This window comes from Spirillospora sp. NPDC052269, assembly GCF_040679435.1.
Taxonomy (GTDB): Bacteria; Actinomycetota; Actinomycetes; order Streptosporangiales; family Streptosporangiaceae; genus Spirillospora.
This window is the reverse complement of sequence record NZ_JBFAUU010000014.1, coordinates 1-112,017: the sequence shown is the minus strand read 5'-3', so window position 1 is coordinate 112,017 and position 112,017 is coordinate 1. Positions and strand designations below refer to the sequence as shown.

The 112,017-nt window shown below is 71.2% G+C and carries 104 protein-coding genes, 1 tRNA gene, 3 pseudogenes and 1 riboswitch; of the genes and pseudogenes, 42 read left to right on the top strand and 66 right to left on the bottom strand.

Annotation, left to right across the window (positions count from 1 at the left end; translation table 11 throughout):
• Positions 1-18 precede the first annotated feature (18 nt).
• Both AB0L06_RS28670 and AB0L06_RS28665 read right to left on the bottom strand, forming a co-directional pair.
• Positions 19-786, bottom strand: a complete 768-nt coding sequence (locus tag AB0L06_RS28670; RefSeq protein WP_500234218.1) for a GNAT family N-acetyltransferase — start codon at positions 784-786, stop codon at positions 19-21.
• Between the two features lie 5 nt (positions 787-791).
• Positions 792-2,480, bottom strand: coding sequence for an NsdA family TPR-like regulatory protein (locus AB0L06_RS28665; protein ID WP_500234217.1), 1,689 nt, complete (start codon positions 2,478-2,480; stop codon positions 792-794).
• A 500-nt stretch (positions 2,481-2,980) separates the two neighbouring features.
• Here AB0L06_RS28665 and AB0L06_RS28660 point away from each other — a divergent pair, with 500 nt between their 5' ends.
• From AB0L06_RS28660 to AB0L06_RS28650, 3 genes are all read left to right on the top strand, one after another.
• Positions 2,981-3,340, top strand: coding sequence for a hypothetical protein (locus AB0L06_RS28660; RefSeq protein WP_500234216.1), 360 nt, complete (start codon positions 2,981-2,983; stop codon positions 3,338-3,340).
• A 510-nt stretch (positions 3,341-3,850) separates the two neighbouring features.
• Complete coding sequence (locus AB0L06_RS28655; protein ID WP_500234215.1) at positions 3,851-4,879, top strand: mechanosensitive ion channel family protein; 1,029 nt, start codon at positions 3,851-3,853, stop codon at positions 4,877-4,879.
• A 107-nt stretch (positions 4,880-4,986) separates the two neighbouring features.
• Positions 4,987-5,388, top strand: a complete 402-nt coding sequence (locus AB0L06_RS28650; RefSeq protein ID WP_500234214.1) for a globin — start codon at positions 4,987-4,989, stop codon at positions 5,386-5,388.
• A gap of 333 nt (positions 5,389-5,721) precedes the next feature.
• Here AB0L06_RS28650 and AB0L06_RS28645 read toward each other — a convergent pair whose 3' ends face one another.
• The 3 genes from AB0L06_RS28645 to AB0L06_RS28635 all read right to left on the bottom strand — a co-directional run bounded on the left by AB0L06_RS28645 (position 5,722) and on the right by AB0L06_RS28635 (position 8,159).
• A complete protein-coding gene (locus AB0L06_RS28645; RefSeq protein ID WP_500234213.1) occupies positions 5,722-7,143 on the bottom strand; it encodes a S28 family serine protease in 1,422 nt (473 codons plus the stop codon).
• A 252-nt stretch (positions 7,144-7,395) separates the two neighbouring features.
• Positions 7,396-7,617 (bottom strand): hypothetical protein, encoded by a 222-nt coding sequence (locus AB0L06_RS28640; RefSeq protein ID WP_500234212.1) that lies wholly within the window; start codon positions 7,615-7,617, stop codon positions 7,396-7,398.
• 98 nt (positions 7,618-7,715) lie between these two features.
• On the bottom strand, positions 7,716-8,159 hold the full coding sequence (locus AB0L06_RS28635; protein ID WP_500234211.1) for a MarR family winged helix-turn-helix transcriptional regulator: 444 nt from the start codon (positions 8,157-8,159) through the stop codon (positions 7,716-7,718).
• 122 nt (positions 8,160-8,281) lie between these two features.
• Between AB0L06_RS28635 and AB0L06_RS28630 the strand changes: the two genes are divergently transcribed.
• A complete protein-coding gene (locus tag AB0L06_RS28630) occupies positions 8,282-9,859 on the top strand; it encodes an MFS transporter (RefSeq protein ID WP_500234210.1) in 1,578 nt (525 codons plus the stop codon).
• Between the two features lie 14 nt (positions 9,860-9,873).
• Entirely contained in the window at positions 9,874-10,710 is an 837-nt protein-coding gene (locus AB0L06_RS28625) for an alpha/beta fold hydrolase (protein ID WP_500234209.1), read from the top strand.
• Between the two features lie 165 nt (positions 10,711-10,875).
• Here AB0L06_RS28625 and AB0L06_RS28620 read toward each other — a convergent pair whose 3' ends face one another.
• The 17 genes from AB0L06_RS28620 to AB0L06_RS28540 all read right to left on the bottom strand — a co-directional run bounded on the left by AB0L06_RS28620 (position 10,876) and on the right by AB0L06_RS28540 (position 34,968).
• Positions 10,876-11,316: an acyl-CoA thioesterase gene (locus tag AB0L06_RS28620; protein WP_500234208.1), complete on the bottom strand. Its 441-nt coding sequence runs from the start codon at positions 11,314-11,316 to the stop codon at positions 10,876-10,878.
• 233 nt (positions 11,317-11,549) lie between these two features.
• Complete coding sequence (gene ettA, locus AB0L06_RS28615; RefSeq protein ID WP_500234207.1) at positions 11,550-13,214, bottom strand: energy-dependent translational throttle protein EttA; 1,665 nt, start codon at positions 13,212-13,214, stop codon at positions 11,550-11,552.
• Between the two features lie 1,430 nt (positions 13,215-14,644).
• Positions 14,645-15,934 (bottom strand): GGDEF domain-containing protein, encoded by a 1,290-nt coding sequence (locus AB0L06_RS28610; RefSeq protein ID WP_500234206.1) that lies wholly within the window; start codon positions 15,932-15,934, stop codon positions 14,645-14,647.
• Between the two features lie 748 nt (positions 15,935-16,682).
• Positions 16,683-17,159, bottom strand: coding sequence for a single-stranded DNA-binding protein (locus AB0L06_RS28605; protein WP_500234205.1), 477 nt, complete (start codon positions 17,157-17,159; stop codon positions 16,683-16,685).
• A 151-nt stretch (positions 17,160-17,310) separates the two neighbouring features.
• A complete protein-coding gene (locus AB0L06_RS28600) occupies positions 17,311-18,975 on the bottom strand; it encodes a GTP-binding protein (RefSeq protein ID WP_500234204.1) in 1,665 nt (554 codons plus the stop codon).
• Complete coding sequence (locus AB0L06_RS28595; RefSeq protein WP_500234203.1) at positions 18,972-20,951, bottom strand: GTPase family protein; 1,980 nt, start codon at positions 20,949-20,951, stop codon at positions 18,972-18,974. Before AB0L06_RS28595 ends, AB0L06_RS28600 begins: the two co-directional genes overlap by 4 nt.
• A 272-nt stretch (positions 20,952-21,223) precedes the next feature.
• Positions 21,224-22,462 carry a uroporphyrinogen-III C-methyltransferase gene (gene cobA / locus AB0L06_RS28590; protein WP_500234202.1) on the bottom strand — a complete coding sequence of 413 codons (1,239 nt, stop codon included), beginning with the start codon at positions 22,460-22,462 and terminating at the stop codon, positions 21,224-21,226.
• 133 nt (positions 22,463-22,595) lie between these two features.
• Positions 22,596-23,861 (bottom strand): nicotinate-nucleotide--dimethylbenzimidazole phosphoribosyltransferase, encoded by a 1,266-nt coding sequence (gene cobT, locus AB0L06_RS28585; protein ID WP_500234201.1) that lies wholly within the window; start codon positions 23,859-23,861, stop codon positions 22,596-22,598.
• 40 nt (positions 23,862-23,901) lie between these two features.
• The gene (gene cobC / locus AB0L06_RS28580; RefSeq protein ID WP_500234200.1) at positions 23,902-24,939 is read right to left on the bottom strand and encodes an Rv2231c family histidinol phosphate aminotransferase CobC; all 1,038 of its coding nucleotides are present in this window, start codon (positions 24,937-24,939) and stop codon (positions 23,902-23,904) included.
• 340 nt (positions 24,940-25,279) lie between these two features.
• Complete coding sequence (locus tag AB0L06_RS28575; RefSeq protein ID WP_500234199.1) at positions 25,280-26,263, bottom strand: precorrin-8X methylmutase; 984 nt, start codon at positions 26,261-26,263, stop codon at positions 25,280-25,282.
• 20 nt (positions 26,264-26,283) lie between these two features.
• Complete coding sequence (locus AB0L06_RS28570; protein ID WP_500234198.1) at positions 26,284-26,484, bottom strand: 4Fe-4S ferredoxin; 201 nt, start codon at positions 26,482-26,484, stop codon at positions 26,284-26,286.
• Complete coding sequence (gene cobJ / locus AB0L06_RS28565; RefSeq protein WP_500234197.1) at positions 26,475-28,229, bottom strand: precorrin-3B C(17)-methyltransferase; 1,755 nt, start codon at positions 28,227-28,229, stop codon at positions 26,475-26,477. The genes AB0L06_RS28570 and cobJ overlap by 10 nt, the downstream gene beginning before the upstream one ends.
• On the bottom strand, positions 28,226-29,827 hold the full coding sequence (cbiT, locus tag AB0L06_RS28560) for a precorrin-6Y C5,15-methyltransferase (decarboxylating) subunit CbiT (RefSeq protein WP_500234196.1): 1,602 nt from the start codon (positions 29,825-29,827) through the stop codon (positions 28,226-28,228). Before cbiT ends, cobJ begins: the two co-directional genes overlap by 4 nt.
• On the bottom strand, positions 29,824-31,140 hold the full coding sequence (cbiD, locus tag AB0L06_RS28555) for a cobalt-precorrin-5B (C(1))-methyltransferase CbiD (RefSeq protein ID WP_500234195.1): 1,317 nt from the start codon (positions 31,138-31,140) through the stop codon (positions 29,824-29,826). Before cbiD ends, cbiT begins: the two co-directional genes overlap by 4 nt.
• 223 nt (positions 31,141-31,363) lie before the next feature.
• Positions 31,364-32,641, bottom strand: coding sequence for a precorrin-2 C(20)-methyltransferase (gene cobI / locus AB0L06_RS28550; protein WP_500234194.1), 1,278 nt, complete (start codon positions 32,639-32,641; stop codon positions 31,364-31,366).
• Positions 32,638-33,984, bottom strand: coding sequence for a cobyrinic acid a,c-diamide synthase CobB (locus tag AB0L06_RS28545; RefSeq protein ID WP_500234193.1), 1,347 nt, complete (start codon positions 33,982-33,984; stop codon positions 32,638-32,640). The genes cobI and AB0L06_RS28545 overlap by 4 nt, the downstream gene beginning before the upstream one ends.
• A gap of 459 nt (positions 33,985-34,443) precedes the next feature.
• Positions 34,444-34,968: an ATP-binding protein gene (locus AB0L06_RS28540; RefSeq protein ID WP_500234192.1), complete on the bottom strand. Its 525-nt coding sequence runs from the start codon at positions 34,966-34,968 to the stop codon at positions 34,444-34,446.
• 238 nt (positions 34,969-35,206) lie between these two features.
• Here AB0L06_RS28540 and AB0L06_RS28535 point away from each other — a divergent pair, with 238 nt between their 5' ends.
• From AB0L06_RS28535 to AB0L06_RS28520, 4 genes are all read left to right on the top strand, one after another.
• Entirely contained in the window at positions 35,207-36,049 is an 843-nt protein-coding gene (locus tag AB0L06_RS28535; RefSeq protein WP_500234191.1) for a helix-turn-helix domain-containing protein, read from the top strand.
• Positions 36,046-36,309 carry a DUF397 domain-containing protein gene (locus AB0L06_RS28530; RefSeq protein WP_500234190.1) on the top strand — a complete coding sequence of 88 codons (264 nt, stop codon included), beginning with the start codon at positions 36,046-36,048 and terminating at the stop codon, positions 36,307-36,309. Before AB0L06_RS28535 ends, AB0L06_RS28530 begins: the two co-directional genes overlap by 4 nt.
• 261 nt (positions 36,310-36,570) lie before the next feature.
• Entirely contained in the window at positions 36,571-37,593 is a 1,023-nt protein-coding gene (locus AB0L06_RS28525; protein WP_500234189.1) for an LLM class F420-dependent oxidoreductase, read from the top strand.
• 169 nt (positions 37,594-37,762) lie between these two features.
• Positions 37,763-39,418, top strand: a complete 1,656-nt coding sequence (locus AB0L06_RS28520; RefSeq protein ID WP_500234188.1) for an acetolactate synthase large subunit — start codon at positions 37,763-37,765, stop codon at positions 39,416-39,418.
• A gap of 88 nt (positions 39,419-39,506) precedes the next feature.
• Here AB0L06_RS28520 and AB0L06_RS28515 read toward each other — a convergent pair whose 3' ends face one another.
• Positions 39,507-40,304, bottom strand: coding sequence for a methyltransferase domain-containing protein (locus AB0L06_RS28515; RefSeq protein WP_500234187.1), 798 nt, complete (start codon positions 40,302-40,304; stop codon positions 39,507-39,509).
• A gap of 178 nt (positions 40,305-40,482) precedes the next feature.
• On the opposite strand from AB0L06_RS28515, the gene AB0L06_RS28510 reads away from it, so the two are divergent.
• The gene (locus AB0L06_RS28510; RefSeq protein ID WP_500234186.1) at positions 40,483-41,700 is read left to right on the top strand and encodes an alpha/beta hydrolase; all 1,218 of its coding nucleotides are present in this window, start codon (positions 40,483-40,485) and stop codon (positions 41,698-41,700) included.
• Between the two features lie 18 nt (positions 41,701-41,718).
• Here the strand turns inward: AB0L06_RS28510 and AB0L06_RS28505 are convergent, their stop codons facing one another.
• Positions 41,719-42,687: a helix-turn-helix domain-containing protein gene (locus tag AB0L06_RS28505; protein WP_500234185.1), complete on the bottom strand. Its 969-nt coding sequence runs from the start codon at positions 42,685-42,687 to the stop codon at positions 41,719-41,721.
• 72 nt (positions 42,688-42,759) lie between these two features.
• On the opposite strand from AB0L06_RS28505, the gene AB0L06_RS28500 reads away from it, so the two are divergent.
• Positions 42,760-43,527: an MBL fold metallo-hydrolase gene (locus tag AB0L06_RS28500; protein WP_500234184.1), complete on the top strand. Its 768-nt coding sequence runs from the start codon at positions 42,760-42,762 to the stop codon at positions 43,525-43,527.
• 109 nt (positions 43,528-43,636) lie between these two features.
• Here the strand turns inward: AB0L06_RS28500 and AB0L06_RS28495 are convergent, their stop codons facing one another.
• From AB0L06_RS28495 to AB0L06_RS28480, 4 genes are all read right to left on the bottom strand, one after another.
• Complete coding sequence (locus AB0L06_RS28495; RefSeq protein ID WP_500234183.1) at positions 43,637-43,918, bottom strand: hypothetical protein; 282 nt, start codon at positions 43,916-43,918, stop codon at positions 43,637-43,639.
• Between the two features lie 119 nt (positions 43,919-44,037).
• Positions 44,038-46,044: an FtsX-like permease family protein gene (locus tag AB0L06_RS28490; protein WP_500234182.1), complete on the bottom strand. Its 2,007-nt coding sequence runs from the start codon at positions 46,042-46,044 to the stop codon at positions 44,038-44,040.
• Positions 46,044-46,850 (bottom strand): ABC transporter ATP-binding protein, encoded by an 807-nt coding sequence (locus tag AB0L06_RS28485; RefSeq protein ID WP_500234181.1) that lies wholly within the window; start codon positions 46,848-46,850, stop codon positions 46,044-46,046. The genes AB0L06_RS28490 and AB0L06_RS28485 overlap by 1 nt, the downstream gene beginning before the upstream one ends.
• A complete protein-coding gene (locus tag AB0L06_RS28480; protein ID WP_500234180.1) occupies positions 46,847-47,104 on the bottom strand; it encodes a hypothetical protein in 258 nt (85 codons plus the stop codon). The genes AB0L06_RS28485 and AB0L06_RS28480 overlap by 4 nt, the downstream gene beginning before the upstream one ends.
• Positions 47,105-47,224: 120 nt before the next feature.
• Between AB0L06_RS28480 and AB0L06_RS28475 the strand changes: the two genes are divergently transcribed.
• The 4 genes from AB0L06_RS28475 to AB0L06_RS28460 all read left to right on the top strand — a co-directional run bounded on the left by AB0L06_RS28475 (position 47,225) and on the right by AB0L06_RS28460 (position 50,352).
• Positions 47,225-48,481, top strand: coding sequence for a sensor histidine kinase (locus tag AB0L06_RS28475; RefSeq protein ID WP_500234179.1), 1,257 nt, complete (start codon positions 47,225-47,227; stop codon positions 48,479-48,481).
• 13 nt (positions 48,482-48,494) lie between these two features.
• Positions 48,495-49,145, top strand: coding sequence for a response regulator (locus AB0L06_RS28470; protein ID WP_500234178.1), 651 nt, complete (start codon positions 48,495-48,497; stop codon positions 49,143-49,145).
• On the top strand, positions 49,145-49,504 hold the full coding sequence (locus AB0L06_RS28465; RefSeq protein WP_500234177.1) for a hypothetical protein: 360 nt from the start codon (positions 49,145-49,147) through the stop codon (positions 49,502-49,504). Before AB0L06_RS28470 ends, AB0L06_RS28465 begins: the two co-directional genes overlap by 1 nt.
• Before the next feature lie 167 nt (positions 49,505-49,671).
• Complete coding sequence (locus tag AB0L06_RS28460) at positions 49,672-50,352, top strand: DUF4328 domain-containing protein (RefSeq protein WP_500234176.1); 681 nt, start codon at positions 49,672-49,674, stop codon at positions 50,350-50,352.
• Here the strand turns inward: AB0L06_RS28460 and AB0L06_RS28455 are convergent.
• From AB0L06_RS28455 to AB0L06_RS28445, 3 genes are all read right to left on the bottom strand, one after another.
• Entirely contained in the window at positions 50,349-53,708 is a 3,360-nt protein-coding gene (locus AB0L06_RS28455) for a DNA polymerase III subunit alpha (RefSeq protein ID WP_500234175.1), read from the bottom strand. The two genes, AB0L06_RS28460 and AB0L06_RS28455, sit on opposite strands and share 4 nt — an antisense overlap.
• A gap of 9 nt (positions 53,709-53,717) precedes the next feature.
• Positions 53,718-53,996 carry a DUF6504 family protein gene (locus AB0L06_RS28450; protein ID WP_500234174.1) on the bottom strand — a complete coding sequence of 93 codons (279 nt, stop codon included), beginning with the start codon at positions 53,994-53,996 and terminating at the stop codon, positions 53,718-53,720.
• Between the two features lie 209 nt (positions 53,997-54,205).
• A complete protein-coding gene (locus AB0L06_RS28445; RefSeq protein WP_500234173.1) occupies positions 54,206-54,496 on the bottom strand; it encodes a hypothetical protein in 291 nt (96 codons plus the stop codon).
• Between the two features lie 256 nt (positions 54,497-54,752).
• Between AB0L06_RS28445 and AB0L06_RS28440 the strand changes: the two genes are divergently transcribed.
• Complete coding sequence (locus tag AB0L06_RS28440) at positions 54,753-55,502, top strand: TetR family transcriptional regulator (protein WP_500234172.1); 750 nt, start codon at positions 54,753-54,755, stop codon at positions 55,500-55,502.
• Between the two features lie 198 nt (positions 55,503-55,700).
• Positions 55,701-57,440 (top strand): serine/threonine-protein kinase, encoded by a 1,740-nt coding sequence (locus tag AB0L06_RS28435; protein ID WP_500234171.1) that lies wholly within the window; start codon positions 55,701-55,703, stop codon positions 57,438-57,440.
• Here the strand turns inward: AB0L06_RS28435 and AB0L06_RS28430 are convergent.
• On the bottom strand, positions 57,430-58,443 hold the full coding sequence (locus AB0L06_RS28430) for an alpha/beta hydrolase (RefSeq protein WP_500234170.1): 1,014 nt from the start codon (positions 58,441-58,443) through the stop codon (positions 57,430-57,432). The two genes, AB0L06_RS28435 and AB0L06_RS28430, sit on opposite strands and share 11 nt — an antisense overlap.
• A 58-nt stretch (positions 58,444-58,501) precedes the next feature.
• Between AB0L06_RS28430 and AB0L06_RS28425 the strand changes: the two genes are divergently transcribed.
• The 4 genes from AB0L06_RS28425 to AB0L06_RS28410 all read left to right on the top strand — a co-directional run bounded on the left by AB0L06_RS28425 (position 58,502) and on the right by AB0L06_RS28410 (position 63,933).
• Entirely contained in the window at positions 58,502-60,289 is a 1,788-nt protein-coding gene (locus AB0L06_RS28425; RefSeq protein ID WP_500234169.1) for a serine/threonine-protein kinase, read from the top strand.
• 222 nt (positions 60,290-60,511) lie between these two features.
• Positions 60,512-61,912, top strand: coding sequence for an amino acid permease (locus tag AB0L06_RS28420; RefSeq protein ID WP_500234168.1), 1,401 nt, complete (start codon positions 60,512-60,514; stop codon positions 61,910-61,912).
• Between the two features lie 103 nt (positions 61,913-62,015).
• On the top strand, positions 62,016-63,374 hold the full coding sequence (locus AB0L06_RS28415; protein ID WP_500234167.1) for an AAA family ATPase: 1,359 nt from the start codon (positions 62,016-62,018) through the stop codon (positions 63,372-63,374).
• Positions 63,292-63,933 carry an RloB family protein gene (locus AB0L06_RS28410; protein ID WP_500234166.1) on the top strand — a complete coding sequence of 214 codons (642 nt, stop codon included), beginning with the start codon at positions 63,292-63,294 and terminating at the stop codon, positions 63,931-63,933. The genes AB0L06_RS28415 and AB0L06_RS28410 overlap by 83 nt, the downstream gene beginning before the upstream one ends.
• Before the next feature lie 60 nt (positions 63,934-63,993).
• Here the strand turns inward: AB0L06_RS28410 and AB0L06_RS28405 are convergent, their stop codons facing one another.
• From AB0L06_RS28405 to AB0L06_RS28385, 5 genes and pseudogenes are all read right to left on the bottom strand, one after another.
• Entirely contained in the window at positions 63,994-64,287 is a 294-nt protein-coding gene (locus AB0L06_RS28405; RefSeq protein ID WP_500234165.1) for a hypothetical protein, read from the bottom strand.
• Positions 64,288-64,353: 66 nt separating this feature from the next.
• Positions 64,354-64,739: pseudogene (locus AB0L06_RS28400) on the bottom strand (cobaltochelatase subunit CobN); the annotation flags it as partial.
• Between the two features lie 23 nt (positions 64,740-64,762).
• Positions 64,763-64,885, bottom strand: a riboswitch (cobalamin riboswitch).
• 199 nt (positions 64,886-65,084) lie between these two features.
• Positions 65,085-65,651, bottom strand: coding sequence for an HNH endonuclease (locus AB0L06_RS28395; protein WP_500234164.1), 567 nt, complete (start codon positions 65,649-65,651; stop codon positions 65,085-65,087).
• A gap of 158 nt (positions 65,652-65,809) precedes the next feature.
• Positions 65,810-67,174: an AAA family ATPase gene (locus AB0L06_RS28390; protein WP_500234163.1), complete on the bottom strand. Its 1,365-nt coding sequence runs from the start codon at positions 67,172-67,174 to the stop codon at positions 65,810-65,812.
• A 70-nt stretch (positions 67,175-67,244) separates the two neighbouring features.
• Positions 67,245-67,757 carry an ATP-binding protein gene (locus tag AB0L06_RS28385; RefSeq protein WP_500234162.1) on the bottom strand — a complete coding sequence of 171 codons (513 nt, stop codon included), beginning with the start codon at positions 67,755-67,757 and terminating at the stop codon, positions 67,245-67,247.
• Between the two features lie 193 nt (positions 67,758-67,950).
• On the opposite strand from AB0L06_RS28385, the gene AB0L06_RS28380 reads away from it, so the two are divergent.
• The 5 genes and pseudogenes from AB0L06_RS28380 to AB0L06_RS28360 all read left to right on the top strand — a co-directional run bounded on the left by AB0L06_RS28380 (position 67,951) and on the right by AB0L06_RS28360 (position 69,786).
• The gene (locus AB0L06_RS28380) at positions 67,951-68,811 is read left to right on the top strand and encodes a helix-turn-helix domain-containing protein (RefSeq protein WP_500234161.1); all 861 of its coding nucleotides are present in this window, start codon (positions 67,951-67,953) and stop codon (positions 68,809-68,811) included.
• Positions 68,808-69,002, top strand: coding sequence for a DUF397 domain-containing protein (locus AB0L06_RS28375; RefSeq protein WP_500234160.1), 195 nt, complete (start codon positions 68,808-68,810; stop codon positions 69,000-69,002). The genes AB0L06_RS28380 and AB0L06_RS28375 overlap by 4 nt, the downstream gene beginning before the upstream one ends.
• Positions 68,999-69,190, top strand: a complete 192-nt coding sequence (locus AB0L06_RS28370; protein ID WP_500234159.1) for a DUF397 domain-containing protein — start codon at positions 68,999-69,001, stop codon at positions 69,188-69,190. Before AB0L06_RS28375 ends, AB0L06_RS28370 begins: the two co-directional genes overlap by 4 nt.
• Positions 69,187-69,336 (top strand): annotated as a pseudogene (locus AB0L06_RS28365) (DUF397 domain-containing protein); the annotation flags it as partial. The gene AB0L06_RS28370 and the pseudogene AB0L06_RS28365, both read left to right, overlap by 4 nt.
• Positions 69,337-69,447: 111 nt before the next feature.
• A complete protein-coding gene (locus AB0L06_RS28360; protein WP_500234364.1) occupies positions 69,448-69,786 on the top strand; it encodes a hypothetical protein in 339 nt (112 codons plus the stop codon).
• A 26-nt stretch (positions 69,787-69,812) separates the two neighbouring features.
• On the opposite strand, the gene AB0L06_RS28355 is transcribed toward AB0L06_RS28360, so the two are convergent.
• From AB0L06_RS28355 to AB0L06_RS28335, 5 genes are all read right to left on the bottom strand, one after another.
• Positions 69,813-70,241, bottom strand: coding sequence for a hypothetical protein (locus AB0L06_RS28355; RefSeq protein ID WP_500234158.1), 429 nt, complete (start codon positions 70,239-70,241; stop codon positions 69,813-69,815).
• A 178-nt stretch (positions 70,242-70,419) separates the two neighbouring features.
• Positions 70,420-70,845: a hypothetical protein gene (locus tag AB0L06_RS28350; RefSeq protein ID WP_500234157.1), complete on the bottom strand. Its 426-nt coding sequence runs from the start codon at positions 70,843-70,845 to the stop codon at positions 70,420-70,422.
• A 97-nt stretch (positions 70,846-70,942) separates the two neighbouring features.
• Entirely contained in the window at positions 70,943-71,071 is a 129-nt protein-coding gene (locus AB0L06_RS28345) for a hypothetical protein (RefSeq protein WP_500234156.1), read from the bottom strand.
• A 70-nt stretch (positions 71,072-71,141) separates the two neighbouring features.
• Positions 71,142-71,723 (bottom strand): hypothetical protein, encoded by a 582-nt coding sequence (locus tag AB0L06_RS28340; RefSeq protein WP_500234155.1) that lies wholly within the window; start codon positions 71,721-71,723, stop codon positions 71,142-71,144.
• Positions 71,720-72,040: an ArsR/SmtB family transcription factor gene (locus AB0L06_RS28335; protein WP_500234154.1), complete on the bottom strand. Its 321-nt coding sequence runs from the start codon at positions 72,038-72,040 to the stop codon at positions 71,720-71,722. Before AB0L06_RS28335 ends, AB0L06_RS28340 begins: the two co-directional genes overlap by 4 nt.
• Positions 72,041-72,138: 98 nt before the next feature.
• Between AB0L06_RS28335 and AB0L06_RS28330 the strand changes: the two genes are divergently transcribed.
• The gene (locus AB0L06_RS28330; RefSeq protein ID WP_500234153.1) at positions 72,139-73,137 is read left to right on the top strand and encodes a zinc-dependent alcohol dehydrogenase family protein; all 999 of its coding nucleotides are present in this window, start codon (positions 72,139-72,141) and stop codon (positions 73,135-73,137) included.
• On the opposite strand, the gene AB0L06_RS28325 is transcribed toward AB0L06_RS28330, so the two are convergent.
• The 4 genes from AB0L06_RS28325 to AB0L06_RS28310 all read right to left on the bottom strand — a co-directional run bounded on the left by AB0L06_RS28325 (position 73,121) and on the right by AB0L06_RS28310 (position 75,540).
• Positions 73,121-73,525: a hypothetical protein gene (locus AB0L06_RS28325; RefSeq protein ID WP_500234152.1), complete on the bottom strand. Its 405-nt coding sequence runs from the start codon at positions 73,523-73,525 to the stop codon at positions 73,121-73,123. The two genes, AB0L06_RS28330 and AB0L06_RS28325, sit on opposite strands and share 17 nt — an antisense overlap.
• A 79-nt stretch (positions 73,526-73,604) precedes the next feature.
• Complete coding sequence (locus AB0L06_RS28320; protein WP_500234151.1) at positions 73,605-74,036, bottom strand: hypothetical protein; 432 nt, start codon at positions 74,034-74,036, stop codon at positions 73,605-73,607.
• Between the two features lie 60 nt (positions 74,037-74,096).
• Positions 74,097-74,504 carry a hypothetical protein gene (locus tag AB0L06_RS28315; protein ID WP_500234150.1) on the bottom strand — a complete coding sequence of 136 codons (408 nt, stop codon included), beginning with the start codon at positions 74,502-74,504 and terminating at the stop codon, positions 74,097-74,099.
• A 70-nt stretch (positions 74,505-74,574) separates the two neighbouring features.
• On the bottom strand, positions 74,575-75,540 hold the full coding sequence (locus tag AB0L06_RS28310) for an Lrp/AsnC family transcriptional regulator (protein WP_500234149.1): 966 nt from the start codon (positions 75,538-75,540) through the stop codon (positions 74,575-74,577).
• A gap of 116 nt (positions 75,541-75,656) precedes the next feature.
• On the opposite strand from AB0L06_RS28310, the gene AB0L06_RS28305 reads away from it, so the two are divergent.
• Positions 75,657-77,078 carry an MFS transporter gene (locus AB0L06_RS28305; protein ID WP_500234148.1) on the top strand — a complete coding sequence of 474 codons (1,422 nt, stop codon included), beginning with the start codon at positions 75,657-75,659 and terminating at the stop codon, positions 77,076-77,078.
• Here the strand turns inward: AB0L06_RS28305 and AB0L06_RS28300 are convergent.
• From AB0L06_RS28300 to AB0L06_RS28290, 3 genes are all read right to left on the bottom strand, one after another.
• On the bottom strand, positions 77,050-77,613 hold the full coding sequence (locus AB0L06_RS28300; RefSeq protein WP_500234147.1) for a dihydrofolate reductase family protein: 564 nt from the start codon (positions 77,611-77,613) through the stop codon (positions 77,050-77,052). The two genes, AB0L06_RS28305 and AB0L06_RS28300, sit on opposite strands and share 29 nt — an antisense overlap.
• An 83-nt stretch (positions 77,614-77,696) precedes the next feature.
• The gene (locus AB0L06_RS28295) at positions 77,697-78,332 is read right to left on the bottom strand and encodes a LysE family translocator (RefSeq protein WP_500234146.1); all 636 of its coding nucleotides are present in this window, start codon (positions 78,330-78,332) and stop codon (positions 77,697-77,699) included.
• A 72-nt stretch (positions 78,333-78,404) separates the two neighbouring features.
• Positions 78,405-79,616 carry an MFS transporter gene (locus AB0L06_RS28290; protein ID WP_500234145.1) on the bottom strand — a complete coding sequence of 404 codons (1,212 nt, stop codon included), beginning with the start codon at positions 79,614-79,616 and terminating at the stop codon, positions 78,405-78,407.
• Positions 79,617-79,754: 138 nt separating this feature from the next.
• Between AB0L06_RS28290 and AB0L06_RS28285 the strand changes: the two genes are divergently transcribed.
• The gene (locus tag AB0L06_RS28285; RefSeq protein ID WP_500234144.1) at positions 79,755-80,195 is read left to right on the top strand and encodes a MarR family winged helix-turn-helix transcriptional regulator; all 441 of its coding nucleotides are present in this window, start codon (positions 79,755-79,757) and stop codon (positions 80,193-80,195) included.
• A gap of 140 nt (positions 80,196-80,335) precedes the next feature.
• On the opposite strand, the gene AB0L06_RS28280 is transcribed toward AB0L06_RS28285, so the two are convergent.
• From AB0L06_RS28280 to AB0L06_RS28240, 9 genes are all read right to left on the bottom strand, one after another.
• Positions 80,336-82,117: an ABC transporter ATP-binding protein gene (locus AB0L06_RS28280; protein ID WP_500234143.1), complete on the bottom strand. Its 1,782-nt coding sequence runs from the start codon at positions 82,115-82,117 to the stop codon at positions 80,336-80,338.
• A complete protein-coding gene (locus AB0L06_RS28275) occupies positions 82,114-82,983 on the bottom strand; it encodes an ABC transporter permease (protein ID WP_500234142.1) in 870 nt (289 codons plus the stop codon). The genes AB0L06_RS28280 and AB0L06_RS28275 overlap by 4 nt, the downstream gene beginning before the upstream one ends.
• A 59-nt stretch (positions 82,984-83,042) precedes the next feature.
• The gene (locus tag AB0L06_RS28270) at positions 83,043-84,026 is read right to left on the bottom strand and encodes an ABC transporter permease (RefSeq protein WP_500234141.1); all 984 of its coding nucleotides are present in this window, start codon (positions 84,024-84,026) and stop codon (positions 83,043-83,045) included.
• Positions 84,027-84,073: 47 nt separating this feature from the next.
• Entirely contained in the window at positions 84,074-85,648 is a 1,575-nt protein-coding gene (locus AB0L06_RS28265) for an ABC transporter substrate-binding protein (protein ID WP_500234140.1), read from the bottom strand.
• A 110-nt stretch (positions 85,649-85,758) separates the two neighbouring features.
• Positions 85,759-87,246 carry an AMP-binding protein gene (locus tag AB0L06_RS28260; protein WP_500234139.1) on the bottom strand — a complete coding sequence of 496 codons (1,488 nt, stop codon included), beginning with the start codon at positions 87,244-87,246 and terminating at the stop codon, positions 85,759-85,761.
• 132 nt (positions 87,247-87,378) lie between these two features.
• Positions 87,379-88,050: a DUF1444 domain-containing protein gene (locus AB0L06_RS28255; RefSeq protein ID WP_500234138.1), complete on the bottom strand. Its 672-nt coding sequence runs from the start codon at positions 88,048-88,050 to the stop codon at positions 87,379-87,381.
• Between the two features lie 51 nt (positions 88,051-88,101).
• Positions 88,102-89,667, bottom strand: a complete 1,566-nt coding sequence (locus tag AB0L06_RS28250; RefSeq protein ID WP_500234137.1) for a cobyric acid synthase — start codon at positions 89,665-89,667, stop codon at positions 88,102-88,104.
• Positions 89,664-90,650: a cobalamin biosynthesis protein gene (locus AB0L06_RS28245; RefSeq protein WP_500234136.1), complete on the bottom strand. Its 987-nt coding sequence runs from the start codon at positions 90,648-90,650 to the stop codon at positions 89,664-89,666. Before AB0L06_RS28245 ends, AB0L06_RS28250 begins: the two co-directional genes overlap by 4 nt.
• A complete protein-coding gene (locus AB0L06_RS28240) occupies positions 90,634-91,419 on the bottom strand; it encodes a phosphotransferase enzyme family protein (RefSeq protein WP_500234357.1) in 786 nt (261 codons plus the stop codon). Before AB0L06_RS28240 ends, AB0L06_RS28245 begins: the two co-directional genes overlap by 17 nt.
• Positions 91,420-91,553: 134 nt before the next feature.
• Between AB0L06_RS28240 and AB0L06_RS28235 the strand changes: the two genes are divergently transcribed.
• Positions 91,554-91,630 (top strand) — tRNA-Arg (locus AB0L06_RS28235).
• Between the two features lie 487 nt (positions 91,631-92,117).
• Here AB0L06_RS28235 and AB0L06_RS28230 read toward each other — a convergent pair.
• Entirely contained in the window at positions 92,118-92,600 is a 483-nt protein-coding gene (locus tag AB0L06_RS28230) for an ATP-binding protein (RefSeq protein ID WP_500234135.1), read from the bottom strand.
• Between the two features lie 192 nt (positions 92,601-92,792).
• The gene (locus AB0L06_RS28225) at positions 92,793-93,227 is read right to left on the bottom strand and encodes a hypothetical protein (protein ID WP_500234134.1); all 435 of its coding nucleotides are present in this window, start codon (positions 93,225-93,227) and stop codon (positions 92,793-92,795) included.
• Positions 93,228-93,802: 575 nt separating this feature from the next.
• On the opposite strand from AB0L06_RS28225, the gene AB0L06_RS28220 reads away from it, so the two are divergent.
• Complete coding sequence (locus AB0L06_RS28220; protein ID WP_500234133.1) at positions 93,803-94,660, top strand: helix-turn-helix domain-containing protein; 858 nt, start codon at positions 93,803-93,805, stop codon at positions 94,658-94,660.
• The gene (locus AB0L06_RS28215; protein WP_500234356.1) at positions 94,660-94,896 is read left to right on the top strand and encodes a DUF397 domain-containing protein; all 237 of its coding nucleotides are present in this window, start codon (positions 94,660-94,662) and stop codon (positions 94,894-94,896) included. Before AB0L06_RS28220 ends, AB0L06_RS28215 begins: the two co-directional genes overlap by 1 nt.
• A 257-nt stretch (positions 94,897-95,153) precedes the next feature.
• Here AB0L06_RS28215 and AB0L06_RS28210 read toward each other — a convergent pair whose 3' ends face one another.
• Both AB0L06_RS28210 and AB0L06_RS28205 read right to left on the bottom strand, forming a co-directional pair.
• Positions 95,154-95,924, bottom strand: coding sequence for a DUF6879 family protein (locus AB0L06_RS28210; protein WP_500234132.1), 771 nt, complete (start codon positions 95,922-95,924; stop codon positions 95,154-95,156).
• Between the two features lie 58 nt (positions 95,925-95,982).
• Positions 95,983-96,867, bottom strand: a complete 885-nt coding sequence (locus AB0L06_RS28205; RefSeq protein ID WP_500234131.1) for a DUF5753 domain-containing protein — start codon at positions 96,865-96,867, stop codon at positions 95,983-95,985.
• A gap of 183 nt (positions 96,868-97,050) precedes the next feature.
• On the opposite strand from AB0L06_RS28205, the gene AB0L06_RS28200 reads away from it, so the two are divergent.
• The 5 genes from AB0L06_RS28200 to AB0L06_RS28180 all read left to right on the top strand — a co-directional run bounded on the left by AB0L06_RS28200 (position 97,051) and on the right by AB0L06_RS28180 (position 100,858).
• Positions 97,051-97,455, top strand: a complete 405-nt coding sequence (locus AB0L06_RS28200; protein WP_500234130.1) for a hypothetical protein — start codon at positions 97,051-97,053, stop codon at positions 97,453-97,455.
• A 319-nt stretch (positions 97,456-97,774) separates the two neighbouring features.
• Complete coding sequence (locus tag AB0L06_RS28195) at positions 97,775-97,939, top strand: hypothetical protein (RefSeq protein WP_500234129.1); 165 nt, start codon at positions 97,775-97,777, stop codon at positions 97,937-97,939.
• Positions 97,940-98,046: 107 nt separating this feature from the next.
• On the top strand, positions 98,047-99,249 hold the full coding sequence (locus AB0L06_RS28190; protein WP_500234128.1) for a JmjC domain-containing protein: 1,203 nt from the start codon (positions 98,047-98,049) through the stop codon (positions 99,247-99,249).
• 8 nt (positions 99,250-99,257) lie between these two features.
• Positions 99,258-100,022 carry an aldo/keto reductase gene (locus tag AB0L06_RS28185; RefSeq protein WP_500234127.1) on the top strand — a complete coding sequence of 255 codons (765 nt, stop codon included), beginning with the start codon at positions 99,258-99,260 and terminating at the stop codon, positions 100,020-100,022.
• Entirely contained in the window at positions 100,019-100,858 is an 840-nt protein-coding gene (locus AB0L06_RS28180; RefSeq protein ID WP_500234126.1) for an aminoglycoside phosphotransferase, read from the top strand. Before AB0L06_RS28185 ends, AB0L06_RS28180 begins: the two co-directional genes overlap by 4 nt.
• A gap of 784 nt (positions 100,859-101,642) precedes the next feature.
• Here the strand turns inward: AB0L06_RS28180 and AB0L06_RS28175 are convergent.
• Positions 101,643-102,173 carry a PACE efflux transporter gene (locus AB0L06_RS28175; protein ID WP_500234125.1) on the bottom strand — a complete coding sequence of 177 codons (531 nt, stop codon included), beginning with the start codon at positions 102,171-102,173 and terminating at the stop codon, positions 101,643-101,645.
• A gap of 101 nt (positions 102,174-102,274) precedes the next feature.
• Between AB0L06_RS28175 and AB0L06_RS28170 the strand changes: the two genes are divergently transcribed.
• Positions 102,275-103,162, top strand: coding sequence for a LysR family transcriptional regulator (locus AB0L06_RS28170; protein WP_500234124.1), 888 nt, complete (start codon positions 102,275-102,277; stop codon positions 103,160-103,162).
• A gap of 752 nt (positions 103,163-103,914) precedes the next feature.
• Positions 103,915-104,829 (top strand): aminoglycoside phosphotransferase family protein, encoded by a 915-nt coding sequence (locus AB0L06_RS28165; RefSeq protein WP_500234123.1) that lies wholly within the window; start codon positions 103,915-103,917, stop codon positions 104,827-104,829.
• A gap of 81 nt (positions 104,830-104,910) precedes the next feature.
• Here the strand turns inward: AB0L06_RS28165 and AB0L06_RS28160 are convergent, their stop codons facing one another.
• Positions 104,911-105,087 (bottom strand): hypothetical protein, encoded by a 177-nt coding sequence (locus AB0L06_RS28160; RefSeq protein WP_500234122.1) that lies wholly within the window; start codon positions 105,085-105,087, stop codon positions 104,911-104,913.
• Positions 105,088-105,300: 213 nt separating this feature from the next.
• On the opposite strand from AB0L06_RS28160, the gene AB0L06_RS28155 reads away from it, so the two are divergent.
• The gene (locus tag AB0L06_RS28155) at positions 105,301-105,648 is read left to right on the top strand and encodes a phosphoribosyltransferase family protein (RefSeq protein WP_500234121.1); all 348 of its coding nucleotides are present in this window, start codon (positions 105,301-105,303) and stop codon (positions 105,646-105,648) included.
• Positions 105,638-106,285, top strand: a complete 648-nt coding sequence (locus AB0L06_RS28150; protein WP_500234120.1) for a dienelactone hydrolase family protein — start codon at positions 105,638-105,640, stop codon at positions 106,283-106,285. Before AB0L06_RS28155 ends, AB0L06_RS28150 begins: the two co-directional genes overlap by 11 nt.
• 131 nt (positions 106,286-106,416) lie before the next feature.
• On the opposite strand, the gene AB0L06_RS28145 is transcribed toward AB0L06_RS28150, so the two are convergent.
• Positions 106,417-107,529 carry a CapA family protein gene (locus AB0L06_RS28145; RefSeq protein ID WP_500234119.1) on the bottom strand — a complete coding sequence of 371 codons (1,113 nt, stop codon included), beginning with the start codon at positions 107,527-107,529 and terminating at the stop codon, positions 106,417-106,419.
• Positions 107,530-108,389: 860 nt separating this feature from the next.
• On the opposite strand from AB0L06_RS28145, the gene AB0L06_RS28140 reads away from it, so the two are divergent.
• Entirely contained in the window at positions 108,390-111,374 is a 2,985-nt protein-coding gene (locus tag AB0L06_RS28140) for a protein kinase domain-containing protein (RefSeq protein ID WP_500234118.1), read from the top strand.
• Positions 111,375-111,932: 558 nt separating this feature from the next.
• On the opposite strand, the pseudogene AB0L06_RS28135 reads toward AB0L06_RS28140, so the two are convergent.
• Positions 111,933-112,017 (bottom strand): annotated as a pseudogene (locus AB0L06_RS28135) (IS5/IS1182 family transposase); the annotation flags it as partial.

Genomic DNA, 112,017 nt, shown 5'->3' with positions numbered 1-112,017 from the left:
GTCTTTTCAGTGGGTTTCTCAGCGAATCCGTTTTTCGATATAGATGTTCACGATGCCGTTGATGACCTCGCGGTTGGTCTCACGCCAGCCGAACTTGCGGTAGAGCGCGAGGGCGGGGCCCTGGCGGGACGTGGTGTCGGCCCGCAGCAGGTGGTAGCCGAGCTCGGCGGCCCGCTCCTCCAGCGCGTGGACGACGGCCTCGCCGTAGCCGCGGCGCTGGAGTTCCGGCCGCACCCGGAGCCGCACCATCTCGACCGCGGGTTCGTCGCGGACCCGGGCGACCGGCGCCCCGGCCCCCTGGGCGCGCTCGGCGCCGCCGGGGACGAGGTCGCCGCGGCGGAGGCCGCCCATGGCGACGATCCGTCCGTCCACCTCGCCGACGAGGAACTCCCCGTCGCCCCGGAGGTAGATCTCCTGCATCCGGAAGAAGTCGTGATCGTAGTAGACCCCGTCGCCCGGACGCAGTCCGACCTGGGCGAGGCCCTGCCGGTGCAGCAGGAGGACGGCGGCGTGGTCGGCCTCGGTGTACCGGCGCAGGACCAGCCCGCCGTACTCCCAGGACGGCGGGTCACCCCCCACGCGGACGAGGTCGGGTCGTTCGGCGCGGCGCCGCCGCGGGACGGGGCCGTGCTCCACCCCGGCATGCCTGCCCTCGGCGTGTCCCGCCCCGGTGTGCTCCGGGGCGGGCGCTCCGTCGGCGGCCTGGGCGGCCCGGTCGCCGGACGCCTCCGGACGTGCCGGGACGGCCTGGGAACCGGGCGGCGTCTGGCCCTCTGACTGTGGCATGCGCATCAGACCTGCTCGGCCGGCGGAACCGACGGTTTGGACGGCGCGGGCGGCGCGCCGGACGGGCCCTGGACGTTCGGGCCGGACAACGACTCGTAGAACTCGTTCAGCGAGGGCAGGCCCGGGTGCTTGGCGCCGACCGCCGCGCCGACCTGCCGCGCCCGGTGGACGAGGATGTCGGAGCGGTGCTCGGAGGGCAGATCCATGATCGCCTCCCGGGCGGCGTCCAGCGCCGCGTCCGGCTGGCCCGCGTGCAGCTTGCAGGACGCCCGGTCGAGCCGGACCAGTGTGAGGTCGACCCGGTCGGTCGGCGCGTACAGCGTGAGCGCCTTGCTCAGTGACTCCTCCCCGCCCTTGTGGTCGCCCAGGTTGGTGTAGGTGTCACCCTCGTAGAACGTCATCTGCCGCTCGGTGAAGCCGAACACCAGGTCACCGGTGTGCTCCTTGCTCAACTGGTCGAACACCGACCGGCCGCGCAGCAGGGCGCGGCGGGCGCTCGGCGCCGCGTCGCCGCGGCCTCGCAGCGCGAGCTGGCCGAGGGCGCGCGCCTCGACCGCCGGCGCCATCGCGGCGGCCACGCTCGGGTCGCGTCCGGCGAGGTCCTGCGCCTTTCGGGCCAGGTGCAGGGCCTCGCGCGGGTCGCCGTAGTACATCGGGACGAGCGCCTCGCGGACGGTCACCCAGGCGCGCAGTTTGCGGTCGCCGGTCTCGTCGGCGGCCGTGCGCGCCGTCCGGAAGAACGAGCGCGCGAGCCGGTGGTCGCCCAGGTTGATCATGATCAGCCCGGACAGCCCGGACAACTGGGCCGCGATCCTCAGCAGCCGCTCCTGGAGTTCGACGGGCTGGCGCTTGTCGGCCATCCGCCGGACCTCGGAGAAGTCGAGCAGCACGTCGCAGAGCATGCGCAGCGACGGTGTCGCCTGGTACTGCTGCCCGTATCCGAGCGTCGTCTCCTCCCACTGGTCGAGCATCGTCGGTGACACGGTGGCGCTGACCAGGGTGTCGTCCATCTTGCGCCGAAGGTTGTCCACGGCGCCGAGGAACTGGCCGTCGAGCGTCACCACGCCCGATCCGGCCAGCAGGCTCAGCAGGGTCCTACGTAGCACGATGTCCTCCTCTCCCACATCAATGGAGGCGGGGCCGTCAGCGCGGTCCGGACCCCTGGGGTTTCTGACGGAGATCCAGTGCCGATCGTCCGGTGCCGGGACCACCACCGCCCCGATCAGGGCTTCGGTGTCGGCCGGAGAGCGGAGACCCGGATCCCGCGGGGACGGGACGCCCGCGGGCAGCGGGCCGCCTCCGGCCTCGGCGGGACGGGTCGCGTGGCCACGCCCGCAGATGCAGGGGCTGCGGTACCCGAGGTCATCGGGCTCGACCCGGTAGACCGAGCACAGGTAGTGGAGGTACTCGGGGCCGGGACGCTTGTAACCGCTCTCATAGGCCGACAGCAGTGTGTCCCCGAGCTTGGGCTCGGGCTTGCCGTCGATCTCGAACAGCGCCCGGACCTGGGCGACGATGTCGGACAGCGCCACGCCGTGGGCGAGGCGGTGCGCCTTGATCGGCGTGATGCCGAACAGCGGCCCGCACTGATCGTGAATGTCGACCGCGATCTGGGCGGGGGCGCGTCCCCTGGCGAGACCACGCGCCCTGATCCGGCGCGCGATGTCCGTCTCCTTCTTCGGGGGGTCTGACATCGTTCCGGCCTCCTCACCGCTGGGCCGGGGAGGTCCTCGGGAGCGAGGGCCTGACCTCGGGGCCACGGCGACCGGTAGCTAGGTCAACCTCATCGGACGGGGATTTCCCGCACACCGGCGGTGAGCTGGCGATACGAGAAATAATCTCTTGCGCACGCAGCGTAACGCCCATGCCAGGGCGGGCCAAGCGATTCCCAAGAAACACGGGTGCGTCGGGGGCGCCTTCCCTCCCCCGGGTAGAGATTTCTCCTCCAAGGTCTGTGGACCTCCGCCCGGGATGGGGAAACCCGTACTTCGGAGGACGGCCGGGCCCTTGACCCACCACCGTCGGGGTTGCGATTCTCGCCGCGTGTAGTGGTACGGAAGCACTGAGTTCGATCACGTGGGGGTCCGGCCCCGGCCGGGATGAAGATCATCAACCCGTGGCGCGAGGGCGTTCGGCCACGCGGGAACGGCACGAGCGGTCCTCGGAGAGCACGGATGACGGAGGGGGTGCGCAGGTGGCACACGACGAACGCGTCGGCTACCTGGAGGAGCTGGAGCACGAACTCGACACGCGCGGCCTGGTCGCGCGGGTGGTCCGGACCCGGTCCGGACCCGCGTTCCTGCGGGTGGTGAACCCGGAGGCGGCGAGCCTGGCCGAGGACGTCACCTGCGCTCCGGCGCCGGAGACGCGCGACCACTACTACTGGTGGTCCTGGGGGGAGCGCATGCACCGGGTGGACGACCCGCACGGCGCCGCGTCGAAACTGGCGCACGTCCTGCAGCCGCTGCGACAACAGACGCGCGGTCTCGAGGCGCAGGGCTTCGAGATCCGCGATCCGGCCACCGCGGGGATCAGGCTCTCGGGCCGTCCCTGACGGGGCCGGAAGCGTCCCCGGGGGCCGTGGCCGACACGGCGCGGCAGCCACGGCCCCCGCGGGACCCGCCCCTCAGCCCCATCCGGCGTGCCGGAGCCTCCGACACGCCGGACCGTCCGCCTTCCTGATCTTCCGCGGTCCGGCAGAGGCGGGCCGCCGATCTCGCACCCCGGCCCGGGGGGAACCGGCCGGACAGCGAGACGGCGCCCGCCGGCCACCGGGTCCTCACCTGCCGGGCAGGCCGCCCGCAGGCCGCCGGGAGCCCGGGCCGGGCGGGCGGCGATGTGACCAGCGCCTCTTTCCCCACCCCCACTGAGCGACCGCGGGTCCACTTCCCATGCCCGTCCGAACGGGCCCGCGGTCAAGGGCAGACCCTCACCGTCCGATGCGCGTCGATCGTCCGGCGTTGGACGAACCCGTCGTCACCGTCCCCTACGATCGGGCTCGTACCGCCGCAGGTCCACGACGATGTGACGCGGCATCCACCATCGGTCGGGAGGGTCTGCCCCCATGTACGGCACAGTGGCGTCCAGCGCGCCCGTCCACGCGGCGGTCGCGCTGAGCGAGCCCCTGGTCAAGATGGACGGCAAGGCGGAGCAGTACTGCGGCGCCGATCCGAACGCCGCCTGCCGGCTGTTCTGGAACGTCACCCACAGCCCCGGCGCCACCAAGTTCGTCTACGACTACCGCATGGACGTCTGGACCGGCAAGCTCGTCTCGATCGTCGTCACCTTCGTGATCGCCCTGATCGTCCGGAACATCGCGCACCGGATGATCACCAAGATCACGCACCGGATGGCCGAGGGCACGATCTCGGAGAAGGCCCGCGAGAAGAGCCGGACGATCTTCGAGGGCAGCCAGGCGCTGCTGTCCCAGCGGCGCGCGCAGCGGGCCAAGACGCTCGGCTCGGTGCTGCGCTCGGTCGCGTCCGTGGTGATCATGGGGACGGCCCTGTTCAGCATCCTCGGCTACCTCGGGCTGGACCTCACCCCGATCGTCGCCAGCGCCAGCGTCATCGGCGTCGCGGTCGGTTTCGGCGCGCAGAACATCGTCAAGGACTGCCTGGCCGGCATCTTCATGCTGCTGGAGGACCAGTACGGCGTCGGCGACGTGATCGACGTGGGCAGCGCCAAGGGCACGGTCGAGGCGGTCACCCTGCGGGTCACCCGGATGCGGGACGTCAACGGCGTCGTCTGGTACGTCCCGAACGGGGAGATCAAGAAGGTCGGCAACGAGTCCCAGAACTGGGGCCGCGCGGTGCTGGACATCCCCGTCGACATCGGCGAGGACGTCGAGAAGGTCAAGGACATCCTGCAGGGCACGGCCGACGCGATGGCCGAGGACCCGGCCTGGAAGGACCTCATCCTGGAGCCGCCCTCGGTCTGGGGCGTCCAGGTCCTCGCCGCGGACGCGCTGGTCATCCGCGTGGTGCTGAAGACCGCGCCGGGCCAGCAGGGCGCCTGCGCCCGCGAGCTGCGCGAGCGCGTGAAGCTCGCCTTCGACCAGGCAGGTGTCTCGGTGGCTCCCGCCGTCTCCTGAGCCGCCCTCCTTCACGGCCGTCCCGCCCACGCGCGCGGACGGCCGTTTCCATGTGGCGGACGATCAAGAGGCGCAAGGGGGTCCCCACCGCATAGGCTTGGGTCGTTATGGCTGAACCCGAGCAGGTGACCTTCTACGAGGCGGTCGGAGGCGAGGAGACCTTCCGCCTCCTCGTGCACCGCTTCTACCAGGGCGTCGCGGACGACCCGGCGCTGCGCGCGATGTATCCGGAGGAGGATCTCGGCCCCGCCGAGGACCGCCTGCGGCTGTTCCTCATCCAGTACTGGGGCGGCCCGAACACCTACAGCCAGGAGCGCGGCCATCCGCGCCTCCGCATGCGGCACGTCCCGTTCGTGGTGAACGAGACGGCCAAGGAGGCCTGGCTCAAGCACATGCGCACGGCGCTGGACGACACGGTCGCCGAGCGCGACCTCCCCCCGGAGGCCGAGCGGATGCTCTGGAACTACTTCACGATGGCCGCCCAGGCCATGATCAACTCCCCCTCCTGACCGGGCGCGCCCGGCACTTTCCCGACGACCCGACCCCGGCCCCGCGGCGCAGAGCCCGGGGCCTCGGCGTGCGCGGGGCCGGTCGAGTGAAGTTTCGGATGGTTCCAGGTAGATCGTTGCTATGACGCGATCCTGGCGCTGCGTCAGGAGCTGCTGGGCGATCTGTTGCCCGGAGACGCGTCCGCCTGGATCGTCGACGACGACGAACCAGGCGTGGAGAACAGGCCAGGCGTGGAGAAATGACGAGGCGTGGGACGTGGACCTGGGGGATGGTCCATGTCCCACGCCTCGGGGGTGGGAACCGGAGCCCGCGAGGGGCTCACGGCTCTGCGGCTACAGCGGGGGGCGCTGCGCCAGGGTCGGGTCCTCGCCCATCGGGATCGGAACCTCGGAGCTGGCCTTCATCATGGTCGGCGCGACGCCGGCCCAGCGCTGCAGGTCCGCGACGGCCTTGGCGCGCTGCGCGTCCGGAAGCTTGGCGATCAGCCTGCCGCTGTGGTTCATGCCCGGGGCGACGTAGACGGCCGAGTCACGGCTGCCGCTGCCGAGCCGGAACGGCTTGCTGCCCCACGGGTCGTTCCCGCCGTAGACGAACAGCATGTGGTTCGCGTTGCCGCGCACCCACGAGTCGACGTCGCGCATCGCCTTGCCGTTGTCGAACTTCATGGCGATGTCGCTCGGGACGTACGTCCGCGGCACGTAGCTGCTCTCGTAGCGCAGCAGGTCGTGCAGGTTCGGGAACTTCGGCGACGGCCAGCCGAGCTGCGTGCCCGCCTGGTAGTAGTACGGGATGTACGCCTCGAGGTTCTGGTCGGCGTAGGACGAGCCGTCGGCGACGTCCATGAACACCTTGTAGATGTCGTCGTCGGACGCGGTGGTCGCGGGCAGCGAGGGGCACTCGGACTGCAGGTGGTACTGCCAGAAGCCCCACTCGAAGTCCATGACGGAGTTCTCGAAGGCGCGGTCGACGCCCTTCAGGAGGGAGAACGTCCACCCGTTGGTCTTGGCGTCCGCGCCCAGCCGGGTCTCCATGGCCGTGCGGCGCTTGAGGATCTCGCGGGCCAGGTCCTTCACGTGGGCGCGGCACTGCGGGTCGGTGCCGACCGTCTGGAAGAACTTGTCGTACGCCGCGTCCTTCTTGTTGTTGAAGTCGTTCGGCGCGACGTAGACGACCGAACCGGCGACGTCGTTCGGGTAGAACCGCTTGTGGTACGTCGCGGTCATGCCGCCCTTGCTGGCCCCCGTGTTGATCCACTTGGAGTTGTAGATCGGCTTGAGCGCCTGGACGATGCGGTGCTCGTCGGTCGCCGCCTGCCAGATGTTGTCGTTCTTCCAGTTCGCGTCCGCCGGGCGGGACGGCGAGAAGTACCGGTACTCGACCGAGATCTGGTTGGCGTTCAGCAGCGCCGTCGGCTCCGACTGGAACATCGTCTCGGGCGTGTTGTAGCCGCTGGTGTACTCCACCATCGGCGCGCTCGCGTCCCGGTGCTCCAGCATGATGCGCTGCTCGAACCACTGGCCCTTCGGCTTGCGGTGGTCGACCGGCTGCTTGTAGGTCAGCCAGAACCAGCGGTACCCGTTCAGGGTGGAGGTCTTCTCCTGGACGGTCATGCCCGGGATCGCCTTGAGCTGGGCCAGGATGTCGCCGCTCGCAGCCGGGGCCGCGGCCTGGGCCGCGCCGGCGAGGCCGAGTCCGGAGGCGGTCAGGCCACCGGCCAGGAGCAGGGTCATCGCCCTGTGGGAAAAGCGCCGCATCTTCTCACCTTCACGTGGGGTCGCCACAATTCGCGTTGCGACCGTAGAGGTAAGAAGCGGGACGAAAACATACCGCAGGGACGCTTGTTACACACCCGTGACCGTGTGGCGCTCTCCCGGCATCAGACCAGGCCATCCCCGCACGGACGCACACGACACGCCGAAACCGCAGGTGAACGGGCCGAAGAAGATCGACAGCGCGAGCGGGACGAGCGAACCACGGCGCCACCGAGTGGGTGGCGGGCGAGACGGTCAGACCATGCCGCCGCTGAGCAGATGGGTGACCAGCCAGGCGAGCCCGAGCACCAGCACGAGGCGGCGGAGCTGCCAGCCGATCGGCTTGCCGCGGATGGCGAACACCTTCCAGATCACCTCGGACAGGGTGTCGCCCGGCTGCCGGTTGAACAGCGCGGGGATCTCGATCGCGAAGAACATCGCGACCCACAGGATCCAGCCGAAGACATAGGGGGACATCGGAACCTCGAAGGGGAGTGGCTTCTGTCCGATTGATCCCCGTTCGGCGAGATCGTTACCCCAGTTCAGGAGCACTATTTCCGGAAAGCTCCGGAAAGTCAGATCAGGACGTCCACCGCCCGCTGGAGCAGGGCGCGGAGCGTCTCCAGCTCGTCCGCGTCGAACGCGCCCACGATCCGGCGCTCGACCGCGACGGCTTCGGCGTCCGCCTCCCCGAGGAGGGCCTCGCCCTCGGAGGTGAGCCGGGTGACGAGCACCTGCGCGTGGTCCTCGGACGGATGGCGCTCGACCAGGCCACGCCCCTCCAGCGCCTTCAGCACCGTCGTCATGCTCTGCGGCGTCACCGCGCAGTACCGGGCGAGCCTCGCGCCCGAGATGCCCGGGGCCAGTGAGAGCGCGTACATCGCCGCGTACTGCGGGACGGTCAGCCCGAACGGCCTCAACACCCTGCTCTTCTCGGCGATCAGCGCCTGCTCGGCCCGCTTGATCAGCGAGCCCGGACGCCATGCCGTGGCCCGCTCGATCCGTTCGTCGGCCTCCATCGGACCTCCCCTCCGCAGGGAACCCTACCAACCCTCGACGATTTGACAAGGTACGCATCCATGTCAGATCTTTTATCTCCATCAGGGTTCTTATGGTTATTCGACCTCGAAGGGACGCATCCATGTCCGGCTCCGCCCGGCGCTCCTCGCCTCCGGCCTCACACCGGCGGCCCTCGCCCGCTGTGACGCTCACCGTGGTGTGCGGCGCGCTGCTGCTCATCCCGATCACCGCCACGGGCGCCGCCGAGGCGACCGCCGACGTCGGACGGTCGCTGCACACGGGCCTCGCCGCCTCCCAGTGGGTCGTGAACGCCTTCTTCCTGACCTTCGCGAGCCTCATGGCGACCACCGGCTCGCTCGCCGACCGGATCGGACGGCGCCGGATGTTCGCGGGCGGACTCGCCGTGTTCACCGCGTCCATGCTGGTCGCGACGCTCGCGCCGGACATCGCCACGCTCGTCGGCGCGCGCCTGCTCGCCGGGGCGGGAGCCGCCGCAGCGACCACCGGCGGCAGCGCCCTGCTGGCCGCCGCCTTCCCGGACGGACCGTCCCGCGCCCGCGCGTTCGGCGTGTTCGGAACCGTCCTCGGCCTCGGCCTCGCGTTCGGCCCGGTCATCGCCGGCGTGCTCGTCACCGGCCTCGGCTGGCGCGCGTTCTTCGGCGCCGCCGCCGTCGCGCTGCTGCCGAGCCTGCTCGCCGTCCCGCTGCTCGCCGAGTCGCGGCAGGACGCGTCCGGGCCGATCGACTGGACGGGCGCCGCGACCTTCACGCTCGGCCTCTCCGCGTTCACGTTCGCGCTGGTCGAGGGCCCGGCGCTCGGCTGGACGCACGGGGCCGTCCTCGGCGGGTTCGCCGCCTGCGTCCTCCTGCTGACCGCGTTCGGCATCGTCGAACGGCGTCACCCGAGCCCGCTCGTGGACCTCGCGCTGCTGACCCGTCCGCGCTTCGTGGCGATCTCCGCGATGCCCTTCCTGCTCGCGTTCGGGTTCGTCGCGCTCACCATCGTCCTGCCGCCGTACCTCATGGCGACGCTGCACGCGTCGGCGAGCACGGCCGGCCTGACGCTGATGCTGCTCACCGGGCCGGCGCTCGTCCTGCCGCCGCTCACCGGCGTCCTCGGCCGGTGGCTGTCCCAGCGCACCCTGCTCGTCCTGACGCTGCTGCTGGTCGCGGCCGGAACGGCGCTGCTGGCGCTCGTCCCGGGCGGCGCGGGGGCCGGGTCGCTCGCGGCGCCGCTGCTGCTGATCGGCACCGGCTTCGGGATCTCGCTGGCCATCATGGACGGCGCCGCGATCTCCGCCGTCGAGCCCGCCCGTGCCGGGATGGCCGCGGGCGTGTTCAACACCGCCCGGATCAGCGGCGAGGTCATCGCCGTCGCCGTCCTCGGCGCGCTGCTCACCACGTTCACCCGCTCCGACCTGGCCGGACGCTACGGCGATCGCACCGCGTCGGACGCCACGTCCCGGCTGCTGCAGGGCGACATGACTCCCCCGGACGGCATCACGCCGACCGGCTACGCCGAGGCCGCGACGCACGCGTACGCGGGCGCGCTCCACAACGTCCTGTGGGCGCTCTCCGCCCTGTCCCTGGTCGGAGCGCTGGTCGTCGCCCGCCTCCTCCGTCCCGCCCCTGTCTCTGTCTCTGACACCGCCCCCGCGATCGCCGTCGAGCGGCGCGCGGTGGCCGAACCCGTCCTCTGAAAGGAACCGAAAGAATGCCTACCGTCGACGTCCAGCTCAGCACCGGTCCCAGCACCGTCAACTACCTCATCACCGGCATGGGGCCCGGACTCGTCCTGGTGCACGGCACCGGCGCGGACGGCCCCAGCAACTGGGGCCCGCTGATCGACGCCCTCGCCGACCGCTTCACCCTCCTCGCCCTGGACCTCTCGGGCGCGGGCGCCACCCGCGACTCCGGCGGCCCGATCCACCTGGAAGACCTGGTCAGGCAGGTCCTCGGCGCGGCCGACCACGTCGGCATGGACCGCTTCCACATCGCCGGCCACTCCCTGGGCGGAACGGTCGCGACCGCCGTCGCCGGAACCGCCCCGGACCGCGTCCTGTCCCTCACCCCGCACGCCGGATGGGCGAAGACCGACCCCTGGATGGCCTTCCAGTTCGACCTCTGGGCCCGGCTCACCCGCATCGACCCCGAACTCCAGGCCCGTCTGCTCCAGTTCACCGCCATGGGCGACGCCGCCCTCCGGAGCCGCACCGACGCCGACTTCGAAGCGGCCACGGCCGGCTTCACCCAGGCGATCCAGGCGATCCAGGCGATGTCGGACGGCTACGTCCGCCAGGTCGAGACCGACCTCACGGTCGACATCACCGCCCTGCTCCCGAGGATCACCGCGCCGACCGTGATCATCTCCAGCTTGGACGACCGGATCGTCCCGCCCCACCACCAGCGCCACCTGGCCGAGGCCATCCCGGGCGCCCGCCTCGTGGAGGTCCCCGGCGGCCACGGCCTCCCCTTCGAGAACCCCGAACTGTTCGTCCGGACCTTCGCCGAGATCCTCGACGTCCAGGCGAGCACGACGATCTCACTCTGACCCGACCAGCCCACATCGAAGCGGCCACGCGAACCACGCGTGGCCGCTCGACGCTGGCCGCTCGACGCTGGGCGCTCGACGCTCAGCGCTCGCCACTCGAGCTCGGCGCTGAGGGCTCGGCGCTCGCCACTGGGCGATTCGTCGCGTGGCCGCTCGGTCGTTCGGCTATTCGACAGGGGCGAGGTAGCGGGCGACGAAGTCGCGCTCGTAGGGGGTGAAGCGGCGCAGCCGGTTGTTCTCCACGTCGAACGCGACGAGCACCGAGGTCGCCCGCGCGAACACGGTCTCGTCGTTCCGCACCTCGTAGGAAAGCGTGAACGACGCGCCTCGCGCCCGGGTGATCCAGGTCTCCACCCGGACCGGCTCGATGGTCGGCAGCAGCGGCGTCACATAGTCGATCTCGTGCCGGGCGACGACCATCCCCCGGACGGGCTCCTCGCCCTTGCGGAGGGGATCGGCGTGGAACATCTCCAGCCGGGCGTCCTCGAGGTAGCCGAGGAACTTCACGTTGTTCACGTGCCCCTGCGAGTCGATGTCGCCGAACCGCAGGTGGAACTCGTAAACGTGCCGGAAGTCCGCCATGGGCCGCTCGTCACCGCTCTGCATGTCCTCGCCCGGGTCGTCGAAAGTGGATCGGGCGCCGATGCTACCCGCCGCCCCGGCCCGTCCTTCATGCGCCCGTCCCACAACAACCCGCCGGGGTTTGTGTCCGGCAACCCCTTGCCATACCCGGACAATCCCCCGGCCGGGAACGCAGAAGCGCCGCGCCCTCCAGGAGGACGCGGCGCTTCGGACGGCCAGGGCGGGACCGCCGACGGAATCGGCGGTCGCGCGTCCGGTCAGTCGCGGGTGAGGCGGCGGTGGGTCACGCGGTGCGGACGGGCCGCCTCGGCGCCCAGGCGCTCGATCTTGTTCTTCTCGTAGTCGGCGAAGTTGCCCTCGAACCAGAACCAGTTCGAGCCGTCCTCCCACGCCAGGATGTGCGTGGCGATGCGGTCCAGGAACCACCGGTCGTGCGAGGTGATCACGGCGCAGCCGGGGAACTCCAGGAGGGCGTTCTCCAGGCTCGACAGGGTCTCGGTGTCGAGGTCGTTGGTCGGCTCGTCCAGCAGCAGGACGTTGCCGCCCTGCTTGAGGGTGAGCGCGAGGTTCAGCCGGTTGCGCTCGCCGCCCGACAGGACGCCGGCGGGCTTCTGCTGGTCCGGGCCCTTGAAGCCGAACGCGGCGACGTAGGCGCGGGACGGCATCTCGACCTGGCCGACGTTGATGTGGTCCAGGCCGTCCGAGACGACCTCCCACACCGTCTTGTTCGGGTCGATGCCGCCACGGCCCTGGTCCACGTAGGAGACCTGGACGGTCTCACCGACGCGCAGCACGCCGTCGGTCGGCTGCTCCTCGCCGATGACCATGCGGAACAGGGTGGTCTTACCGACGCCGTTCGGGCCGATGACACCGACGATGCCGTTCGGCGGCAGGTTGAAGGACAGGTCGTCCATCAGCACCCGGTCACCGAAGGCCTTGTTGAGCTTGTCGGCGACGATCACCGTGTTGCCCAGGCGCGGCCCCGGCGGGATCTGGATCTCCTCGAAGTCCAGCTTGCGGGTCTTGGCGGCCTCGGAGGCCATCTCCTCGTACCGCGCGAGACGGGCCTTGGACTTGGTCTGGCGGGCCTTCGGGTTCGACCGGACCCACTCCAGCTCGTCCTCGAGGCGCTTCTTGCGCTTGGCGTCCTTGTTGCCCTCGACCTTGAGCCGCTCGGCCTTCTTCTCCAGGTAGGTGGAGTAGTTGCCCTCGTAGGGGTGGCAGCGGCCGCGGTCCAGCTCCAGGATCCAGGTCGCGACGTTGTCCAGGAAGTACCGGTCGTGGGTGACGGCGAGGACGGTGCCCTCGTACTTGGCGAGGAACTGCTCCAGCCACAGGACGGACTCGGCGTCCAGGTGGTTGGTCGGCTCGTCCAGCAGCAGCAGGTCGGGGGCCTGCAGCAGCAGCTTGCACAGCGCCACGCGGCGGCGCTCACCACCCGAGAGCTTGGTGACGTCGGCGTCCCGCGGCGGGCAGCGCAGCGCGTCCATCGCCTGCTCGAGCTGGGAGTCCAGGTCCCAGGCGTTGCGGTGGTCGAGCTGCTCCTGCAGCTTGCCCATCTCCGCCATCAGCTCGTCGGTGTAGTCGGTCGCCATCTGCTCGGCGATCTCGTTGAACCGGTCGAGCATCGCCTTGGTCTCGGCGACGCCCTCCTCGACGTTGCCGAGGACGGTCTTCTCCTCGTTCAGCGTCGGCTCCTGCTGCAGGATGCCCACCGTGAACCCTGGCATGAGCTTGGCATCGCCGTTGGACGGCTGCTCCAGACCGGCCATCATCCGCAGCAGCGTCGACTTGCCGGTGCCGTTCGGGCCCAGCACGCCGATCTTGGCGCCGGGCAGGAAGTGCAAGGTGACGTCGTCCAGGACGACCTTGTCGCCATGTGCCTTGCGCACACGCTGCATCGTGTAGATGTACTCGGCCATAATCCTCAAGCCTATTGGGTCCCGGGCACCGTTCGTCGCACCCTTCGAAGACCCCACCCCCTCCCCCAAACCCATCCCGACCCCCCACCCCCAAGCCCCCGGCCCCCAAACCCCGAACCCCCTGCCCCACCGCGCCCGCTGATCACCCGAACCCCATCCACCCCACCCCAAGCCCGTCCGCCCACACAAATCCCCCAAAAGCCCCCCAAAATGCCATCCCCTCACCACCCGAATTGACTTCGGAACCGGACTCCCCACCTCATCCAGCCCGCCCCACAAATGTGGCAGAGACCACCCCCATCACCCCGGGCCGTCCCCAACACCCACCATCCAGGGCAGCCCTCAATGCAGAGCCCCAAAACCTCGACCACAAGCCCGCTCCACCACCCCAAGCCCCCAAGATCGACAAGCGCGCCCACACCCATTCACACGCGAACTCGAAGCCCCAGGCACGCAGATTGAGGACTCGAACTGCCTGTCACCCGGCACGCCAGCCCCTATGCCCGAGCCCAAGGACCACACCAACAACGCGGACGAGCAAGTCACACGAGGCGCAAGCTGCACCCCCCGGGGGCGTATGCGCAGGCAGAACATGAAGTGCACGAAACGCCGGGTGCTGCACGGCCCGGCACTGAGCAGAACGCAAGGTGAGCCACAGCGCGAACCCGAACGCGCCCCCGCGCAACGCGGAACACGACCGCAAAGCAAGTGCACAGCCCGTGGCGAAACGCGGGGAGCGGGCCGGGGCGAAACGCGGAACGCAAGGCAAGGGCTCAACCCGCGGAACGGAACGCGGGGCGGAACACGGGGCGTGGGGAACGTCCAGCGTTCGTCCTTGGCGTCCACGTAGAAGTACAGCAACGCCGCTCCCGCCTCCAGCGCCGCGCCCAGCCGCCGCATGCTGAACCTCTCCAGGCCCCCGGGTGTCCAGCATGGGCCATAGCGCGGCACGGAGCTGGGGCCGAGGCGAAGGCGGAGCAGAGCGCGCAGCAGCCGCAGCACGGCACGGCACGGCACGGAGCGCAGCACGCAGAGCGGGCACAGCACGCGGAGCAGCCACGGCACGTAGAGCGGGCGCGGCACGCAGAGCAGCCACGGCACGCGGAGCGGGCGCGGCACGTAGAGCGGGCGCGGTACGTAGAGCGGGCGCGGCACGCGGAGCGGGCGCGGCACGTAGAGCGGGCGCGGCACGTAGAGCGGGCGCGGCACGTAGAGCGGGCGCGGCACGTAGAGCGGGCGCAGCACGTAGAGCGGGCGCAGCCGCGGCACGCGGAGCGGGCGCAGGCGCGGCACGTGGAGCGGGGCGGAATGCGGGGAGCGGGGCGGAGTGCGGGGCGTGAGGGGCGGGGCAGGGCGGGGCGTATGGCGCGGGGCATAGGGCGGGGGGCGGGGTAGAGGGGGAGCGCCGGCGGGGTGGGGGTTGGGGTGGGTCAGTCTTCGGAGGGGTGGGGGTTTTCTATGGCGGGGAGGCAGACTCGGTCTCGGCCGGACTCCTTGGCTCGGTAGAGGGCCAGGTCGGCGGCGGCGAGGAGTTCGATGAGGTCGGAGCCGTGGGTGTGGAGGAGGGCCACACCGACGGAGATCGTGACGGCGACGGTGCCGCGTTCGGCGGGGACGGCGAGGCGGCGGACGCGGCCGCGGAGTCGTTCGGCGATGCGGCATGCCTCGACGGTGTCGGCGCCGGGGAGCAGGACGACGAACTCCTCGCCGCCGAAGCGGCCGACGACGTCGTAGTCGCGCACCTGGCCGCACAGGGTGGTCGCGACGCCGATCAGCACCTGGTCGCCGATCAGGTGGCCGTGGTTGTCGTTGACCCGCTTGAAGTGGTCGATGTCGATCAGGAGCAGGGCCAGCGCCTCGTCGGTGCGCTGGGCCCGGGACAGTTCGGTGTCGGCCTCGCGCTGCCAGGCGGCGGCGTTCAGCAGGCCGGTCTTGGCGTCGGTGCGGGCGGCGGCCTGGAGCTGCTGGTGCATCAGGCTGCGTTGCAACAGGACGACCGGGGGCAGCGCGAGCAGCAGGAGCGCCGGGGACACGGCGCTGGTGATCGTGACGATCACGCCGACGCACAGTTCCACGACGTCCAGCAGGAGGCTCTCGCGGTTCCAGAGGACCTCGCGCCACCGGCTCTCGGGCGCGGCCGCGTGGGCGGCGACGGCGACGATCCCCGTGTTGAGGACGGTGAACAGGGCCGCGCACGCGATCGCGACGGGGATGCCGGGATAGCCGTCGACGACCCAGCCCGGGCCGTCCGCCAGCGGTTCGGGCACCACCGAGTGGAAGACCACGCTCGCGCACGCCCCCGCCAGGCCGAGCGCCGAGGTCACCATGACGCGCCGGTACAGCAGGGTGCGGCGGACGCGGAACTGGAGCAGCGTCTGCAGCGGGATCGGGATCAGCAGCGCGTACACCGGCGGGAGGAGCAGCGCCACCGGCAGCCACCAGGCCGACAGCAGGTCGCGCGCGACGCCCGCGGGCATCCCGAGCCTCCGGGACGCCTCGATGCAGACCGCGCCGCAAGCCAAAAGAGCGGTAAAAGTGAGTAGATCTTCCACCCGGTACGAGGTGCGCCAGAGCCCCGCGGCGGTCAGCGCCAGGTGCAGCAGCACCACCGCCGGAACGTAGACGGCCAGCAGGGACGGCCGCCCGGATCCCCCTGGGCGCCGGGGCGTGTGGGTCAGGTCGCCACCTCGGTCCTCGGCGGACGACTGCACTGCCGTCATCCTTCCCCCCTATGCATCACGTTGTGTAACACGATAGTTGCAACGTGTGCGGAGTGCGCCGGAAACCGGTACCTTCGATACCTCAACAGGCGGACGGCCGCCGTGGCCGTCCATAGGGGCCGCGGGGCTCCGCGGTCCCCCGCACATCTGGAGGGGGAATCCACCATGCGCGGCGTTTCCTGGGTCTAGCCCTCTGGACCCTGCGCACTGTGGTGGCATCACGACAGTGTGCCTTCGCCGCGGAACCGTTCCGCGGTGGGCGGCCCTCCTGACCGAGGCCCCGCCGCACCGGAGCGAGTCGCCCGCGCCGGCCCCCTGAGCCCCCGCGACGATTCCCCTCCCGGCAAGCGGCCCGGCCTCTGCGAGACCGCCAGGCCCGGTGGCCGCGCCCTCCCCTGAGGGGTCGCGCCGCCTCCGCGGCGTACCGCCCACTCCGGCCGACCGCGCGCCCACCGGGCCACCCCACGCCCTGTTTCTCATATCCCCTCGCGCCCCCTCACCCCTCATCACGCTCCTCGCACGCACGTCCCCACCGTTCGCTTCCTGATGCCGTTCTCCTTCCGGTCGGTTTGGGCTTCTTCCTTCAGAACGAGGTGGGCGCCTGCCTTGTTCACCTCCCCGAGGGGTGCTTGGTGTGGCCTCGGGGTGGCCTGTTCAGGCGGGTGGGCACGGTTTGGCCGGGGTGGGGCCGGGCCGCCGTTGGGGATGGCGGCCCGGCTTCGCAAGGGGTGATCGATGTCCCGGGTGGTCAGGCGGCCTTGGCTGTCTCGGCTGCCTCCTCGTTGGGCTGGTCGCCGGTGAGGGCGAAGAGGTCCGAGAGGTCCTGGGCCTCGCGGCGGTCGGACTCGGTGAGGGACGACGAGCGGGACGCGGTGCGGAAGTCGGCGGTGCCGCGGGTCAGGTCGTGCCCCAGGGTGGTCGCCTCGATCTCGGCGCAGTAGCGCCACTGGCCGTCGCGCTCGTACTGGCGGATGCGCAGGCGGCCGGTGACGATCACGGGGTGGCCGCGGGCGAACTCCGAGGCGTTGACGTTCTCGGCCAGGCCGCGCCAGCAGTTGACGGTCAGGAACATGGTCTCGACGTCCGCCCACTGGCCGGTGGAGCGGTCGAACCGGCGCGGGGTGCAGGCCAGGCGCATCGACAGGTACGGGGTGCCGTTCGCGGTGATCAGGTACTGCGGGATGTCGGCAACCCAGCCGATGACGGTGATCTGGGCCTCGTTCATGAATCCTCCGCTGTCTCGTGGTGTGCGGAAGCGTCGCTTGTGACGCTCCCGTACTCCACGATCACGGAGGGTGAAGGCCCTTGGAAAGCCGGCTGCGAAGGTGTGGACAACCAGTGCGGAGGCTTAGGCCGCGGCTACAGGATCTGCCCGGTCAGATGCCTCTGACCAAGTCCACGTCGTCTCGGAAGGCGGCGTAGAGGGCCAGTTCCTCGGTGATGGGCTCCAGGACCTTCTGCTCGGCCACCGTAGCGATGCGGTCGCGCATGTGGTGTTCCATGCGTTCGCCGTGTTTGCCGGACGACAGGGCCACCAGGTTCCGGCAGGTCGCGGTCGTCAGCCAGCCCATGCCCAGCGTGCAGACCACCAGGACGGCCACGTACGGGATGAGGCCCGCCTCGCCGATCCAACCGCTCGGGGCCTTGGCCACGTGGGCGACGCCGTAGGCGACCAGCAGGCCGATCCAGGCCAGTCCCAGGACGGAGACCAGGACGAGGAAGTACTGCCACGTCTTCACCAGCCACCACCAGCGCGGCACCTGGTTGAAGCCGGGGAGCGCGTCCCGCATGGCCTCACCGAGCTCTTCCGGCAGGTCGGAGGCGTTCCGGCGCGCGGCGGCGCGGACGGAGCGGGCCCAGGCGGCTGGGAGGTCCGTGACGACGTCGTCCGTGACGTCCAGCAGGGCCGTGTCGACCTCGCCCTGCTGGGCGCCGGTCGGGCCGGTGAAGGCGTCGCGCAGCTCCTCGCGGAGGCGGCCCAGGCGCATGCGGCGCAGGGGGTCGCTGCGGAGGCGGGACGCCATGGACAGGACGGGCCAGTTGATGAAGTCGGCGGCGCGCAGCTCGTAGGCGCTCTCCATGGCCTCGGCCACGGCGGGGGCGCCCGCGGCGTCGGTGAGCGCGCGCTTGAGGCCTTCGCGGTGCTGGTCGTCGACGGCGGTGGGCGGCTCGGCCTCGCCCTTGTAGGACGCGAAGCGCCCGGCGATGTCGGTGACGTCGACGGCGAGGCGGTCGCCGCGGACCTGGCGGGCGGCGACGGTGTCGACGAGGACCTCGCGCAGGCCGCGCACGCCCTCGTCCGACACCGCGGACGTGGTGACGATGCGGGGCTTGGCCAGGCCCTCGGCCTCCAGGAGGCGGCGCAGGTCGGCGACGCACTCGTCCACCTCGTCCGCGGCGAGGCGGTCGACCTGGTTCAGGACGATCAGCGTCACACCCGCGTGCCTCGCGAACGGGACGATGTAGTTGCGGTGCAGCGCGGCGTCGGCGTACTTCTGCGGGTCGACGACCCAGATCAGCAGGTCGGCGACCGAGACGAAGCGGTCGACCTCGGCGCGGTGCATGGCCTGGATGGAGTCGTGGTCGGGCAGGTCGATGAGGACGAGGCCCTGGAGCGAGTCGTCCGCGCGCTGGAGGTCGAGCGCGGACGCGCGCGCGTAGCGGTGCCGCTTGTCGACGTCGAGCCAGTCGAGCAGCGGGCCCGCGCCGTCCAGGCCCCAGACGCACGCGTGCGCGCGGGAGGTCATCGGACGCCGCATGCCCGTCGGGGACAGCTCCAGCCCGCACACGGCGTTGAACAGCGAGGACTTGCCGCTGCCCGTGCCGCCCGCGAGGGTGACCACGGTGTGCTCGCCGGACAGCCGGAGCCGCTGGCCCGCGCGGTCGAGCAGCACGGCGGCGTCGTCCAGCAGGGCCGTGTCGAGGCGGCCGGCGCCGGCGGTGGTGACCCGGTCGAGCGCGTCCAGCCTCGCGGTCAGGCCCGGCGCGGCGGCCGGGTCGCGCGGCAGGTCGGCGACGGCGGGCGGGGCCGAGGTGGTCATCGGGCGACCTCGAGGTTGTAGACGGCCTGGTAGAGGCGGACGGGGACGGTCTCGTCGGGGATGCCCGCGGAATCGAGCGCCTGCCCGAACCGCAGGCCCTCCTCGTCGAACAGCATCGCGATCCGGCTGCGCAGGTCGGCGCGGGCCTTGGCGCCCATGCCGCGCAGCGACTCGGCGCCGAACAGCGCCTTGAGCAGCCGCTGCGGGACGGCGCTGGTGCCGCCCTCGACGTTCACCTCGGACGTGCCGTAGCCGAGCAGCCCGATCATCAGGACCAGGGCGAGGGCCTCGGTGTCGAACGAGACGACCTTGGCGACCGAGCGCTTGGTGACCCCCTCGGTGCGGACGAGTTCCTGGACGTGGTCCTGCCAGGAGCTGACCGCGCGGGAGACGCGCCGGGACAGCTCGGGCGACACCTCGCCGAGGCCGGAGACCGACGATCCGGCCAGCACCTGCGACCCGGCGGGGTGCTCGCGCCAGGCGGTGACGGCCTGCTCGGCGGCGTGCTCGGCGGACGCGACGATCAGCGATTCCAGGCCGCTGCGCAGGGCGCCCTTCAACGCGCGCACACGAGCGGGGCTGCGGTGCCGTCGCGAGGAGCGCCGTCCGAAGCCGAGCTTGTTGCGGCGGGTGCGGAGCGCGCGCAGGAGGTCCCCGGTGCCGGCGAAGTCCTGCCAGCGGGCGAGGACCTCGCCGCGCAGGAGGGAGCCGTTGCGGGTCGCCTCGTCCAGCTCGGCGAGGTTGTCGCCGTAGGCGGAGTCGACCAGCCCGGCCAGCTCGCCCCGCACCTCGACCTGCGCCTTCACGTGCTCGGCCAGCTCGGGGACGCGGGTGCGGAGGCTGTCCAGGACGCCGCCGAGGGTGTCGCCGATGACCACGCGGCGGTGGTCGGGGTCCTCGGCGATACCGGTCATCCAGGCGCGGATCTCCTCGATCGCCTCCTCGGGGAGGCGGCTCTCCTCGACCCGGGTCTCGGGGACGGTGAACCGGCGCGCGTCGCCGACGCCCTGCTCGACGAGCATCTCGCCGAAGTGCTCGACGATCTCGGCGCCCGCGCCGTCCTGGACGCGGGACAGCACGACGCCGATGGTCGCGCCGTTCTCGCGGGCGCGCTCCAGCATCTGCCAGACCATCGCGTCGGCGTACCGGGACGCGGTGACCACGCACAGCCAGACGTCCGCGGCGGCCATCAGCTTGGTCGCGAACTCGTAGTGGTCCTCGAAGACCGAGTCGAAGTCGGGGCTGTCCAGCAGGGCCAGGCCCGGCGGGATCTCGTCGCTGGTGATCACGACGAGCTGGTCGCCCGCGATCGCGTCCGGCGCGGGGCCCTTGACGCGGCCCATGCCGGGCAGCAGCGGGCCCTCCATGAACCACTCGAAGTGCTCGGGGTGGCAGACCAGGATCGGGCTGGACGTCGTCGGACGCAGCACCCCGGTCGCGCTGACCCGGCTGCCGACCAGCGTGTTGACCAGCGTGGACTTGCCCGCGCCGGTGGATCCGCCGAGCACGACCAGCATCGGGGCGCTCGCGCCCTCGATGCGCGGCAGCGCGTAGTCGACGAGCTGGTTGCGCAGGTCGAGCTTCTGCTCGCGCGCCTCTTCGACGCCGGGGACGTCCAGGACCAGCTCGAACGCGCCGAGCTGGTCGCGCAGCGCCGACAGCGCCCGGGTCAGCTCGCCTTGGCGCGTCCCGACGCCGGGCAGCGTCGCGGCCTCGGCCGCCTTCGCCGCCGCGACGAGCCTCTCGCCGTTCGTCCAGCCGCCGATGCCGGCCAGGTCGACGTCGTCGGGGGTCTGCTCGGCGGTGTTCCCCGCCGGATCGGCGTCCGGGGCCGGTTTCGGCCTGCGCGTGCCGAACCAGACGTCCGTCTCGGGCGCGGCCGTGGCGCCCGTGCCGGTGGACGGTTCGGAGAAGGCGCCGGTGTCAGCGGTGGGAGCGGGTGCGGGGACCGGCGCGGAGTCAGGGTGGACGCTCATGTTGGACGTGTGGTCCTCGGGCGACGGAGGGATTGCGGCGGGGGTTGCCTGAGCGGCGGGTGATACGGGCGATTCGTGACCGGCGGACGGCGTGAGGTCCGCAGGCGATACGGGACCGGCCGACGACGTGAGGTCCGCGGGCGATTCGGGTTCGGCGGACGGGCGGGCATGGCGAGGAGACGGAGCGCCCTGCCGGACGTCCGGGTCGGCGGGCCGGTCGCCCGCTCGGAAGGCCTCCCCGCCGGAGGCCGCGCTCTGCTCTGCCGGGGGTCTCACGGATCCCGCCCCATGTCCGCTCGGATGATGTCGACCTGCTGCGCCACGGTGACGACGTCGCCCACGACCACGATCGCCGGAGGCCGGACGTCGGCTGCCGCCATCTCCTCGGTCACGGTGCCCAGTGTGGCGGTGAGCGCGCGCTGACCGGGGAGGGTGCCGTCCTGGATCACGGCCACCGGCGTGTCGGACGCACGACCATAGCGTACGAGCGTCGGAGCGATGCGATCCATGCGCTCCACCGCCATCAGCAGCACCAGGGTGCCGTGCGAGCGGCCGAGGGCCTCCCAGTCGACGGTGGACCCGGGGGCGCCGGGAGCGACGTGCGCGGAGACGACGTGGAACTCCTGCGCGACGCCGCGGTGGGTGACCGGGATGCCCGCGGCGGACGGAACGGCGACGGCGCTGGTGATGCCCGGGACGACCAGCACGGGGATGCCGTGCTTCGCGCAGTGGATCACCTCTTCGCCGCCGCGTCCGAACACGAACGGGTCACCGCCCTTGAGCCGGACGACGAACTTGCCGAGCCCGACCTGCTCGACGATGTGCTCGTTGATCCGGTCCTGGGTGACGGTGCGGCCGTACGGGATCTTGGCGGCGTCGATGATCTCGACGTCGGCGGGCAGCTCGTCCAGCAGCTCGCGCGGGGCGAGCCGGTCGGTGATCACGACGTCGGCCTGGGCGAGGAGCTGGCGTCCGCGCACGGTGATCAGGCCGGGGTCGCCGGGGCCGCCGCCGACCAGGGCGACGCCGGTCGGCTTGGTGCGGGAGTGCCGGGCCTCGAGGGTCGCGTCGCGCAGGCCGTCGAGGACGGCGTCGCGGATCCCGGCGGCGCGGCGCGGGTCGCCTCCGGCGAGGACGCCGACCGTGGTCTCGCCGACCCGGCCGGACGCGGGCGTCCAGGCCGCGGACGCCTCGGCGTCGTCGGCGCGGACGCACCAGACGCGGCGGGCCTCGGCCTCGGCTGCGACGGCCGCGTTGACCTTGGGGTCGTCGGTCACCGCCTGGACGAGCCAGACGCCGTCGCAGTCACCGGTCTCGAACGCGCGCGCCTGCCAGCTGACGCGGCCGCCGGAGACCAGGTCGTCCAGGGCCGGGGTGATCTCGGGCGCGATCAGCATGACGTCCGCGCCGGCGGCCAGCAGGGCCGGAACCCGGCGCTGCGCGACCCGCCCGCCGCCGACGACGAGCACGCGTCGCCCGCCGAGTCGCAGGCCGAGCAGGTACGGAGGCACGGAAATCTCTCGTTCGGTGGACCAGGTGACGGACAAGGCTGTTTGTGGACCAAAGGTACTCGGCCCCGGGGGCCCGTGCCGAGCCGTCCCCGGCACTCGACACCCGAGCGTGACTCAAAGCGTGATCATCGTGTTACGCGCCCGAGTCGTTCCCGCCACCCCCGGCCGACTCCTCACGGACACCCACCGGATCCCCGCTCCCGCCTGCCGACTTCTCGCTCCCGCCTGCTGGATCCTCGCTGACGTTTGCCAGGTCCTCGCTGAGGCCGGCCGACTTCCCGCTGACGCCGGCCGAGTCGAACGTCGCGACCTCGTGCAGCACCCGCACGGCGCTCTGGACCAGCGGGAGCGCCAGCAGCGCGCCGGTGCCCTCGCCGAGCCGGAGTTCCAGGTCGACCAGGGGCCGCAGGCCGAGGTGGCCGACGGCGGCGGCGTGGCCGGGCTCGGCGGACCGGTGCCCGGCGACGCACGCGCCGAGGGCGTCCGGGCAGATCGCGGCGGCGACGAGGGCGGCGGCCCCGGCGATCACGCCGTCCAGGACGACCGGGACGCGCAGCGCCGCGGCCCCGAGGACGAACCCGGCGATCCCGGCGTGTTCCAGGCCGCCGACCGCCGCCAGGACGTCCAGCGGATCACGTCCGGGCATCGGTGCCACCAGGTCGTGGCGGTGAAGGGCCGCGCGGACGACCTCGACCTTGTGGGCGTGGGTCGCGTCGTCGATGCCGGTGCCGCGGCCCGTGACGTCCTCGGGCGGGAGGCCGGTGAAGGCGGAGATCAGGGCGGCGGACGCGGTGGTGTTCGCGATGCCCATGTCGCCGGTGATCAGGCAGCGCGCGCCGGACGCGACCAGCTCGCGGGCGACCTCGATGCCCGTCCCGACCGCCCGCCGGGCCTGCTCCAGGGTCATCGCCGGCCCCTGCGTCATGTCGGCCGTGCCGGGCGTGACCTTGCGCGGGAGCAGGCCCGGCGCGACGGCCAGCGGGGTGGCGACGCCGATGTCGACGATCGTGACCGCGGCGCCGACCTGGCCCGCGAAGGCGTTGACGACCGCGCCGCCCGCGAGGAAGTTGGCGACCATCTGGGCGGTCACCTCCTGCGGCCACGGCGTGACGCCCTGGGCGTGGACGCCATGGTCGGCGGCGAAGACGGCGACGGCGGCCGGTTGGGGCAGCGGCGGCGGGCACGTCCCGGCGAGGCCGGCGAGGCGGATCGACACGTCCTCGAGGACGCCGAGGGAGCCGGGCGGCTTGGTCAGCCGTCCTTGCAGGTCACGGGCGTCCTGCATGGCGGACGCGTCGAGCGGCCGGACGGCGGCGACGGTTTCGGCGATCAGGTCCACGGAGTCCTCCCCCGGCAGCGCGCGCCGCCGGTCTTTCTCACTGCCGGTCTTTCTCAGCACCGGTCTTTCTCAGTACTGGTCCCTCTACCGGTCTTTCGCGTCAGGTGCCGAGGTCACGCAGGGCCTCGAGAAGCTCGTCGTCGGCCGCGCGGTCGCGGACGGCGATGCGCAGCCAGTCCGGGCCGAGGCCTGGGAAGGTGTCGCCGCGCCGGACGGCGAAGCCGCGCTGCCGCAGCAGGACGCGGATGCCCAGGGCGTCCGGGACGCGCAGGCACAGGAAGGACGCCCGCGGGGACGGCACGACGTACAGGCCGCGGGAGGTGAGCTCGGTGGCGAGGCGGTCGCGCTCGGCGCCCATCTCGGCGGCCCAGGCGTCCGACTCGGCGAGCGCCTTGGGGGCGCTGCACGCCTCCATGGCGACGAGCGCGGGCGTCGAGACGGCCCAGAGCGGCTGCGCCGCGCCCAGCCGGGACACCAGGTCGGGCGCGGCGAGCAGGTAGCCCGCGCGCAGCCCGGCGAGGCCCCAGGTCTTGGTGAGGCTGCGGACGACGACGAACCCGGACGGCAGCCGCCCGGCGAGGCTCTCGGGCTCGCCGGGGACGCAGTCCATGAACGCCTCGTCGACGATGACCGTCCGGCCGGGGCGGACCAGCGAGGCGATCGCGCTCGCGGGGTGCAGCACCGACGTCGGGTTGGTCGGGTTGCCGATCACCACCAGGTCGGCGTCGGCCGGGATCTCGGCGGGGTCGAAGGTGAAGTCCTTGGCGAGCAGGACCCGCTCGACCTGGTGCCCGGCGGCGCGCAGCGCGGCCTCGGGCTCGGTGAACTGCGGGTGGACGACCATGGCCCGGCGCGGCTGCAGGACGCGGGCGAGCAGCACGAACGCCTCGGCGGCCCCGGAGGTGAGCAGGACCTCGTCCGGCGAGCGGCCGTGCCGCCGCGCGACGGCCCGGCGGGCGGGCTCGGGATCGGGGTAGGCCGCGAGGTCGGCGATCGAGGCGCGGATGCGCTCGGCCAGCCAGCCCGGCGGCGTCGCGGTCCGCACGTTCACCGCGAAGTCGCGCAGGCCGTCCACCACCTCGGCGTCGCCGTGGTGGGAGAGATCGACATCGTCGCCGGTCAGTGCCTCAAGGTTCACTAGTTCCCCAACGTGTCAGCGGGCGTGAACGTGCCCATGGCCGTGATCGAATCCGAAACCGCCGTGCCCATGGCCGTGCCCGGGGCCGTGCCCGGGGCCGTGCCCGGGGCCGTGCCCGGGGCCGTGCCCGGGGCCGTGCCCGGGGCCGGGGCCGGGGCCGGGGCCGGGGCCGCCGTGGCCGGGGCGGTGGCCGTAGCCGGGGCCGGGGCGGTGGCCGTAGCCGGGGCCGGGGCGGTGGCCGTAGCCGGGTGGGGCCGTTTGCGGGTGCTCTTCCAGGAGGGCGGCAGGGCCGGATGCGGGCCCGGCGGACGTCCGTGCGCGTTGGACGGCGGCGGCGTGTTCACCGGGGGTCCCCCTCGAAGTAGAGCAGCGCGTTGCAGGCGGCCGCCGCGACGGCGGACCCGCCCTTCTCGGAGACGTTGCTGACCTGCGGCAGGCCGCTGTCACGCAGGGCCTGCTTGGACTCGGTCGCGCCGACGAAGCCGACCGGCATGCCGATGACCAGGGCGGGCCGGACGCCGCGCTCGATGATCTCGTGCAGCGCGGTGGGGGCGCAGCCGACGACCCAGATCGCGCCGGGGCCGACCTCGGCGTAGGCGAGCCGGACGGCGGCGGCCGAGCGGGAGATGCCGGCGGCACGGGCCATCCGCCCGGTCGCGGGGTCGGCGACCGGGCAGACGGTGTCGCGCGCGCTGATCCCGGCGGCGACCATCTCGACGTCGGTGACGATCGGGGCGCCCGCGCGGAGCGCCGCCAGCCCGGCGGCCAGGTGCTCCTCGGTGGTGAGGACGTCGACCGCGTACTCCATGTCGGCGCTGGCGTGGATGACCCGCTCGGTGACGGCGCGCCAGAGCGGCGGCATCGGCGACAGATCCACGCGGGACCGCAAAATCTCGAACGACTCGAGCTCGACCGGATGCGGCTTGCGAACCCTCGGGGCCACGCCGACGTCCCTCGGGGCCACGCCACCGCTCGGAGAGGCCATGCCGCCGTTGCCCGGGGCCACGCCCCCGCCCAGGGCCATGGCGCCGCCCCCCGGGGCCACGCCGCCCCCCGGGGCCACGCCGCCCCCCGGGGCCACGCCGCCGCCTGAGGCCACGCCACCGCTCGGGGAGGCCGTGCCGCCGTCGCTCGGGGCCACACCCCCGCCCAGGGCCACACCCCCGCCCGGGGCCACGCCGCCGCCGTTCGGGGCCATGCCGCCGTTCGGGGCCATGCCGCTGCCGCTCGGGGTTGCGCCGCTGCTGCTGGGGGGCGCGCCGGCGTCGCTCGGGGTGGTCGTGCCGCCGTTCGCGTCGGGCTCCAGCGTCGCTTGATCGGTCATCTCGGGGGTTCCTCTCACGGTCACGACGCGTCCTCGGTGGCGTCCACCGGGCGGACTTCGGCGCGCTCGCCGCACCCGGCGCGCAGGCCGGGCGGCACGAGCAGGGGGTCTCCGTGCGGCCTGGTCGCGTGCTCGGGGCAGGTCGGCAGGCACGCGCCGCGGCCCTGGCAGCGGTCGGTGACGGCGACCAGGGTGACACGTCCGGGGACGATCACGCCCATCGGTAGCCCCGGGGCGTGACGAAGCGCCCGGCGACGTCCCGGGACCGGCTGGACCCGACCAGGACGACCGTGAACATGTCCACGTCGGCGGGGTCGAGCGCGGCGAGCGTGGTCAGCGTCGCGGTCTGGTCGCGGCGGGTGGCGTTCCGGACGAATCCGACCGGTGTCTCCGGCGGACGGTGCTCGGCGAGGATCTTCAGGACGGCGGCCAGCTGCCAATCGCGCGCGCGTGAGCGCGGGTTGTAGAAGCAGACCGTGAAGTCGCCCTCGGCGGCGGCCCGGACGCGTCGCTCGATGACCTCCCACGGGGTGTGCAGGTCGGAGAGCGAGATGTAGGCGTGGTCGTGGCCGAGGGGCGCGCCGAGCAGGTTGGACGCGGCGAGAGCGGCGGTGACGCCCGGGACGCCGTCCACGTCGACGCGGGCGTCGGCGAACTCCAGGGCGGGGCTCGCCATGGCGTAGACGCCCGCGTCGCCGGAGCCGATCAGCGCCACGGCGTTGCCGCGCGCGGCCTCCTCGACGGCGGCGCGAGCGCGTTCCTCCTCCTGGCCGAGGCCGTTCTCCACGACGCGGGTGCCTGGACGGATCAGGTCGCGGATCTGGTCGACGTACTGGTCGAGGCCGACGATCACGGCCGCGTGGCGCAGGGCCTCCTCGGCGCGCGGGGTGAGCAGGTCGCGGGCGCCCGGGCCGAGGCCGACGATGCTGAGCCGTCCGCGCGGGGTGAGGCGGGCGACGGCGCAGGTCGCGTCGGCGGTCTCGCGCTCGGCCGCGACCAGCTCTCCGGCGCGTCCGAGGGTCTGGGCGGCGTGCAGCGCGGACGCCTCGGCGACCGACGGCGTCCCGACCTCGGCCCGGACGACGGCGGACGGGTCCGGCACGGCGACGTCGGACGGGTCCGGCAGGTCGACGTCGGCGAGGGCCTCGGCCGGGTAGGTGACGACGTCCCAGCCGCGCTCGCGGGCGGCGGAGAGGATGCCCTGTTCGTCCGCCTTGAGGTCGATCGTGGCGACGCAGCGGACGGACTCGGGGGCCAGCCCGGCCTCGGCGAGGGTCCGGTCGATCAGCTCGCCGACCTCGGCGGACGAGACGCCGCGCGCCGAGCCGATCCCGACGACCAGGGACGGCGGCCGGTACACCAGGCGGTTGCCGAACCAGCCCTCGTGGCACATGCAGGTGAGGTCGGCCTCGTCGCTGATCAGGATGCCGGTCGTGGCGCCGGCGGCGTCCTTGGAGACGTTGGGCGGAAGGGCGGGGAGCGGCCAGGGGTCGGCGCCCTCGATCAGCACCGGCTCGCCGGACAGGACGGCCGCGCCGACGTGCGCGAGCAGCTCGGGGTTGTGGATCGTGAAGCCGAGGTCGCGGCCGTAGGAGTCGAGCGCGCAGACGTCGGCGCCGTCGCCGGCCGTGGTGATCACCGGCTGCGTGCCGAGGACGCCGGTCAGCCGCCTGGCCAGCATGTTCGCGCCGTGGTGGCCGCCGAGGACGGCGACGGCGAAGCGCATCGACTCGTCCACGCAGACGACGGGCGGGTCCTCGGTCCTGTGGTCGAGCAGGGGCGCGAGGACGCGGACGGTCGCGCCGACGGCGAGGAAGGAGACGACGGCGTCGCAGGTCCGCCACGCCTCGCGCAGGGCGTCCGCCGGCTTCTCCTCCGCCGGCACCCGGACCTCGCCGGGCCAGGCGGCGGCGAGGGAGGCGGCGGCGGTGCGACCGCTCGCGGTGGCCGCGATGACCCCGATCACAAGGCGTCTCCAGGCAGGTCGGTGACGGGCCGCCGGTGTGGCGGCTCGGGCGGGCGGACGGTCGTCGGGTTCCGCTCGCCCCAGACAACGAAGACGGGGTTCGCGGCGGCGAGCCTGTGCGCGTCGCCGGGCAGCGGCGACAGGCGGTTCGCCTGGAGTTGGACGGCCTCGACCGTGAAACCCTCCGCGTGCAACGCGTCCATGGACGGCTGGACGCGTTCGAGTTCGGTGAGCGTGACGACGACGGAGCGCAGTGCCCGTTCCGCGCACGCGCGCACGACCTCGGGGCCTCCCCCGCCCACGAACACGGCGTCCGGTTCTGGCAGGTGCCTGAGGACGTCGGGGGCCACTCCGCGCGAGACCGCGACCTTCACCTCGTGCGCGCGCACGTTGGCGCGGATGCGTTCACAGGACGCCTCGTCCTTGTCGACGGCGACGACGGCCGCGCCGAAGCGGGCGCACTCGATCGCCACGGAACCGCTGCCCGCGCCCACGTCCCACACCATGTCACCCACGCGCGGCCCCAGCTTGGCCAGGGCGAACGCGCGGACTTCGGCCTTGGTGACGAGGGAGTCGCGGTGGGCGAAGGCGTCTTCGGGGAGGGCCCAGACGGCGGGTCCGGGCCGTCCGCCCGCGAGCCAGCCCTCCGCGCCGACCGCGCGGCTCGTGTCCAGGACGAGGACGACGTCCGGGTCGCGCCATGGACGGGTCGACGCCTCAGCCGGACGGACGTACACGACCCGTTCGTCCGGTTCGCCGAGGTTCTCGCAGACGACGAACGTGCGCGGGGTCTGGGGGAAGAGTTCGCGCGCCAGCTCCGCGGGCCCGGCACCGGGCCCGGTCAGGACCGCGACCTTCGGATGCGCCCGGCACGCGTTCACCACCCGCCGCAGCTCGCCCCCCTGCACGAAGGTCCCGCGGTCGGAGGTCCCGCGGTCGGAGGTCCCGCGGTCGGAGGTCCCGTGGGCGGAGGCTCCCTGGGCGGAGGTTTCGTGGGCGGAGCTTCTCTGCGCGGGGGTTTGCTGCGCGGGGGTTTGCTGCGCGGGGGCTTGCTGCGCGGGGGTTTGCTGCGCGGGGGTTTGCTGCGCGGAGGATCCGTGGGCGGAGGCGCCCTGCCCGGAGGTGCCCTGCGCGGGGGTTCCCTGCCCGGAGGCGCCCTGCCCGGAGGCGCCCTGCGTGGAGACGCCCTGCGTGGAGACGCCCTGCGTGGAGACGCCCTGCGTGGAGACGCCCTGCGTGGAGACGCCGTGGGTGGAGACGATGAGGGCGTCGTCCCAGGGGAGGCCCGCGCGTGCGAAGGCCTGGGCGACCAAGGACAGGGCCGGCAGGACGCGCGGCTCGTGCCCGTGCTCGCGTAGCGCGCGCACAATGCCGAAGAAGCCTGGATCGCCGCTGGCCAGGACGACGACGTCACCGGACGCGTCGTCCACGGCGTCCAGGGCGGCGGGGACGTTGCCCATGACGACCGTCGGCACGTCCGGGGGGAGGTCGACGGCGGCCAGGTGCCGGGTGCCGCCGACGACCAGCGCGGCGGACGCCAGCAGGCCGGGGAGGGAGGGCGAGGGTGGGCCGCCGTCCAGGCCGACGACGGTGATCATCGGGTTCTCGCCATCCGGCCGAACATCCCGACCATCTTCTCCCCGGTGAAGTCGACCAGGACGACCTGCGCCGCGATCGGGCTCGCCTCCGTGCCGGCCTGCTCGGCGGCGAAGCGTTCCAGAACGTCCGCGACGCGCCGGCACAGTTCACGGCCGCACGGCCCGAGCACCCCGGCGGCCTCCCACAGTTCGTAGGCGTGCCGTCCGGTGTCGGCGACGGCGACCCGGGCGGCGAGTTCCTCGTCGCCGGTCATGTCGCGGGTGAGGTCGCCGAGCAGCGCGGTGTCGGCCTTCGAGCGGGTGCGGTGGGTCACCGGGATCCCGGCGGCGAGCTTGGTGAGCCTGCCCGCCATCCCGACGAAGACCAGCTGCTTGACGCCGTGTTCCACGGCCCGCCGGATCGCCGCGCCGGTGAAGTCGCCGACCTCCACGAAGCACACCTCGGGCAGCTTGGGCAGCATCTTCATCGCGCCCTTCTCGGTGCGTCCGCCCGTGCACAGGACGAGCGTCGACTCGCCCTGCGCGGACATGACCGAGACGGCCTGCTCGACGCTCGCGCGCCACGACGCCGTGGAGAACGGGCGGACGATGCCGGTCGTCCCGAGGGTCGAGATGCCGTCGAGGGCGCCGAGCCGCTCGTCGGTCGTCTCGCGCGCCGTCCGCTCGCCGCCGGAGACGGAGATGACCACGCGGACGCCGCGTCCGGTGGCCGGGTCGGCGCACTCCTCCGGCCCCGGGGCCTCGTCGAAGACCGCGTCGTGCAGGGCCTCGGCGACCGCCTGGGTGATCAACGAGCGCGGCACGGGCTCGGCCGCCGGGCCGCCGCCCCCCAGGTCGGGGCCGGGCTCCAGGCCGGGGCCGGGCTCGGTGACGCCCCCGCCGACCTCGGCGACACCCCCGACGCCCTCGACGCCGTCCAGGACGAACCGGGCCCCGACGCCGCCGTCCAGGACGAACTGGGTCCCTGCGCCCTCGCCGCCGTCCAGGTCGAGGCCTGGCTCGTCCCGCCAGGTCACGTCGGCGGTGATGTGCGTGATGTCGGGGGCGTCGCCCGCGTCCTGGATGACGACCGCTCGCGCGCGTCCGCGTTCGCCGTCCGTGGCGGTCTCCTCGATCTTGAAGGTGGCACGGTTCCCGGACGGCAGGGCGATCTCCACGTAGCCGGGCAGTTCCTCGCCGCGCAGCAGCAGCGTGGCGGCCTTGGCGGCAGCCGTCGCGCAGGATCCGGTGGTCCAGCCGGTGCGCAGCGCCTTCTGCCGGACCTTCGTCGCGGAGGGAAGGTCCGGTTCGCGCAGTTCACGATCGTCAGTCATCGGATGTTCCTCGTCGGCGGTCGGGGTCAGGACGACCGTCGAGCCTCTCGGAGAGAACGGCGCGCGGCGGACTCGGCACGCCGGAAACCGTGGAAGTGGCCGGGGTGGTCCGGGTGCGAACGCGTTCCACCCGCGGCCAAAGCGGGACCGGTCCCCACGAACAGGACCCGTCCGGTGGCCGGGGGTTCCGCCGGCACCGGACCGGTCGTCGCGGGTGCGATGATCAAAGCCCGCCTTCTCGGCCGGTCCGGCCGCCCGGAACGATCAGGGTGGAGAGATAGGGCACGGGACCGTCGATCCCGGCGGCGGGCCCCACGTCCTCGCCGGGCAGGCCGAGCCGGGTCCCGTAGACGGCGTCGTCGAGCCGTCCGGCGTCCTTGAGGGCCTCCACGACCTCGGACGCCTTGGAGCCGAACTTGTAGGCCACGACGGTGTCGCCGGACGCGAGGGCCTCTTGGAACGTGCCCGTCCCCGCGGTCAGAGGGACGAGCGCCACCGACTCGGTCCCCTCGGCCAGGACCGTTCCGGAGCGGGCGGCGAGGTCCTGCATCGCGGTGATGCCGGGGACGGTCTCGACCACGATGTCCGGTCGTCCGGCCCGGACGTCCCGCGCGAGGTGGGTGAAGGACGAGTACACGTTCGGGTCGCCGACCGTGGCGAACACGACCGTCCGCGCGCCCTTGTCGAACGCGTCCAGCACGCGCGCGGCGGCCTCGTCCCAGGCAGCGGCGCGCTCCTCGGTGGCGCCGTCCCGGTCGTTGAGCGCGAACACGACGCGCACGGCCTTCGCCGTGTACTCCCGGACGACCGACTCGGCGCGGCCGGGCTCGTCCGGGGTGAGGACGGGGACGAGCACGACGTCGGCCTCCTGCAGCAGCCGGACGGCCTTGGCCGTAGCCAGTTCGGGGTCGCCCGGCCCGACGCCGACGCCGACCAGCCGGAGCGGCCCGTCCGCCGGAGTGTCGGTGGCGAGGCGGGAGAACATGACGAGGTCCTGGTGCCTGCCGGCGCCGCGCTGGACGCCCTCGCGCCGGAACCCGGCCTTCTCCGCGACCCGCATCGAGGCGACGTTGTCCTTGAGCGTCCGCAGCTCGACCCGGTGCAGGCCGCAGTCGCTCAGGGCCCAGTCGCAGGCCAGCCGGAGCGCCTCGGTGGCGTGCCCGCGCCCGCGCGTGCTCTGGCGCAGCGCGTACCCGACCTCGCAGGAGTCGTGGAGCGAGTCCACCCGGAACATGCCGAAGAACCCGATCAGCGTGTCGGTCTCGCGGTCGGTGATCGCCAGGTGCACCGACACGCCGTGCCGCTGCCCGTTCGGCACCGACACCGTCAGCCAGTGCGCGAGCGCCTCGGCGTCCTGCACGCCGTGCAGGGTCTGCGGAAGGATCTCCGGCTCGGTCCGGACGATGTCGACCAGCGCCTCGGCGTCGTCCAGGGTGAGCTGCCGGATGATCGTGCGGCCGGTCTCGAGCCTGACGGGACGTCGGAACACACTCTCGTTCATAGGGGGGCGGCCTCCACAAGACGGCGGGCGGAATCGGGCGATCCAGCCCAGTGAAGATGCAGGTAGGAGGCAACGCAACCAGACTGGACGAATCCGGCCTGACTGTCCCTTTTCCACTGCCATGCCGCGGTCGCACCATGGAGCGGGTCGGTCGCGGTGCGATGGAACTCGTGCCCGTGGAAACGCTCGCCCGCGCGCGCGATGACCGAGTCGGACACGGCGACGGCCGCCCGGTAGCCGAGCGTGAGTGTCGAGGTCATCGTCGCCTTCACACCGTGCAGGACGCCGCACATCGGCTTGCCGTCCAGTTCGTCCGCGAGGTAGAGGAGCCCGGCGCACTCGGCGTAGAGCGGGCCGGTGAAGGTGGCGATCTCCTTGCGGAGCGGTTCGTTGGCCGACAGGTCCGCCGCGTACTCCTCGGGGAAGCCGCCGCCGATGACGACGGCGCGCGTCCCGTCCGGCAACCGCTCGTCGCGGAGCGGGTCGAACCGGACGACCTCCGCACCGGCCGCCGCGAGCAGTTCCTCGTTCTCGGCGTATCCGAACGTGAACGCCGCTCCCCCGGCCACCGCGACGCGCGTGCGCGCGGGCTCGTCGAATGGCGGGGACCACGACTCTTCGTGCAGGTCAGGGGCCGAACGGGCGAGTACCATGAGCGCGTCCAGGTCGCAGTGCGCCGCGACCAGTTCGCCCAGCCGCCGGACGGTCTCGACCGCCTCCGCGCGCCGCTCCGCCGCCGGGATGAGCCCAAGGTGCCTGGACGGTTCGACGATGTCGTCCGTGCTCGGCAGCGCGCCCAACACCGGGACGCCCGTCTCCTCGATCGCGTCCCGGCACAGCGCGGCATGCGCCTCCGACCCGACCCGGTTGAGGATGACCCCGCCGAAGCGAACGTCACCGAACGACCGGAAACCGTGCACGATCGCGGCGACCGAGCGGCTCGCCACCGACGCGTCCACGACCAGGACGACCGGAGCGTCGATCAGCGTCGCGACGTGCGCGGTCGATGCGAAGTCGCCGCCGGACGAGCCGCCCGGACCGGCCTGCGCCGCGCCGTCGAACAGCCCCATGACGCCCTCGACGACCGCCACGTCCGCGCCGCGCGCGCCGTGCAGCAGCAGCGGCGTGACCAGCGCCTCCGAGGTCAGCCACGGATCGAGGTTGCGGCCAGGCCGTCCGGTCGCGAGACCGTGGTAGCCGGGGTCGATGTAGTCCGGGCCGACCTTGTGCGGCGACACGGCGAGACCGCGCGCGGTGAGCGCGGCCATCAGGCCTGTCGCGACGGTCGTCTTACCGCTCCCGGACGCGGGCGCGGCCACGACGAGCCGAGGAAGCGCTACCACTCAGTACCCTTCCGTCCCCTTTTGTTCCCGTTCCGTGGGCTGCTCGACCTTACTCACCTCGGTCACCGGGTCGGCGGCGGCCAGGTGGCACTTGAGCCGACGCGCCACGTCGCGGACTTCACGAACTGGAAGACGCCGATCAGCCGGCCCAGGTTCCGTGCACGCACCGCGAGCCCGGCGCGTCCACAAGGAAAGGGGACGAGGCCCCCTCCCGCTCGTCGCGGAAGGGCTCACGCAGGTTTCGGGCGCGACGAGCGGGCCGGGACGGATCGTCAGCCTCGGCTTGTACTGGGCGGCGGTACGGGTTTCTTGTACGCGGGGGACTTCGAGCGGGCGCGCCGACATCTGACATTGGCGGGCGCGGCGTTCCCTGGTGGCTCGGCGAAGGCGATGTGCCGGCACCTGGGTCCGAAGCCGCGCCACATCCGCTGGGCGGCCCGCTGGTCAGGGAGCGGCGGCTCAGAGGGGGACGGCGAACCAGACGGCCTTGCCGGGCGACGGGGAGCCGAGGCGGGAGGTGGTGCGGAGCATGCCCCAGCGGCCCTCGGAGAGCTCGTGGACGATCGACAGGCCGCGTCCGCAGTCGCCGGACGTCCAGGAGTAGGTCGGCAGGTCGCAGGGGAGGCGGTCGAAGATGGCGCACCGGACCTCGTGCCCGTGGCCGGGCGGGCCGTCGGCGAGGTACAGCCAGAGCTCGTGCGGGGCGTGGTCGCCCGCGTGCTGGTAGGCGTTGGTCGCGAGCTCGCTGACCATGAGCTGGGCGTCGGAGATCTCCGAACGGCCCACGCCGAGGTCGGCGAGGGCCTCGCGCAGGACGGCCCGGGCGTAGCCGGGACAGGCGGGGCCGCCGGGCAGCGCCCACGCGCGGCTCCGGCTCGCGCCCCCGGCGCCGGTGGCGCGGGCGGGCGCGGGGCGCGGCGCCACGGCCAGGCGGGCGGACTTGTCGTCCACGGCGTCTCCGGCGATGTCTGGAGAGGTGGTCACGGGGTTCCCTCCCTGGGCGCGGACGGCGGGCGCGAGGACCGGCCGCGACCCTCACGGTGAGTATCTGGTCACGCAACTCTGGTTACGCAACGACACCGAACGGTCACGGTTCTCAGAATCGCGTGAGATTCTCAGTACCGCAACACCGTTGGGCAGATTGCTCTGCCGGGAGAGATTCCTCTACCTGCTTCGTCATTCCCGTTGTGGAAGGTGGGGGCGAACGGCGAGACTCCCCGCCATGAGCTACCGGCCCACCGTCCGCGGCCGCCGCCTGGCGCGTGAGCTGCGGACGCTCCGTGAGAAGCGCGGCCTCACTTTGCAGGAGGTCGCCGACCGCCTGAGCATGTCGCGGGCCACCGTGTCCCGGCTCGAGACGGCCCAGACCAGGCCGAAGGCCGAGGACATCGAGCGTTTCCTGGACCTGTACGGGGTGCCGAGTCCCGAGCGGGACGCGTTGTCCAACCTGGCGAACGCGGCGCAGCGCCGCGGCTGGTGGACGGCCTACTCCGACGTGTTCACCGGCAGCTATGTCGCGATGGAGCACGAGGCGTCGCTGATCCGCACCTGGGACCCGCAGCTCGTCCACGGGCTGCTCCAGACCGAGGACTACGCGCGGGCCGTCATCACGGCCGGCCGCATGCTGCCCAACCCCGAGGACGTCGAGCGGCGGCTCGCCGCGCGCCGCACCCGGCAGGCGCTGCTGGAGCAGCCGGAGGCGCCGCGCGTGCACATGGTCGTGGACGAGGCGGTGCTGCGCCGTCCGATCGGGGGGCCGGAGGTGATGGCGGAGCAGATGCGGCATCTGGCCCGGCTGGCCGAGCGCGACCGGATCACCGTCCAGATCCTCCCGTTCACCGTGCGTGAGCATGCCGGACTCGACGGCCGCTTCACAATCCTGTCGTTTCCGGACCCCCAGGACCCCGATATCGCCTACGTGGAGGGCACGATGGGCGACGTTTACGTTGAAAGCATCGCGGAAATAGCCAGTCACGGGGAACGCTTCCAGCGGATCGCCGAGGCGGCCCTCCCTCCGGAGGAGTCAGCGCGCCTCGTCGCCGACTCAGCAAGGAGAGCTTCGTGAACCCATGCCCCGCAGACGCGTTCGACGACCCGATCGAACGCCGGCTCGACCGCTCGCCCGACCGCTCACTCGCCCGCGAACTCGACACCGTGCTGTGGACGAAGTCGTCCCACAGCGGCAGCGGCGACCAGTGCGTCGAGGTCGCCGCACTGTCCGGCGCGCGCCGGGCGGTGCGCGACTCCAAGGACCCGCGCGGCCCCGCGCTGCTGTTCGGGTCCGCCGAATGGCGCACGATGCTCGACCGCGTCGCGCGCCTCTGACCAGCACGTCCCCCTGATCGTCGCGCGTTCCCCGTTTCCTTGCCTTACCTGAACGTCATGCAAGCCCTGATCGTCGTGCGCCCCTGATCCCTCGTCGTCCGCCGACGCCCGCGGCCTCCGGCCTCCGGCGTCCCGACCCTCAAGGCTCCGAACCTCGTCCCCGACTCCCGGCGGCGCCGCTCCGCGCGCGGCCCGCCGGCCCTTCCGAGTAAAGTAGAACGTGTTCTAGCATCGCGGTGTCCCCCTACGGAAGGTGCCACCGTGACCGCTGACGGCCTGAAGCTCGGTGTCAACGTCGGCTACTGGCAACGCGACCCGGACGACCAGACCGAGACGGTGCTCGCCGCCGAACGGCTCGGGTACCACGCGGTCTTCACCGCCGAGGCGTACGGATCCGACGCGTTCACCCCGCTGGCCTGGTACGCCGCCCGCACGTCCCGGATCAAGCTCGGCACCGCCGTCGCGCAGATGTCCGCGCGCACCCCCGCCGCGACCGCCATGCACGCCCTCACCCTGGACGCGCTGTCCGGCGGACGGATGATCCTCGGCATCGGGGCGTCCGGCCCGCAGGTCGTGGAGGGCTGGTACGGCGTCCCGTTCCCGAGGCCGCTCGCGCGCACGCGCGAGTATCTGGACGTCATGCGGCAGGTGTGGCGGCGGGAGGAGCCCGTCACCAACGACGGCCCCCACTACCCGCTCCCCTATCCGGGCGGGACGGGCCTGGGCAAGCCACTGAAGTCGATCGTGCATCCGGTGCGTGCGGAGATCCCGGTGTACCTCGGCGCGGAGGGGCCGAAGAACATCGCGCTCGCCGCCGCGCACACGCAGGGCTGGCTGCCGCTGTTCGTGGACCCGGCGCAGATCGACGCGCTGTTCGGGGAGTCGCTGGCGGGTCGTCCGGCGGACTTCGAGATCGCCGCGACCGTCACCACGATCGTCACCGACGACCTGGCGTCCGCCCTCGCGTTCGCCAAGATCCCGCTCGCGTTCTACATCGGCGGGATGGGCGCGAAGGACCGCAACTTCCACCTCGACCTGATCGGACGCCTCGGGTACGCCGAGCAGGCCGCGCGCGTGCAGGAGCTGTTCCTCGCCGGACGGCGCGACGAGGCGGTCCGGGCCGTCCCGGACGAGCTGGCCGACTCGATCTCGCTCCTCGGCCCGATCGGGCGGATCAGGGAGCGGCTCGAGCTGTGGCGGGACAGCCCGGTCACGACGCTGCTCATCGCGGGCGTCCGGGACGAGCCGACGCTGCGCGCCGTCCGCGACCTCGTCCTCGGGTGACCTGGGCGTCCTCGGGTGACCTGGGCGTGCGAGGGTGACCTGGGCGACGCGCCCGGGGTGAGGTTGGCCACAGCGGGAAATGCCCGGCGGGTGAAGGATGCTTCCCAGACATCACGTCTTCGCATCACCCCATGTGTCACCCGACCTCGCCGAGGAAGAAGGACAGGAAATGGCCACGCAGGCGGACGCCGCGAAACTGCTGGTCCGCACCCTGGAGGCCGAGGGCGTCGAGTACGTCTTCGGCATCCCGGGCGAGGAGAACATCCACTTCGTCCAGGCCCTGGACGACTCGTCCATCCGCTACGTCCTGGTCCGCCACGAGCAGGGCGCGGCGTTCATGGCGGAGATCTACGGGCGGCTGACCGGCAAGGCCGGGGTCGCGTCCGCGACGCTCGGGCCGGGCGCGATCAACCTCCAGCTCGGCGTCGCCGACGCGCAGACCAACTCGACCCCGGTCGTGGCGATCTCCGCGCAGGTCGGGCTGGACCGCATCTACAAGGAGTCGCACCAGATCGTCGACCTGGTGTCGCTGTTCCGGCCGATCACCAAGTGGTCCGAGCTGGTGCCGACGCCCGAGGCGCTGCCGGAGGTCGTCCGCAAGGCGTTCAAGACCGCGCAGACCGAGCGTCCGGGCGCGGTGTACCTGGCGATCCCGGAGGACGTGGAGTCCGCGTCGGTCTCGGTCGACCTCAAGCCGCTGCCGGTCAACGTCGTCCAGCCGCAGGAGCCGTCGGCGTCGCAGGTCGCGCGGGCCGCGGACGTGCTGGCCATGGCGAAGCAGCCGGTCGTCCTCGCCGGGCACGGCGCGACGCGCGCGCACGCGAGCGAGGCGCTCGTCCACTTCTCGGAGAAGCTCGGGCTGCCGGTCGCGACGACGTTCAACGGCAAGGGCGTCTTCCCCGACGACCACCGCAACGCGCTCGGCGCGGTCGGGTTCATGCGGCACGACTACGTCAACTTCGGCTTCGACGAGGCGGACGTGCTGATCGCGGTCGGCTACGAACTGCAGGAGTTCGACCCGGTCAAGGTCAACCCGAACGCCGACAAGAAGATCATCCACATCCACGCGATGCCCGCCGAGGTGGACGACCACTACCCGGTCGAGGTCGGCATCCAGGGCGACATCTCGCGCTCGCTGCGCGCGCTCGGCGACGCCGTGCACCGCCGCTGGGACGTGAACGGGACCGGCCGCCGGATCCGCGAGCTGATGCGCGACGAGCTGGCCGAGGGCCGCACCGAGGACGGCTTCCCGCTGTCCCCGCGCCGCATCGTCGCCGACGTCCGCGAGGCGATGGGCCGCGAGGACATCGTGCTGGCCGACACCGGCGCGGTGAAGATGTGGATGGCCCGGATGTACCCGACCTACGAGCCGAACACGCTGCTGGTGTCGAACGGGCTGTCGTCCATGGGCTTCTCGGTGCCGGGCGCGCTCGCCGCCAAGCTCGCGCATCCCGACCGCAGGGTGCTCGCCGCCACCGGCGACGGCGCGTTCCTGATGAACTCGCAGGAGCTGGAGACCGCCGTCCGCGAGAACATCCCGATCACCGTCCTCATCTGGGAGGACGACGCATACGGGCTGATCGAGTGGAAGATGGACCTGGAGATGGGGCGCAGCTCGAACATCAAGTTCGGCAACCCCGACTTCGTCGCCTACGCGGAGAGCTTCGGCGCGCACGGGTACCGCGTGAACTCGGCGGACGAGCTGCTCCCGACGCTGCGCAAGGCGCTCGCCGAGGACGGCGTCTCGGTCGTGACCGTCCCGGTCGACTACTCGCACAACATGCAGCTCACCGACAAGCTCGGCGAGCTGACCGACCCGTTCTGACCGACCTGTTCTGGCGGATCCGTTCTGGCGGATCCGCATCGCCCGACCGGCCCGGTGGCGGGCCGGTCGGGGTTCGGTCGGGTTCGGGTCAGGCGCGGCAGAGGATCTCGCCGTGCTGGACGGTGAAGACGCCGTCCGGCGCGGCGGTCCACTCCTGCCAGCCCTGGTGGATGCGTTCCAGGTCGTCGCGGGTGGCGAAGCCCTTTTCGACGGCCGTGTCCGCGACGTTCGAGTGGAGCATGCGTCCGCCCCACGTTCCGGACCACCACTCGCGTTCCTCCGGTGTGGCGAAGGCCCATACCGTCGAGGTGAACGTGATGTCGGTGAAGCCCGCTTCGCGTGCCCAGGAGACGAGGCGGCGTCCGCCGTCCGGCTCGCCGCCGTTGCTGCGCGCGACCTTGTAGTAGATGGGCAGCCAGTCGGCCATGGCGGGCGGCTCCGGATACCAGGTGAAGCCGCCGAAGTCGGCCTCGCGCGAGGCCACGATGCCGCCCGGCTTGCACACGCGCCGCATCTCCGAGAGCGCCCGGACGGGGTCGGCGATGTGCTGGAGCACCTGGTGCGCGTGGACGATGTCGAACGCGTCGTCCGGGAAGGCCAGATCGTGGACGTCGGCCACCGCGAACTCGATGTTGTCAAGTCCACGTCCGGCCGCGTGCGCCCGCGCCTGCTCGAGGACGGCCTCGGCGGCGTCCACGGCGACGACCCGTCCGGGGGCGAGGCGTTCGGCGAACTCGGCGCTGATCGTCCCGGGACCGCATCCGACGTCCAGGAGCGTGAGGCCCTCGCGCAGGTGTCCGGCCAGGTAGGCGGCACTGTTCTCGATGGTGCGCCAGGTGTGGGAGCTGAGGACGGTCGGGTGGTGGCCGTGGGTGTAGACGGTCATCCGGATCACCTCTCGTGGGGTCGGCCGGTTCTGCGCTGTGCCACGAGCCTGCCAGGTTTCTCATCAATTGAGAAACACGTCTCAGGTAATGAGATCCCAGAAACCTAACGTTTGCTGATAAAACTGCCGAACGCGATCATCTTTCACTACCGTGACGTTCGCGACTGAAGGGGCGAACGTGCGCAAGAAGACCGAACGCAAACTTGCCGTGGGCGCGGTGGCCGTCGTCGCCGCCGTGCCGACCGCTCTCGTGCTGGTCCCGTGGAACGGGTCCGGCGGGCAGCAGCCCGCCGCCGGGACCGCACCCCTGGGCGCGCAGGCCGCCGCGTCCGACCCGAAACCGGTCAAGCAGACTCCGCCTCCGCCGTCCCCGGCGCAGGGCAAGGTCTCTCCGCTGCCCTCCATGCAGCCGACCACGAGCGCGCCCTCCCCGACCAAGGTGCCGTCCAGCCCGCCGAGCACGCCGCCCGCCGGTGGCGGCGGCCTGAAGGGCTGGCACGCAGCCGGCGACGGCGCGGTGGTCACCGCCGCCAAGTGGGCGGGCAAGAACCAGGTCGACCTGAGCGTGAAGTCCCCCGCCCTGGGCGCGACCCGCACCGTCCGGGTGCTGGTGCCGCAGGGCTGGAAGGCCAAGACCACGCAGACCTGGCCGACGCTGTACGCCCTGCACGGCGGCAACGACACCTACGTCTCCTGGACGCGCAGCACCGACATCGCGACGGTCGCCCGCCAGTGGAACGTGATGGTCGTGATGCCCGAGGGCGCGAACGGCTCCTACACCGACTGGTACAACGGCGGACGCGGCGGAAACCCGCGCTGGGAGACCTTCCACACCAGCGAGGTGCGCGAGCTCGTCGAGCGCAACCTGCACGCCGGGACGACGCGGGCCGTCATGGGCATCTCGTCCGGGGGGCAGGGCGCGCTCACCTACGCGGCGCGGCATCCCGGGATGTTCAGGTACGCGGCGTCCTACAGCGGTGTGCTGTCGATGCTGTCGCCCGGCATCCCGGCGCTGCTGCTGTACATCAACATGCGGTCCGGCGTGAACCCGTTCGACATCTGGGGCGACCCGATCACGGCGCGCGCGAACTGGACCGCACACGACCCGGCCTCTCTGGTGAAGAAGCTGCGCGGGACGAAGCTGTTCGTGTCGTCCGGCAACGGCACGCCGGGCGTGTTCGACAAGCCGGGCGGCAGCCCCATCGACATCGGCTTCCTCAGCGAGACCCAGGTCCTGCGCACCACCGGCGACTTCGTCACGGCGGCCAAGGCCGCCGGCGTTCCGGTGACGGCGGATTTCTACGGCCCGGGCTCGCACCACTGGGCGTACTGGAAGGTCGAGATGCACAAGACCTGGCCCGAGATCATGGCGAGCATCGGCGCCAAGAAGCTCTAGCGAGCCGGGCGGCTCGTTTCAGGCGGGTTGGAGCGTGTGTTGGAAGGTGTCGCGGTACGGCTGTGGCGCGACACCGACCACCTTGCGGAAGTGCGGGCGTAGCGCGACCCCGTTGGCGAAACCGACCTGCCGGGCGATCGAGTCGATCGGCAGGTCGGTGCCTTCCAGGAGCCGCTGCGCGTGCAGGACGCGCTGGGCGAGCAGCCACTGCAAGGGTGAGGTGCCCGTCGCCTCACGGAACCGGCGGTCGAAACTGCGCCTGCTCATGTGCGCGCGTTGGGCGAGCGCGTCGACGTCCAGGGACGGGTCGTGCAGGTTCCGGACGGCGTGTTCCAGGACGGGCGCCAGCGGGTCGTCCATGCCGGGCTGCGGGATCGGATGCTCGATGTACTGCGCCTGACCGCCCGACCGCTGCGGCGGGACGACCATCCGCCGCGCGATCGACGCCGCCGTCTGCGCCCCCGCCTCCCGCCGGACGAGGTGGAGGCACGCGTCGATCCCGGCGGCCGTGCCCGCCGAGGTGACGATCGACCCCTCGTCCACGTACAGGACGGCCGGGTCGACGTGGACCTTCGGATAGCGCTCGGCGAGCGCGGGCGCGTACCGCCAGTGCGTGGTCGCGCGGAGCCCGTCGAGCAGCCCGGCCGCGGCCAGGACGAACGCGCCGCGGCACAGGCCGACGACGGTCGCGCCGTCCGCGTGCGCGGCGCGTAGGGCGTCGAGGGCGTCTTCTGGGGGCTCCTCTTCGCCGAAGCGCCAGCTCGGGACGACGACGAGGCCCGCGTCGTCCAGCGCGTCCAGGCCGGTGGGCGCGTGCAGGACGAGGCCCGCCTCCATCCGGATCGGGCCGGGCTCGGCGGCGACGGCGCGCACCTCGAACGGCGTCCTGCCGCGGGGATCGCTGCCGAAGACGCTGAGCGGCACGCTCGTCTCGAACATCGGGACGCGGTCGAACAGGAGCACCACGACGCTCCGGGGATCACGCATGGCTGGAATCTATCGCACGGTGGCTTTCTCGCCACTCACCTCCGGGCCCGTCCGCGCAGCATGATCAGTGGCATGACGATCACCATCACGGCCCTCGGCGGCCCCACCTCCCTGCTCGAGATCGGCGGCCTGCGGCTGCTCACCGACCCGGCCTTCGACGAGCCGCGCGACTACATCCTCCCCGGCAACCGCAAGGTGACCAAGACCGGCCCGACGGCCCTCACCACCGACGAGGTCGGCCGGATCGACGCCGTCCTGCTGTCGCACGAGCAGCACCCCGACAACCTGGACGTGTCGGGCCGCGAATTCCTGTCCCGCGTGCCGCTCGTCCTGACCAACGCGTCCAGCGCCGAGCGCGTGCCCGGCTCGACGGCGCTCGGCCTCTGGGAGCACCACGACATCGCCCGTCCGGACGGCGGGACGCTGCGGGTCACCCGCGTCCCGGCGCTACACGGCCCGGAGGGCGCGGAGGCCTTCACCGGGGAGGTCGCGGGGTTCGTGCTGACCGCCGACGACCTCCCGACGGTCTACGTGAGCGGTGACAACGCGTCGCTGGACATCGTCCGCGAGATCAAGGAGCGGTTCCCCGTCATCGACGTCGCGCTGCTGTTCGCGGGCGCGGCCCGGACGATCCTGATGGACGGCGCGCTGCTGACCCTGGACAGCGCGGGCGCGGCCGAGGCCGCGCGGATCCTCGACGCGCGCCACGCCGTCCCGCTGCACTTCGAGGGCTGGGCCCACTTCACCGAGGGCGGCGACCTGCTCACCAAGGCGTTCGCCGACGCCGGCCTCACCGACCGGCTGACCCTGCTCACCCTGGGCAAGTCCGCCACGCTGTGACCCGCGTCGAGGCCCCGGGGCGAAGCGGCGGGGCGGTGCTCGAACGGGGCGGGGCACGGTGCCCAGGCGGGGGCGGGGCGCCGTGCTCAGGCGGAGCGGGGCGCCGTGCTCAGGCGACGGCCAGCCCCTCGGCGTGTCCGAGGGACGGCCGGACGCCCCGCATCATCGTGACGACCCGGGCGTCCAGCGGCCTGTGGTCGTGGACGTCCAGCGGTCCGTTGTCATAGGCGTTCAGCGGTCTGCTGTCATGGGCGTTCAGCGGTTCGTCGGGGTAGGCGTTGAGCGGGAGGCGGGTCAGCTCGCTGAGCCACGGCTCGACGATCGTCCGCTCCGCCGGGCCGGTCAGGCTGGCCCGGGAAAGGTGCTGGGAAAACCCGTTCGCGTACTCCACACCGACTCCTTCACATGCCACCGCCGAACCATCGGTCCGGGGTGTTCCCCCATGTCACAAGGCAACTCTAGGAACCGCCTACGACATTCCCGGGGGGCCAGCGAAAGGTGTCGGAGCCGTTAGTCCGGGCGCGGTGTGGGGTCGGTGGTCACCGCCCGGAGCAGGGGACGGCTCAGGGCGCTCGCGGCGAGGATGCCGCCGAACCCGAGGATCACGAAGCCCACCAGGGTGAGGGCGCCCGAGATCCCGAAGCCCGCGGCGAACGGCGCGGCGAAGAACAGTCCGGTCATGAGGGAGCCGCCGCCCATGACCAGGAGGGGGATCAGGGTCTCCAGGCGGCGAGCCTTGTCGAGGACGTCGAGCGGGGTGCCCGCCAGGCGCAGCATGGCGTAGGTCTGGCGGCGGTCCAGGACCGCGGACGCGCCGGTGATGCCCGCGCTGGTGATGGCGATGAGGAACGAGACGCCGAGGACGGTCAGCGCCCCGGTGCGCAGGTCGGCCAGGAGGTTGCCGGACGCGAGGGCGCCCTCCGCCGGGGTGGTGGCGGTGTGGCCGGGGACGAGGCCGGTCAGGGCCGTCCGGGCGCGGTCGACGTTCACGCGGCCGCCGTCGACGGTGGCCTGGAGGATCGTGGAGTCCGCTTGGCCCTGCCCGGGTTCCCGCGGTCCCGCGTCCTTGCGGGGTTCGATGGTGACCTTGGCCGGGAGGCCGTGCAGGCGGTCGCGGGCGCCGGACGCGAGGCTCTCGGCGGACGCGGCGGGCACGGAGATCTCCAGGCGGTTCGCCGAGTCGTGCCGGAGCATGCCGGACGACGGGTTCAGCAGGGCGAGGAATCCCGCGACGAAGCCGGTGAGGGCGATGCCCGCGACCGTGCGCCAGGCCGAGCGCGGGTCGTCCACGAGGCGGCGCCCGGCGAGCAGGCGGGCGGGGCCGCGGGCGGTCCCGGCGGCGATCCGGCCGATGAGCGCGACGATCCAGGGGCCGACCAGGTTGATGCCGAGGAAGGCCAGGGCCAGGAAGACCAGCAGGATCACCAGGCCGGCCCGGCCGAGGGACGTCAGGCTCCCGGCCAGCGCCCCGAAGGCGATGACGATGGCGAGGAAGATCAGCGGACGGACGGCGCGCAGCGCGGGCGGCGTCTCGCGGCGGGCCACGCCGAGCGGGCTGACCACGACGCGGCGCAGGCCGACGACGGCGCTGATCCCGACCAGGACGGGCACGGCGAGCAGGACGAGCGGCGTCCAGATACCGGGCCACAGGTCGGAGGCGTACCAGGAGCCGCCCGCGATGCTGATCCGGGTGAGGGCGGGCAGCGCGGCGCCGAACAGGGCCGTCCCGACGAGGGCTCCGGCGGCGGCGGTGAGCACGGCCTCCGCGGTGGTGATCGCGACGACCTGCCCGGGCGTCGCGCCGACCAGCCGGAGCGCGGCGAGCCGCTGGTCGCGGCGGGCGACGGTGAGCCGGGCGGCGGCCCCGCCGAAGACCAGCAGCGGGACGATCATGAGCACGGACGCGATGGCGGCGAGCACCTGGTACAGGAACGCGGTGGAGGAGTCCGAGCTCGTCGCGAAGCGGTCGATGCGGGTCGGCGACGCGACGTCGTCGATGGCCGTCTTGTCCGAGCGGGCGGCCGTCATCGACGGGTCGGACGCGGCACGTCCGACGACGGCGATGAGCTCACCCGGGTGGGCGACCGCGGCGCGGCCGAGCGTCCCCGTGGGCGTGTGGGCCGGGAAGCGCTGGGAGAGCTGGTCGGCGGGCAGGCTCCGCATGAGGTCGCCGAGCGCCGGGGACGTCCAGACCTCGCCGGGCTTCGGGAAGTGCCGCATGCCGGGCGGGACGGGCGCGTCCGCGGACAACGCGGCCAGCTCGACCACCTTGACGGGCTTTCCGCGCACGTAGTCGGTGGTCAGCGCCTCGATCGCGGTCGGCGTGCCGTGCGCCTTGCCGGGATGCCGCCACGCGTCGGCGGTGGTCCGTGCGGCGAACGCGTGGTTCGCGCCGACCGCGAACAGCAGCAGTCCGGTCGAGACGGCCACGGCGGCGAGGGTGAGGAGGGAACCGAGCAGTCCCCGGCGTCCGCCGCCGCGCAGCAGCCGCCAGGAGAGGTCGAGCGTCGTGCGCATCACACGGCTCCGTGAGACGAGGACGGGAACGGCGGCTGGGACGCGGGCGCGGACTGAGGCGCGGACATGGGCTGTGGCGCGGGCGTGGGATGCGACGGGGACGAGGGTTGGGGCGGGTACGGCGGCTGGGACGGCGTGAGGAGGCGGCCGTCGCGGACTTCGACGGTGCGGTCGCACCAGGCGGCGACGCCGGGGTCGTGGGTGACGACGACGAGGGACGCGCCGTTGTGCCGGGTGGCCTCGACGAGCAGGCGCATCGTGTCGTGGCCGGTGGCCTGGTCGAGGGCGCCGGTCGGCTCGTCCGCGAAGACCACGGCGGGCTCGGTCACCAGGGCGCGGGCGATCGCGACGCGTTGCGCCTGCCCGCCGGAGAGCTCGCCGGGACGGCGGCCCTCCATCCCCGCCAGGCCGAGCGGCCCGAACCAGGCGCGGGCGGCCCGCACCGCCTCGTGGCGTCCGGTGCCGCCGAGCATCAGCGGCAGCGCGACGTTCTCGTCCGCGGGCAGTTCTGGGAGGAGCTGCCCGAACTGGAACACGAACCCGAAGCGGGTCCGGCGCAGGGCGCTGCGGCGGCGCTCGCCGAGGTCGTCGATCCGGTCGCCGAGCAGCCGCACCTCGCCCTGGTCCGGGCGCATGATCCCGGCCAGGCAGTGCAGCAGGGTCGACTTGCCGGACCCGGACGGACCCATGATCGCGACGGCCTCGGCGCGGCCGACCGCGAGGTCGACGCCGCCGAGCGCGACGGTCGGGCCGAACGCCTTGGCCAGTCCGGTCCCGCTCAGGACAGGCGGGGTGGGGGTGTTCACGCGGCGGCCTTCCGGTCGGTGTGGGAGGTGTGGGCGGTGTGGGAGGTGTGGGCGGTGTGGGTGGCGCGGTCGGCGCGGCCGGAGGGGAGGGCGATCAGGTCCGCGTCCCCGTCCGGGCCGCGCGGGCGGTCGTGGCGGAGCGAGAACGAGTCGCGCATCTCCTTGGCGGGCATGATCAGCCCGCCGTAGACGACGAAGGTGACGAACGCGACAGCGAGCGGGATGTAGAGGAAGGCGAAGCCGTTGAGGTCCATGCCCCCATGGTTCGCGAACGCCCTGGTCCGGCACATCGGACACAGGTTCGGTCCTCGGCGGGCGGCCATCGGCCGAATGGTCGATCCGGGCATAGCCCCCAGGCCGTAGCCTCGGGGACCATGAACGCGACCGGGGGCGCGGCGGGGGCGCCGAACGGGATCCCGAACCAGGGGCCGGAACCGCGGCCCGAGGAGCCGGACCGGCTGGCCCGAGTGCAGTCGGTGGGCGGCTGCCTGTTCCGGCTGATGGCCTGGGGCTGCGCCGCGCTCTACCTGCTGGCCTGCCTGGCGGGCAACTACGCGCGCGGGAACCCGTGGGACCTGGCGGGGGTCGCCGCCGCGGCGATCATCGCCTACTCCTGCCTGGCGCGGCGCGGCCTGGAGCGGTGGGCGGTGGCGAGCGCGTCCGCGTCCCTCCTGCTGACCTGGGCGTTCACGGCGCTCGACACCACGATCCAGGACCAGGCGGCGGTGGTCGAGATCGCCGGGCTGCTGGTGCTGGTCGCCCGGATGGCCTGGACGGCCCCGCAGAACCGGCTGGTCGTGATGACCGCGCTGGTCGCCCTCCCGATCGTGCTGACGCCGCTGCGCAGCTCGTCGATGCTGATGCTCGTCCTCTCCGCGCCGATGACGGTGCTGGTCGCGGTCGCGATCGGCGCGGGTCTGTACCTGCGGGCGCTGGAGACGCGCCGTCGCCGGGCGCTGTCCGACGCGCGCCGGGACGAGCGCCTGGAACTGGCCCGCGACCTGCACGACTTCGTCGCCCACCACGTGACCGGGATCGTCGTCCAGGCGCAGGCGGCGCGGTTCGCCGCGTCCTCGGGGGCGGCGGCGCAGTCGCCGGAGCAGCTGGACAAGATGTTCGGGCAGATCGAGAAGGCGGGCACCGAGGCGCTGACCTCGATGCGCCGGATGGTCGGCCTGCTGCGGGACGCGCAGGACGCGGGCCGTCCGGGGGGCGCGTCCGAGGGCGGGGCGACGCGTCCGGTCGGGGATCTCACGCAGGTCGCCGACCTGGTGGACGGCTTCGGCGACACCCCGCCCGCGACGCTCGCCCTGGCCGACGACCTGGGCGAACTGCCGCCGGAGGTGGTCACCTCGGCGCACCGGGTCATCCAGGAGGCGCTGACCAACGCGCGCAAGCACGCCGCCGACGCGTCGGTCGTGCGGGTGTCGGTGGCGCGGCTCGGGGACGGCTCGGTCGAGGTGGCCGTCCGGGACGACGGGCAGGGGCGCGGGCGGCGGCTGCCGTCCGGCGGGTTCGGGCTCGCCGGGCTGGCCGAGCGGGTGGACGCCGTCGACGGCCGTCTCACCGCCGGGCCCCGGCCCGAGGGCGGCTGGGAGGTCGTCGCCGTGATCCCCGTCCAGGAGAGCTGAGAGAATCCCACCCGTGACGATCCGCGTTCTCATCGCCGACGACCAGGAGATGGTCCGCACCGGCTTCCGGATGATCATCGACTCGCAGGTCGACATGGAGGTGGTCGGTGAGGCCGCCGACGGCGCGGCGGCCGTGGAGCTGGCCCGCCGGCTCCGTCCCGACGTGTGCCTGTTCGACATCCGGATGCCGCACATGGACGGCCTGGAGGCCACCCGCCTGCTCGCGGGGCCGGGCGTCCCGGACCCGCTGCGCGTCGTGATCGTCACGACGTTCGACATGGACGAGTACGTCTACCAGGCGCTGCGCGGCGGCGCGGCCGGGTTCCTGCTCAAGGACAGCGGCCCGGCGCTGCTGGTGGAGGCGGTGCGGGCGGCGGCGAACGGCGAGGCGCTGGTGTCGCCGTCGGTGACCGTCCGGCTGCTGGCGAACCTGTCCGCGCCCGCGCCGGAGCCGCCCCGGCTGCCCGAGCCGCTCACCGAGCGGGAGCTGGACGTGGTCCGGCTGGTCGCGCGCGGCCGCACCAACGAGGAGATCGCCGCCGGGCTGTTCGTCTCGCTGTCCACGGTGAAGACGCACCTGGGCAGCGTCCAGCGCAAGCTCGGCACCCGGAACCGCACCGGCATCGCCGCCTGGGCCTGGGAGTCCGGCCTGATGCGCGCCTGATGGCCGCCGGGACGCTGGGCACCGCGACCTGGCCGCTGTTCACCGTGTGGATCGCCGCCGCCGTCGGCTGGGGCGCGCTGCTCGCCCTGCTCCGGAGGTCGGACGCGGGGGCGGGCGGCGACGCGGTCTTCCTGCACGTGATCACCCCGCCGACGCTGGTGCTCGGCTTCGCCTTCGTCGGCTACGGCTCGCTGTACGCGACGATCTTCATGGCCGTCCAGTGGTGGACGCTGATCATCGCCACCGCCGGACGCCCGGACCGGCTCCTGCGCGGCGGGCCGTCCGCCCTCTGGACGGCCCTGCTCTGGCTCACCCTGACCTTCGCCGCCGCCTACGCGGTCACCCGAATCGTCCTCTGACGGCGTCCCCGAGGGCGTCCCCAGAGGGTGTTCCCGAGGGATCTTGGCCGTGCCGTCGGCCGTGGACGGCCATGTCACCTGCGGTGTTCCAGCATGGCGCGCGGTATGCGGCAAAGGTACGTAGTATCCGAGGCAATGGACGAGTAAGTCCTCGGAGGTGTCCCCCCATGCCGTGTGCGCTGTGCGGCGACATCGTCCCGACGGACGTCGCGCGTTGTCCGGCCTGCGGAGCGTGGGCCAGGCGCAGGGACTTCCGTGCCGTCGGGGTCGCGGTGTTCATGCTGCTGGGCTTCCACGCGTTCCTCGCCCTGGGCGCCGGGATCAGCCTGCTCCGGATGGAGCATCCGCTGCGGACGGCCACCCAGGACGGCTACGACCCGTCCTCGACCAGGCACTCCCTCGTCCCGTTCGCCGACCTGTTCGTCATCTGCGCGGTGCTCGCCGGCGTCACCGGGGTGATGTTCGTGTCCTGGCTGTGGCGGGCCTACACCCAGTCCCCCGGCCCGCACCGGCACCGCCGCGGCTGGGTGGTCCTCGGCTGGCTCGTCCCGATCGCGAACCTGTGGGTGCCGCCGCGCCTGCTGTACGACGTGTGGGTGACCACCGGCCGCTACCGGATGTCGCAGCGGCACATCGCCGGAAGCCTGATCGTCGCGTGGTGGATGAGCGTCCTGCTCGCGCTGCTGCTGTCCCGCTCGTTCGCGCGGGGCGGCGCCGAGTCCCTCGCCGACGCCCGCCTCACCGTCCACCTCGGCGTCGCCGCGGCCGCCCTCCAGTCCCTCGCCGCCACCCTCGCGATGACCGTCGTCTACCAGGTCACCCGCCTGCAGATCGCCCGCCCCGACTAGGGGTCCGTCGGGCCGGAGCTGCCTTGGCTCTGGTGCCATAGGCGGGCGTTCGGGGGGCGTTTGATCTGGGGGCCCGCGTGGGGGATGTCGGCGTAGGGGCTCACGGCGAAGCCTGAGCTGTAGGTCATGCGGCGGCCGATCGGGCGGCCGCCGCCGGACGGGCCGGATGCCGTCATGAGGCGGTGGACGGCGTCGAGGCCGCCTTCGCGCCACGCCTCGTCCAAGGTGTTGAGGTCCCAGCACTCGGACGCGGTCAGGGACGCGGCGCGGAAGCCGGGCTTGTGGACGCGTCCGCGCGCGAGCAGCAGCCACGAGCCGAACACCATCGCGGCGCAGCGGTCCTGGACGGATTCGAAGAAGGTCAGGTCGACGGGGCCGGTCGCGTCGTCCAGGGTCGCGAAGATGACCCGCTGACCGGACCGGACGGCCGGGGTCTGCGTCGCCACCTTCACGCCCGCGACCAGCACCTCCTCGCCCTTCTCGCGGTCGGGCAGGTCGCGGGCCGGGACGGCGCCGAGGGCGCGCAGCAGGTCGCCGTAGAAGCTGATCACGTGGCGGCTGACGTCCATGCCGAGGATGTCGAGCTCGGCCTCCACGATCTCGGACGGCGCCATCGGCGGGAGTTCGCCGAGCGGGACGTCCTCCAGCATGCCCGGCTCGGGCGTCGCGAGGTCGTCGCCGAGCGGGAGCTGCCCGGCGACCAGGCCGGCGGACGGGCGCACCGACGACGCCCGGTCGAGCGCGCCCACGCGGCACAGCAGGTCGCGGCGGCCGACCGGGGTGTCGCGGTACAGGGCGTCGAACCCGCCCGCCAGGACGAGCCGCTCCACGGTCGGACGGGACGCGTGCGCGCGCCGCCAGAAGTCGCCGAGCGACGCGTACGGGCGGCGTCCGGCGATCCGCTCGACCTCGGCCTCGCTGATCCCGCGGACCTCGGTGAGCGCCACCCGGATCCCGCCGTCCTCGACCCGCCAGAGCGCCGCCGAATGGTTCACGTCCAGCGGCAGGATCGGAACGCCGAAGTGCCGCGCATCGTCCAGGATGACCCGTTTCGGGTACATGCCGGGGTCGTGGCTGAGGACCCCGGCGAAGAACGCGGCCGTGTGGTGCCGCTTCAGCCACGCCGACTGGTAGGTGGGCAGCGCGAACGACGCGGCGTGCGCCTTGCAGAACCCGAACGCGCCGAACGCGGCGAGCGTCCGCCAGACGCGCTCGACGGTCGGGCCGTCGTAGCCTCGTGCGTGCGCGCGTTCCCGGAACCAGGTCCCGACCGTCTCCAGGCCCGCGTCGCTGGACATCCGGCGGCGCATGCCCTCGGCGTCGGAGAGGCCGCAGCCGGTCATGACGTCCAGGACGCGCAGCACCTGCTCGTGCCAGACGACGACGCCCTGGCTCTCCCGCAGCACCGGCTCCAGGTCGGGGTGCGGGAAGACCGCCGGGCGGCGTCCGTGCCGGGCGTCCAGGAACGGGTTGACCATGTCCGAGCCGACGGGACCCGGCCGGAACAGGGAGATGTCGACGACCAGGTCGTCGACCGTGCGCGGCAGCAGCTTGGCGACCAGCTCGCGCTGGCCGGGCGACTCGATCTGGAAGCAGCCGAGCGTCCGCGCGGAGCGGATCATCTCGAACGTCGGCTCGTCCGCGCGCGGGACGGCCTCCAGGTCGAGGTGCTCGCCGGTCGTCCGCTCGATCTCGGCGACCGCGTGGGCGAGGGACGACTGCATCCGGACGCCGATGACGTCCAGCTTCAGCAGGCCCATCGCCTCGACGTCGTCCTTGTCGAACTGGCTCATCGGGAACCCGGCCGCGCTCTGCTCGACGGGCGTCCGGTCGCGCAGGGACGGGTTGGACAGGATCACGCCGCACGGGTGCAGCGCGATGTGCCGGGGCAGGCCGTCCAGCCGCTCGGCGATCCTGAAGATGACGTTGAGCTGGGCGTTGTTCAGGTTCGAGCGGCGCAGTTCCGGAAGGTCGGTGAGCGCCGCCCGGATCTGCCGCGCCCGGATGTGCGGGAACGCCTTCGCGATCGCGTCGATCTCCTGCGGCGGCAGGCCCATCGCGCCGCCGACGTCCCGGATCGCGCTGCGCGCCCGGTAGGTCTCCATCATCGACACGCACGCCGTCGCGTCCGTCCCGAACCGCTGGAACAGCGCCTCGTACGCCTCCAGGCGGCGGGCCGACTCGACGTCCAGGTCGATGTCGGGCAGGCCGGGGCGGCTGTCGGCGAGGAACCGCTCCATGACGAGGTCGTGCCGGAGCGGGTCCAGGTCGCCGATGCCGAGCAGGAAGTTCACCAGGCTGCCCGCGCCCGACCCGCGGATCGCGCAGCGGATGCCGAGGTCGCGGATGAGCGCGGCGGCGTCCGCCACGGTCAGGAAGTAGGACGCGAAGCCCTTGCGTCCGATGATGTCCAGCTCGTGCGCGAGGCGCGCCTCGTAGCCCTCGCTGCGCTCCAGGCCGCGCCTGCCGAGCCCCTGGAGGCAGCGCGCGAGGAGCTGCCCGTGCGGCTCGGGCCCGGTGTCGGGCAGGTGCGCCCGGCCCATGCCGAGGTCGGCCCTCGGGTCGAGGACGCACCGGTCCGCGAGGTTCTTGGTGGCTCTGACCAGGGCGTCCGCCTCGTCCGGGCCGCAGGCGAGCGCGGCCGACCGGCGCATCTCCTCCTCCGACTTCAGGTAGGCGTGGCCGGTCTGGTCGTCCAGGTGGCGGCGGTGCAGCGGGACGAGCTTGCGCGCCACGTCCAGGACCTGCGCGACGGGATGGTCCGCTCCCTCCAGGTAGCGGACGCCGTTGCCGAGGACGGCCGGGACCCCCGCCTCACGCGCGAGCGCGAGCATCCGCGCCGCGCGCGGGCCGTCCCCTCGGCCGTGGTGGTTGACGATCTCGACCACGACCTCGGCGCCGGTGGCCCGCCAGGCGTCGAGGAGCGCCACCGCCCGTCCACGGTCACGCTCTGTCACGGCCCGCCCGAAGTCCGACGCCGGGCCGAGCAGCACGACCAGCCCGGCGGAACGCTCGGCGACCATGCCGTGCGTGATCCGCGCCTCGCCGCGCTCGCCCGACGCGTGCGCGGCCGTGACCAGCCGGCACAACGACGTCCAGCCCGTCCTCCCCTCGGCCAGCACGACGACCCGCTCCAGGTCGTCGCCTTTGGTGGGGAGCAGGGCGAGGTCGGCGCCGAGGACGGGGGCGACCCCGGCATCGGCGCAGGCCCGGACGTGCCGGACGGCGCCGTACAGGCCGTCCCGGTCGGTCAGGGCGAGCGTGCGCATGCCGAGCTCGGCGGCCCGGTCGGCGAGCGCCTTCGGGGAGGCCGCGCCGTACCGCATCGAGTAGGCGGACGCGACGTGCAGATGCATGGCGGCCCGTCAGTCCCACAGCCGCGAGAGCGTCCAGGCATCCGCCGCGGAGTCGTGCCGCAGCTCGTACACCCCGGGCTCGCCGCCGCCCGCGACGGCCTCGACCCGCCAGTACTCCCGCTCGCCGGGCTCGTCCGCGTCCGGCTCCCGCTCCAGCCACCAGTCGCGGGTGGTCACCCAGTGCTCGAGCACCCGGCGCACCGCGTACCGCCGCCCCCGCCAGGCGAATCCGTCCGGCCGCCCGCCGGTCACCCGGACCTCGACCGGATCGCCGAACACGCGCGTCATCCGCCTCCCCCTCACGCTCACCGCACGGGGGAAGGCATGCGGCCACTATCTCGAACATACGTTCGCATACGAGTCTAGGGAAGACCCACCGGCCCAGCAAGACCGGGGTGCCCCGCGCCCCGGACCGGCCGACGAAAGTCCAGGTCAGAGCGCACGAATACCCACCCCGAAGCGGCGGCGGCGGGGCGGGGCGTGCGGGGTGGGTCGGGTCAGGTCAGGAGGCGGGCGAGCTGGTCGGCCACGCCGGAGACCCGGGCCACGTCGGCCATGCCGCCACCGGACCAGAGATAGGACCAGCCGGAGCCGACCGGGGTCGCGACGACCATGATCTGGCGGCGGCTGACGGGACCGACCACGCCGAGCACCATCTCGTCCGGCCCGGCGAGCCGCCAGCGCAGGCCCCGGACCTCGACCTCGTAGGCCAGGGCCGCAAGGTGGTGCCTGCGCACCTCGGCGATTTCCCGCTCCCCGACAACAGACACCGCGATCAGCCGCCTCATCCCTGGATGGATCCGCCGTCCACAGGATGGCCCGCGACAAATGATCACCGCAGGGAAATCCCGAGGACTGGGTCTACCTCTTCGCTTCCCCCGGCACGCCTCCACGCTTCGGAACGGAGAGTGACGGCATGCTTACGTCGCCGCAGCGCATGACGCCGCGACACCGTCGAATCGGACGAGACGTCCGCCCGCCGTGGTAAACCGGCTGGTGGAGCATCCGGCCCGTGCTCTCCACCCCGCCGTCGAGGAGCCTGTTGTGTCATCGTCCACCCCGGAAGCACCGAACGCGCCGAACGTCCCGGATCGTCCGGGTGTCGGTTCGCCACCCGACGGCGGGCCGTCGGCGGACGCGCCGTCCGGCGGTGCCGGAGGCGTCGGAAGCGGGGGCGGAGGCGGCGGAGGGCTGCGCGAGCGCAAGAAGCGGCAGACCCGGACGGCGCTCGTCGACGCCGCGGTCGAGCTGTTCCTCGCCCAGGGCTACGACGCGACGACGGTGGACGAGATCGTCGCGGCCGTGCACGTGTCCCAGCGGACGTTCTTCCGGTACTTCGCCACCAAGGAGGACGTCGTCACCGGCTTCCTCGCCGAGCACGACCAGTGGTTCACCGAGCAGCTGACGAACCGTCCGGCGGACGAGCGGCCGTTCACCGCGCTCTTCGAGACGCTGCGCCTGGTGCTGAAGGAGATCGCCGAGGCCGACCCCGAGGAGACCGAGCGGTTCCGCCGCGTCCGCCGGGTGCTGGAGGCCGAGCCCGCGCTGAAGGCCGCGCAGATGGCCCGCTACAAGCACACCGAGGACCGGCTCGCGCGGATCATCGCCGACCGGGAGGGCGTCGACCCGGACGCCGACCCGCGCCCCGAGATGGTCGTCGCGTTCTACACCGGCGTCACCCGCGTCGCGTTCGAGCGCTGCGCCCACGCCGACGTCTGGGACCCGAAGGAGATCGCCGTCCGCGTCGAGGCCGTCGTCGCCGTCGCCAGCGCCACCCTCCGCGACTGGGTCTGACCTCCGCCCCGTCCACCCGGCCGGACGGATCCGGGCCGGTCAGCGGGGCCGGGGCGGCTGATCATCCTCGATAGGGTGGGGCATCCGGCGCGTATCACGCCGGAACGGTCAGATGCCCCATGTGCGTCGAAGCTCGTGTCGGACGCCCCCACGCCGAACCTCGTAGCCGCCCCTCGCCTCCCGACCTCAGGATCTGAGATGACCCCCGAAGCCGCCGCGAACATCCCGCCCCTCGGCCCGGAGGACCCCCGGGACCTCGGGCCCTACCGGCTGCTCGGACGGCTCGGACGGGGCGGGATGGGAACGGTGTTCCTCGGCGAGGACGCGTCCGGACGGCGGGTCGCGGTCAAGGTGATCAACCGGGAGCTGGCCAGCGAGGGCCCGTTCCGGGACCGGTTCCGGCGCGAGGTGACCGCGGCCCGGCAGGTCCGCCGGTTCTGCACCGCGCCCGTGCTGGACGCCGAGCTCGAGCACGACCCGCTGTACGTGGTCACCGAGTACATCGAGGGGCCGAGCCTGGAGCGCGCCGTGGCGGGCCGCGGCCCGCTGCCCGGCTCCGACCTGGAGGGCCTCGCGGTCGGCGTCGCCACCGCGCTCGCCGCGATCCACGGCGCGGGCATCGTGCACCGCGACCTCAAGCCCGCGAACGTGCTGCTGTCCGGCACCGGCCCGCGCGTGATCGACTTCGGGATCGCGCGGGCGCTGGACGCCGCCGACGGCCCGACCCGCACCGGCCAGTTCGTCGGGACGCCCAGCTACCTGCCGCCGGAGCTGCTGCGCGGCGAGCCGGTCACGCCCGCGTCCGACGTGTTCTCCTGGGGCTGCGTGGTCGCCTACGCCGGGACGGGCAGCGCGCCGTTCTCGGGCGGCACCGTCCCGGAGATCCTCTACCGCGTCGTGCACGAGCCGCCCGCGCTGGACGGCCTGGACGCGGACCTGCGCGACGTCGTCGCCGCCGCGCTCGACAAGGACCCGCGGAACCGTCCGACCGTCCAGGAACTGCTGGCCCGCCTGGTCGGCAGCGCCCAGCCGGATCCGGCGCGCATCGCCGAGACCGTCCAGGCGTCCTGGCACACCGCGTCCGACCCGTTCCCCGGCGGCCTCGGCGGGCCCGGCAGCGCCGGTGCTCCGGCCATGCCGGGCGGTCCGGGGCAGCCGGCGGCGGTCGCGCCCACCGCGTTGCTCGGGCCGGAGCCGACCCGCCGCGACGCCGTTCCGCCGTCCCCGTCGCCTTCCCGGAGCAACAGGCCGCTGGTCATCGGCGCCGCCGCGGTCGCCGTCCTGCTGGCCGCCGGGATCGGCGCGTGGACGCTGCTCTCCCCGGACGGCCCGCCGTCCAAGACCGCGAGCGTGTTCAGCGACGACTTCTCCAACGACCGGTCGGGCTGGGACGGCATGAGCGGATCGTACGGCTACGCCAAGGGCTTCTACTGGGTCAGCACCGACAACTCGACCCTGCGCTGGCGCGTCGCGCCCAAGAACGGCGACATGCCCGAACGCGCGCTGGTCACGACGATGCTGGGGTTCGACGCGGGCCCGGACGACGGGTCCGCCGGGGTGTTCTGCCGCCTGCACGACGACAACGACGACGCCAAGGACGCCTATTACGCGTTCCTGCTCCGCAAGGACGGCAAGGGCCTGGTCGTCCGCAAGGTCGGCGGCGAGCTCGGCACGAAGGAGCTCGCCACGGCCGGCTCGGTCTCCGGGTTCAAGACGAGCGGGAAGAACAAGGTCCAGGCCGCGTGCGAGCAGCAGGACCAGGGGAAGAAGGTCAGGCTGCGGCTGTGGGTGAACGGCTCTCAGGCCGCCGACACCACCGACGCCGACCGTCCGCTGGCCAACGGCGGGGCCGGGGTGCTGGTGGCGGCGGGCGGGAACGAGTCGGTGAAGGTCTTCGGCAACTTCGACGACTTCGACATCTCGGAGATCAAGGGCTGACGGCATCGCCCGGCAGGCCGTCCTCCTGGAGGCGGTCGCCCGGGAGGCGGTCGCCTGGGAGGTAGCCGCGCATCCAGCGGCCCAGCTCGCCGAACACCCTGTCGCGGACGGGCTTGGGCGACAGCACCAGGTCGTGCAGGCCGCCGTCGATCCGGACGAGCGTCACGACCGGCCCGAGCCGGGGCGCGTAGCGGGCCATGTGCTCGACGTCCAGGACGGCGTCCGCGCTGGTCAGGTCGGGGACGCCGGGCTTCGGCCGGACGCTGCGCTCCGACGCCATCACCAGCACCGGCACGTCGATCGCGAGGCCCTTGTGCAGCTTGAGCTGGCCGCGCCGGATCGCGTCCAGCCAGGCCGCCCGGACCGGGAAGCCGAGCAGCGGCTTCCAGCCGAGGTCGAAGTCCCATTCGCCGCCGTGGTCGCGGTGCAGGGTGCGCGGGTACAGGTCGGACACCCCGGCGGGCAGTTTGGCGGTCGGGAACCGTCCGCCGAGGAGCCGGGCCAGGCCCGCACCCGCCTTCCGCATCGGCCACGGCTCGGCGATGTCGAACCAGGGGCTGTTCAGGAACAGGCCGTCGACCAGCCCGCGTCCGCGCACCCGGTCGGCCCACAGCGCGGCGATCAGCCCGCCGGTGGAGTGCCCGTTCAGCAGCAGCGAGTCGTGACCGTCCACCTCCCGGACGATCCGGACCGCCTCGTCGATCTCCGGGAAGTACTCGCTGAGGCTGCGGATGAAGTTCGGCGTCTGGTGCGGACGCAGCGACCGTCCGTATTTGCGCAGGTCAAGCGCGTAGAAGTCGTAACCGTGCGCCACGTAGAAGTCGGCGAGGTGGCGCTGGAAGAAGTAGTCCACGAACCCGTGCAGGTAGAGGACGGCCCGCCGCGACGGCTCCTCGCCGCGCCGCCGCACCAGCGTCGCGACGACCTCGCCCTCGGCGTCCTCGCCGAGGGGCAGCTCGATGGCCTCGTAGCCCGGTCCCAGCACGTCCGCGGTCGCGTTCATGGGACCAGGGTACGACCGGCGATCACCGGCTCCCACATGATCCACTAATGTCCGGGACATGCCTCTTCCGCTGCGCGCCGGTGACCCCGGGCGGCTCGGCCCCTACCGGTTGACCGCGAGGCTGGGGCAGGGCGGGATGGGCACCGTCCTACTCGGCGAGGACGCGTCCGGACGGCACGTCGCGGTCAAGGTCGTCAACCCCGGGCTGGCCGAGGACGAGGTGTTCCGGACCCGGTTCCGGCGCGAGGTCACCGCCGCCCGCCGGGTCAGCCGGTTCTGCACCGCGCCCGTGCTGGACGCCGAACTGGAGCACGACCCGCTCTACGTGGTCACCGAGTTCGTGGACGGCCCGACGCTCGCGGCCGCCGTCCGGGACCGCGGCCCGCTGCGCGGCGGCGACCTGGAGGGCCTCGCGGTCGGCGTCGCCACCGCGCTCTCCGCGATCCACGCGGCCGGGATCGTGCACCGCGACCTGAAACCGTCCAACGTCCTGCTCTCCGCCACCGGCCCGCGCGTGATCGACTTCGGCATCGCGCGCCCTCTCACGGCCGCGGACGGCCCGACCGTCACCGGCCAGTTCCTCGGCACCCCCGCCTACATCGCCCCCGAGCTGATGCGCGACGGCCCGCTCACCCCGGCCGCCGACGTCTTCGCCTGGGGCTGCGTGGTGGCGTACGCCGCGACGGGCCGTCCCCCGTTCGCCGGGGCCAACATCCCCGAGACCCTGTACCGCGTCGTCCACGAGCCCCCGGTCCTGGACGGCCTGGACTCCACTCTCCATCCCCTGGTCGAGGCCGCCCTCGACAAGGACCCGGAACGCCGTCCGGCCGTCCCCGACCTCCTCGCCACCCTGATCAGCGCCCCGCCCACCTGGGAGGACCCCACCCCGACGGCCGCGCCCGCGCCCGAGACAGCCATCGCGCCCACGTCCAGAACAGCCACCGCGCCCGCGGCCAGAACGGTCGTCGCGCCGGAACCGCCGGTGGCGGCCTCACCGCCGGTGACGGCGGCCTCCGCGCCTTCGCCCGTCGCTGAGTCGCTCGCCAGGACGCGGAAGTCGCCGCCCGTGGCGTCCGCCGATCAGGAGGAGACGTCCGCCAGACAGGGCGAGGCGGGGGCCGGGCGGGGCAAGGCGGGGAGAGACCCGCGCCGGGGAAGGCGGTTCGCCGCGGGCGCTCTCGTGGCGGCGCTGTTGCTGGGTTTGGGGAGCGCGGCGGGCTGGCGGTTGCTGAGCGATTCGCCGGATCCGGAGATGTCGGTGCCGAAGCTCGGCGCGGCCCTCGTCCCCGACGGGTCACTGAACGACCCGGCCACCGGCTGGGACGTCGAGTGCGGCGTCTACGGCAACGGGCGCCTCAAGATCGAGGGCGACAAGGAGAGCGCTGTTTACTGCACCGCCCCAGGAGAGGTCTCCGCGTCCCATTTCGTGGCCCAGGCACGGGTGCGGCTGGACCGCGTGCCCAGCGGAACACTCTGGGGGGCGGGTCTCCTGCTCCTCGGCACGGACGACCGGGACTACGCCGTCATGCTGCGCTCGGACGGCTCGGCCCGGCTGGTCAAGGAGACCGCCAACGGCAATGTGAAAGTCCTGGACACCGTGCCCGCCGGGACCTACAAGCCGACGACGAACTACGTCCGCGTCCAGGCCGAGGTGCACGTCACTCCGGAGCGGACGAGCGTCCGCGCCTGGCTCGACGGCGAATACGCCCTCGACGCCGACGACGAGACCGCCCCGTTCGCCAAGGGCCGGACCAGCCTGTTCATCGAGTCGCTGGACGACGTCCCGGGCGACGACGACCCCGCCGAGGCCTGGTTCACCGATTTCACCCTGAACCGCACCCGCTGACCTCGGCGCATGGCTCTCCGCCGCAGCCGCTCAGCACTCTCGGACGCCCCTCGGACAGCTCCTAAACGTCCCCTCGGACGGACCCGGACGGGCCCGAACGGCCTCGCCCCGCCGCGTCGCAGGTCAAGGCATCCCAGCATCTGGAACTCGGTACACATCGCGGCACGCCGTCACCTAGAGTGATCGAGTCCATTTTGCCCATGCGACAGGATCATTTCAGGCATGTCCGAAAAGAGCCCAGACCGTCCGGGTGAGCTGCGCACCGGGCTGCGCCGCCGCCACATGACCATGCTCGCCATCGGCGGGGCGGTCGGCGCGGGCCTGTTCGTGGGCAGCGGCCAGGTGATCAAGACGGCCGGGCCGGCGGCGATCCTGTCCTACGCCGCGGCCGGGCTGCTGGTGCTGTTCGTGCTGCGCGCGCTCGGCGAGATGGTCGTGGCGCGTCCGGTCGCGGGCTCGCTCGCCGAGTACGCCCGGATGGCGCTCGGCCCCTGGGCGGGCTTCACCATCGGCTGGCTCTACTGGTACCTGTACGTGATCCTGGTCGGCGCGGAGGCCGTCGCGGGCGCGGCGATCCTGGCGTCCTGGGTCGACCTGCCGCAGTGGCTGCTCGCCGCCGCGCTGCTGATCCTGATGACCTGCGTGAACCTGGTCTCGGTGCGGTCGTTCGGCGAGTTCGAGTTCTGGTTCGCCTCGATCAAGGTCGCGGCGATCGTGGTCTTCCTCGTCCTGGGCGTCCTGTACGTCCTCGGGCTGTGGCCGGACTCCCCCGGCGGCCTGCACAACCTGACCGCGCACGGCGGCTTCGCGCCGAACGGCGTGACCTCGGTGTTCACCGGGATCGTCGCGGTCATGTTCGCGTTCGGCGGCACCGAGATCGTCACGATCGCCGCCGCCGAGTCCGCCGAGCCGGGACGCGCCGTCGCCCGCGCCACCGGCAACGTGCTGTGGCGCGTCGCCCTGTTCTACGTGCTCTCGATCTTCCTCGTGGTCTCGATCCTGCCGTGGAACAACGCCCAGGTGCTGACGAGCCCGTTCGTCAGCGCCCTGGACCGGCTGGACGTCCCCGCCGCCGGGACGATCATGCAGGCCGTCATCCTCACCGCCGTCCTGTCGGTGCTGAACTCGGCGATCTACGTCTCGTCCCGGATGCTCTACGTCCTCACCCGCGACGGCGACGCCCCGGCCGCCCTGACCAGGCTCAACACCCGCGGCGTCCCGGTCCGCGCGATCCTGCTCGGCACCGTCGCCGCGTGGGGCGCGGTCATCGCGTCCTACATCTCCCCCGACCAGGTCTTCAAGTTCCTGATGAACTCCATCGGCACGATCCTGGCCTTCGTCTACCTGGCGATCCTGCTCTCCGAGCTCCGCCTGCGCCGCCGCCTCGAACGCGAGGACCCGGCCAGCCTCACCTACCGCATGTGGTTCTACCCCTACCTCCCCCTGCTCTGCATCCTGGCCCTCGTCACCGTCCTGATCTCGATGGCCGTCATGCACGAGGTCCGCTCCCAGCTCATCGCCTCCCTCATCAGCCTCGCCGCCGTCGCCGCGATCTACCCCCTCCGCCGCCGCTACGGCTCCCGCCCCCCGGTCACCACCCCACCCCTCACCCGCTCCTCCTGACCCAACTTCGTCCACAGAGCGCATACAAACCCTCGACAGCGGGAACTTTCGTCGTAGAGTGCTGGCTGACTGCAGTCAGCACACGAACAGGTCGAGGGAAATCATGAGGTTGCTGCGCTTCCGGGTCGCCAACCACAAGTCGATCCGGGACGAGCAGACGCTGTCGTTCGTCGCCGTCCCGAAGCGCGGCGAGCCGAAGCCGCGCGCCACCGAGATCCCTCCCACGACCCGCGTGACGGGCATCTACGGCGCCAACGCCTCCGGCAAGTCCAACGTCCTGGACGCGCTCCGCTACATGGTCGGCTGCATCCGCATCTCGCAGACGCACTGGTCACCGACCGGCGGAATCCCCCTCAGACCGTTCAAACCGCTCACAGGAGAGCCCTCGCTCTACGAACTCGACTTCGTTGAGGGCGGCATCCGGTACACCTACGGTTTCGAGGTCGACGACAAGACCGTGCGCTCGGAGTGGCTGTTCTCCTTTCCCCATGGCAAAGCGCGGCGCCTCTTCGAGCGGACCGGCCCAGAGGACTACGAGTTCGGACGCGCGCTGACCGGCCCGACCAGCCAGATCAGCAGACTCACCCGTCCCAATGCCCTCTATCTGTCATCCGCTGCGAGTAACAGCCATCCGCTCCTGGGCACGCTCTACGAAGCCTTGACCAAGAGCATCCAGGTAGCCCGTCAGAGCGACCGAGAATCCCGCCTCCTGGTCACCAAGAAGTTCCTCAAGCTCGAGCAGACGCCCCAGCTTCTGGCCAAGCTCCTCAGGGTCGCCGACCTCGGCATCGAAAGCGTCCACATCGAAGAGACCGAAGTCTCCGCCAACCTCCAGCGGGCCATGGCCCGTTTCGGCGAGGAATTGGTCGACCTCAAACTCGGGTCTCCCCCAACCCATATCGATGAGATCTTCCTCGCTCATTCCAGCGCCCCGGAGGTCCACTTCAGCCTGGACGAGGAGAGCGACGGAACCGTGGAGTGGCTGACACTCATCAGCTATCTCCTCGCCACCATGAGGGAGCCGAGCGTCCTCATGGTGGACGAGGTGGACGCGAGCCTGCATCCCCACCTCACCTCGACCGTGATCCGCATGTTCAAGGATCCTGAGATCAACAGGCACGGGTCCCAGCTACTCTTCGCGTCCCACGACACCACACTCCTGGGCACCCTGCTGGACGACAAGATCCTCGATCGGGACGAGGTCTGGTTCACCGAGAAGAGCGAGAGCGGAGCGACGTCCCTCTACGCGCTCGCGGAATTCAAGCCACGCAAGGACGAGAACGTCGAACGCGGCTACCTCCAAGGCCGCTATGGTGCTGTCCCCTACCTGAGTTACGCGGAGATCCGCCGGATCTTCCAGGAACTTCACGCGGAGTCGGATGAGCCGAGGACGCACCCCCCAGTCCCTCACTCGCAGGACGAACACCAAACGGACGAAGAATCGACTGCTCATCGTCTGTGAGGGCGAGGTCACCGAGGTCGAGTACTTCGAGGGCATCACCCAGCTCTACCGCGCGCCGACGGTGAAGGTCGAATGCATCGGCAAGGGACGCGACCCGCTCAAGACCGTGAACCACGCCATCCGGCTGCGGAAGAACTCCGAGAAGGCCGCGCGCAACGAGCGCGACTCGTTCCTGAAGATCGATCACGTCTGGTGTGTGGTCGACGTGGACGACCACACCACGCTGAACGAGGCACTCCTCCTCGCGAGGCGAAACGGCGTGAACCTCATCGTCTCGAACCCATGCTTCGAGATCTGGCTGCTCTGGCACTACCAGGACTTCACGTCCCAGACGAACCGCTTCGACCTGCCCAAGAAACTCAACAGCCGCATCCCCGGATACAGCAAGAAGAAAGCCATCCCCGACGCCTTCCCGTTCAAGGACGCCTACGAGAAGGCTAAGAAACGTGCCCTGTGCTGCGATCCGGAACATGACGAGCCCTGTCGACAAGGCCAGAATCCCTCGTCCAACGTATGGCTCGCCGTGGAGGCCATCCGCGGAGAGGGCCGGAAGGCTTGAGGGAAGCGGAACGGCCCGTTTCCGAGTGGACGCGGGCCGTTCGTTCATGGGGCCGGGGTCTCAGGATCTGCGGCGGCGGAAGAAGGCGCCGATGGCCCGGAAGAGCAACACGATCGGCAGCAGGAACACGAAGAAGAACATGTGGTACGTGCCGCCGGAGAAGATGAAGAGCAGGTAGAAGGCGTAGCCGGACATGCCGAGGCCGACCACGGCGTAGAGAAGGCGGTCCCGGGGGGTCGAACCGAGGCCGGTCGCCGCCGCGACCAGCATGGCGATGCCGCTGATCGCCATCAGCAGCACGTACGAGGAGAACGCGGGCTCGGCACTGAAGTCGAGATTCACAGAGTCTTCCAAGGGGGGGGGATCGTTCCGAAAAGTGGAGCAACGGTATCGGAACGACCCGCTTTCCGCCTAGAGGAATTATTCGGTGTCTTCTGGAGGCCCTTCGAGGGTGCCTTCCAGGTCGAGGTAGGTCCGGCGGAGGCGGTCAAGGGTTTCGGGGGCGGACCAGAGGGCTGCGGTCCGCGGCTTCGAGGAGGCGTTCGGTGGCGCTGCGGAGGGCCAAGGGCTTGGACCTCCATGAAGGCGCGGTTCTCCGGGTCGAAGACGTATTCCTTGGCGAGAGTCCTGTACATCCAGTCGTCGACGGCGCCGGCGGCGGCGTCGTAGTCGAAGAGATAGCCGACGGTGGCGGCGAGTTCGAAGGCGCCCTTGTAGCCGTGGCGGCGCATGACGGCGATCCAGCGGGGCTTGACGACGCGGGCGCGGTGGGTCTCCTCAGCGAGGGTACGGATCCGCGCCCCGTCGGATGAAGGGCCGCAACGGCGCGGAGTCTCCTGGCTCCCAGATCGGCGCCCCGCCGCGGCCTTCCAGCGAAACCGCCGTGGCCGGCATGAGGGAGGACTCGCCGGTGACAGTTGCGGGGCAGCTCCGGACTCACGCCGGATTCCTCGCCCGCCGTCACCGCGCCAGTCCACGGCCCCCGCCTCGTCCTCACCCCCGCGATTCCGGTGGCCCCCGCGCCACACAAGGCGTACCCTTCCGAGTGTCGGCGAGTGGGGAAGCTCGACCGGCCGGAACGCCCGTCCCTCACCTAGCCGAGGGCGGGCGTTTCGCATGGTCGGGGCCCACATTCGAACCCCCGCCCGAGGTCAGTGCGGCCACACCAACCGCAGAACCTCCGGCCGCTTGAGCATCTCGACGACGTCCCGTCCCAGCACTTCCACAGCCCCGGGGCGTTCGGCGGCATCGACCATCGCATACAGAACGTCCGCGAACGGCTGCTCAGCGAGAGCCCGAAGGCAGACCGCCATCTCCTCCTGCTCATCCGCCGCGCATCGGGCCAGAGCATCTCGAAGAACGGCCCGGCGAACGTGGAAAGCGGCCAGTCGCCCACGGGGCAGCAACTCGCGGTTCAATCCGAAGACCTTGATGGTCTCCGCTCCGGTCACGCTGCGCGGCTCATAGCAGCCGGTGGTCAGCCTTAACCAGAGGTGGTCACGCGGGTCCTGCTGGCTCGGGTCGACCAGCAGGCAACAACCGGACGCGTCGCAGGGGTACTGCTCACGCTTCTCATTGCTGTTGCAGTGTGAGCAGGCGAGCAGATGGTTGAGCCAGTCGAATGCGCGCTGCGGGGCACGTGTGATCGGCTCGAAATGGTCGACGCTCGTGCCTCTGCTTTCCCCGCAGTACATGCACTGACCGAGCCCGGCGGCCATCAAGGTCAGCTGGCTGAGGAGGGACGTTCGAGTCGAACGCGCCCCGCGCCACTTCGTCCGGGCGACGACGCCATCGGACCTCTCAGCGGTCAGCTGATGTGTGCGTTGTTCCAGGTCCCGGACCAGGTCCGGCGGGAGGTCAGGCCGGACGAGTGGGATCACCGTTCATGGCCGAGCCGCGCGGACACCTCGTCCACTCTCGCCATCAGCGAACTCGTGAGGATCTCGCGCAGCGCGCGGAACTCCTCGACCTCGGCTTCGGTGGCCTGCCCGTCGAGCACTCTGGCCTCCAGGTCACCGAGCCTGCGGCGCAGCCGCTCGGCCTCGGCGGAGTAGGGGGTTTCAACGCCGAACAACTCTGACAGAACCGCGTCGTCTCCACTGCCGTAAACGACGCGGTGGTAAAGGTCTTCGTCCACCACCCGGGGCGGCTCCTGCTCGTCCGGCCCGGGAAGCCGGATGAGCCCGCCCGGATCGGCGCTCTGGCAGATGTAGGGGCTGTGCGTGGTGACGATGAACTGGATCTTCGGAAAGTGGGTCTTGAGCCAGCCGCCGATCTTCTTCTGCCAGCTCACATGCAGATGCGCGTCCACCTCGTCGATGAGGACGACACCGGGGTACGGCAGCGTCGGAACGCCGTCCCGCTCCTCGATCTCGAGCGTCCCGAACGAGGCGTGCATCCGCCGAACGATGTCCACGACGAGCGCCCCGACCGTCCGATACCCATCACTCATCCGCCGCAGCGGCGCCTCAGAACCGTCGCCTCTCCGGACCCAAAGCCCTTCGGAGTCGACTCGCGCGACGCGAAACCCATCTGGCAGCAGCCCGTCTCCGAGCAACCGAAGAACAACATCAACCAGTTCTGAGGCTCCCGGCTTGCCTTCAAGACTGCGCAGACGCTGTCCAACAAGCCAGCTGACACCTTCCACAAGAGTGGCGTCTTCATCGAAAAGCGTCTGCCACCCGCTCGTCCGAAGCGGACGTTCTTGCGCGATCACACTGATCTCTGCCGTCGAATGACGACGGAACGGGCCATATCCCAGAATGACCCATTCGTTCATCTGCGAATCCCAGGGCCCACCATCTGGAGTTACATCCACCGCGCCATCTGAATTACGGGGCAGTGAGGCAGCATCCCACGAGGGCACCACCTTCGCCGGACCCCCCTGACCTGCACCTGACCCGCGCTTGATGTACCTCCAGTCGATACCGAGTTCGCCCTGCCTCGGCCACTTCGACGCACACCGATCCGGCCCAGCAAACCCGGCCCTGATCTCGGCGGACTGCATCTCTGAAGAATTCGGAAGCCACATTTCCGGGACTGTCAGCTCGCTCATGCGGTAAGGACCACACAGAGCCACGATGGCTGCCTGGAGAAGGGTGGTCTTGCCCGAGCCGTTCCGTCCAGCGAGAACCGTCCACCCCGCGTACGAGCCATCGGGCCGCTTCGGCAGTTCGATGTCCACGGCGCGAGGGCCATCGAAGCCGCGTACGCCGGACACCTTCAGCCGGGTGACGTACATCTGGCCTCCGAGCCTCTGAGTGAGCTTCCTGCGTCGCCACTCTAGAAGGTGGCGTGCCACCAGGCGGGGATCAGAGGAGGGAGAAGCCGATGGCCTTGCCTATGCCGGGGCGGGAGAGGGTGGTGGTGGGGTAGGCGGCGCAGCGGCCTGACGTGAGGGTGTGGACCATCGAGAGGCCGCGGCCGTTCGTGCTCAGGCTGTCGATGAGGGCGTCCAGGTCGTCGTCATCGAGGACGGGCGGCGGGCGCAGAAGGTCGGGGACGCGGCCGAGGAACGGGTCGGCGTCCGCGATCTCGCACCAGACGGGACGGCGCGACGAGCCCGCGAACAGGACGCGCAGTTCGAGCGGCGGCTCGGCGTGCTGGACGCCGTTGGCGGCGAGTTCGGCGGCGACGAGTTCGAGGTCGTTGACGCCGTCCTCCGGGACACCGGCGCGGACGAGCAGGTCACGAACGATCTCCCGCGCCCGCCGCTCGGCCCGCGCCGGATGCAGCCGCCACACCCGAGCCGTCCAGGGCCCCACCCCGAACGTCGCGATCCCCGGCTCCACCACCAACCGCGCCGCCACCGTTCTCCACAGCATGGCCACCTCCCAAGTCGCGTCCTCGTGATCGGAGATCCGGAGAAAACGTCCAGACGATCACGTTGAGTACTAGCTTTGTCACTAAGAGCTTCTCCTCGTGGCGGATGAGGCGCAACAAGTTGCGTGATACGTAACGCCACCTCGGCAGCTCAGAGCACGCTTCACCGGTCGGCATCGCGCTCAGGAGGGGTCCTTGACCAGCAAAAAGGCAACCACGGCCCGTGGACGCACACTGGGCGCCGAGCTTCGAGAACTCCGGGACCGATCAGGGCTCAGTACGCGGGCGGCCGCAGCTCGCGTCGGCTGGACGGCGGCGATGTTGAACCGCACCGAGAACGGGCTCCGCGCCACCAATCCCGAGGAAGTCGCGTCGATCCTCGGGGCGTATGGCGTGACCGGCTCCGAGCGGGAGAGGCTCCTCGCCCTCGCCCGAGACGCGGAGCTGCCCGGCTGGTGGGAGGTCGGCGACAACATCTACCCGGCCCCACTCAAGGCCCTGATCGGCTTCGAGACGCAAGCGATCCGCATGACGGACGTGGAGACGACCCTCATCCCCGGCCTGCTGCAAACCGCGGAGTACGTGCGCGCCATCATGCAGGCGTGCGATGTCCCTTCCCTGGAAGCCGAGATGCGTGTGGCCACGCGCCTCGGGCGCCAAGCCATTCTCAGCCGTCCGGCGCCGCCCAAGCTCCTGGCGTTCGTCGATGAGGCGAGCCTGCGGCGTCCTGTGGGAGGACCACGCGTCATGGCCGAGCAGGTTCGTCACATCAGGCAGAGCGCCGCCAAGCCCAACATCACCGTGCGGATCATTCCGTTTCACGTCGGGGCTCACGCCGCACTGAGCGGGCCTTTCACCATCCTGGAGTTCGAACGCGCCAGGCCCCTCATCCATCAGGAGGGCAAGAACACTCTGAGTTTCGTGGATTCCAGCGCCGAGGTAGATGAATTCCGGGCGTGCGTGGATACGCTGAGGGCGACTTCCCTCACCCCCGATCGTTCGATCGAGTACCTGGACTCGATCATCGCGGACCACGGGAGACAGGAGCCAGCATGAGCCACGGCAGTCTCACCTGGAGAAAGTCCAGCCACAGCGGCGAGCAGTACAACTGCGTCGAGATGGCACGCCTGACCAGCACAACGATGGCCATCCGCGACTCCAAAGCCCCCAACGAGCCGGTCCTGACCCTTGACCGGGATGACTGGTCCTCGCTCCGCACAGCACTCGGTTTGGGCTCCACAGCATGAGCGCGCCGCAGCTGGAGTGGCGCAAGTCGTCCTCCAGCGATGAAGAGGTCAACTGCGTCGAGGTGGCGGGTATCAGCGCAGAGGCGCTCGCGGTCCGCGACTCCAAGCTCCCGGATGGCACGGTGCTCCTGCTCGACCGGCGGGGGTGGCGTGCTCTTCGCGCAGCGCTCAGCGAACACATGCCATGACTGGTCAGCCAGAGGCTTGGCGCAAGTCGTCTCACAGCGACGAGGAATTCAACTGCGTCGAGGTGACGCGCCTGACCAGCACGTCCATGGCCATTCGTGATTCCACGGCCCCCAACGAGCCGGTCCTGACGCTCAACCAGGATGATTGGTCCTCGCTCCGCACAATGCTCAGCCAGTGCTGCGACCGCGTTGGGGCGGCGGGGCGGGGGCTGCGAACTGGACCTTCGAAGCCGGGGAGCTCCTGGCAGACTTTCCGTATGTCCGAAGAGAAGGTCGACGCCCTCACACGGATGGTGATCGAGCACAGGGCCATGCCGTTCCCGCCCGGGTTTCGCGGCTTGGACGTCGAGGATCAGGACATGGTGATGCTCGACGCGGATGCCCACGGCTATGCCGACAGCGTCGTCAAAGGTCCGCTTGACGAAATGCGCCGCGTGGGTCTGACGCGGTTGATGGACGTGTTCGAGGTCGTCCTTCCGGCGATCGACGACGAGTATGCGGCCAGGTACTACACGCACGTGCGGGACATGGCTGCGCTGGCCGCCGAAATTGAGGCTGCCCGCGTGAGTGCGCTCGGCTCGGCAGGTCGGCGCTAGGGGCTGGGCAGGTCGGCTTTGGTGGGTTATCGGTGTGGCTCGGTGGCGAGTGCTCGTCGGAGGGCTTCGACGATCTGCTCGGTGGTGAATCGGTGAGCGGCGATGGTTTCTGCCTGGTCCAAGGCGGAGGCCATTGCGTCGTCTGGGGCTGTGCGCAGCATTGCCACGAGCCAGCCCTCCAGGTCGTCGACCGACTCCGGTAGCTCAAGTTGTTCCGGGGCAGGGAAGAAGACATCGCGCGGTGCGCTGGGCGGACGGGTCGCTTGGGCGGGGTCCAGCGGATCCGCCGGGTCGGGCCTGCCGTCTGCTGCAGACGCGTAGGGCGCGGGTTCCAAGCCGACCCGGAAGGGGTGCACGCACACCGGGTGGCCGGTAGCAGTGTCGACGCGGTAGCCGCGTTCGCGATCGAAGTTGTAGCGGGCACCGGGCTTGCCGACGACGTCGAACTCGCTCAAGGCGAGCTTCTGCGCTGGACAGATCACGCAGCAGTCGTCGGTCCACTCGGGGCGTCGGGTCCCAGCCACATCCCCAGGATGTCAGCCGTTCGGCGAGCGCGTCCGTGTCCGTGGTGGGTGGCGTGGTCCCGGGAGGGGCTGGACGAGCGTGGGCGTCGGGATCGCGTTGTCCTGCTGTTCAGGGCTGGGGCAGTGGGGGTCGGGCGGCTCGCAGGTGGCGGAACAGTTGGACGGTGATGATCGCAGCCAGGGCCAGGACGGGCAGGAGGAAGCTCAGCACCGCGATCACGAAGCCGGCCAGGGTGAGGAGGACGGCGACCAGCGCAAGGGCGAGTTCGTAGGCGATCGCGAAGTGCGGCAACCTGCGGGCGCGCGGGAGAGCGACGGCCAGGGCGGCGCCTGTCAGGGCGGTGAGCGTGAGGATGACGCCCACTTCGAGGCTGAGCTTGACCAGCGCCGCGAATTCCGGGGCGGATCCTTTGACGGCGGAGAACCCCAGGACCAGTGTGGGAACCCCCAGCAGCGCCAGGGTCGCGGCTTGGACTCCGAGCAGCGCGCGAGGTGCGGTCAGCGAGCCGGCCGTTCGGGAGAGCTGCGAAATCATGCGTCCAGGATGAACGTCGTCGCCGCTTCAGGGGGCGAAGTCGCTCAACCTGTCCTGTTCAGTTGAGACCCCAGGTGGGGAGAGGTGTCGGGGAGTTTCAGGCGGCGGGTGGCGGGCTCGGTTGCTGCGGGGAGGTGGCTTGCAGGTGGCGGACGAGTTGGACGATGGCGACCGGGACACGGGGCACGATCAGCGAGACGGGTGGACGGGAAGCCTGCGTGTTCATGCGTCCAGTCTCGGCGCCGCGGTCGCTCCGGTTCTTGGGGCGGAGTACTCATCCGGGCCGAGAGCCGTACTCAGGTGGGACGCCAGGTGGTGAGGGTGTCGGGGATTCGGGCTTCCCAGGCTTGGAACTCGGGGTAGGTGGTGACGCCCGCGTCCAGGACGGCCTGGTAGACGCGGATGCCCTGGACGGGAACGCCGGACGCGTAGGCGGCTTCCTTGATGGTGAGGATGTGGTCGCGGGTGGCCGGGGTCAGGGCCTGGAGCATGGGAGTGACCAGGTCGCGGGCGCACGGGCCCGGGTGGTCGGTGGGGAGCAGCCACATGTCGATCTTCCAGAGTCGGTCCGCACGTTCGTACTGGAGCTGGAAGTAGAGGCCGAGGTCCGGGGTGTCCAGGGCGTTGGTGAACTTGGCGCGGCGGACGCCCGGGAGGACGGCCAGGGACGACAGGACGGACCAGCCCGCGTCGACCGTGGGGGTCCGGGTATAGGTCTCCATGTCGACGTCGGGTTCGACCACCAGGTCGAGGGCGACCGAGCCGACCAGATGGTGGTCGCCGACCGAGGACCAGCGGGACGCGAGGTCCAGGTCTCGGACGATGTCCAGGGCCGCTTGGCGGCGGGCGGCGGCTCGGGCGCGGAGTGGGGACGTCACGTTTCGCGGCGGTCGGCGGTGACGATGGCTTCGAGGAGGCCGGGGAAGGCCTCCTCCAGCTCGTCGCGGCGGAGGGTGTTCATGCGGGCGGTGCCCACGTAGTTCTGCCTGATCAGGCCCGCTTCGCGCAGGACGTTGAAGTGGTGGGTGGCGGTCGACTTGCTGACCGTGAGGTCGAAGCCGCCGCATTTGATGTCGGTGTCCGAGTCCCACAGCCGGGTGACGATGCCGCGGCGCACCGGGTCGACGAGGGCCTCGAGGACCTGCTGGAGCGTCACGTCCTGGAGGGACGGGTGGGGCGGGATGCGGTCGTCCATGCCAGTCATAGTACGACAGTGATCGAAGTTTGACATTCATCGAACTCAGGCGTTCACTGATCACCGGTTGAACGGAAGCGAACGAAGGACGGTCCACGATGGCCAGGACGGTGTTGTTCCACGAGCTCGGCGGCCCCGAGGTCATGCGGCTGGAGGACGTCGAGGTCGGCGCCCCCGGGCGGGGCGAGGTCCGGATGCGCGTGGACGCGATCGGCCTCAACCGGGCCGAGGCGCTGTTCCGCTCCGGGCAGTACATCGAGCCGGTGAAGCGGTTCCCGGCGAAGCTCGGCTACGAGGCGGCCGGGGTCGTCGAGGCCGTCGGGGACGGGGTCGACGGGATCCGGGTGGGCGACCTGGTCAGCACGATGCCCTCGTTCTCCCCGAACGACTACGGGGTGTACGGCGAGCACGCGATCGTCCCCGCGCACGCGGTGCTGGCCAGGCCGGACTCTGTGAGCGCGGTCGACGGCGCGGCGGTGTGGATGCCCTACGTGACCGCGTACGGCGGGCTGGTCGAGGTCGGCGGGATGCGTCCGGGTGACACGGTCGTGCTGAACGCCGCGTCCAGCGGTGTGGCGCTCGCCGCGTTGCAGGTCGCCAAGCGGACGGGTGCGACCGCGATCGCGCTGACCCGGGGCGAGGGCAAGAAGGAGGCGCTGCTCAAGCTCGGCGCGGAGCACGTGATCGTGACCGATACCGAGGACATGGTGGAGCGCGTCCGCGAGCTGACCGGCGGACGGGGCGCGGAGTACGTCTTCGACGCGGTCGCCGGTCCGGGCGTCCTCGACCTGATGAAGATCGTGGCCCCGGACGGGATGATGCTCGAGTACGGGATGCTCAGCGGCGAGCCGACGCCGTATCCGGCCTTCGACCTGGGCATGCCTCCGGTGAACATGCGGAGTTACACGATGCGCGAGACGACCTACGACCCGGAGCGGATGCGGCGGGCCGTCGCGTACGTGAACTCGGGCCTGCGGTCAGGCGCGTTCCGTCCGGTCGTGGACCGGACGTTCGAGCTCGGGGACATCGTCGAGGCGCACCGCCACATGGCGTCCAACAAGCAGATCGGCAAGATCGTCGTCACCGTCGACCACTGACCCCCAGCAGGACGGCCGCGACGATCGCCAGGACGAGCGTCACCGGGAAGGCGAGCATGACGGTCTGCCCGGCACCGGCCAGGCTCGGCGGAACGCAGGCCAGAAGGGTCACCGCTTCGAGGGCCGGCGTCCCGTACCGGGCGGCCTTCCCGGAGGGCAGCCCGTAGGCGCAGGCCGCGAGGGCCAGGACGAGCGCCCCGAGGACGAGGCCCACGACGATGACGATCACCGAGAGTTCGGAGGTCAGCTCGTCCTGGTCCCCGGCCCCCTTGACCCCCGAGAACAGCACGTACGCCGTCGGGACGCTCAGCAGCCCGGCCTGTAGAAAGAGCAGGAGCCTGACCGGCGTGGTGAGGGCGCCGCCTGGGCGGATGGTGTCGGTCATCATGTTCTGAATGCTCCTCTGGGACGGCCCGGCGTCACAGCGCGCGAATACTCAACGGCGTACTCAAGGCGTACGCCCGGCATCACCGCCGCCTGCCGGCCGTGATGACGTGGAACAGGAAGACGCTGCCGACCACCGCCAGGGAGGACAGCGCGGGGAAGATGACGAACGGGGAGCTGTAGAGGTGCGGCTCCTCTTGGGGGGACGGGGTCAGCGCGGTGCCGATCATGAAGGTCACCACCTGGACGCCCAGCGCCAGGGGCGGTGCGGCCTCCCGTGAGGCGAGGGTCCAGACGCAGGCCACGACGGCCAGGACGAACAGCGCCAGAGCGGCGCCTGGAACGATGAGGGACTGTACCCACCCGGAGGATTCCGGGTCGCTGCTTCCGGCCGCTTCGACACCCCAGAAGAGCAGGAGCCCTGCTGGAACGCTCAGGAGCACGGCCTCCAGGACGAGGACGACACGGGCTGCGATGAAGGCGGCGCCGCTTCGGCGGACGGTCTTGGTCGTCATGGGTTCAAGGCTCGTCGTGGACGGCCGGGCGGCATAGCGCGCGAATACTCAACGGGGTGCTCAAGCCGCCGGGACGTACTTGGGGTGTTGGCGGCGGAGGGTGGCGATCACGGTCACCGCGGCGGCGAAGAGCGGGACGAACAGGACCGGGATCAGCACGGCGCCGAGCGGGGCGATGATCACGGCGACGACGGCCTCGTAGAGGAGTGCCGTCCGGCGGGCGAGGGCGCCGCGGGAGAGATTGGCCGTGATGAGGGCTCCGGCCGCCGCCATCACGGCGCCGAGGGCTCCTCCGGCCAGGGAGTAGACCAGGAGGGCCCGGCCGAGAGCGCCCGGGGGCGTGCCGCCGGCGAGGGTCGCGATGCCGACGGCCAGGCCGAACAGGGCCGGGACGAGGAAGAAGAGGACCTGCGCCGTGAGCAGGGTGCGCGGGACGCCGAGGGAGCGCTGACTGCTGTCGTTGGCCATGCGTCCAGGTTGCGGGACGGCCCGGGACCCGGAACAGCGCGCACGTACTCAGGTGGAGGCGGGTACGGGCTCAGTTCAGGAGGCGGCCGAGGCGTTTCAGGTTGCGGATGACCGGGGTGGTCTCGACGTGGGTGACGCCGGGGAGGGTGGCGACGCGGTCGGTGAGGTAGCGGTAGAGGTCGTGGGAGTCGCGGCAGAGGACGGTGGCGGACAGGTTGGTGGTGCCGCTGGTGGCGGCGGCGAAGACGACCTCGGGGTGGGCGGCCAGGGCGCGTCCGGCGGCGTCCAGTTCGGACGGGGTGACGGTCAGCCAGAGGCGGGTGCTGTGGTTCAGGCCGATGAGGTGGAGGTCGAACTCGGCGTAGAAGTGCAGGGCGCCGATGGAGCGCAGGTGGTCGACGCGGCGGCGGACGGTGGACGCGGACCAGCCGGTGGCGGCGGCGAGGTCGGGGAGGGCGGTGCGGCCGTCGCGGGCCAGGACGTCCAGGAGGGGACGCTCGTCCGCGGAGCACTGGGGGATGTCGGCCGGGTCGACGACGAACTCCGGGTGCGGGTTGAGGGCGTCGGCCTGCTCGGGTGTCAGGGCGTCCAGGAGGCGGATCGGGCTGGGCGAGCCGTAGAAGACGTGCAGGACGGAATGGGCCGCGACGTCGATGATGTGGTTCGTGCGCGGGAGTTTGTCGAGCAGCAGGTGTTCGGCCTCGTCCGGGGTGCTGGCCCGGGTGATGCACTGGACCTCCGTCCCGCCCGAGGCGAGCTGGACCCAGGCCGTGTCGGTGCGCCGGGCGAGCGCCTCGGCGACGGGGAGGGCGGCGCCGGGGGCGCAGCGCAGGCGGAGCACCCAACGGCCGTGCGCGAGGTATCCGGCGGGCGGGACGGCGACGACGCGCAGGAGGTCCGCCGCGCGGAGGCGGCGGTAGCGGCGGGCCACGGTCTGGTCGGAGACGCCCAGGATCTCGGCGATCCGGCCGAACGGCGCGCGTCCGTCGAGTTGCAGCGCATGGATCAGTTGCCGGTCAACGTTGTCGATATCCACCAGATCAGGGTAGGTGGTGTCGAAATCTGTTCAATTGCTTTGTCCTGTGTCGCTTTGAGTCGTGCGGCGGCCGAGAGTCGTGGTGTTCGGCGACGACGACTCGGAAGGATCCGGACATGGGCAAGTGGGGACCGCTGACGGCGGTGTCTCTCGGCGCGTTCATGCTGCTGGTGGACGTGAACATCGTGACGGTGGCGCTGCCCGACATGGCGCGCGGGCTCGGCACGACGTTCGGGGCGTTGCAGTGGGTGATGGACGTCTACGCGCTCGCGCTCGCGGCGCTGCTGATGGGCGCGGGGACGCTCGCCGACCGGATCGGACGGCGGCGGCTGTACGTGGCCGGGCTGGTGGTGTTCGCGGCGTCCTCGCTGGTCAGCGGGCTGGCGCCGGACGCGGCGACGCTGATCGCGGCGCGGGCGGTGCAGGGCGTGGGCGCGGCGGCGATGTTCGCGACGACGGTGGCGCTGATCGCCGCGTCCTACGAGGGCCGGGAGCGCAGCGTCGCGTTCGGCGTGTGGGGCGCGGTGTCGGGGGCGGCGTCCGGGGTCGGGCCGATCCTGGGCGGGGTGCTCACGCAGCACCTGGGCTGGCGGTGGATCTTCCTGGTGAACCTGCCGGTCAGCGCCGTCGCGATCGCGGTGACGCTGCGCCAGGTGCGCGAGTCGCGCAATCCGGAGGCGCGGCGGCTGGACGTTCCGGGCATCGCGCTGTTCGCGGTCGCGGCGGGGGCGCTCACCTTCGGGCTGACGCGCGGCGGCGGCTCCCTGTGGATCGCGGTCGCGGTGGCCGGGGTCGCGGTCGCGGGGTTCGTGGCCGTCCAGCTGCGGACGGCCTATCCGACGCTCGACCTGGGGCTTTTCCGGCGGCCGGGGTTCGTCGGAGTGATGATCGGGTCGCTGGCGATGTCGGGAGCGGCGTTCGCGACGCTCATCAACACCTCGCTGTGGCTGCGGGCGGTGCTCGGACTCTCGCCGATGCAGGCCGGTCTGGCGATCCTGCCGCTGCCGGCGGTGTCGTTCGCGACGTCCCTGCTGGCCGGACGGCTGCTGCACGGCGTCTCACCGCGGTGGACGGTCGGCGGCGGGCTCGCGCTGATCGGGGCCGGCGGGTTCGCGCAGGCGTTCCTCACCGCGGACTCGGGCTGGACGGCGCTCGTCCCGGGCCTGGTCGTGACCGGGGTCGGGGCCGGGCTGGCGCTGCCGAACGTGACGGCGGCGGCGGTCGGGGCCGTCCCGGCGGAGCGCGGCGGGATGGCGTCCGGGGCGGTCGGGGCGCTGCGGCAGCTCGGGTACGCGCTCGGCGTCGCGGTGCTCGGCGCGGTGTTCCGCGCGGCGGTGCCCGGCGACCCGGCCGTCTCGCACGACGCGGCCGGGTTCGCCGCCGGGCTGTCCGCCGCGTACGCGACGGCGGGGACGCTCGCGCTGGTCGCCGCCGCGAGCGTCCTGCTCCTCGTCCGGGACTGGGAACGCAAGCGGACGCCAGGTCCGGAGCGGGCGGAGCGGGCGCCGGTCAGGACGTCACTGCGTAGTGGTTCATGACGACGCCCTCGTCGAAGGTGCGGGTCTCGATCAGGCGCAGGCCGAGCCGCCCGTCCAGGCCGGGGAACAGGGACACTCCCCCGCCGAGGACGACCGGGTGAACGCAGATCCGCACCTCGTCGAGCAGGCCCAGCTGGGCGAGCGAGGTGGCGGCGCGGGCGCCGCCCATGAGGAGCAGGTCCTTGCCGTCCTGCTCCTTCAGCTCGCGGACCTGCGCGGCGAGGTCGGACCCGATGACCTTCTCGGCCCACTCGGCGTTCTCGAGCGTCCGGGAGATGACCATCTTGCGGGACGAGCGCCAGACCGGCGCGTACCGGAGGACGTGCGGGTGGTCGGACATGGACTCCGCGTCCGGCCAGAACGACGCCATCATCTCCCAGGTCACGCGGCCGTACAGGGTGATGTCGGTCTGCTCGTTGAGGGTGAACGAGTGGTCCGACAGCTCCGGGCCCATGACGGGCCAGTCGAACTCGCCCTTCGGGCCCTCGACGAAACCGTCGGCGGTGATGTGGACGTAGTAGGACAGCTTCCGCATGTCGTGCTCCTTCTCTCGGGTGCCTTCACCCTTGAGTCGGAGCCGTCCGGACGCCCTCTACATCGCGTCCGGGAAATTCTCGGTCAGTCCTTCCGGCCGGTCGTGGCGACGGCGAGACCGAGGCCGATCATCATCAGGCCGCCCGTCCCGCCGATCATCGCGAGGCGGCGCGGGGAGCGGGCGAGCCAGGTGCGCGCGGAGGCGGCGGCCAGGCCCCACGCGCTGTCGAGGACCAGCGCGATCAGGCAGAAGATCACGCCGAAGAACGCCATCTGGAGCGGGACGTGTCCCGCGGCCCGGTCCACGAACTGGGGCAGGACGGCGGCGAAGAACACGCTGGTCTTCGGGTTGGTGATGCCGACGACCAGGCCCTGCCAGAAGGCGCGGCGGCCGCCGGAGTCCTCGGTCTCGGCGAGCGCCTCGGTCAGCTTGCGCCGCTGCCGCACCGCCTGGACGCCCAGGTAGACCAGGTAGGCCGCGCCGACCAGCTTGATCGTCGTGAAGAGCACCGCGGACTCGGCGACGAGCGAGCCGATGCCGAGGGCGACGGCGGTGGACAGGAGGAGCGCGCCGACCTCGTTGCCGATGACGCTCGTGAGGGCCGTCCGGCGGCCGTGGGCGAGCGCGCGCCCGACGACGAAGAGCACGGACGGCCCGGGGACGAGGATGATCAGTGTGGCCATCGCGCAGAAGGCCAGCAGACGTTCGGGGGACACCATGTCCGGAGATTACGCCTTGTCCGAAACGTCCGGCCAGTGGGTTCTGACTGGTGAGATGGCGTTTCGGGCCGCTCAGGCGGGCTGCCGTTCGGGCGCCCCGGCCGGGACCGGCTCGGAGTGGGCCGCGGGGGTCCCCCTGCCGTCCGTCCGGCGCTGGAGGAGGCCGGACGCGACGACCAGGGCGAACCCGCCGACGCCGAGCAGGCCGCCGACCCAGCCCGTCGAGGTGTAGCCGAACCCGGCGTCGATCGTGACCCCCGCGAGGAACGGGCCGATCGTGTTGCCCAGGTTGAACGCGGCGATGTTGGCGGCGGACGCCATCGTCGGCGCGCCCTTCGCGGCGTCCATGACGCGGAGCTGAAGCGGCGCGACGGTCGAGAACCCGGCCGCGCCGAGCAGCAGGATCCCGACGACGAGGGTCGGCTTGGTGTGCGCAGCCGGGACGAACAGGAAGGTCAGCGCGGCGGTCGCGCCGATCGTCGCGAACAGGGCGGGGAGCAGGGCGCGGTCGGCGAGCCGTCCGCCGAGCAGGTTCCCGCCGAAGACGCCGACCCCGAACAGGATCATGACGACCGGGACCGCGCCCTCGCCGAACCCGGCGACGTCGGTCATCGTGGACGAGATGTAGGTGTAGACGGTGAACACCGGCGCCCAGCCGAGGACGGCCATGCCGAGCGCGAGCCAGACCTGCGGATTGCGGAAGGCGCGCAGCTCGCGGCCCAGTCCGCCCTCCGGACGTGCCGTCTTCGGGACCAGCGCGGCGACGCCGATCAGGCCGATCACGCCGACGACCGCGATCGCCCAGAAGGTCATGCGCCAGCCGTACTGCTGCCCGAGCCACGCCCCGGCCGGGACGCCGAGGACGTTGGCGATCGTGAGGCCGCTGAACATGAGCGCGATCGCGCCCGCCCGCTTCTCCGGCTTGACCAGGTCGGCGGCGACGACGGCCCCGACGCCGAAGTAGGCGCCGTGCGAGAAGGCGGCGAGGATCCGTCCGGCCATGAGGACGCCGTAGGTCGGCGCGACGGCCGACAGGACGTTCCCGGCGATGAACAGGCCCATCAGCGCGAGCAGCATCCCCTTGCGCGGCAGCCGGGCGCCGAGCGCGGTGAGCAGGGGCGCGCCGACGACGACGCCGAACGCGTAACCGGAGACCAGCAGGGCGGCCGTGGGGATCGAGGTGTGGAAGTCGCGGGCCAGGTCCGGCAGCAGCCCGTTCGGGGAGAACTCGGTGGTGCCGATGCCGAAGGCGCTGATCGCCAGGGCCAGAAGGGCGAGAGGCATGAGGTGGATCCCATCCGGTTAGACTGAGAGGCGTGCGCTGGTAACACGCGGAAGCATTAGTTGCACGCGCCGGTTATTTGCACACGCTGACTATATGCGTGTGCAATCAGTGCGGGTCAACCGCGGAAGGGGTGAGCCATGTCACACGTCAATGAGACCCGGGCCGGAGGCTGGCGGACGCTCGCCGCCCTGCACACCCGTATCGAGGACGAGATCGAACGCGCGCTGCAGCGCGAGCACGGCCTCGCCGTGAACGAGTTCTGCGCCCTGCACCACCTGTCCAAGCCGGACGCGCGGGACGTCCGCATGCAGCAGCTCGCCAGCGTGCTCGTCCTCAGCCAGAGCGCCACGACCCGCCTGGTCGGACGGCTGGAGGAGCGCGGCCTGGTCCGGCGCGTCCTGTCGTCGGAGGACCGCCGCGGCATCGTCGCCGAGGCCACCGACGAGGGCCGCGCCCTCATGATCCGCGCCACCCCGACCCACAACGCCGCCCTCGACGAGGCCCTCGCGGGCGCCGCCGGCCTCCCCGAGCTCAAGCCCCTCGTCACCGCCATCGAAAGCATCGGCGGCAAGGCCTGACCAGCTAGAACACCCCGCGAAGCCTCAACCGCCCATCCCACGGACGGCCGGACCGGACGGCCGGACGGACGGTCAGGTGGTCGGCCGGACGGAAGGCTGGACGGAAGGCTGGACGGAAGGGCGGACGAGCGGACGGGCGGTCAGGGGGTCGGCTGGCGGAGGGCGGGGGTGGACGTCAGGAGGGCGGCCGTCTCCGCGGCCCGCTCCCCCGCCGTCGCGGCGGATTCGAGGTCGGCGGCGGGCAGGTCGTCCACCACACGCCCCTCGGACAGGACGACCACGCGGTCGGCGACGCGCCGCGCCACCCGCAGGTCGTGCGTGACGAACACGATCGCGAGGCCCTCGTCCCGGCGCAGCTCGTCCAGCAGGGCGAGGACGCGCTCCTGCGTGATCACGTCGAGGCCGGTGGTCGGCTCGTCCGCGAGCAGCACCCGGGGACTCGACGCCAGCGCCCGCGCGAGCGCGACCCGCTGGCGCTCCCCGCCCGACAGCGTCGCCGGACGCCGCTCCGCGAACCCCGCGTCGAGCCCGACACGGGTGAGCAGCGCGTCCAGGTCCGCGTCCGTCGTCGCACCGGCCTCGGCGATGACCTGCCGGACGGTGTGGCGGGGGTCGAAGGAGGCGAGGGCGTCCTGGAAGACCAGGCCGGTGCGGCGGCGCAGGGCGCGCCGGTCGCGGTCGCGCAGGGACCACACGTCCCGGCCGTCCGCAAGGACCTGGCCGTTCTGTGGACGGTCGAGCGCGGCGAGCACTCCGACCAGCGTGGACTTCCCGGATCCGCTGCGTCCGACGACCGCGACGGCCTCGCCTTCCCGGACGTCGAGATCGAGCCCGTCCAGCGCGACCGTCGTCCGACCGCGGCCACGGCCGATGCCGTGTCCGCCCAGCACGCGCCGGACGCCGCGCAGCGACATCGCGACGTCTCCCGGTTCGCCCGGGACGCGCGCGGACGAGTCCAGGCGCGCGGCGGAGACCAGCTCGCGCGTGAAGGCGTGCCGCGGCTCGGCGAGAACATCGCCGGACGGGCCGTGTTCGACGATGCGGCCCTCGGTGATGACGGCGATCTCGTCCGCCCAGCGGGCCGCGACGGCGAGGTCGTGCGTGATCAGCAGGACGGCGCGCTCCTCGTCCCGGGCCTGGGCGCGGACGGCGTCCAGCACCTCGGCCTGCGTGACCGGGTCCAGCGCGGTGGTCACCTCGTCCGCGATCAGCACGTCCGGGCCGAGGACGGTCGCGAGCGCCAGCGCGGCGCGCTGCGCCTGCCCGCCGGACAGCTCGAACGGGCGCGCGTCCCAGACCGCGTCCGGATCCAGACCACAGCGCCGCAGCGCCTCCCGCCCGTCACGCCCACCGCGGCCGTCACGCCCACCGCGATCGTCGTGCCCATCGCGGGCGGCGCGGGGGGCGGGTGTTGGCTGGTGGGCGCGGAGGGTTTCGGTGAGGTGGCGTCCGATCGTGATCGTGGGGTTGAGGCTGGCCAGGGCGTCCTGGAAGGCGTATCCGACACGGCTCCCCCGGACGGCCCGCAGCTCACGCCCGGACAGCGACAGCAGGTCGATCTCGCCGAGCGACCCCGAACCGCCGCCCAGCCCCGAACCGCTGCGCACCCCCGAACCGCCGCCCAGCCCCGAACCGCTGCGCACCCCCGAACCGTCGCGCAAGCCCGAACCCCCGAGCGGACCCGAACCGCTGCGCACCCCCGAACCGTCGCGCAGGCCCGAAGCGCCGAGCAGGATCGAGCCGCCGACCCGCACGCCCTCGCGGTGCAGCCCGGCGACCGACCGCGCCGTCAGCGACTTCCCGCTGCCGGACGGTCCGGCGAGCGCGACGACCCGTCCGCGCGGAACGGCCAGGTCCAGGCCGTCCACGACCCGGCGGCCGGGGACGTCGATGGTCAGGGACCGGAGGGTGAGGGCGTTCACCAGGCGCTCCCCTCGCCGCGAGCGAACGCCGAGGCCAGGACGTTGACCGCGAGGATCGTCACGACCACGCACGCGGCCGGGAACGCGACGGTGTACCACTCGCCGGTCAGGAGGTGCTGCTGGGCCTCGGTCAGCAGGTTTCCCCAGCTCGGACGGTTCGGCGGGACGCCGAGCCCGAGGAAGCTCAGCGTGGACTCGGTGAGGATCGCGTGGCCGACCTCGAACGCCGCGATCGACGCGATCGGCGGCAGCGCGCCCGGCAGGAGGTGCCGCCGCAGCACCTGCCACCGCGACAGTCCGAGCGCGTACGCGGCCCGCACATAGAGCCGTTCGCGCTGGCTGATCAGTTCCGCGCGGGCGGTGAGCGCGACCGGCATCCAGCTCGTCACCGCGATCGCGACGACGACCGTGCCGAGGGACGGTCCGAGCAGCGCCGACAGCGCGAGCGCGACGATCAGCATCGGGACGGAGAGCAGGACGTCCGCGACCCAGGAGATCACGGCGGACAGCCAGCGCGGCCCGGCGGCGGCGAGCGCGCCCAGCAGGACGCCGGCGGCGACCGTGACGGCCCCCGCGAGCAGTCCGGCGGACAGGGACGTCCGCGCGCCGTACAGCAGCCGCGCCCACAGGTCGCGTCCGAGCAGGTCGGTGCCGAGCGGATGCCCGGACGACCCGGGCGGCAGCCCCGTCGCGTCGGTGTCCGTCGCGATCGGATCGTGCGAGGTCAGCAGCGGCGCGGCTACCGCCGCCAGAGCCATGATCCCCAGAGCCAGGCCCGCCGCCCACACTCCGGGCCGTCCGGCGGGCATCCGGAACGCCAGCAGCCCGCGTTCGCGCCAGCGCCGCGGCGCGGCTTCAGCGCGCATGGGCGAACTCCGGCCTGAGGTGCGGGACGACCCGCACAAGCGATTCATGCCGTGAGGCCTCAGTGCGCATGGGCGGGCTCCAGCTTCACGCGAGGGTCGAGCCAGGCGACGGCGAGGTCGCCGAGAAGGTTCGCCACGACGACGATCACGCCCGTGAGCAGGACGATCGCGGTGAGGACCGGATAGTCCTGGCCCTGCGCGGCGAGGATGGCCTGGCGGCCGATCCCGGGCCAGGAGAAGATCAGTTCGGTGGCGTAGGCGCCCGCGACGAGCCCGCCGACGCCGACGCCGAGGCGGGCCGCGAACGGGACGAGCCCGGGACGCAGCAGGTGGCGGGCCACGACGACGCGTTCGGGGAGGCCGCGCGAGCGGGCGTTGTCCACGTGCGGGGCGGTCCGGAGGCGTCCGACGCCGGTCTCGACGAGGCGCGCGTACGCGCCGAAGTGGTGCCCGAAGGCGAGGGCCAGCGCGGGCAGCACCAGGTGCGGCAGCAGGACGCCGACGGTGACCGGCCGGTCAGGCCCCGACACCCCGCCGGACGGCAGCCATCCGAGCCAGGCCGAGAAGATCCAGAGCAGCAGCAGCGCCATCACGAAGCCGGGCATGCCGCCGACGGCGAACAGCGTCGTCTCGATGCCGCGGCGCAGCCAGGCGCGGCGGGTGAGCGCGGCGGCCAGGCCGACCGCGACCGCGCCGAACACGCTGATCAGGACGGCCGCGCCGGTCAGCAGCAGCGTCCACGGGACGGTGTCCGCGAGCACCTCCGACACCGGACGGCCCGTCTTGTAGGACGTGCCGAAATCACCGTGCAGGGCACCGCCGACCCACCGTCCGTACCGGGTGGGCAGCGGGTCGTCCAGCCCCATGGTGTGCCTCAGCTCGGCGACGGCGGAGGCGCTCGGCGGGCGTCCGCCCGACCGCGCCTCCAGGATGTTCGCCGCGGGGTCGCCGGGCGCGGCGTCCAGGAGCCCGAAGCACAGCGCGGACAGGGCGACGACGACCGCAACGGCCGCCACCGCCCTGCGGAGCAGGGTGCGTATCAAGGTCGGCGCCCGTGGCGAGCGGCGGCCAGGTGGCTATGAGACATGCCCTAGGACCAGGACCACTTCTCGGCGTTCCAGAAGAAGCCGTAGCCGTGGTGGCCCAGGGTGCGCTGTTCCGGTCCCTTGAGCGTCGTCGGGATCGCGTTGTCGGTCTTGAGGTAGGAGATCCAGACGAACGGCGGGTCCTCGGCGAGCGCCTTCTGCAGGTCGGCGTACGCCGCCTTCCGGACGGCCGGGTCGTCGGTGTCACGCCCCCTGGCCAGCGCCTTGTCGACGTCCGGGTTGCTGTAGGAGCCGTAGTTCGAGCCGCCCTTGGCGAGCACCTCGCTGGACGAGAACGGGCCGAAGACCGACGAGTCCGGGTCGTAGGGCGTGCCCCAGCCGACGACGAACGCGTCCAGGTCGCCCCAGTGCTTGCGCACCCAGTCGCGCGGACGCGGGTTCGGCTGGACATCGAATCCGGCCTGCTTCAGCTGCGTCGCCGACACGTTCAGGATCGCGACGCGCGCGGAGTCCTCGGCGAAGGTGCTCAGCTCGAACCGGACGGTCTTGCCGTCCTTGGCCCACAGGTTCTGCGCGTTCTTGGCGTATCCGGCGGACTTCATGAGCGTGTCGACCTTGGCCGCGTCGTACGTGAACGGCGCGGGGTCGGTCTTGTAGGGCGACTCGTCCAGCGGTCCGGTCGCGGGGCTGCCCTGACCTTTGAGGACGCTCCGGACGATCGCGTCGCGGTCGACGGCGAAGTTCATCGCCTGCCGCACCTTCTTGTCGGCGAACACCGGCTTGCGGAAGTTCAGCATCAGCGCGCGGTAGTCGGCGGTCGGGTAGGTCTCGACCCTGACCCGCTTGATCTTGCCGACCTGCGCGGCCTGCTGCGGCTGGACGTGCGCCGCGTCCACCTCGCCGGTCTTGAGCTGGATCAGCCGGGCGCTGTCGTCCGGGACGTACTTGATCACGATCTTCGGCAGCTTCGGCTTGCCCTCGTAGTAGCCGTCGAACGGCGCCAGCTCGGCGTACTGCCCCGGCTTGAACGTCGTCAGCCTGAACGGCCCGGCCCCCACCGGGTGCTGCCCGAAGTCGGCGTCGGTCAGCTTCTTCCCCTGCAGGACGTGCTGGGGCAGCAGGCCGACCGACATCGCGTCCAGCAGCGGCGCGAACGGGCGGCTGAGCTTCAGCGTCGCGGTGGTCGCGTCCGGCGTCTCCACGGACGCGACCGAGGCGAAGTTCCGCGACAGCGGGACCTCGGTCCCGGCCTCCCGCATCGCCTCGATCGTGAACTTGACGTCCGCCGAGGTGAGCGGCTTGCCGTCCTGCCAGGTCAGGCCCTTGCGGAGGGTGAAGGTGTAGGAGCGGCGGTCGGGCGAGACCCGCCACGACTCGGCGAGGCCGGGCACCACCTTGTTGGCGGCGTCGTGGCGGGTCAGCCCGCGGAACACCATCTCGGTCACGGGGTCGATGTGCTCGTCCTGGAGGACGGGGTTCAGCGTGTCCGGCTCGTCGCCGATCGCGTAGGTGAAGGTCCCCCCGGACTTCCCCGCGGCCCCGGAACCGCCGCCCGCGCCCCCGCATCCGGCGGCCAGCAGGGCCGCCACCACCCCGATGACCAGCGCCGACTTACGCATTCCACTCCTAATTGCAAATAGCTCGCAACAAGGACCATAGCAAGCGCGACACCGGGACGCCGAGTCGGCGATCGCTTACCCGCCGGGAACGCGCCGCATGAACGCGGCACCTACGAGCCGGTCGGACGGAGCGCGGAGCGGAGGATCTTGCCTGTGGACGTGCGCGGCAGCTCGGCCAGGAAGTTCACCGTCGCGGGCACCTTGTGCTCGGGGAGCCGCGTCCGCGCGAGGTCCAGGAGCTCGGCGAGCAGGACCATCTCGTCCGCGCCGGTGATCGCGACCGCGTACGCGTGCAGCGCCCCCGGCAGCGAGCCGTCCGGGACCACCGTGACCTCGACCACCCCGGGGTGCTGGCCGAGGATCCGCTCCACCTCCAGCGGCGACACCCGCCGCCCCGACACGGTGACCTGGTCGAGCACCCGGCCGTGGTGGTGGACGAACCCGTCGTCGTCCACGTGCACCAGGTCGCCGGTGCGCAGCCAGCCGTCCGCCGACAGCACCTCGGCCGTCGGCCCCGGCTTGCCGAGGTACCCCGTCATCACCGACGGCCCCCGGACGTACAACACGCCCGGCTCGCCCGGACGCGCCGTCCGGCCTTGCCCGGCCTCGTTCCGGATGGAGATCTCGTACGGGTCGAGCGGCACCCCGAGCGCACCGCGCCGCCGCCGCGCCACCGTGTTCGACACGAACGTGTGCCCGACCTCCGTGCTGCCCAGGCCGTCCAGCACCGGGCAGCCGAGGGTCTGCTCGACCCGGTCGGCGAGGGTGGGCAGCAGCGGCTCGCCCGCCGACGCGGCCGCCCGCAGCGAGCCGAACGCGCGACGCACCCCGGTCTCCCGCTCCGGCGCGGCGACCAGCCGGGCGTACCAGGTCGGGACGGTGAACAGCAGCGTCGGACGGTGCCGCCGCGCCTGCTCGGCCGCCCCCTCGACGCTCGGCTGCGCCGCCCACAGCACCGCCGCCGCCCCGCAGAACATCGGGAACAGCACGGTCGCGCCGAGCCCGTACGGGTAGCACGCCTTGGCCAGCGAGAACACCACGTCCGACGGGCTCATCGCGAGCGCCCCGACGCCCATCGCGAGGAAGTACGCCTCCGCGTCGGTGTGCCGGTGCACCGCCCCCTTGGGCCGTCCGGTCGTCCCCGACGTGTACTGGACGTAGGCCGGGGCGCCCGGATCGACCGGCACCGGTTCCGGGACGGACGCGGGCTCGCCGGCCAGGTCGTCCCCGGTCAGGACCCGCGCCGACGGGAACCGGCCGGCCAGCTCCGGCGCGCACACCACCGCGCGCGGCCCGGCGTCCGACGTGATGTACGCGTGCTCCTTCTCGCCCTGCTCGGGCCCGGTGAGGACCGCCACCGCACCGAGCCGGAGCGTCCCGAACAGGGCCGCGACCAGCGGGACCGAGTCGGGCAGCGCGAGCAGCACCCGGTCCCCGCGCCGGACCCCGGCCGCGCGCAGCACCCCCGCCGCGCGCGCCGCGGCGTCGTGCACCTCGCCGTGGCTGACCGTCGTGTCTCCGGTGTGGAACAGCGGCCGGTCGCGCCACCCGTGGGTGTCCGCGCGACCGGCCAGGACGAACGCGAGATTGCCTTCCATGGTTGTCGGCTCCTTCCGCCTGGGACGACAAGCGGAGGCTACGCCGAGTAGGCGTGCCGACACGGCCGGTTCATACCGTTTCGGTCTGGCCCCGTGACCGCCACAAGGAGGATGTTCCGGCCTTTTTGCAGGTCAGGCGGGTAGAGGTTCCCACCCCGTGGGACGCCGCACCAGCAGCTCGCGGGTCAGGAGGCATCCGGCGGGGACGTCCCAGTTCGCCGGGACGGCCGGATCGGCGGCACGCTCGGCCGCCCACACCTGGTCGACCGCCCAGCGCAGCTTCGCGATCCCGTCCGGGTGCCCGGTGCCGGACGCGACGAAGACGTCCCGGGCGGGCGCGGCCACGACCAGGTCGCCCTCGACGTCCTGGGCGAGCTTGTCGCAGAACCCCTCGTCCAGCAGAAGGCTCGCCTCCAGGCCGCCGCGGCCGGACGGGTCCTTGGCATCCGCCGAGCCGAGCGTCACCGTCACGGCCCGCGCGTCCGGGTACCAGCCGAGCACCAGGTCGGGCCGCAGGTCGCGCAGGTTGATCGACGCCTGCCGCGCCAGGTCGCGCGGGTCGATGCCGAGCTCCCCGCAGTGCCGCCGCGCGACGTGCTCGTACCGGCGTCCCGCGCCCGCGCCCGGCAGCGTCACCGTGCCGGGCTCGGTGGGCAGCTCGAGCGCGTAGGTCACGTACACGTCGGCCGCGAACGGCTCGCGGATCGGCTCCTCGCCCGGCGGCAGCGGGAACTCCAGCTGCACGTCGCAGGGGACCTTGGCCCTCATGAGCGGCACGACGAGTCTGCTCCGCGGCTCGGTCACCGGCGAACCTCCTTGCACGGCGGGGTTGGCGGGGTACGCAAGTCGATCACCCTACCGGCCTGCCCGGCCCGAAGGGCGTCCCGCGCGCGTGTCCTGCCCCGTCCGCGCCGCCGGGACGTCCGGGGGCCCGGCGGGCGGGACGAGCGGGAGACCGGACGGCGCGCCGCGCTCGACGAGGGCCATGATCGCGGCGGTGTCGAGATGCTCGTCGACGAGGTCCGCGACGGTGTCGAGGGCGGCCTCGCGGAGCGCGGCGAACGAGACGTCCGGCGCGGGCGTGAAGGCGCGTCCGGCGCGGGCGGCGACGTCCGCGAGGAACGCGCGCCGGAACCCGTCGCTCTCCAGCGCTCCGTGCCAGGTCGTGCCGTACGTGGCGCCCACGCGGCAGCCGTCGAGGAACGGCTCGCCGCCTTCGGGCTCGACGATGCCGTGGTGGATCTCGTACGCCTGGACGGGCTGCCCGTACGCCGTGCCGGACGGCCGTCCGAGCGTCTTGTCCGCGCCGAAACGCACGCGCGTCGGGAGGAGCCCGAGGCCCTCGACCGTCCCCGCGCCCGACTCGACCTCGTCCTCGATCGTGCGGGCGAGCATCTGGTGCCCGCCGCAGATGCCGAGGATCGGCCTGCCCTCGTGCGCGCGCGCGACGATCGCGTCCGCGAGACCGCGTTCGCGCAGCCACGCCAGGTCGGCGACCGTCGCACGCGAGCCGGGCAGGATCACCAGGTCGGCGTCCGCGAGCTCGCCCGGCGTCGTCGCGTACCGGACGACCACGCCGGGTTCGCAGGTCAGGGCGTCCACGTCGGTGAAGTTCGAGATGCGCGGGACCCGGACGACCGCCACCCGCAGCGTCTCCCGCCCGACCGGCGGCGCGGCCTGCGCGCGCGGACCGTCCAGGGCGAGCGAGTCCTCGGCGTCCAGGTTCAGCTCCGGCTGCCAGGGCAGCACGCCCAGCGTCGGACGGCCCGTCAGCGCCTCCAGCTGCGCGAGCCCGGGCGCGAGCAGCTCCGGCGCGCCCCGGAACTTGTTGATCACGAATCCGGCGACCAGCGCCTGGTCGGCGGGCTCCAGCAGCGCCAGCGTGCCGAACAGGGACGCGAACACCCCGCCCCGGTCGATGTCCCCGACCACGATCACCGGCAGGTCCGCGGCGCGCGCGAGCCCCATGTTCGCCAGGTCGCCGCGCCGCAGGTTGATCTCCGCCGGGCTCCCCGCCCCCTCGCACACCACCACGTCGTGCGCCGCGCGCAGCTCGGCCAGGCTGTCGAGGACGACCTCCCGCAGCCGCTCCCTGTGCGCGCCGTACTCCAGCGCGTCCACCTCCGCGACCGGCCGTCCGAGCAGCACGATCTGGCTCCGCCGGTCGCTCCCCGGCTTCAGCAGCACCGGGTTCATCAGCGCGGACGGCTCGACCCCCGCCGCGAGCGCCTGCGTGTACTGCGCCCGCCCGATCTCCGCGCCGTCCGCCGTCACCATCGAGTTCAGCGACATGTTCTGCGCCTTGAACGGCGCCACGCGCACGCCCTGGCGCGCCAGCCACCGGCACAGCCCCGCCGTCAGGACGCTCTTCCCCGCGTCCGACGTCGTCCCCGCCACCAGCAGCGCCCCACCGGCCCTCATCCGCACCTCTTCTCTTCGCGCGCGCACGCGAGGGCCAAAGGACGGCTGCCCTTTCCCTCGCGCGCGCAGGCGAGGGCCGCGCACAGAACGGCCGCCGCCGCGGTCACGCGCGCGGACAGCCGCACCGCCCGCCGGATGTCGGCGACCTCCGGCGAACGCCCGTCGCCCAGCTCGGGCCGCGTCTCGACCTGCCCGCCGTAGGCGTTGGCGCCGCCGAGCCGGACGTCGAGCGCGCCCGCGAACGCGGCCTCGCACCGTCCGGCGTTCGGGCTCGGGTGGGACGCGCCGTCCCGGCGCAGCACCCGCCACGCCTCGGACCGCCGTCCGCGCGGCGCGCACGCCACCGCGACCACCCCGGTCAGCCGCGCCGGAACCCAGTTCACGACGTCGTCCAGCCGCGCCGAGGCCCATCCGAACCGCTCGTAGCGCGGGCTGCGGTACCCGACCATCGCGTCCAGGGTGTTCGCGGCGCGGTACGCCAGCAGCCCCGGGACCCCTCCGACCGCGCCCCACACCAGCGGCGCGATGGACGCGTCGGAGGTGTTCTCCGCCACCGACTCGACCGTCGCCCGCGCCAGCTCGTCCGCGCCGAGCCCGGCCGGATCACGCGCGCACAGGTGCCCGAGCCGTCCCCGCGCCGCCTCAAGATCTTGATCTTCGAGGAAGCCGCTCATGACGCGCCCCTCACGTCCCAAGGACGTCCCGCCGAGCACCGCCCACGTCGCGAGCGCCGTCACCCCCGCGCGCACGAGCGGCCGCCCCCGGACGGCCCGCTCCACGGCAATGCCCCCGGCGAGTGTGCCTCCCACCAGCACAGCCGTGTACGCGACCCCGCGCGCACGAGAGTCGGCGTACACCTTCTTCTCCAGCGCGGACGCCACCCGTCCGAACGCCGCGACCGGATGCCCACGCCTGGGATCGCCCACCAGCGCGTCCAGCGCCACCCCGGCGAGCAGCCCGGCGGCCCTAGGCGAGACGCGCATCGAGCTCGTCCCAGTTGATCTCCAGCCAGTCCTGAGCCCGCCGGATGCGCGCTCCCGCGCCCCCGCGCCACAGCCGCGCCCAGGCGCCCCCGCCCTCGGCGCGCCTCTTCATCGCCCGATACGACCGCTCGAACCGCACCAGTGCCGCGTGCAGCACCTCACGCCGCTCCCCTGCCGACAGCCCGTACGCGTCCACGAAGATCCGCATCCGCCGTCCGGCGTCCACGTCGTACAGAAGATCGTCACGATCGGCCGGGTCAGCGAGGGGAGCCCAGTGCCGCAGCGCCGTCACCACGTCGTACATCCGCGTCGTCGGCCGCGCGAGATCGAAGTCGATCAACGCCACCGGCGCCCCACCCCGGAACACCACGTTCTCGGGCGTCACATCGCAGTGCCCGATCAACTCCGGCGGCCCATCGAGATTCGACGCCGCCGTGTCCCAGGGATCACCCGGCCGCGTCCCGTAGGAGACGGCCGCGTCGTGATACCGCCGCAGGAGCCGCCCGACACCGGCCAGCGCCTCGTCCCCCACAGCCCACCTGGGCAGCGGCGAATGCGGACACTGCCCGTCCATCCAGCTCAGAATCTCCCGCCCGCGCTCGTCCACGCCGAGCACCCGCGGCGCCCCGTCGAACCCGGCCGCCTCCAGATGCCGCAGCAGCCCGTGCACCGCCGGACTGTGCGCCCCCATCACCCGCCGCACCGTCTCCCCGGCACGCACCACGCCCTCGGTGACGTCCCCGCCCGCGAGCGGCACCTCGATCTCCATCACCACAAGCCAGAACGATATGACCTGTTCGCACGTCCCGAAGCCGCCCACCGCCCAAACCCCCCAAGGTGACCACGCCCCCTGGTCAAACAGTGCGAACACCCCCCGCCTCGCTCTAGACTCCTCTCTCACAAGCGCCCATAGCTCAGCCGGATAGAGCAGCAGACTTCTAATCTGCCGGTCGGGGGTTCGAATCCCTCTGGGCGCGCCACCTCTGACCTGCAAAAACACCATCGCGGCAGCGATCAAATCCCGCCCACTGTGCCCCGTTTTGCCGCCGTGGTCGCTCCGTGGTCGCTCGGCGGACATCCAACGCCCCGACCACACCCGCCGTGACCCGCGCCACCCCACTCGACCCGCCACGTCGCACCACGCCCGTAGGGCCATCTGACGGACCCGGCGGGAACACACGAACCCGCCCCCGCGCGTTCAGTCGGGCAAGCGCACGTCGGCCCCGCCGGGACGGCATGTCCGGGCGGGGCCGACGGGTTAGACGGGCGGTCGCGTCACGCCGTACACGCCAACGCGCCGAACAGGACATCAAATCTGAACGGACCGGTGCATTTACGCAGTGATGAAACCGATAGAGAAGACCCCGCCCATTACGCCCGAATCGGCGGAATGAGCGAGGTTCTCCGAAGATGTTCCTCTACCCTGATCCCGGGGGACCAGCCTGATAACCCCAGGCTGGTCCCTCCCTACGAGGCCAAGGGGATGCCGAGTCCTGCGGGGGCCTCCAGGGACTGGTGGCGGTCGAGGTCGACCCAGACGGTGTGGCCGAGGGCGGGGCTGCCGTGGATGCCCAGTGCGATCGCGAGATGCGACACCGCATACAGACCGCGTCCGCTCTCCAGGGTGTCGTCCGGCTGCTGGACGGTGGGGACGCCCCGGCCTCCGACATCGGTGACCCCGACATAGACCGGGTCACCGTAGGCCAGCTCGACGCCGAACCAGCCGCCCTCGTCGACCGAGCAGGTGTGGCGCAGGGTGTTGGCGGTCAGCTCCGACACGACGAACTCCACCACGTCCGCGCAGATCTCCCCAGCGAACAACGCGCGGGCGAAGTGCCGCGCGGCCGAAGCCTGCGACGCCTTGCCGGAGAAGGTACGCCGCCACCGCATCTCACCGGTCCCGTACAGCCATTCGGCTGCCGTACTGTACCTCCACTTGCGCTTCTCCATGAACATTTTCTCCCTTGTCGGGGCCGCCTGTGGCCGCGTTTGTGCCGTTGCCGTTCGGGCCGCCGGGGTGGCGATTACCGCAAATCTCCGCCGCCGAGGTCAAGGCACGTTGATCTCCACCGCTTCCGGCGCGTTCCGGCGCGCTCAACAGCCGCCCTTCTTGTGGATTTCTGGGCGAAGCGGGACTCTTGCTCACGGCGCGTCGTGGCGCACATTCCGCAGCAGCTTGGTGACGTCGGCGATCTGGTCGGCCGGAAAGTGCAGGCTCGCCCAGGGCTCCATGCCATCCGGACGGATCGGCGCCGAGGCCATCCACCGCCGGTTCTCCGCCAATCTCCGGGTGAAGGCCCGCAACCGGACCATGTCGTCGATCGGCAGCTTCACCCACGCGAGCCCCTCGTAGTAGTCGCCGTACAAGGAACGGTGCTCCACCGGGGTGCAGGTACCTCCAGCACGGACCGCCTGGCCCGCGTCCTGACAACACATGAGCGTGGCGTAGCCCGCCGCCCACAGCGCCTTGACCAGCGGCACCATCAACTCGTCCACCTCTATCGTCTCGCCGGCTGGGGTGGTCACGGCGCGGGTCGGATGGACCTGCACGGGCTGGGAGGAATCGTGGTCGGCCATGCCTGGCGCTCCTCATCAAGGTTGGGGTTGGAGCCTCCGGGCGGGACGCATCAGGGATGTCGTCCCGCCCGGAGACGTATCGGCGGGGCATCGGGCGCAGGACTTCGCCGCCACGCTGGGTCCTGTCGGCCCTCGGCACGGGCTCCTGCAACCGGGCTCGGTCGGGGGAATCCCGGGAGGTCACCCGCTGGAGCGCTGCCCGATGCCCCCGTCTGGAGATGGGAACTCAGGCGGATCGCCGTCTGCCGCGGCGGCGTCCGGCGCCAAGATGCGGACCAACGTGTGCCGCCCCGCGAACTAGGCCACCGTCCAACGTCCCGCCTCGGCAGCCGAAGCGGGGAGAGATGGAAGTGCGAGGGAGTGCGGAGGACATGAGGCTCGCTCGTTCATCAGCTGGGTCCCCGGTTCGTCGAGCTGTGCGAGTTGGAGAGCTGTAGCTTCTGTGACCTGGCGTGTGTCGTACGACACGGCCAGTGACCTAACTATGACGCTCTCAAGTAGAGCTAGTCCAGAAAAACTTGAGACTCGTAAAATTCGCATGGCCATACCCCTTCAAACCCACCCAGGAGCAGACCGTGGCGCAGACCAAACCGACCGCGCGGCAGCGTGTGGTCGCCCGTGTCCTGAGCAAGCTCCGCGCCGAGTGCAGCCTCAGTCAGGCGGACGTCGCCCGGGAGATGGGGTGGTCGAAGTCGAAGCAGGAGAAGATCGAGGCAGGCAACATCAACATCCGCCTGGCGGATGTGCGCGCTCTCTTGGCCTTGTACGGCGTCACGGACAAGGAACGGGTGGAGTACCTGGCCGACCTGACACGCCGAGCACGTCAGCCCGGCTGGTGGCACGTGCATCGCGCCGTCGTCCCGTCCTGGGCTGAGGTGTACTTCAACCTGGAGGAGGAGGCGTCTTCCCTTCGGACCTTCCAGCAGGAGCTGGTCTACGGACTACTCCAGACTCCGGAGTACATCCGAGCCCTGGTGACGGCCTCGATCCCCCGCCTGGAGGACGATGAGATCGAGCGCATCATCAACGTCCGCGTCGAACGCCAGCGACGCCTGGAGACCTCGAGTCACCCGCTCACGCTGTGGGTGATCATGAGTGAGGCGGTGCTGCGGCGACAGCTTCACGACCGGGCAGCTTGGACGGCTCAGCTGAAGCACATCCTGGAGAAGGCCGAACTGCCGACCGTCACCATGCAGGTGCTTCCGTTCAGCGCCGGACCACACGCCTCGATGGGAGCTTCCTTCGACATCCTGGGCTTTCCCGAGTCCGCCGACCTGGATGTGCTCTACCTTGAGGCGCGGCAGGCCAGCTCCTATCAGGAAGAGACGGGCGTCGTCGCCGAATATAGTGAAGTGTTCGACTATCTGCGCGGCCAAGCACTCGACCCACGCAAGTCGCTCGACTTCGTCGCGCATCTACACCGGGAAGCGTGATGATGCACCGAACCTCTCAACGGCGCCTGACCGGAGGCGACCTGCCGACCGCACGATGGCGCAAGTCAAGCCGCAGCGACCAGTCTGGTGGCGCCTGCGTTGAGGTTGCCCAGGTGGATCACTCCCACGTCACGCGTGACTCCAAAGACCCAATCGGTCCTGTGCTCGCATTCACCGGGTTTGAGTGGGGGGCGTTCCTTGCCGAGGTCAAGGCCGGAACCCATGACTTGAGCTGACGGGAACAAGCACCATGCCGGAACCTCAATGGACCGCGCGCTGACCGCCGATCTCCTACGAGCGGCGCATGAGTTCGCGGCCGTACGGAGGGACGGCCCGCGGCTACCTGATCGGACCGGGCCGGGTTGTGTTTGTGGATGAGGCCGCGAGGCGAGGGCCGTCGTAGCCGTACCGGAAGCCGGACAGGCATGCTCCTGGCTGCGGTCACGCTGGTGAAGCAGAAGCACAGCGCAGCCGTTGACCGCCGGCCGATGGGCTAACCCTCGATGTCGAACTTCTCGTGAGGTGTCGCCCGTTCCCACGCCATCTCGACGGCGGCGACGATCGGAGGGATCTCCCGAGGGTCGGTGACGTAGGTGTAGCCGGGTACGTGGTCGCCTTCGCCGTCGTTGTGGTTGAAGGCGATGAGGCGGTGGTCGAACATCCACAGGTCTGCGTGCGGCAGCAGCAGGCCGAGTGCGTCGGGCCGCCACAGCCAGCGGACGTCCTCGCCCGCGGCGAGGTTCTCGCCGGTCGTCGCGTGCAGCCACCGTGTGTACTTCGACGCTGGGCGAGACACGATGCGCACGCGCCGTACGGTGACGCCTCTCCCGACTGCGTCGCCGATCACGCGGTCCCATCGGCCGCCGTCGTCCGACAGGGCGGCCGGGGCGCCGTCCACCCACGCCTGGAACCCCTCGTCGGGGCCGTAGAAGTCGCGCATCTCCAGGTGGATCGCCGTCCGGCGGGCCCCGGCGAGCATCGTCTCGAAGTCCGGTGCGCCGTGCCCGCGTCTTCCCTCCTCGTAGCCGGTGAGCGCGTCGAGGATGACTTGGCGCATCCGGGCCGGCAGCCACACCACAGCCTCATCGGATGCGAGTACGGCGTGTTCCCCGAGCATCTCCAGCACCGCCGGGTCGGTCACCACGCGGCCCTGGAACAGGAAGTCGCCGGTGAGCGGGTCAACGAACACAGCCGGGCAGTGTTCGCGGCCGGAGTCCTTGTCCCCGCCGACGAAATCGAGACGGACGAAACGGGGGCTGGTCATGGTGCGCTCCCTTGCTGGGTCGGCTGCGGGGTGGGCGCGGATGATTCCACGGTGACCCTCACTCATCAGCGCGAGCGGCGTCAAGGGCGTCCCGCGCCGCGCGGATCAGATCGCGCGCGCGATCCCCGTAGACGGCGATGCTCTCCAGCCGAGCCCACATCTCCAGGTACAGCCGCAGTTCGCCGGGGCTGGTGATGTTCACTTCTCCGGAGGTCAGCTCGACCGCGACGAGGCTCTCGTCGTCCATCGTGAACGACTCGCCGGTGATGACTCCGCGCCGGTCGGTGTCGCGGGGGATGACGCCGAAGAAGACCGTCGGCCTACGGGTCACCTCTAGAAGGTGGGTCAACTGCTCCCGGTGGGTTTCCAGCGGACCCGGCCGGTACCAGAGAACGTCCTCCTCCACGATGAACAGCCACCGGGCGTCCGGACGTTTCAGGCACTCCTGACGGGCCAGCCGTGCGGCGACCGCCTCGGCGACGTCGTCGATCTCGACATGCTGGTCGCTCCGGACGCTCTCCAGCAGGAAGGTGATCATGTCCTCGGTCTGGAGCAGGCCCGGGATGACCCGGGTCTGGTAGATCCGCTGCACCTTCACGTCCCAGTAGATCCGGCGCAGCCGCTCCTGTCGCGCCTTCAGCCCGCCCCGGTTGAGCTCCATGTGCGTCGCCCAGGCGCCGGCTGCGTTCGACGCCTCGGCCAGCAGCTCTGCCGTACGCGGCTCCGACGCCCCGCAGATCCGGCACCACAGCCGAACATGGTCGGCCGTGATGGTCCGCTGGCCGCCCTCCACCTTCGACACCGTGGACGCGTCGGCCCACCCGGCAGCGGCGGCGAACGCCCGGCCGGTGATCCGCGCGGCCCGGCGCATGTCGCGGAGCTGGTCGGCGAGACGCTGACGGGCGGCCTGCGCCGACGACGAAGGTGAACGTGAGGACGGCATCACCGCACATGGTGACGTAAGGCTGGACGATGCCGGTGATCTGTTGGCGAGGATTGGCACCTGACACCGCCGGAGGTACCAACCTCTGCCAACTTCTTTCCGGTACGAGCGGCCAAGGGGTCAAGGTCGTAGGACACAGCCCTCAAAGCAGCCTTCGACCGTCACCCGGAAGGACAACGCCCCGTGGCCGCCTTCGACACCCCAAGAACCGGAGATCGCGCGGCCGAATCGCTCCCCAGCGACCCGAATTTCGCCGACCTCGTCGCCTTCACCGAAGCCATCGAAGCCGCTATGAAGACCAGGGCCGCCGACAAGCCGCGCCTGGTGACCTCCGGCCCGTGGCCGCGCAAGGAACCCGGGTTCCGCAGTGAGCACGAAGTCCGGGTGTGGCGGGCCGACAAAGGAGGCCCGCGGGTGCGGGTGACGATCTCCCGTGCACACGGCGGTGGACGGTGGTGGTCCACCATCCCGGCCGTGCCCGCATGGCAGGAGCCACAGTCACTGGTCCGCCGATGCAAGGTCGGGGACGACCTGGCCGATTTCATCGAAGCACTGCTTGCCGAGTGCGCCCCTCTGGGGCGGATCTGATGCCTGACCGCATGGTGGACGTGTTCGGCCCACCGTCTTGCGTCCTGCCAGTCGAGCAGGTCCCGCCGACCTCGGCCGAGGCGCTCCACCGGCTCCGGACCGACTGCCCGTCATGGGGGTTCCTGCCGACCCCGGGCCGATGGTGGCGCGCCCCGCACCACAGTGAAGTGATCTCCCGCCAGGACCCGGCCGCGTTGCGGGCTCAGGCGGAGGCGAGGGCGGGCACCCGGAGGCCGCTGTGAGAGCGCGGGCGCGCGGACCGCCCGATACCCCAGCGATCGCAGGGACCACCCGACACCCGATATGGAAGGCGATCACGATGATCACGATTGACGGCACCAGCGCTGACAGCGACCTTCTCGTGGCCGTGGAGACCCTCTCTGTGGTCCACGACCGGTTCGACTCCGCGTTCTCCGACTCCACCGGCACCTCTGCCGGTGATGACGGCGACAACAAGGACCACAACTTCCCCGGCCGGGGCTGACCCCGCTTCAAGCGTCACCCCTCAGATCCGGGAGGGCGGTCCCGATCCCCCGCACGGGACCGTCCTCCCCTCCCTCCGATCAACACGGATCATCCAAGGAGCAGGTGATGGAACACCTCATCGTGACGGCGATGGAAAACGCACTCGGCTGGACCGGGCCGGGAAAAGTCGGCACCGACTTCGCGCGGGGAAGCTTCGACCCCGGCCTGTCCGCGCGCCTGCTCACACCGACGAAGTTGCTCGACATCGCAACGCGCCGCAGCCTGACCACCCCGCAACTGCGCTGCTTCCGAGAGGGCCGGGAACTCCACCCGGTTCTGTACTCAGCCGATGAGGTCGGACGCCGGGGCCAGAGCATCCGGATGGTGGACACCGTCAAACTCGACGGCCTCCTGCGCGAAGGCTGCACCCTGGTGCTGGACGAGGTGGACGTGTTCGACCCGGCGCTGGAGGTGTTCTGCCGGGCCCTTCAGTGGTGGTCGCACGAGATCGTACAGATCAACGCGTACCTGACCACCCAGGAAGCGGCCGGGTTCGACATGCATTGGGACGACCACGATGTGATCATCTTCCAGGTGGCGGGTGAGAAGAGTTGGGAGGTGCGCGCCCGGTCGCGTACAGCCCCGATGTACCGGGACGCCGTCGCCACGCTCGAACCGAGCGAGGACGTCGTGTGGCGAGGAACGCTCACGGCTGGGGACGTGATGCATATCCCTCGGGGCTTCTGGCACCAGGCCACACGGGCCGAGCGCGGCGAAGGCTTCAGCCTGCACGCCACCGTCGGATTCGTGAAGCGAACCGGGGTGACGTGGCTGGATTGGCTGGCCGATCAGGGCCGGGCCGAAGAACGGTTCCGAACGGACCTGGACAGGTGGGCTGCTCCGGAGGTGTGGGCCGCCCAGCAGGCCGAACTGGTCGCGGCTGTGGCGAAGCTGGCCGCCGACCGCACCCCCGCCGAATCACTGCACGCGCGGGAGACCCAGAGGCGACCCGCCCGGCAGACCCCCGCCGCCGACCTGTTCATGCGACCGCGCGAGGCAGTGTGCGTCACCCAGTTCGAGCCGCACATCGACCGGCACGGCAGCACCGCTGACGGCACCATCGACGTCCTCGCCGCCGGTAAGAAGCTCACCTTCAAGTCGCGCGCTGCCGGCCCGCTTGGCCAGCTGCTGAGCGGCGCGCCGGTCGAGCTCGCCGACGCCGACACGCTCGCTGTTGCCACCGCGCTGATGAAGGAGGGGATATGCGCGCCGATGACCGAGGAGTTGTCCTTGGGCTACACCGGTCTCGTCACCACCGGGACACGCTAGAAGCCGCCTTGGACCTCGGCGTCCGCCGTCTCGACACCGCCTACAACTACCTGCGGTTCGCCTCCCACCGGGCGCTGGCCGAAGTGGCCGGTGACCTGCTCGGTGAGTTCGAGATCTCCACCAAAGTCGGGTTCTTCCCCGACGGTCACAGCCTCGACCCGCTCCGACTGCGGAAGGCGATCGAGCAGAGCGCCACCGAGCTCGGCCGGCCACCGAACCTGGTGTTCCTGCACAACCCCGAACGGTCCCTGAACGGCCTGCCGAAGCCCCACGGCCGGGACGCTCTGGCAGCCGCCGTCACCACACTCACCGACACCGTCAGAACGGGGCTGTCCAACGCGTGGGGCATCTCCTCATGGAACGCCGAGGTGCTCATGCCGTATCTGGCCGAAGTGCCAGCGCCGGATGTGCTGATGACCAGGTGCGGGCTCACTTGCGCCCCGGCGGCGCTGGACGCCGCTGGGCACCTCGCCGAACTCCTCAATGTCCCTGCCGCTGGCCGGTGGGGAATGGCCCCGTTCGGCGGAACCCCTGCCGCCGTCCCATGGCCCGCGCCCGGCGCCTTCGTCCGCGGGCAGGTAGCGACGACACCGCTTCAGGCCGCGTTCGCCGTCGCCTACCATCTGCCCGACCTGGCGGCGATCGCTGTCGGCGCCGACCAGCGCGACCACCTCGCCGAACTGATCGCTGCGACCAGGCTCGACATCGACCCCGCGCGGGTGGCCGCGTACCGGGCCTTGCTCACGCAACGGAAGGCTACGGTGACCTCGTGAGCCTCCAAGCGCCCCTGTTCAACCTGTCGAAGGCGCCGCACGACGACGTGCTCGACATCATCGAAGCCCGACTGTGTCTCATCCTCGACCGAGCCGCCGGGCACTACAGCGCCCTCAACGGAACCGCCGGGTTCCCAACCGGCGTAGGCACCTGGGTCCGACTGGCCTGGCACCCCCCGGCCGAGGTGAACGCCGAGGCGCTCACCGGGCTCGAGGCCGCACTGGACCTGGACCAGATACCGCGCCCCCTCTGGCGATCCGCCGCGACCTGGTACGACACCGACCGGGAGGTGGTGTGGCGGGCCGATGAGATGACGCGGGTCACCGACCCCGCAGTGTCGGGCACCGGATCACTCACCACCGACCCCGGCCTGCCAGACACCTGGTGGGCGGACCTGCAGGCCGCATCCAAGTCACTGGCCGCGTACAAGACTCAGCGGATCTGCATGACCCAAGAGCACCTGTCCCGGCGGATCACCGAGGTATACGGCGACGAGCTCGACACCACGATCACCGACTGGGCGACCGTCCACGGCGACCTGGGATGGGCGAACGTGTGCGGACCGACACTGACTCTCATCGACTGGGAGTCATGGGGCAGGGCGCCCGCCGCCCTCGACCCCGCGACGCTGTGGGTCGCCTCCCTTCAGGTGCCGCCCCTGGCTGCCAAGGTGCTGGAGGTGTTCGACGAGGTGCTGTCCACCCGGACCGGACGGCTGGTGCGGCTCATGCAGTGCGCCAACGTCGCCAGAGCCTTCAACCGGACCGGCCAGAAGGGGCCGCTCACCGACGTCATGGCCACCACCGCGCCCGAACTGCTTGCCGACCTGACCTGACCTGACCTGACCAGCGTCCCTCACATGGTGCCCGCTGAAGATACAAACAAGTGGTAACTGCAAGGACGCCGAGGCATATGTATCGAGGTTCAAGTACTCGATCCTGGAGACCGGCATCCGCAAACGCCGCGGCGTTCACCTTGTACACCGGCGAGGATTACCAGCCCCGCGAGCGGTACGCCACCGACTACTGAGGCCCCGCCATCAGCCGGGCCTTCAGCAAAGAGCTCCTCCCCCTGAACTTGCCGCGCCCCACTCCGGTAACAGCCGTATCTCGCGCTCGAGCGTGAGGCCATGTTCTGCCCATCGTTCGTGCGCCATCAGCTGCCCGCCGCTCTGGTCCACTTCCATGTGTCCCGGACGGTTTCAGCCAGCGGACGTGCTCGGAAGCCTGCCTTGCGCGTGGTTGGCGTCCATGCCCCACGCGGTCGGCAACATCCGCCAAAGCGGAAGCCCCGTACACTCGACCATCCCACGAGGCTTCAGCCATTGCTCGTCCACCCGCACGAACTCGGCGCGGTTTAGCACGGGTCACCCGTCATGCCTGGCCCGCCACTAGTACCTCAGCAAACTCCCACTGAGATTCCCCCGTAGCACGGCCACTAGGGGTGGAGCGGGTGGGAGATCCCTCTTCCACACGCGGATCCCAACCGAGCTTGTCGGCGAACGTCTCCGCCGTGCACCGGGTACCTCCTGGTCCAGGAAGTAGTGCGCTTCCCTGGCAAAGAACCACGTTGAAAGTGAACGCCAGGTCCCCCCTCCCAGCATTCTCGGCCTGCCTGGCTTAGCCGATGGTGAGGCTCACTTTGTCTGCATCGGTTTCGGTCTCACCGCGGTTCAGGTGAGACGACGACACGGGTTTGCCCTTCATGACGTTTTCCTGGGGATCGGCGTCGTTCATTGCCGAGGTCGGAACTCCGAAGATCTTGTCGAAGGCCCAGTTGTAGGCCAGCGTGTAGAAGGGGACGTAGACGATGAACACGATGTCGAGCAGGAAGGCATGAACCAAGCTGATGCCCAGCCACCAGGCGATGAGGGGGACGAGGAAGCAGACCAGGGTGACCTGGAACACCACGGCGTGCAGGATCCGACGCCACACCGTCCGCGTGCGGTCCCTCTGCCGCGATTCCCACGCCTCGAAGAGGTAGTTGTAGCCCATGTTCCATGAGGTGCACACGACGCTGACCATGATCGCCAAGGGCCCGGTGGATGAGAGCGAGTTGCCCGTCAGCAGCGTCATCACCGAGGTGCCCAACAGCAGCCCGAGAACCTCGTAGGCTCCGACGTAGACCAGTTTTCGTTTCACGCCCTGCATGTATTTACCTTCCGATTCGGCCGTGTGCGCACAACCACGATAGTTCAGGTAAATTGGCGTAAAAAGTTAGATCCTTTCAAGAAAACTGACAGGTATACGGGATGGCGCTCTCCAGCCACGACATCACGCTGTTCCTGGCCGTGGTCGACCACGGCTCCTTCTCCGCCGCGGCCCGCGCACTGCGTCGGGTGCCGTCCGCGGTCAGCATGGGCATCGCCGACCTTGAGGCCGAACTTGGATACCCCTTGTTCGACCGGTCCCACCGGGAAGCGACACCCACCGCCCGGGCGATGGCGCTGGTGCCCCAGGCCCGCACCATCGCCAGCAGCCTGCGGCTGCTCCAGGTCCACGCCATGGAGCTGTCGCAGGACCTGGAGAGCACCCTCACCCTCGCCGTGGCCACCGGGATCCGGGACCAGGATTTGTTGGAGACGGTGACTCGGATCGGTGCCCGCTACCCCCTGCTGCGCGTCAACCTGCTCCACGCCCCGCAGGACCAGGTCAGCACGATGCTGCACCAGGAGCGCATCGACCTGGCACTCATGCCCGCCCCCGCGCAGGCGGACCGGGAGGAGGTCCGCATCACCGTCGGCGAGGAGACCTTCGTCGCCGTGGCCTCCGCCACCGTCGACACCTTCGGCCTGCCCGCCGACCTGCGACGGCTCGAAGACCTGAGCGCCAGCCGTCAGATCCTGGTGGCCGGGCCCGACGAGTCCGTCGCGGACCGCCGGCTCATCGTCTCCGGCGACCGCTGGCACGTGGACTCCGTGGACGCCGCACTCGACCTGGTGCAAGGCGGAGCCGGATGGGCGAACCTGCCCACGAGCTCGATCCGAGCAGCAGTCGCCGCCGGCAGACTACGGTTGTTGAGCTTCGAGAACACACGAAACGGCGTGCCCCTGCCCGTGCACCTGGTGTGGTTGCGCAGAAAGCCGCTCCGCAAAGCCGCGGGAGAAGTCGTTGAACTGATGCGGCCCGGTCACCGTTGACACCGGGTATCCGCCAGCACTACGAGTACCGGGACGACGGCCAGACCGGGCAGTCCACGAACGAGATCTCACCCAGGTCCGTGGTGTCCCGGCATCCCCCCATCGGCGGATGGCGGCCCACGCTGGGGCACCACGGTCGCTCGATGGTCGCTCGATGGTTTTGGTAGGGCGTGGTGCCGGGCGGCACGCGACACGGGGCAAGGACGGACAAAATGGCACGTTGCGGCACGGCCATGAACCCATCGTGACGGGTGGTGGGGCTTCTAATCTGCCGGTCGGGGGTTCGAATCCCTCTGGGAGCGCCACCCACTGACCTGCGAAAACCCCACCGCAGCAGTGATCAAATCCCGCCCACTTCGCCCGGCTTGCCTCCGTGGCCGCTCCGTGGACATCCAACGCCCCGACCGCACCCGCTGTGACCCGCGCCACCTCACGTAACCCGCCGCCGCAGCCGAAGGCCGCGCACGCGCCCGCCTCGGCGACTACGGCAAGGCCGCGCAAGCGCTGGCCGAAGCCCAACGGATCTTCGCGAAGACCAAAGCCTCCGCTTCGGCGAACCTGGCGTTCGGCTCACCAAGGAGCGCCTCTACCTGTACCTCAGCGGTGCTCACGCCCATATGCCCGACATGCAGCAAGCCCGAGACGTCCGCCGCGTCATCGCCCCGGCCCTCGCCCGCCCCGGGAACTGCTTAGGTTGGATGAGGTACTTGGTGCCGAATCCACCGCTCCTGATGGCCAAAGCGAAAGGCTCCATGGCTGAATCGTTGGCCGGCGTCCCCAGCCTCGCCGAGCGCGCTCAGCAGATCCTGCACGCCGTATGCCAAACCGTCGGGCTGGACCATGGTGGCGCTGAACTCCTACGGCTGCGGAGCAACGCCGTCTACAAGCTCAAAGAGCCGATCATCGTTCGGATCGCCACCGCGCCCACCGCCGCCGAGCGGCTGCCCGCCGTCCTGGCCGTCACGCGCTGGCTCGACCAACACGGTTTCCCCACCGTCCGACCAGCTGACCACATCACCGACCAGCCCGTGATGTGCGCCGGAGTCGCGGTCACGTTCTGGGACTACGTGCCGTGCAGCGACGTCCCCTCCACTACCAGCGAACTCGGCCGCCTCCTGCGCGACCTGCACACCCTCCCCGCCCCACCGATCGCACTCCGCCGCCTGGACGATCCGCTGGCCAGCGTCCGCACCGGCCTCCAGCAGCATCCCGACAGCCTCCCCCTCAGCGAACGCGATTGGCTGAGCCACCACATCACCGACCTCACCGGGCAGTGGAAGCAACTGCCGTTCATCGGATCTCCCGCCCTCGTGCACGGCGACGCCTGGATCGACAATCTGTTCCGCCACCGCGACGGCCACGTCGTCCTGGGCGACTGGGACAGCGTTGCCCTCGGCCCCCGCGAATGGGACCTGATCCACAGCTACCACGGCCAGGCCCGCTTCGGCCTCAGCCAGCACGACGTGGACGCCTTCGCCTCCGCCTACGGTTACGACCTGCGCGCATGGTCCGGTTACGAGACGCTCCAGCGCATCCGCGACCTCTACGCCGTCGGCATCCACATCCGCAACGCCCACGGCGACCCCTTCTCCCACCAAGAACTCCGGCGCCGGATGCGCTCCCTCATCGAAGGCACCGCCGACCGCTGGTACATGAAACCCACCTGACCGCGTAGCAGAACCCAGCCCGGCCCTTCCCCTTCAGCGCCAGTCGCCTGACGTCTCCTTGATCATCGGATCCGCCGTTCACTAGACGCTCCCGAGGGTGTCCAGCTGCGGATCACGCTCGCCCTGAGGGGCCGATGGCGAGTCGCAGGCGGTGGACCGGGCGGTCCAGGAGACGTCGCCCTCGATGGTGTCGCCGCCGACGTTGGGGCCGCCGAGGGCACCGCCGATGGTGACGCTGAAGACGCGGTGGGCGTACACGGGTTTGAGACGGCGCCGTCCTGGAGGGATACCTTGGTCGTACCGGATGAGCCGCCGACCGAGCAGGTGATCGTGGGCTCACCTGCAGAAGTATTTGGCATCTGTTGTTCCGGACCGGCTGATCGGCGATGCCTGAGCGTCACTCCAACAGGTGACCATCGCTCCTGGCCGCACCGTTCGCCCGCCTGAGCCTGGGGGTAAGGGGGGAGAACCATGATGTTCATTGATCGAATTGACGCGGGCCGACGTTTGGCGGCCCGGCTTCGCTATCCGAGAGGCCGGGACCTGGTGGTCGTGGGTTTTCCGCGAGGAGGCGTTCCCGTCGCCGCGGGGGTGGCCCGCGCGTTGGACGCGCCGTTGGATGTCGTCGTGGTCCGGAAGCTGGGGGTGCCGTTCCAGCCGGAGCTGGGCATGGGGGCGATCGGTCAGGACGGCGTACGGATCATCGACGAGGAGATCGTCCGTCTCTCGGATGTGTCAGCCGATGAACTGGCCGCGGTCGAGGCGCGTGAACGCGCCGAGCGCCTTTTCATCGCCGAACGGCGACCCCATGGGGGATGAGGAGGTCGAGATACAGGCCGGGCCGGTGCGGCTGGCCGGCCGCCTGACCGTGCCCGAAGCCCCGTGCGGGTTCGTCATGTTCGCCCACGGCAGCGGCAGCAGCCGCCACAGTCCGCGCAACCGCTTCGTGGCCACCGTGCTGAACCAGGCCGGGCTCGGAACCTTGTTGTTCGACCTGCTGACGAAGCAGGAAGAGGCCGACCGGGCCAACGTGTTCGACATCGAGCTGCTCGCCCGCCGCCTGGTCGACACCACCGTCTGGTTGCGCGACCGCCCGGAGATGAGGGGACTGCGCGTCGGCTACTTCGGCGCCAGCACCGGGGCCGCGGCGGCGCTGTGGGCTGCCGCTGAACCCGATGCGGGCGTCGCCGCCGTCGTTTCCCGTGGCGGCCGGCCCGACCTCGCAACCGCGCGGCTGCCCCGCGTGACAGCGCCCACGCTGCTCATCATCGGTGGACGGGACGAGGTCGTTCTCGAGCTCAACCAACAGGCCCAGTCCCTGTTGCGCTGCGAGAACCGACTCGCCGTCGTTCCTGACGCGACGCACTTGTTCGAAGAATCCGGAGCCCTCGAAACGGTCGCGGGACTCGCGCGAGAGTGGTTCATCGATCATCTCGCGCCGATACCGCACCCCTAGAAGGGGCATGAACCCGCCTCCCCACAGAGACGGGGAGGAGACGACCCCGGAGCGACTCGCGCGACGAGATCATGCAATGTGCCGGACGCAAGGCCGATGACCACGGCGCAGGCTCCGACAAGCGGTGTCACTCACCCGGAGTACGCAGTGATCACACCATCACGATCAAGGTCGACTCGGGTCCCGAAGGGATGGCTGATTCGATCGAGGAGCGCCAGAATCCACCGGGAATCGGCGCCGGAGGCGTGCTCCAAACGTATCTTCCGGGCCTGCAAGGGCACGATGCTCAGGTCGGCGAGCACGCCTGTTCCCAACTCCACCGAGACGAAGTACATCAGGCGCAGGTCGTCCCGGAACTCCTCAAAGCCCCTGATGCCCTCGTAGTCGTCGACGAAGTCGCCGCAGCCGTACAGGATGGCTTTGCCCCGATAGATCTCGATCGGGCGCGGGTGATGTGAGGAATGCCCGTGCACGACGTCCACGCCTGCGTCGATCAGCCGGTGCGCGAAGCGCTCTTGGCCCGGAGCGACGCCATATCCCCAGTTGGAGCCCCAGTGGACGGAGGCGATCACGATGTCACCCGGGCGTTTGGCCTCCTGGACCCGGTCGGCGATTTCGGCGGCGCCCGCTTCTGACGGGCCGAGCAGGAAATCCACCCCAGCGCAGTCCGGAGCCGCGGCCCAGTCCGTGGGGATGCCGCTCGAGGCCATCCCGAACGAATAGACCAAGACGCGCCCCGACCCGTCGACGGGGCATGGCACGGGCCGCCGCGCCGCGGCGACGTCCCGGCCCGCCCCCACCGCTCGCAATCCCGCTCCGGTGAGGGCGGCCAGCGTCTCCTCCAGACCCGGGCGGCCGAAGTCGAGGACATGGTTGTTGGCCACGGCGCAAACGTCTGGCCGAAGTACGGCCAGGCACGAAATGTTCTCGGGATTCATCCGGTAGTGCACAGCCTTGCCCGGCGCGAAGGCATCGCTTCTCGTGATGCTCGTTTCAAGGTTGATCATTCGGATGTCCGGCTCGAAATCGTCGAGTATCGGCAGCGCCTCCCCCCAGGGCCAGGAGAAACCGACCGGCTGAGGAATCGGGCCGTTCACGGCCTCGGCGAGTTCGACGTAGGTTCGGGCATCGCGCACGCATGCCTCTCGCAGCGTGGGATCTCCTGGGTACGGGAGGATCTGGTCGACGCCGCGGCCGAGCATCACATCACCGCAGAAGAACACCGTCACCTGACGATTCGCCATACTTCAACTATGCACCCCCTGCAACGTCGTGTGGTGCTCTGGGCAGCATCGCGGCCACGGAAGGTCCGGATGGGGAACCCCACCCAACGCCACCATCGACCAATTGGGGCGTGACCTGTAAACGGTGCCGAGAACGCCTGGCGCCTGACCCCGGTCACCAGCCCGTGGTCACCTGGCCAACCCGGCACGACTATCCACCTATTGTGATCCGGTGGGTTTCGCCGATGAGGCACCATGTGGGCCATGTGTGGGCGGTGGTGATCGCCCCACCGACACGAACCCCCATCAGCGGGTGGCAGCCCATGCCGGGGCGCCACGGTCGCTCGGTGGTTTCGGTAGGGCGTGGTGCAGGGTGGCACGAGGTGGCACACGAAACGGGGCAAGGATGGACAGCGTGGCACCTTGCGACACGACCATGATCCCTTCGTGATGGGCGGCGGGGGCTTCTAATCTGCCGGTCAGGGGTTCGAATCCCTCTGGGCGCGCCACCTCTGACCTGCGAAAATCCCACTGCGGCCAAGATCAACTCCCGCCCACCTTGCCCCGTGGTCGCTCGGCAGCCGTCCAACCCGCACCACGACGCATTTGTGGCCCGCGCCACCCCACATGTCCCGCCGCGCCATCCGCGCCCGTGGGACCGTCCAGCGGGCCGGAAACCATGCATACCGTGCGTTCGGCCCCCGTGAGCGGATGCTGGCCCCGCCGGGACGGCGCGCCCGGACAGGACGGCGTGGCCAGCGGGTTGATCGTGGTCGGGTCATGTCGTGCGGATCAGGCGCTGCTCGTGCTTGGCACCGTCGGCTGAGCCATGGATTTCTGATCCCCTGTCGCGTTCCGGGCGGGCGGTTTACGGTGACGGTATGGATGGTCGGGCCTTGTTGGCGGGTCGCTATCGGGCAGGTAGGCGTCTGGGTGGCGGTGCGATGGGTGAGGTTTGGCAGGGGTTCGACCAGACCCTGGGCCGCCGAATCGCGGTCAAACTGATCCACACCGACCTACGCGACAACACTGGGGTCGCTGGTCAGGCGCTGCGCCGATTCCGGCGGGAAGCCGCGGCCGCGGCCAGGTTGAACCACCGCAACATCACCACGGTCTACGATTTCGGCGAGCACACCTATACCGATCGCCACGGCAGGGTTCACCTCGTCCCGTTCCTGGTCCTGGAATTCCTAGAAGGCCACGACCTGGGCCTGCTGCTGCAGCAGTCCCCCGCGGGCCTGCCGCTCGACAAGGTCCTGGACTGGGGCATCCAAACGTGCGCTGGACTGGCGGCGGCGCACCGCGCCGGCATCGTGCACCGCGACATCAAACCCGCCAACCTGATGCTCCTCACCGACGGCACCATCAAGGTCTGCGACTTCGGGATCGCCAGCCTCCCCGACGTCACCTTAGGGCTGACCAGCCACGGCGCACCTATGGGCACACCCGGCTACATGCCCCCTGAACAGGAACAAGGCAGGCCGGTCGACCACAGGGCCGACCTGCATGCGCTCGGCGTGACCCTCCACCGTCTGCTGACCGGCCTGGGCCGAAACGGGGCTACCTCCGGCGTTTACCGGACCAGGATCAGCGGAGACCTCGATGACCTCATCGGCGCTCTGGTCGCCGAGCAACCGGAAGAACGACCCGCGTCTGCGGACGAGGTCGCCTACCGTCTCCGTGCGATCTTGGGACCTGGCTCCGCCAGATCGCACATTTCTGAGCCCCTCCCGCCCCCACCCGACCCGGATCAACCTGCTGAGAACTCGATGTTCGACACCAGGAGGGAGGCAGTGGCACAGTCCGGTCCGGAGCCGCAACTGCCATGGCCGGTGCCACAGCAGTTGCCGCCGCCCAGTTCTGTGTTCGTCGGCCGCCAGGACGCCCTGACCGCCCTGACCTCACTACTGCCCGGTGACGGGGCATGCGAGGCGGTGGTCATCTCAGCGATCGCCGGCGGCGCCGGGATCGGCAAGACCACCCTTGCCGTGCACTGGGCGCACCAGATCGCCGACCGCTTCCCCGACGGGGTCCTGTTCGTCAACCTGCGGGGCTACGACCCCGCCGAACCTCTCAGCCCACTGCAGGCCCTAGACGGCTTCCTTCGCGCTCTCGACGTGCCCGCCACCAAGATCCCAGACGAATTGCAGGCCCGGTCCGCGCTGTTCCGTTCGCTGTTGGCCCACCGCAGGCTCCTGGTGGTGCTGGACAACGCAGCCGACGCCGGACAAGTCCGCCCGCTCCTGCCCGCCACACCCGGTTGCCTTGCACTGATCACCAGCCGCAGCCACCTCGCCGGACTGGCCACCCGCGAAGGAGCCCACCGCGTGCCCCTGGACCTACTTTCACCCGACCAGGCCCTACAACTGCTGCGCCGCACCATCGGCACCGACCGCGTCGACGCCGAACCCGACCAGGCCCACGAACTCGCACGACGATGCGGCTACCTCCCACTCGCCCTGCGCATCGCCGCCGACCGGGCGGAAAACCACCCTCACCTACGCCTGGCCGACCTGGTCGCCGAACTCACCGACGAACACCACCGCCTGGACGCCCTGGCTACCGGCGACGACCCCACCACCGCCGTCCGAACGGTCTTCTCCTGGTCCTACCGCCGAATCCCAGAACCCACTGCCCAGACCTTCAGACTCCTCGGACTGCACACCGGCCCAGACATCTCACTTCCAGCCGCCGCCGCCCTCCTCGACCTAACCATCCCCCAAGCCCGGGCGGCCTTGGACACCCTCACCGGACAGCACCTGCTCCAGCACAACGGGCGCGACCGCTACCGCTTCCACGACCTACTCAGCGTGTACGCTGCCGAACGCGCCGCCCAGGACCAACCCCCACGCTCACGCGATCAAGCGATCGAGCGGCTGTTCACCTGGTACCTCCACACCGCCGACACCGCTCGCAGCATCGTCCTCCCTCAAGGGCGACAATTTCCCCGCAGCAAAGCGAGCACCAACGAGCCGCCAGCGGTGAGTTTCACCAGTTACAGCCAGGCGTTGGCATGGTTCAAGGAGGAGAGGACCAACCTGGTGAGCGCCGTCCGGCAGACCGCTGAGCTCGGCTACAATTCCGCCGCTTGGAGACTTGCGTTCGCACTCGGCCCGTTTCTCTTCGTTGGGTGGTATCCAGACGATATGGGGGCGGTCCTGGATATCGGCCTCGCTGCGGCCCAGCGCCAGGGCGACAAGATCGGACAGGCGCTCCTGCTGAACGTCTACAGCGATTGGCTCTGGGATCTGGGCCGCTACCGGGAGAGCCTCGAGTCCGCAGAGAAGGTATTGCCCCTAGCCCAACAGGGCGGCGATCAGTTGAGCGAGGGCAACTGTCACGTCGCTATCGGACGAGCTCATATCAAACTCGGTGAGTTTGGCATGGCGTTGGGGCACTTGCAACAAGCATTGTCGGTCTTCCAGAACATCGCCGAGCGCCGTGGAGAAGGGATCGCCCTGGCCAACCTCAGCGCGGCCCATCTGGGCCTCGAGCAGATCAACGACGCCATCGTCTGCAGCCAGAAGGCAGCAGCAATCCTTGAAGAGACACGGAATCCTGGAAGTCAGGCGTTTGCGCTACGTCAACTCGGCGAGGCGTACAACAGACAACGGCGGTACTGTGAGGCCATCCGCCACTTCGAGAAAGCGATCAACCTCCTACGCACGATCGAATCCCAGCGACAGATCGGGGTCTACCTCACCGAGCTGGGAAGGGTCCACCTCGCCGCCGGACAGCCCGATCAGGGGCGGCAACGTCTGCAAGAGGCGCTCACCATTCTCACCCCGCTCGAGCACTCCGACGTGGCCGAGATCCGCAGCCTGCTATCTACCAGGGAATCTGGGACCGGGACAGCGAAGTCGTAGCACTCCAGGCGCTCTCGACGATGAGACCGAGGTCCGGGCAGGTCCTGTGGCCCGGCGGGCGCCGCCATCGTCCTCAGTCGGCGTGACCGCGTGCCGTCGAGGTTGGAGATCTCGGCTGATCGAGCCAGTCTCGCGGCAACGGCAAGCTAGGCGCTGACCGTGATCCAGCATGGATCGCCGATCGGTACGGCGAGGGCACGTGCAAATGTTTGTTATCGCCTCGCCGACACTAGCCCAATCGGCGAGCAGCGGCCCGTGCCGGACACCACGGTCACTCGATGGTCGCTCGGTGGTTTCGGTAGGGCGTGACTACGTGTGGCACGGGGCGACACGCGAGACAGGGGAAGGGCGGACAGGATGGCACGTCGCGACAGGGCCGCACCGTCATGCGCTGGTCTTGGACCTCGTTGCTCTTCGGTGGCTGGGCCACCCTCTTGCCGGGTTCGGTCCCGCCCCGGAGGCGTGACCGCGACTGTTCGGACTGAACATCGGACTCCTACTACAGCAAACGGGAGTCCAGAGATTGCCCTTCTTCGTGAATGGAAGAATGAGCCTTTTTCAGTGAGTTTGGGCTTCGCGGGTTTGTAGGACGTGGATGGCCTTGGCGAGGTGGCCGGCTCGGTGTGGGCAGCAGCGGAGCTTG

What these genes read in the sequence shown, in the direction of transcription:
- AB0L06_RS28670 (WP_500234218.1), bottom strand. Translation starts at nt 786, where the DNA reads ATGCCACAGTCAGAGGGCCAGACGCCGCCCGGTTCCCAGGCCGTCCCG.
- AB0L06_RS28665 (WP_500234217.1), bottom strand. Translation starts at nt 2,480, where the DNA reads ATGTCAGACCCCCCGAAGAAGGAGACGGACATCGCGCGCCGGATCAGG.
- AB0L06_RS28655 (WP_500234215.1), top strand. Translation starts at nt 3,851, where the DNA reads ATGTACGGCACAGTGGCGTCCAGCGCGCCCGTCCACGCGGCGGTCGCG.
- AB0L06_RS28650 (WP_500234214.1), top strand. Translation starts at nt 4,987, where the DNA reads ATGGCTGAACCCGAGCAGGTGACCTTCTACGAGGCGGTCGGAGGCGAG.
- AB0L06_RS28645 (WP_500234213.1), bottom strand. Translation starts at nt 7,143, where the DNA reads ATGCGGCGCTTTTCCCACAGGGCGATGACCCTGCTCCTGGCCGGTGGC.
- AB0L06_RS28640 (WP_500234212.1), bottom strand. Translation starts at nt 7,617, where the DNA reads ATGTCCCCCTATGTCTTCGGCTGGATCCTGTGGGTCGCGATGTTCTTC.
- AB0L06_RS28635 (WP_500234211.1), bottom strand. Translation starts at nt 8,159, where the DNA reads ATGGAGGCCGACGAACGGATCGAGCGGGCCACGGCATGGCGTCCGGGC.
- AB0L06_RS28630 (WP_500234210.1), top strand. Translation starts at nt 8,282, where the DNA reads ATGTCCGGCTCCGCCCGGCGCTCCTCGCCTCCGGCCTCACACCGGCGG.
- AB0L06_RS28625 (WP_500234209.1), top strand. Translation starts at nt 9,874, where the DNA reads ATGCCTACCGTCGACGTCCAGCTCAGCACCGGTCCCAGCACCGTCAAC.
- AB0L06_RS28620 (WP_500234208.1), bottom strand. Translation starts at nt 11,316, where the DNA reads ATGCAGAGCGGTGACGAGCGGCCCATGGCGGACTTCCGGCACGTTTAC.
- ettA (WP_500234207.1), bottom strand. Translation starts at nt 13,214, where the DNA reads ATGGCCGAGTACATCTACACGATGCAGCGTGTGCGCAAGGCACATGGC.
- AB0L06_RS28610 (WP_500234206.1), bottom strand. Translation starts at nt 15,934, where the DNA reads ATGACGGCAGTGCAGTCGTCCGCCGAGGACCGAGGTGGCGACCTGACC.
- AB0L06_RS28605 (WP_500234205.1), bottom strand. Translation starts at nt 17,159, where the DNA reads ATGAACGAGGCCCAGATCACCGTCATCGGCTGGGTTGCCGACATCCCG.
- AB0L06_RS28600 (WP_500234204.1), bottom strand. Translation starts at nt 18,975, where the DNA reads ATGACCACCTCGGCCCCGCCCGCCGTCGCCGACCTGCCGCGCGACCCG.
- AB0L06_RS28595 (WP_500234203.1), bottom strand. Translation starts at nt 20,951, where the DNA reads ATGAGCGTCCACCCTGACTCCGCGCCGGTCCCCGCACCCGCTCCCACC.
- AB0L06_RS28575 (WP_500234199.1), bottom strand. Translation starts at nt 26,263, where the DNA reads ATGACCGATCAAGCGACGCTGGAGCCCGACGCGAACGGCGGCACGACC.
- AB0L06_RS28570 (WP_500234198.1), bottom strand. Translation starts at nt 26,484, where the DNA reads ATGGGCGTGATCGTCCCCGGACGTGTCACCCTGGTCGCCGTCACCGAC.
- cbiT (WP_500234196.1), bottom strand. Translation starts at nt 29,827, where the DNA reads ATGATCACCGTCGTCGGCCTGGACGGCGGCCCACCCTCGCCCTCCCTC.
- cbiD (WP_500234195.1), bottom strand. Translation starts at nt 31,140, where the DNA reads ATGACTGACGATCGTGAACTGCGCGAACCGGACCTTCCCTCCGCGACG.
- cobI (WP_500234194.1), bottom strand. Translation starts at nt 32,641, where the DNA reads ATGAACGAGAGTGTGTTCCGACGTCCCGTCAGGCTCGAGACCGGCCGC.
- AB0L06_RS28535 (WP_500234191.1), top strand. Translation starts at nt 35,207, where the DNA reads ATGAGCTACCGGCCCACCGTCCGCGGCCGCCGCCTGGCGCGTGAGCTG.
- AB0L06_RS28520 (WP_500234188.1), top strand. Translation starts at nt 37,763, where the DNA reads ATGGCCACGCAGGCGGACGCCGCGAAACTGCTGGTCCGCACCCTGGAG.
- AB0L06_RS28515 (WP_500234187.1), bottom strand. Translation starts at nt 40,304, where the DNA reads ATGACCGTCTACACCCACGGCCACCACCCGACCGTCCTCAGCTCCCAC.
- AB0L06_RS28505 (WP_500234185.1), bottom strand. Translation starts at nt 42,687, where the DNA reads ATGCGTGATCCCCGGAGCGTCGTGGTGCTCCTGTTCGACCGCGTCCCG.
- AB0L06_RS28500 (WP_500234184.1), top strand. Translation starts at nt 42,760, where the DNA reads ATGACGATCACCATCACGGCCCTCGGCGGCCCCACCTCCCTGCTCGAG.
- AB0L06_RS28490 (WP_500234182.1), bottom strand. Translation starts at nt 46,044, where the DNA reads ATGCGCACGACGCTCGACCTCTCCTGGCGGCTGCTGCGCGGCGGCGGA.
- AB0L06_RS28480 (WP_500234180.1), bottom strand. Translation starts at nt 47,104, where the DNA reads ATGGACCTCAACGGCTTCGCCTTCCTCTACATCCCGCTCGCTGTCGCG.
- AB0L06_RS28475 (WP_500234179.1), top strand. Translation starts at nt 47,225, where the DNA reads ATGAACGCGACCGGGGGCGCGGCGGGGGCGCCGAACGGGATCCCGAAC.
- AB0L06_RS28465 (WP_500234177.1), top strand. Translation starts at nt 49,145, where the DNA reads ATGGCCGCCGGGACGCTGGGCACCGCGACCTGGCCGCTGTTCACCGTG.
- AB0L06_RS28460 (WP_500234176.1), top strand. Translation starts at nt 49,672, where the DNA reads ATGCCGTGTGCGCTGTGCGGCGACATCGTCCCGACGGACGTCGCGCGT.
- AB0L06_RS28455 (WP_500234175.1), bottom strand. Translation starts at nt 53,708, where the DNA reads ATGCATCTGCACGTCGCGTCCGCCTACTCGATGCGGTACGGCGCGGCC.
- AB0L06_RS28450 (WP_500234174.1), bottom strand. Translation starts at nt 53,996, where the DNA reads ATGACGCGCGTGTTCGGCGATCCGGTCGAGGTCCGGGTGACCGGCGGG.
- AB0L06_RS28445 (WP_500234173.1), bottom strand. Translation starts at nt 54,496, where the DNA reads ATGAGGCGGCTGATCGCGGTGTCTGTTGTCGGGGAGCGGGAAATCGCC.
- AB0L06_RS28435 (WP_500234171.1), top strand. Translation starts at nt 55,701, where the DNA reads ATGACCCCCGAAGCCGCCGCGAACATCCCGCCCCTCGGCCCGGAGGAC.
- AB0L06_RS28430 (WP_500234170.1), bottom strand. Translation starts at nt 58,443, where the DNA reads ATGAACGCGACCGCGGACGTGCTGGGACCGGGCTACGAGGCCATCGAG.
- AB0L06_RS28425 (WP_500234169.1), top strand. Translation starts at nt 58,502, where the DNA reads ATGCCTCTTCCGCTGCGCGCCGGTGACCCCGGGCGGCTCGGCCCCTAC.
- AB0L06_RS28420 (WP_500234168.1), top strand. Translation starts at nt 60,512, where the DNA reads ATGTCCGAAAAGAGCCCAGACCGTCCGGGTGAGCTGCGCACCGGGCTG.
- AB0L06_RS28415 (WP_500234167.1), top strand. Translation starts at nt 62,016, where the DNA reads ATGAGGTTGCTGCGCTTCCGGGTCGCCAACCACAAGTCGATCCGGGAC.
- AB0L06_RS28410 (WP_500234166.1), top strand. Translation starts at nt 63,292, where the DNA reads ATGAGCCGAGGACGCACCCCCCAGTCCCTCACTCGCAGGACGAACACC.
- AB0L06_RS28395 (WP_500234164.1), bottom strand. Translation starts at nt 65,651, where the DNA reads ATGGCCGCCGGGCTCGGTCAGTGCATGTACTGCGGGGAAAGCAGAGGC.
- AB0L06_RS28390 (WP_500234163.1), bottom strand. Translation starts at nt 67,174, where the DNA reads ATGTACGTCACCCGGCTGAAGGTGTCCGGCGTACGCGGCTTCGATGGC.
- AB0L06_RS28385 (WP_500234162.1), bottom strand. Translation starts at nt 67,757, where the DNA reads ATGCTGTGGAGAACGGTGGCGGCGCGGTTGGTGGTGGAGCCGGGGATC.
- AB0L06_RS28375 (WP_500234160.1), top strand. Translation starts at nt 68,808, where the DNA reads ATGAGCCACGGCAGTCTCACCTGGAGAAAGTCCAGCCACAGCGGCGAG.
- AB0L06_RS28370 (WP_500234159.1), top strand. Translation starts at nt 68,999, where the DNA reads ATGAGCGCGCCGCAGCTGGAGTGGCGCAAGTCGTCCTCCAGCGATGAA.
- AB0L06_RS28360 (WP_500234364.1), top strand. Translation starts at nt 69,448, where the DNA reads ATGTCCGAAGAGAAGGTCGACGCCCTCACACGGATGGTGATCGAGCAC.
- AB0L06_RS28350 (WP_500234157.1), bottom strand. Translation starts at nt 70,845, where the DNA reads ATGATTTCGCAGCTCTCCCGAACGGCCGGCTCGCTGACCGCACCTCGC.
- AB0L06_RS28345 (WP_500234156.1), bottom strand. Translation starts at nt 71,071, where the DNA reads ATGAACACGCAGGCTTCCCGTCCACCCGTCTCGCTGATCGTGCCCCGT.
- AB0L06_RS28335 (WP_500234154.1), bottom strand. Translation starts at nt 72,040, where the DNA reads ATGGACGACCGCATCCCGCCCCACCCGTCCCTCCAGGACGTGACGCTC.
- AB0L06_RS28330 (WP_500234153.1), top strand. Translation starts at nt 72,139, where the DNA reads ATGGCCAGGACGGTGTTGTTCCACGAGCTCGGCGGCCCCGAGGTCATG.
- AB0L06_RS28325 (WP_500234152.1), bottom strand. Translation starts at nt 73,525, where the DNA reads ATGATGACCGACACCATCCGCCCAGGCGGCGCCCTCACCACGCCGGTC.
- AB0L06_RS28320 (WP_500234151.1), bottom strand. Translation starts at nt 74,036, where the DNA reads ATGACGACCAAGACCGTCCGCCGAAGCGGCGCCGCCTTCATCGCAGCC.
- AB0L06_RS28315 (WP_500234150.1), bottom strand. Translation starts at nt 74,504, where the DNA reads ATGGCCAACGACAGCAGTCAGCGCTCCCTCGGCGTCCCGCGCACCCTG.
- AB0L06_RS28305 (WP_500234148.1), top strand. Translation starts at nt 75,657, where the DNA reads ATGGGCAAGTGGGGACCGCTGACGGCGGTGTCTCTCGGCGCGTTCATG.
- AB0L06_RS28300 (WP_500234147.1), bottom strand. Translation starts at nt 77,613, where the DNA reads ATGCGGAAGCTGTCCTACTACGTCCACATCACCGCCGACGGTTTCGTC.
- AB0L06_RS28295 (WP_500234146.1), bottom strand. Translation starts at nt 78,332, where the DNA reads ATGGTGTCCCCCGAACGTCTGCTGGCCTTCTGCGCGATGGCCACACTG.
- AB0L06_RS28290 (WP_500234145.1), bottom strand. Translation starts at nt 79,616, where the DNA reads ATGCCTCTCGCCCTTCTGGCCCTGGCGATCAGCGCCTTCGGCATCGGC.
- AB0L06_RS28285 (WP_500234144.1), top strand. Translation starts at nt 79,755, where the DNA reads ATGTCACACGTCAATGAGACCCGGGCCGGAGGCTGGCGGACGCTCGCC.
- AB0L06_RS28275 (WP_500234142.1), bottom strand. Translation starts at nt 82,983, where the DNA reads ATGCGCGCTGAAGCCGCGCCGCGGCGCTGGCGCGAACGCGGGCTGCTG.
- AB0L06_RS28265 (WP_500234140.1), bottom strand. Translation starts at nt 85,648, where the DNA reads ATGCGTAAGTCGGCGCTGGTCATCGGGGTGGTGGCGGCCCTGCTGGCC.
- AB0L06_RS28260 (WP_500234139.1), bottom strand. Translation starts at nt 87,246, where the DNA reads ATGGAAGGCAATCTCGCGTTCGTCCTGGCCGGTCGCGCGGACACCCAC.
- AB0L06_RS28250 (WP_500234137.1), bottom strand. Translation starts at nt 89,667, where the DNA reads ATGAGGGCCGGTGGGGCGCTGCTGGTGGCGGGGACGACGTCGGACGCG.
- AB0L06_RS28245 (WP_500234136.1), bottom strand. Translation starts at nt 90,650, where the DNA reads ATGCGCGTCTCGCCTAGGGCCGCCGGGCTGCTCGCCGGGGTGGCGCTG.
- AB0L06_RS28240 (WP_500234357.1), bottom strand. Translation starts at nt 91,419, where the DNA reads ATGGAGATCGAGGTGCCGCTCGCGGGCGGGGACGTCACCGAGGGCGTG.
- AB0L06_RS28230 (WP_500234135.1), bottom strand. Translation starts at nt 92,600, where the DNA reads ATGGAGAAGCGCAAGTGGAGGTACAGTACGGCAGCCGAATGGCTGTAC.
- AB0L06_RS28225 (WP_500234134.1), bottom strand. Translation starts at nt 93,227, where the DNA reads ATGGCCGACCACGATTCCTCCCAGCCCGTGCAGGTCCATCCGACCCGC.
- AB0L06_RS28215 (WP_500234356.1), top strand. Translation starts at nt 94,660, where the DNA reads ATGATGCACCGAACCTCTCAACGGCGCCTGACCGGAGGCGACCTGCCG.
- AB0L06_RS28210 (WP_500234132.1), bottom strand. Translation starts at nt 95,924, where the DNA reads ATGACCAGCCCCCGTTTCGTCCGTCTCGATTTCGTCGGCGGGGACAAG.
- AB0L06_RS28205 (WP_500234131.1), bottom strand. Translation starts at nt 96,867, where the DNA reads ATGCCGTCCTCACGTTCACCTTCGTCGTCGGCGCAGGCCGCCCGTCAG.
- AB0L06_RS28195 (WP_500234129.1), top strand. Translation starts at nt 97,775, where the DNA reads ATGATCACGATTGACGGCACCAGCGCTGACAGCGACCTTCTCGTGGCC.
- AB0L06_RS28190 (WP_500234128.1), top strand. Translation starts at nt 98,047, where the DNA reads ATGGAACACCTCATCGTGACGGCGATGGAAAACGCACTCGGCTGGACC.
- AB0L06_RS28175 (WP_500234125.1), bottom strand. Translation starts at nt 102,173, where the DNA reads ATGCAGGGCGTGAAACGAAAACTGGTCTACGTCGGAGCCTACGAGGTT.
- AB0L06_RS28170 (WP_500234124.1), top strand. Translation starts at nt 102,275, where the DNA reads ATGGCGCTCTCCAGCCACGACATCACGCTGTTCCTGGCCGTGGTCGAC.
- AB0L06_RS28165 (WP_500234123.1), top strand. Translation starts at nt 103,915, where the DNA reads ATGGCTGAATCGTTGGCCGGCGTCCCCAGCCTCGCCGAGCGCGCTCAG.
- AB0L06_RS28155 (WP_500234121.1), top strand. Translation starts at nt 105,301, where the DNA reads ATGATGTTCATTGATCGAATTGACGCGGGCCGACGTTTGGCGGCCCGG.
- AB0L06_RS28150 (WP_500234120.1), top strand. Translation starts at nt 105,638, where the DNA reads ATGGGGGATGAGGAGGTCGAGATACAGGCCGGGCCGGTGCGGCTGGCC.
- AB0L06_RS28145 (WP_500234119.1), bottom strand. Translation starts at nt 107,529, where the DNA reads ATGGCGAATCGTCAGGTGACGGTGTTCTTCTGCGGTGATGTGATGCTC.
- AB0L06_RS28140 (WP_500234118.1), top strand. Translation starts at nt 108,390, where the DNA reads ATGGATGGTCGGGCCTTGTTGGCGGGTCGCTATCGGGCAGGTAGGCGT.